At 56.2% G+C, this 111333-nt stretch carries 119 protein-coding genes, 2 tRNA genes and 1 pseudogene (1 of these 122 only partly in view); 93 read left to right on the forward strand and 29 right to left on the reverse strand.

Annotated elements, in window-relative coordinates; all coding sequences use genetic code 11:
• The 17 genes and pseudogenes from SCT_RS09745 to SCT_RS09825 form a co-directional block, all read left to right on the forward strand.
• Nucleotides 1-793, forward strand: a pseudogene (locus tag SCT_RS09745) (sulfite reductase, dissimilatory-type subunit alpha); the annotation flags it as partial.
• Nucleotides 794-844: 51 nt separating this feature from the next.
• The gene (gene dsrB, locus SCT_RS09750; protein WP_059422276.1) at nt 845-1915 is read left to right on the forward strand and encodes a dissimilatory-type sulfite reductase subunit beta; all 1071 of its coding nucleotides are present in this window, start codon (nt 845-847) and stop codon (nt 1913-1915) included.
• Nucleotides 1916-1998: 83 nt separating this feature from the next.
• Nucleotides 1999-2358: a sulfurtransferase complex subunit TusD gene (gene tusD / locus SCT_RS09755; RefSeq protein ID WP_059422278.1), complete on the forward strand. Its 360-nt coding sequence runs from the start codon at nt 1999-2001 to the stop codon at nt 2356-2358.
• Between the two features lie 12 nt (nt 2359-2370).
• Nucleotides 2371-2778 carry a sulfurtransferase complex subunit TusC gene (tusC, locus tag SCT_RS09760; protein WP_059422280.1) on the forward strand — a complete coding sequence of 136 codons (408 nt, stop codon included), beginning with the start codon at nt 2371-2373 and terminating at the stop codon, nt 2776-2778.
• Nucleotides 2779-2791: 13 nt separating this feature from the next.
• Entirely contained in the window at nt 2792-3094 is a 303-nt protein-coding gene (gene tusB, locus SCT_RS09765) for a sulfurtransferase complex subunit TusB (protein ID WP_059422282.1), read from the forward strand.
• Between the two features lie 43 nt (nt 3095-3137).
• The gene (locus tag SCT_RS09770; RefSeq protein ID WP_009207527.1) at nt 3138-3470 is read left to right on the forward strand and encodes a TusE/DsrC/DsvC family sulfur relay protein; all 333 of its coding nucleotides are present in this window, start codon (nt 3138-3140) and stop codon (nt 3468-3470) included.
• 144 nt (nt 3471-3614) lie between these two features.
• A complete protein-coding gene (locus SCT_RS09775) occupies nt 3615-4364 on the forward strand; it encodes a respiratory nitrate reductase subunit gamma (RefSeq protein ID WP_059422284.1) in 750 nt (249 codons plus the stop codon).
• Between the two features lie 64 nt (nt 4365-4428).
• Nucleotides 4429-5982 (forward strand): sulfate reduction electron transfer complex DsrMKJOP subunit DsrK, encoded by a 1554-nt coding sequence (gene dsrK, locus SCT_RS09780; protein ID WP_059422286.1) that lies wholly within the window; start codon nt 4429-4431, stop codon nt 5980-5982.
• 86 nt (nt 5983-6068) lie between these two features.
• Complete coding sequence (locus SCT_RS09785; protein WP_059422293.1) at nt 6069-8078, forward strand: NAD(P)-binding protein; 2010 nt, start codon at nt 6069-6071, stop codon at nt 8076-8078.
• Nucleotides 8079-8080: 2 nt separating this feature from the next.
• Nucleotides 8081-8611 (forward strand): hypothetical protein, encoded by a 531-nt coding sequence (locus SCT_RS09790; protein ID WP_059422296.1) that lies wholly within the window; start codon nt 8081-8083, stop codon nt 8609-8611.
• Complete coding sequence (dsrO, locus tag SCT_RS09795; RefSeq protein ID WP_059422298.1) at nt 8608-9348, forward strand: sulfate reduction electron transfer complex DsrMKJOP subunit DsrO; 741 nt, start codon at nt 8608-8610, stop codon at nt 9346-9348. Before SCT_RS09790 ends, dsrO begins: the two co-directional genes overlap by 4 nt.
• A gap of 4 nt (nt 9349-9352) precedes the next feature.
• Nucleotides 9353-10540: an NrfD/PsrC family molybdoenzyme membrane anchor subunit gene (gene nrfD / locus SCT_RS09800; RefSeq protein WP_059422301.1), complete on the forward strand. Its 1188-nt coding sequence runs from the start codon at nt 9353-9355 to the stop codon at nt 10538-10540.
• 152 nt (nt 10541-10692) lie between these two features.
• Nucleotides 10693-12135: a cobyrinate a,c-diamide synthase gene (locus SCT_RS09805; protein WP_059422303.1), complete on the forward strand. Its 1443-nt coding sequence runs from the start codon at nt 10693-10695 to the stop codon at nt 12133-12135.
• A gap of 33 nt (nt 12136-12168) precedes the next feature.
• Nucleotides 12169-12531, forward strand: coding sequence for an iron-sulfur cluster assembly accessory protein (locus SCT_RS09810; RefSeq protein ID WP_059422305.1), 363 nt, complete (start codon nt 12169-12171; stop codon nt 12529-12531).
• A gap of 32 nt (nt 12532-12563) precedes the next feature.
• Nucleotides 12564-14054 carry an NAD(P)/FAD-dependent oxidoreductase gene (locus SCT_RS09815; protein ID WP_059422307.1) on the forward strand — a complete coding sequence of 497 codons (1491 nt, stop codon included), beginning with the start codon at nt 12564-12566 and terminating at the stop codon, nt 14052-14054.
• Nucleotides 14055-14108: 54 nt separating this feature from the next.
• Nucleotides 14109-14687, forward strand: a complete 579-nt coding sequence (slmA, locus tag SCT_RS09820; protein ID WP_059422312.1) for a nucleoid occlusion factor SlmA — start codon at nt 14109-14111, stop codon at nt 14685-14687.
• A 184-nt stretch (nt 14688-14871) separates the two neighbouring features.
• Complete coding sequence (locus SCT_RS09825) at nt 14872-15807, forward strand: PDC sensor domain-containing protein (protein WP_059422317.1); 936 nt, start codon at nt 14872-14874, stop codon at nt 15805-15807.
• Between the two features lie 112 nt (nt 15808-15919).
• Here SCT_RS09825 and SCT_RS09830 read toward each other — a convergent pair whose 3' ends face one another.
• The 6 genes from SCT_RS09830 to gpmI all read right to left on the reverse strand — a co-directional run bounded on the left by SCT_RS09830 (nt 15920) and on the right by gpmI (nt 22259).
• Complete coding sequence (locus SCT_RS09830; RefSeq protein ID WP_202812141.1) at nt 15920-16882, reverse strand: M28 family peptidase; 963 nt, start codon at nt 16880-16882, stop codon at nt 15920-15922.
• A 34-nt stretch (nt 16883-16916) separates the two neighbouring features.
• The gene (locus SCT_RS09835) at nt 16917-17171 is read right to left on the reverse strand and encodes a DUF504 domain-containing protein (RefSeq protein WP_059422323.1); all 255 of its coding nucleotides are present in this window, start codon (nt 17169-17171) and stop codon (nt 16917-16919) included.
• Nucleotides 17172-17209: 38 nt separating this feature from the next.
• Entirely contained in the window at nt 17210-17965 is a 756-nt protein-coding gene (locus SCT_RS09840; RefSeq protein WP_059422327.1) for a HesA/MoeB/ThiF family protein, read from the reverse strand.
• Nucleotides 17966-18081: 116 nt separating this feature from the next.
• Nucleotides 18082-19509, reverse strand: a complete 1428-nt coding sequence (locus SCT_RS09845) for a S41 family peptidase (protein WP_059422335.1) — start codon at nt 19507-19509, stop codon at nt 18082-18084.
• Between the two features lie 33 nt (nt 19510-19542).
• Nucleotides 19543-20721, reverse strand: coding sequence for a murein hydrolase activator EnvC (locus SCT_RS09850; protein ID WP_059422340.1), 1179 nt, complete (start codon nt 20719-20721; stop codon nt 19543-19545).
• Nucleotides 20721-22259 carry a 2,3-bisphosphoglycerate-independent phosphoglycerate mutase gene (gene gpmI / locus SCT_RS09855; RefSeq protein ID WP_059422342.1) on the reverse strand — a complete coding sequence of 513 codons (1539 nt, stop codon included), beginning with the start codon at nt 22257-22259 and terminating at the stop codon, nt 20721-20723. The genes SCT_RS09850 and gpmI overlap by 1 nt, the downstream gene beginning before the upstream one ends.
• Before the next feature lie 133 nt (nt 22260-22392).
• Here gpmI and SCT_RS09860 point away from each other — a divergent pair, with 133 nt between their 5' ends.
• The 10 genes from SCT_RS09860 (at nt 22393) to SCT_RS09905 (ending at nt 30641) form a co-directional block, all read left to right on the forward strand.
• Nucleotides 22393-22710 (forward strand): helix-turn-helix transcriptional regulator, encoded by a 318-nt coding sequence (locus SCT_RS09860; RefSeq protein WP_059422344.1) that lies wholly within the window; start codon nt 22393-22395, stop codon nt 22708-22710.
• A 146-nt stretch (nt 22711-22856) separates the two neighbouring features.
• Nucleotides 22857-23882 (forward strand): efflux RND transporter periplasmic adaptor subunit, encoded by a 1026-nt coding sequence (locus tag SCT_RS09865; protein ID WP_059422759.1) that lies wholly within the window; start codon nt 22857-22859, stop codon nt 23880-23882.
• A 13-nt stretch (nt 23883-23895) separates the two neighbouring features.
• Nucleotides 23896-27156 carry an efflux RND transporter permease subunit gene (locus SCT_RS09870; protein WP_082098280.1) on the forward strand — a complete coding sequence of 1087 codons (3261 nt, stop codon included), beginning with the start codon at nt 23896-23898 and terminating at the stop codon, nt 27154-27156.
• A gap of 126 nt (nt 27157-27282) precedes the next feature.
• Nucleotides 27283-27501, forward strand: coding sequence for a DUF2892 domain-containing protein (locus tag SCT_RS09875; RefSeq protein ID WP_059422352.1), 219 nt, complete (start codon nt 27283-27285; stop codon nt 27499-27501).
• A 57-nt stretch (nt 27502-27558) separates the two neighbouring features.
• Nucleotides 27559-27972 carry a rhodanese-like domain-containing protein gene (locus SCT_RS09880; protein ID WP_059422355.1) on the forward strand — a complete coding sequence of 138 codons (414 nt, stop codon included), beginning with the start codon at nt 27559-27561 and terminating at the stop codon, nt 27970-27972.
• A gap of 2 nt (nt 27973-27974) precedes the next feature.
• The gene (gene grxC, locus SCT_RS09885) at nt 27975-28232 is read left to right on the forward strand and encodes a glutaredoxin 3 (protein WP_059422357.1); all 258 of its coding nucleotides are present in this window, start codon (nt 27975-27977) and stop codon (nt 28230-28232) included.
• A gap of 19 nt (nt 28233-28251) precedes the next feature.
• Nucleotides 28252-28671: a thioredoxin TrxC gene (gene trxC, locus SCT_RS09890; protein WP_059422362.1), complete on the forward strand. Its 420-nt coding sequence runs from the start codon at nt 28252-28254 to the stop codon at nt 28669-28671.
• 46 nt (nt 28672-28717) lie between these two features.
• The gene (gene secB, locus SCT_RS09895) at nt 28718-29179 is read left to right on the forward strand and encodes a protein-export chaperone SecB (RefSeq protein ID WP_059422366.1); all 462 of its coding nucleotides are present in this window, start codon (nt 28718-28720) and stop codon (nt 29177-29179) included.
• A 5-nt stretch (nt 29180-29184) separates the two neighbouring features.
• Entirely contained in the window at nt 29185-29658 is a 474-nt protein-coding gene (locus tag SCT_RS09900) for an SH3 domain-containing protein (protein ID WP_082098281.1), read from the forward strand.
• Complete coding sequence (locus SCT_RS09905; RefSeq protein ID WP_059422372.1) at nt 29655-30641, forward strand: NAD(P)H-dependent glycerol-3-phosphate dehydrogenase; 987 nt, start codon at nt 29655-29657, stop codon at nt 30639-30641. Before SCT_RS09900 ends, SCT_RS09905 begins: the two co-directional genes overlap by 4 nt.
• A 4-nt stretch (nt 30642-30645) precedes the next feature.
• Here SCT_RS09905 and trmL read toward each other — a convergent pair whose 3' ends face one another.
• The gene (trmL, locus tag SCT_RS09910; RefSeq protein WP_059422374.1) at nt 30646-31110 is read right to left on the reverse strand and encodes a tRNA (uridine(34)/cytosine(34)/5-carboxymethylaminomethyluridine(34)-2'-O)-methyltransferase TrmL; all 465 of its coding nucleotides are present in this window, start codon (nt 31108-31110) and stop codon (nt 30646-30648) included.
• A 23-nt stretch (nt 31111-31133) separates the two neighbouring features.
• Nucleotides 31134-31802, reverse strand: coding sequence for a ComF family protein (locus SCT_RS09915; RefSeq protein ID WP_256381547.1), 669 nt, complete (start codon nt 31800-31802; stop codon nt 31134-31136).
• Between the two features lie 107 nt (nt 31803-31909).
• On the opposite strand from SCT_RS09915, the gene SCT_RS09920 reads away from it, so the two are divergent.
• From SCT_RS09920 to SCT_RS09965, 10 genes are all read left to right on the forward strand, one after another.
• Nucleotides 31910-32311 (forward strand): hypothetical protein, encoded by a 402-nt coding sequence (locus SCT_RS09920; RefSeq protein ID WP_059422376.1) that lies wholly within the window; start codon nt 31910-31912, stop codon nt 32309-32311.
• A complete protein-coding gene (gene bioB / locus SCT_RS09925; RefSeq protein WP_059422377.1) occupies nt 32304-33296 on the forward strand; it encodes a biotin synthase BioB in 993 nt (330 codons plus the stop codon). The genes SCT_RS09920 and bioB overlap by 8 nt, the downstream gene beginning before the upstream one ends.
• A 33-nt stretch (nt 33297-33329) precedes the next feature.
• Nucleotides 33330-34490, forward strand: a complete 1161-nt coding sequence (gene bioF, locus SCT_RS09930) for an 8-amino-7-oxononanoate synthase (protein ID WP_059422380.1) — start codon at nt 33330-33332, stop codon at nt 34488-34490.
• The gene (gene bioH, locus SCT_RS09935; RefSeq protein WP_059422381.1) at nt 34487-35260 is read left to right on the forward strand and encodes a pimeloyl-ACP methyl ester esterase BioH; all 774 of its coding nucleotides are present in this window, start codon (nt 34487-34489) and stop codon (nt 35258-35260) included. The genes bioF and bioH overlap by 4 nt, the downstream gene beginning before the upstream one ends.
• Nucleotides 35253-36125 (forward strand): malonyl-ACP O-methyltransferase BioC, encoded by an 873-nt coding sequence (bioC, locus tag SCT_RS09940; RefSeq protein WP_059422382.1) that lies wholly within the window; start codon nt 35253-35255, stop codon nt 36123-36125. Before bioH ends, bioC begins: the two co-directional genes overlap by 8 nt.
• Entirely contained in the window at nt 36112-36822 is a 711-nt protein-coding gene (bioD, locus tag SCT_RS09945) for a dethiobiotin synthase (protein WP_082098283.1), read from the forward strand. The genes bioC and bioD overlap by 14 nt, the downstream gene beginning before the upstream one ends.
• 497 nt (nt 36823-37319) lie before the next feature.
• A complete protein-coding gene (coxB, locus tag SCT_RS09950; RefSeq protein WP_059422383.1) occupies nt 37320-38486 on the forward strand; it encodes a cytochrome c oxidase subunit II in 1167 nt (388 codons plus the stop codon).
• A gap of 32 nt (nt 38487-38518) precedes the next feature.
• The gene (locus SCT_RS09955) at nt 38519-40117 is read left to right on the forward strand and encodes a cytochrome c oxidase subunit 1 (RefSeq protein WP_059422385.1); all 1599 of its coding nucleotides are present in this window, start codon (nt 38519-38521) and stop codon (nt 40115-40117) included.
• A 135-nt stretch (nt 40118-40252) separates the two neighbouring features.
• On the forward strand, nt 40253-40792 hold the full coding sequence (locus SCT_RS09960; RefSeq protein ID WP_059422389.1) for a cytochrome c oxidase assembly protein: 540 nt from the start codon (nt 40253-40255) through the stop codon (nt 40790-40792).
• Between the two features lie 28 nt (nt 40793-40820).
• A complete protein-coding gene (locus SCT_RS09965; protein ID WP_059422392.1) occupies nt 40821-41666 on the forward strand; it encodes a cytochrome c oxidase subunit 3 in 846 nt (281 codons plus the stop codon).
• 31 nt (nt 41667-41697) lie between these two features.
• On the opposite strand, the gene SCT_RS09970 is transcribed toward SCT_RS09965, so the two are convergent.
• Nucleotides 41698-41901 (reverse strand): twin transmembrane helix small protein, encoded by a 204-nt coding sequence (locus tag SCT_RS09970; RefSeq protein WP_059422393.1) that lies wholly within the window; start codon nt 41899-41901, stop codon nt 41698-41700.
• A 51-nt stretch (nt 41902-41952) separates the two neighbouring features.
• Here SCT_RS09970 and SCT_RS09975 point away from each other — a divergent pair, with 51 nt between their 5' ends.
• The 15 genes from SCT_RS09975 to ccoS all read left to right on the forward strand — a co-directional run bounded on the left by SCT_RS09975 (nt 41953) and on the right by ccoS (nt 55836).
• Nucleotides 41953-42699, forward strand: a complete 747-nt coding sequence (locus tag SCT_RS09975; RefSeq protein ID WP_237759655.1) for an SURF1 family protein — start codon at nt 41953-41955, stop codon at nt 42697-42699.
• Nucleotides 42677-43312, forward strand: a complete 636-nt coding sequence (locus SCT_RS09980; protein ID WP_059422395.1) for an SCO family protein — start codon at nt 42677-42679, stop codon at nt 43310-43312. Before SCT_RS09975 ends, SCT_RS09980 begins: the two co-directional genes overlap by 23 nt.
• A gap of 51 nt (nt 43313-43363) precedes the next feature.
• Entirely contained in the window at nt 43364-44266 is a 903-nt protein-coding gene (cyoE, locus tag SCT_RS09985; protein ID WP_059422397.1) for a heme o synthase, read from the forward strand.
• Nucleotides 44267-44284: 18 nt separating this feature from the next.
• On the forward strand, nt 44285-45277 hold the full coding sequence (locus tag SCT_RS09990; protein ID WP_059422398.1) for a heme A synthase: 993 nt from the start codon (nt 44285-44287) through the stop codon (nt 45275-45277).
• 73 nt (nt 45278-45350) lie between these two features.
• The gene (locus SCT_RS09995; RefSeq protein WP_059422399.1) at nt 45351-45824 is read left to right on the forward strand and encodes an Rrf2 family transcriptional regulator; all 474 of its coding nucleotides are present in this window, start codon (nt 45351-45353) and stop codon (nt 45822-45824) included.
• The gene (locus SCT_RS10000) at nt 45825-46442 is read left to right on the forward strand and encodes an SCO family protein (protein ID WP_202812142.1); all 618 of its coding nucleotides are present in this window, start codon (nt 45825-45827) and stop codon (nt 46440-46442) included. It begins immediately after the preceding gene.
• 56 nt (nt 46443-46498) lie between these two features.
• Nucleotides 46499-47197: a fumarate/nitrate reduction transcriptional regulator Fnr gene (gene fnr, locus SCT_RS10005; protein WP_237759656.1), complete on the forward strand. Its 699-nt coding sequence runs from the start codon at nt 46499-46501 to the stop codon at nt 47195-47197.
• A gap of 233 nt (nt 47198-47430) precedes the next feature.
• The gene (gene ccoN / locus SCT_RS10010) at nt 47431-48864 is read left to right on the forward strand and encodes a cytochrome-c oxidase, cbb3-type subunit I (protein ID WP_059422401.1); all 1434 of its coding nucleotides are present in this window, start codon (nt 47431-47433) and stop codon (nt 48862-48864) included.
• A gap of 67 nt (nt 48865-48931) precedes the next feature.
• Nucleotides 48932-49684 carry a cytochrome-c oxidase, cbb3-type subunit II gene (gene ccoO / locus SCT_RS10015; RefSeq protein ID WP_059422402.1) on the forward strand — a complete coding sequence of 251 codons (753 nt, stop codon included), beginning with the start codon at nt 48932-48934 and terminating at the stop codon, nt 49682-49684.
• A gap of 13 nt (nt 49685-49697) precedes the next feature.
• Nucleotides 49698-49859: a cbb3-type cytochrome c oxidase subunit 3 gene (locus SCT_RS16790; RefSeq protein WP_082098285.1), complete on the forward strand. Its 162-nt coding sequence runs from the start codon at nt 49698-49700 to the stop codon at nt 49857-49859.
• 23 nt (nt 49860-49882) lie between these two features.
• The gene (ccoP, locus tag SCT_RS10020; protein WP_059422403.1) at nt 49883-50812 is read left to right on the forward strand and encodes a cytochrome-c oxidase, cbb3-type subunit III; all 930 of its coding nucleotides are present in this window, start codon (nt 49883-49885) and stop codon (nt 50810-50812) included.
• A gap of 167 nt (nt 50813-50979) precedes the next feature.
• Nucleotides 50980-52425 (forward strand): cytochrome c oxidase accessory protein CcoG, encoded by a 1446-nt coding sequence (ccoG, locus tag SCT_RS10025; RefSeq protein ID WP_082098286.1) that lies wholly within the window; start codon nt 50980-50982, stop codon nt 52423-52425.
• Between the two features lie 4 nt (nt 52426-52429).
• Entirely contained in the window at nt 52430-53215 is a 786-nt protein-coding gene (locus tag SCT_RS10030; protein WP_059422409.1) for a FixH family protein, read from the forward strand.
• A gap of 3 nt (nt 53216-53218) precedes the next feature.
• Nucleotides 53219-55630, forward strand: a complete 2412-nt coding sequence (locus SCT_RS10035; RefSeq protein WP_059422411.1) for a heavy metal translocating P-type ATPase — start codon at nt 53219-53221, stop codon at nt 55628-55630.
• A 17-nt stretch (nt 55631-55647) separates the two neighbouring features.
• Nucleotides 55648-55836: a cbb3-type cytochrome oxidase assembly protein CcoS gene (gene ccoS, locus SCT_RS10040; RefSeq protein WP_059422412.1), complete on the forward strand. Its 189-nt coding sequence runs from the start codon at nt 55648-55650 to the stop codon at nt 55834-55836.
• A gap of 249 nt (nt 55837-56085) precedes the next feature.
• Here the strand turns inward: ccoS and rpoH are convergent, their stop codons facing one another.
• From rpoH to ftsY, 4 genes are all read right to left on the reverse strand, one after another.
• Nucleotides 56086-56949 (reverse strand): RNA polymerase sigma factor RpoH, encoded by an 864-nt coding sequence (gene rpoH / locus SCT_RS10045; protein ID WP_059422415.1) that lies wholly within the window; start codon nt 56947-56949, stop codon nt 56086-56088.
• Between the two features lie 244 nt (nt 56950-57193).
• The gene (ftsX, locus tag SCT_RS10050; protein ID WP_059422420.1) at nt 57194-58102 is read right to left on the reverse strand and encodes a permease-like cell division protein FtsX; all 909 of its coding nucleotides are present in this window, start codon (nt 58100-58102) and stop codon (nt 57194-57196) included.
• Entirely contained in the window at nt 58099-58752 is a 654-nt protein-coding gene (gene ftsE / locus SCT_RS10055; protein WP_059422425.1) for a cell division ATP-binding protein FtsE, read from the reverse strand. The genes ftsX and ftsE overlap by 4 nt, the downstream gene beginning before the upstream one ends.
• The gene (gene ftsY / locus SCT_RS10060; protein ID WP_059422431.1) at nt 58749-59708 is read right to left on the reverse strand and encodes a signal recognition particle-docking protein FtsY; all 960 of its coding nucleotides are present in this window, start codon (nt 59706-59708) and stop codon (nt 58749-58751) included. Before ftsY ends, ftsE begins: the two co-directional genes overlap by 4 nt.
• 115 nt (nt 59709-59823) lie before the next feature.
• Here ftsY and SCT_RS10065 point away from each other — a divergent pair, with 115 nt between their 5' ends.
• Genes SCT_RS10065 through SCT_RS10085 form a run of 5 tightly spaced genes read left to right on the forward strand, consistent with a single transcriptional unit; the run spans nt 59824 to nt 63770 of the window.
• Nucleotides 59824-61152, forward strand: coding sequence for a pitrilysin family protein (locus SCT_RS10065; protein WP_237759657.1), 1329 nt, complete (start codon nt 59824-59826; stop codon nt 61150-61152).
• A complete protein-coding gene (locus tag SCT_RS10070) occupies nt 61142-62458 on the forward strand; it encodes a pitrilysin family protein (protein WP_059422437.1) in 1317 nt (438 codons plus the stop codon). Before SCT_RS10065 ends, SCT_RS10070 begins: the two co-directional genes overlap by 11 nt.
• A 3-nt stretch (nt 62459-62461) precedes the next feature.
• Nucleotides 62462-63025, forward strand: a complete 564-nt coding sequence (gene rsmD, locus SCT_RS10075; protein WP_059422439.1) for a 16S rRNA (guanine(966)-N(2))-methyltransferase RsmD — start codon at nt 62462-62464, stop codon at nt 63023-63025.
• Nucleotides 63015-63497 (forward strand): pantetheine-phosphate adenylyltransferase, encoded by a 483-nt coding sequence (gene coaD, locus SCT_RS10080; protein WP_059422441.1) that lies wholly within the window; start codon nt 63015-63017, stop codon nt 63495-63497. The genes rsmD and coaD overlap by 11 nt, the downstream gene beginning before the upstream one ends.
• A gap of 21 nt (nt 63498-63518) precedes the next feature.
• Nucleotides 63519-63770 carry a YfhL family 4Fe-4S dicluster ferredoxin gene (locus SCT_RS10085; protein ID WP_059422443.1) on the forward strand — a complete coding sequence of 84 codons (252 nt, stop codon included), beginning with the start codon at nt 63519-63521 and terminating at the stop codon, nt 63768-63770.
• A gap of 70 nt (nt 63771-63840) precedes the next feature.
• On the opposite strand, the gene SCT_RS10090 is transcribed toward SCT_RS10085, so the two are convergent.
• The 7 genes from SCT_RS10090 to SCT_RS10120 all read right to left on the reverse strand — a co-directional run bounded on the left by SCT_RS10090 (nt 63841) and on the right by SCT_RS10120 (nt 71996).
• Entirely contained in the window at nt 63841-65805 is a 1965-nt protein-coding gene (locus SCT_RS10090; RefSeq protein WP_059422445.1) for a dynamin family protein, read from the reverse strand.
• A 381-nt stretch (nt 65806-66186) separates the two neighbouring features.
• Nucleotides 66187-67101 (reverse strand): PilZ domain-containing protein, encoded by a 915-nt coding sequence (locus SCT_RS10095; RefSeq protein WP_059422447.1) that lies wholly within the window; start codon nt 67099-67101, stop codon nt 66187-66189.
• 402 nt (nt 67102-67503) lie between these two features.
• Nucleotides 67504-68319, reverse strand: coding sequence for a bifunctional DNA-formamidopyrimidine glycosylase/DNA-(apurinic or apyrimidinic site) lyase (mutM, locus tag SCT_RS10100; RefSeq protein WP_059422449.1), 816 nt, complete (start codon nt 68317-68319; stop codon nt 67504-67506).
• A gap of 7 nt (nt 68320-68326) precedes the next feature.
• Complete coding sequence (locus SCT_RS10105) at nt 68327-69163, reverse strand: DUF4340 domain-containing protein (RefSeq protein ID WP_059422452.1); 837 nt, start codon at nt 69161-69163, stop codon at nt 68327-68329.
• The gene (locus SCT_RS10110) at nt 69160-70512 is read right to left on the reverse strand and encodes a GldG family protein (protein ID WP_059422453.1); all 1353 of its coding nucleotides are present in this window, start codon (nt 70510-70512) and stop codon (nt 69160-69162) included. The genes SCT_RS10105 and SCT_RS10110 overlap by 4 nt, the downstream gene beginning before the upstream one ends.
• Nucleotides 70513-71256, reverse strand: a complete 744-nt coding sequence (locus SCT_RS10115) for an ABC transporter permease (RefSeq protein WP_059422455.1) — start codon at nt 71254-71256, stop codon at nt 70513-70515.
• Nucleotides 71253-71996, reverse strand: a complete 744-nt coding sequence (locus SCT_RS10120; RefSeq protein WP_059422459.1) for an ABC transporter ATP-binding protein — start codon at nt 71994-71996, stop codon at nt 71253-71255. The genes SCT_RS10115 and SCT_RS10120 overlap by 4 nt, the downstream gene beginning before the upstream one ends.
• Nucleotides 71997-72327: 331 nt before the next feature.
• Here SCT_RS10120 and SCT_RS10125 point away from each other — a divergent pair, with 331 nt between their 5' ends.
• The 10 genes from SCT_RS10125 to SCT_RS10170 all read left to right on the forward strand — a co-directional run bounded on the left by SCT_RS10125 (nt 72328) and on the right by SCT_RS10170 (nt 80419).
• Nucleotides 72328-74052 (forward strand): tetratricopeptide repeat protein, encoded by a 1725-nt coding sequence (locus SCT_RS10125; protein WP_059422465.1) that lies wholly within the window; start codon nt 72328-72330, stop codon nt 74050-74052.
• Between the two features lie 103 nt (nt 74053-74155).
• On the forward strand, nt 74156-74761 hold the full coding sequence (lolB, locus tag SCT_RS10130) for a lipoprotein insertase outer membrane protein LolB (RefSeq protein ID WP_082098288.1): 606 nt from the start codon (nt 74156-74158) through the stop codon (nt 74759-74761).
• Nucleotides 74758-75606, forward strand: a complete 849-nt coding sequence (ispE, locus tag SCT_RS10135) for a 4-(cytidine 5'-diphospho)-2-C-methyl-D-erythritol kinase (RefSeq protein ID WP_059422475.1) — start codon at nt 74758-74760, stop codon at nt 75604-75606. The genes lolB and ispE overlap by 4 nt, the downstream gene beginning before the upstream one ends.
• Nucleotides 75607-75681, forward strand: a tRNA-Gln gene (locus SCT_RS10140).
• Nucleotides 75682-75746: 65 nt separating this feature from the next.
• Complete coding sequence (locus tag SCT_RS10145) at nt 75747-76697, forward strand: ribose-phosphate diphosphokinase (RefSeq protein ID WP_059422477.1); 951 nt, start codon at nt 75747-75749, stop codon at nt 76695-76697.
• A gap of 104 nt (nt 76698-76801) precedes the next feature.
• Entirely contained in the window at nt 76802-77428 is a 627-nt protein-coding gene (locus SCT_RS10150) for a 50S ribosomal protein L25/general stress protein Ctc (RefSeq protein WP_059422481.1), read from the forward strand.
• A 96-nt stretch (nt 77429-77524) separates the two neighbouring features.
• Complete coding sequence (gene pth / locus SCT_RS10155) at nt 77525-78121, forward strand: aminoacyl-tRNA hydrolase (RefSeq protein WP_059422485.1); 597 nt, start codon at nt 77525-77527, stop codon at nt 78119-78121.
• A gap of 7 nt (nt 78122-78128) precedes the next feature.
• Complete coding sequence (locus SCT_RS10160; RefSeq protein ID WP_059422489.1) at nt 78129-78848, forward strand: pseudouridine synthase; 720 nt, start codon at nt 78129-78131, stop codon at nt 78846-78848.
• Between the two features lie 56 nt (nt 78849-78904).
• Nucleotides 78905-79996, forward strand: coding sequence for a redox-regulated ATPase YchF (gene ychF, locus SCT_RS10165; RefSeq protein WP_059422494.1), 1092 nt, complete (start codon nt 78905-78907; stop codon nt 79994-79996).
• Between the two features lie 231 nt (nt 79997-80227).
• Nucleotides 80228-80419 carry a hypothetical protein gene (locus tag SCT_RS10170; protein ID WP_059422500.1) on the forward strand — a complete coding sequence of 64 codons (192 nt, stop codon included), beginning with the start codon at nt 80228-80230 and terminating at the stop codon, nt 80417-80419.
• A 44-nt stretch (nt 80420-80463) separates the two neighbouring features.
• Here the strand turns inward: SCT_RS10170 and msrA are convergent, their stop codons facing one another.
• From msrA to msrB, 3 genes are all read right to left on the reverse strand, one after another.
• Nucleotides 80464-81108 (reverse strand): peptide-methionine (S)-S-oxide reductase MsrA, encoded by a 645-nt coding sequence (gene msrA / locus SCT_RS10175; RefSeq protein WP_059422504.1) that lies wholly within the window; start codon nt 81106-81108, stop codon nt 80464-80466.
• Between the two features lie 90 nt (nt 81109-81198).
• Nucleotides 81199-82848: a cytochrome c biogenesis protein DipZ gene (locus tag SCT_RS10180; protein WP_059422507.1), complete on the reverse strand. Its 1650-nt coding sequence runs from the start codon at nt 82846-82848 to the stop codon at nt 81199-81201.
• Nucleotides 82849-83020: 172 nt separating this feature from the next.
• On the reverse strand, nt 83021-83515 hold the full coding sequence (gene msrB, locus SCT_RS10185; protein ID WP_059422509.1) for a peptide-methionine (R)-S-oxide reductase MsrB: 495 nt from the start codon (nt 83513-83515) through the stop codon (nt 83021-83023).
• Between the two features lie 353 nt (nt 83516-83868).
• Between msrB and sodC the strand changes: the two genes are divergently transcribed.
• On the forward strand, nt 83869-84390 hold the full coding sequence (gene sodC / locus SCT_RS10190) for a superoxide dismutase family protein (RefSeq protein WP_059422513.1): 522 nt from the start codon (nt 83869-83871) through the stop codon (nt 84388-84390).
• Between the two features lie 195 nt (nt 84391-84585).
• Here sodC and SCT_RS10195 read toward each other — a convergent pair whose 3' ends face one another.
• Entirely contained in the window at nt 84586-84963 is a 378-nt protein-coding gene (locus SCT_RS10195) for a hypothetical protein (RefSeq protein WP_059422517.1), read from the reverse strand.
• Between the two features lie 544 nt (nt 84964-85507).
• On the opposite strand from SCT_RS10195, the gene mscL reads away from it, so the two are divergent.
• Nucleotides 85508-85906 (forward strand): large-conductance mechanosensitive channel protein MscL, encoded by a 399-nt coding sequence (gene mscL / locus SCT_RS10200; RefSeq protein ID WP_059422519.1) that lies wholly within the window; start codon nt 85508-85510, stop codon nt 85904-85906.
• A gap of 113 nt (nt 85907-86019) precedes the next feature.
• On the forward strand, nt 86020-86841 hold the full coding sequence (locus SCT_RS10205) for a DUF4197 domain-containing protein (RefSeq protein ID WP_082098289.1): 822 nt from the start codon (nt 86020-86022) through the stop codon (nt 86839-86841).
• A gap of 233 nt (nt 86842-87074) precedes the next feature.
• Here the strand turns inward: SCT_RS10205 and SCT_RS10210 are convergent, their stop codons facing one another.
• The gene (locus SCT_RS10210; RefSeq protein ID WP_059422522.1) at nt 87075-87785 is read right to left on the reverse strand and encodes a hypothetical protein; all 711 of its coding nucleotides are present in this window, start codon (nt 87783-87785) and stop codon (nt 87075-87077) included.
• 107 nt (nt 87786-87892) lie between these two features.
• On the opposite strand from SCT_RS10210, the gene SCT_RS10215 reads away from it, so the two are divergent.
• The 4 genes from SCT_RS10215 (at nt 87893) to SCT_RS10230 (ending at nt 94615) form a co-directional block, all read left to right on the forward strand.
• Complete coding sequence (locus tag SCT_RS10215) at nt 87893-89137, forward strand: dicarboxylate/amino acid:cation symporter (protein WP_237759658.1); 1245 nt, start codon at nt 87893-87895, stop codon at nt 89135-89137.
• Between the two features lies 1 nt (nt 89138).
• On the forward strand, nt 89139-89552 hold the full coding sequence (locus tag SCT_RS10220; RefSeq protein ID WP_059422525.1) for a GFA family protein: 414 nt from the start codon (nt 89139-89141) through the stop codon (nt 89550-89552).
• Between the two features lie 52 nt (nt 89553-89604).
• Nucleotides 89605-89997: a hypothetical protein gene (locus tag SCT_RS10225; RefSeq protein WP_059422527.1), complete on the forward strand. Its 393-nt coding sequence runs from the start codon at nt 89605-89607 to the stop codon at nt 89995-89997.
• Nucleotides 89998-90523: 526 nt separating this feature from the next.
• Nucleotides 90524-94615 carry a PAS domain S-box protein gene (locus SCT_RS10230; RefSeq protein ID WP_059422529.1) on the forward strand — a complete coding sequence of 1364 codons (4092 nt, stop codon included), beginning with the start codon at nt 90524-90526 and terminating at the stop codon, nt 94613-94615.
• Nucleotides 94616-94932: 317 nt separating this feature from the next.
• Here SCT_RS10230 and SCT_RS10235 read toward each other — a convergent pair whose 3' ends face one another.
• Nucleotides 94933-96468 (reverse strand): SulP family inorganic anion transporter, encoded by a 1536-nt coding sequence (locus SCT_RS10235; protein ID WP_059422533.1) that lies wholly within the window; start codon nt 96466-96468, stop codon nt 94933-94935.
• 259 nt (nt 96469-96727) lie between these two features.
• Between SCT_RS10235 and SCT_RS10240 the strand changes: the two genes are divergently transcribed.
• On the forward strand, nt 96728-96940 hold the full coding sequence (locus SCT_RS10240) for a DUF3820 family protein (RefSeq protein WP_059422780.1): 213 nt from the start codon (nt 96728-96730) through the stop codon (nt 96938-96940).
• A 35-nt stretch (nt 96941-96975) separates the two neighbouring features.
• A complete protein-coding gene (locus tag SCT_RS10245) occupies nt 96976-97296 on the forward strand; it encodes a hypothetical protein (protein WP_059422539.1) in 321 nt (106 codons plus the stop codon).
• An 89-nt stretch (nt 97297-97385) separates the two neighbouring features.
• Here SCT_RS10245 and SCT_RS10250 read toward each other — a convergent pair whose 3' ends face one another.
• Nucleotides 97386-97745 carry a hypothetical protein gene (locus SCT_RS10250; protein ID WP_059422540.1) on the reverse strand — a complete coding sequence of 120 codons (360 nt, stop codon included), beginning with the start codon at nt 97743-97745 and terminating at the stop codon, nt 97386-97388.
• A 95-nt stretch (nt 97746-97840) separates the two neighbouring features.
• On the reverse strand, nt 97841-98083 hold the full coding sequence (locus SCT_RS10255; protein ID WP_059422542.1) for a hypothetical protein: 243 nt from the start codon (nt 98081-98083) through the stop codon (nt 97841-97843).
• Between the two features lie 391 nt (nt 98084-98474).
• Between SCT_RS10255 and SCT_RS10260 the strand changes: the two genes are divergently transcribed.
• From SCT_RS10260 to pal, 17 genes are all read left to right on the forward strand, one after another.
• Nucleotides 98475-99014 (forward strand): sigma-70 family RNA polymerase sigma factor, encoded by a 540-nt coding sequence (locus SCT_RS10260; protein ID WP_059422544.1) that lies wholly within the window; start codon nt 98475-98477, stop codon nt 99012-99014.
• 7 nt (nt 99015-99021) lie between these two features.
• The gene (locus tag SCT_RS10265; protein ID WP_059422546.1) at nt 99022-99657 is read left to right on the forward strand and encodes a DUF1109 domain-containing protein; all 636 of its coding nucleotides are present in this window, start codon (nt 99022-99024) and stop codon (nt 99655-99657) included.
• A 116-nt stretch (nt 99658-99773) separates the two neighbouring features.
• Nucleotides 99774-100151, forward strand: coding sequence for a PilZ domain-containing protein (locus SCT_RS10270; RefSeq protein ID WP_059422548.1), 378 nt, complete (start codon nt 99774-99776; stop codon nt 100149-100151).
• Nucleotides 100152-100200: 49 nt separating this feature from the next.
• Complete coding sequence (locus SCT_RS10275; protein ID WP_059422552.1) at nt 100201-100572, forward strand: hypothetical protein; 372 nt, start codon at nt 100201-100203, stop codon at nt 100570-100572.
• 66 nt (nt 100573-100638) lie between these two features.
• Nucleotides 100639-100715, forward strand: a tRNA-Met gene (locus SCT_RS10280).
• A gap of 65 nt (nt 100716-100780) precedes the next feature.
• Nucleotides 100781-101083, forward strand: a complete 303-nt coding sequence (locus tag SCT_RS10285; protein ID WP_059422557.1) for a hypothetical protein — start codon at nt 100781-100783, stop codon at nt 101081-101083.
• 133 nt (nt 101084-101216) lie between these two features.
• The gene (gene miaB / locus SCT_RS10290) at nt 101217-102548 is read left to right on the forward strand and encodes a tRNA (N6-isopentenyl adenosine(37)-C2)-methylthiotransferase MiaB (RefSeq protein WP_059422559.1); all 1332 of its coding nucleotides are present in this window, start codon (nt 101217-101219) and stop codon (nt 102546-102548) included.
• Between the two features lie 10 nt (nt 102549-102558).
• Nucleotides 102559-103515 carry a PhoH family protein gene (locus SCT_RS10295; RefSeq protein ID WP_059422561.1) on the forward strand — a complete coding sequence of 319 codons (957 nt, stop codon included), beginning with the start codon at nt 102559-102561 and terminating at the stop codon, nt 103513-103515.
• A 7-nt stretch (nt 103516-103522) separates the two neighbouring features.
• Nucleotides 103523-103996 (forward strand): rRNA maturation RNase YbeY, encoded by a 474-nt coding sequence (gene ybeY, locus SCT_RS10300; protein WP_059422563.1) that lies wholly within the window; start codon nt 103523-103525, stop codon nt 103994-103996.
• A 64-nt stretch (nt 103997-104060) separates the two neighbouring features.
• Nucleotides 104061-104906 (forward strand): HlyC/CorC family transporter, encoded by an 846-nt coding sequence (locus SCT_RS10305; protein WP_059422565.1) that lies wholly within the window; start codon nt 104061-104063, stop codon nt 104904-104906.
• A 289-nt stretch (nt 104907-105195) separates the two neighbouring features.
• The gene (locus tag SCT_RS10310; protein WP_059422568.1) at nt 105196-105969 is read left to right on the forward strand and encodes a tetratricopeptide repeat protein; all 774 of its coding nucleotides are present in this window, start codon (nt 105196-105198) and stop codon (nt 105967-105969) included.
• Between the two features lie 6 nt (nt 105970-105975).
• Complete coding sequence (locus tag SCT_RS10315) at nt 105976-106485, forward strand: cytochrome b/b6 domain-containing protein (RefSeq protein ID WP_059422570.1); 510 nt, start codon at nt 105976-105978, stop codon at nt 106483-106485.
• Between the two features lie 58 nt (nt 106486-106543).
• Nucleotides 106544-107215, forward strand: a complete 672-nt coding sequence (locus tag SCT_RS10320; protein ID WP_059422573.1) for a response regulator transcription factor — start codon at nt 106544-106546, stop codon at nt 107213-107215.
• The gene (locus SCT_RS10325) at nt 107208-108482 is read left to right on the forward strand and encodes a HAMP domain-containing sensor histidine kinase (protein ID WP_082098292.1); all 1275 of its coding nucleotides are present in this window, start codon (nt 107208-107210) and stop codon (nt 108480-108482) included. The genes SCT_RS10320 and SCT_RS10325 overlap by 8 nt, the downstream gene beginning before the upstream one ends.
• 230 nt (nt 108483-108712) lie before the next feature.
• Entirely contained in the window at nt 108713-108895 is a 183-nt protein-coding gene (locus SCT_RS10330; protein ID WP_059422580.1) for a hypothetical protein, read from the forward strand.
• A complete protein-coding gene (locus SCT_RS10335; protein WP_059422582.1) occupies nt 108892-110598 on the forward strand; it encodes a SulP family inorganic anion transporter in 1707 nt (568 codons plus the stop codon). Before SCT_RS10330 ends, SCT_RS10335 begins: the two co-directional genes overlap by 4 nt.
• A 35-nt stretch (nt 110599-110633) precedes the next feature.
• Nucleotides 110634-111152, forward strand: a complete 519-nt coding sequence (pal, locus tag SCT_RS10340; protein ID WP_059422584.1) for a peptidoglycan-associated lipoprotein Pal — start codon at nt 110634-110636, stop codon at nt 111150-111152.
• A gap of 98 nt (nt 111153-111250) precedes the next feature.
• Here pal and SCT_RS10345 read toward each other — a convergent pair whose 3' ends face one another.
• Nucleotides 111251-111333, reverse strand: the end of a protein-coding gene (locus SCT_RS10345) for an ATP-binding protein (RefSeq protein WP_189799656.1). It continues 1261 nt past the right edge of the window; the window shows 83 of its 1344 coding nt (coding positions 1262-1344); its start codon lies beyond the right edge, outside the window; its stop codon occupies nt 111251-111253.

A 111333-nucleotide genomic window follows, 5' to 3' on the forward strand; every position in this document is an offset into this window, starting at 1 on the left:
CGTCGGTGCAGCCCGCTGCGAACAGTCCTGCTTCGACGAAGCCAAGGCACTGCGCACCGTGGTCAATAACTTCCTCGACGACATGCACCGCCCGGCCCTGCCATACAAGTTCAAGTTCAAGTTCTCCGGCTGCCCGAACGACTGCGTCAACTCGATTCAGCGTTCCGACATGGCCACCATCGGCACCTGGCGCGACAGCATCCAGACCGACGACGTACTGGGCAAGAAGTGGTTCGCCAAGCACGGCATGGACGAACTGGTCAACGACGTCATCAGCCGCTGCCCGACCAAGGCGCTGTCCCTGAAGAACACCAAGGACGTCTCCACGGCCGAAGGCATCTCCAGCGTCGCGATCAACGACACCCAGTCGATGCAGATCGAAAACCACAGCTGCGTACGCTGCATGCACTGCATCAACGTCATGACCGGTGCCCTGGCTCCGGGCAAGGACAAGGGCGTGACCGTCTTGATGGGCGGCAAGAGCGTGCTGAAGATCGGTACTTCCCTGGGGACCGTAATCGTGCCGTTCATGAAGCTGGAATCCGATGAGGACTTCGATGCCTTGAATCAGCTCGCTCAGGACACTATCGACTTCTTCGCCGAAAACGCCCTGGAGCACGAGCGCACCGGCGAAATGATCGACCGTATCGGCCTGGTCAACTTCCTGGAAGGCATCGGTCGCGATATTGATGCGACTATGGTGCTGCAGCCGCGCGCCAATCCTTATGTCCGTACTGACGGCTGGGATGAGGAAGTCGAGAAGGCCAACCAGCGCAAAGCGAACGCGGCTTGATGCTTGGCATTTAGCCTCAGAAACTTTAGATAAAAGTGTTTGGAGAGAATAATGACTGAAATGCGTGAACCGATTGAGAGCGGCGTACCAGATCATGTGCAGTACTTGCACCCGATGATGAAGAAAAACTATGGCAACTGGAAGTACCATGATCGTCCGCGTCCAGGCGTGCTGCACCATGTCGCCCATAACGGCGACGAAATCTGGACGGTGCGCGCTGGTACCCAGCGTCAGATGGACGTTTACACCATTCGCACCCTGTGCGACATTGCCGATAATTTTGCAGATGGTTATGTCCGTTTTACTACTCGTAGCAACATCGAGTACATGGTCACAGACGAGTCGAAAGTGGCCCCGCTGATTGCTGAACTGGGCAAGCACGGCTTCCCGATTGGCGGTACCGGTAACTCGGTCTCCATGATTTCGCACACCCAGGGATTCCTGCACTGCGATATTCCTGGCACCGACGCTTCGGGCGTGGTGAAGGCGCTGATGGATGAGTTATATGAGGAGTTCATCCACGAAGAAATGCCTAACCGTGTCAAGCTGTCCACCTCCTGCTGCGAGATTAACTGCGGCGGCCAAGCGGACATCGCGATCATTATGCAGCACACCAAACCACCAAAGATCAATCATGATCTGGTGGCCAACGCATGCGAACGTCCGACCGTGGTTGCGCGCTGCCCCGTGGCTGCAATCCGTCCCGCCCTGGTGAATGGCAAGCCCTCCTTGGAAATCGATGAATCCAAGTGCATGTGCTGCGGCGCTTGCTTCCCTCCTTGCCCACCGATGCAGATCAACGATCCCGAGTTTTCCAAGATTGCTATCTGGGTTGGCGGCAAGAACTCCAACGCCCGTCTCCGTCCGACCTTCCACAAGCTGGTTGCCTCCGGCCTGCCCAACAATGCGCCGCGCTGGCCAGAAGTGGGCGCTGTGGTGAAGAACATCCTGCGCGTGTATAAGGCGGATGCCAAACCTTGGGAGCGTATGTCCGACTGGGTGGATCGCATCGGCTGGCCGCAATTCTTCGAGAAAACCGGTTTGCCTTTCACCAAGTACCATATTGATGACTGGCGCGGTGCTCGTGCGACGCTGAACGCTTCCACGCATATTCGGTTCTAGTGCACCTGCGTGCCAATTTCCAGCCGGAAACCCCGGCAGGAAATTGGCAATCGTCTAACTTTCTATTAACAGGATATTCAGGGATGAAATTCGGAATATTGGTGAATGAAGGCCCGTACAACCACCAGGCGGCAGATACTGCGTATCAGTTCGCCAAGGCGGCGATTGACAAGGGCCACGAAATCCATCGTGTGTTTTTCTATCACGACGGTGTGAACAATGCGACCAAGCTGACTGAGCCACCTGCGGATGACCGTCATATCGTCAATCGCTGGAGCAAACTGGCGGAAGAGCACGGCGTGGATCTGGTGGTGTGTGTGGCCGCCGGCTTGCGGCGCGGTATCGTGAACGAAAATTTGGCGCCGGGGTTCAGGATTTCCGGTCTGGGTCAGCTGGTGGAAACTGGCATCCAGGCGGATCGCACGGTAACCTTTGGCGATTGATGGGAGGCAATTATGACTGAAAGCACAGGGGGTATCGATATGGACGAAGAATCCTCGGGTACCGTAAAAAAATTCGCATTTATCAACCGCAAAGCACCGTATGGCACCATCTACGCGCTGGAATCCCTTGAGGTTGTGTTGATCAGCGCCGCCTTCGATCAGGATGTCAGCCTGGTGTTCGTGGACGATGGCGTTTATCAGATCAAGAAAGGCCAGGGTACCAAGGCAGTGGGCATGAAGAATTTCTCGCCCGCCTACCGTGCGCTGGAAGGCTACGACATCGAGAAGCTCTACGTCGAGAAGGAGTCGCTGGAGTCCCGCGGTTTAACCGAGGACGACCTAGTGGTGCCGGTGGAAGTGCTGACTTCCGAAGAAATGGCGACGCTCATGGACGAGCAAGACGTCGTCATGAGTTTCTGATTAGGGGGCGAAAATGTTGCATATCGTAAATAAATCACCTTCTGAGAGAAATACGCTGGATGCTTGTCTGCGTATGGCCAAGAAGGGTTCCACAGTTCTGTTGATTGAAGATGGCGTGTATGCTGCGACCAAGGGCAACACTGCAGAGAGCAAGCTGAAGGCGGTAATGGCTAAAGACATCCATGTTTATGCCTTGTGGCCTGATCTGGAAGCGCGCGGCATGCAGGACACCGTGATCGATGGCATCAAGCAGGTCGACTACCCGGGTTTCGTGGATCTGGTAGCGGAAAACAAAAACGTCCAGTCCTGGCTTTAATTTAATAGTTTTTTAATTTAAGATTTTTTTGAGGAGATGAAACATGGGATTTGAAATCAACGGCAAGACCTACGAAACCGACGAAGAAGGTTACCTGGTTAATCTGAGCGAGTGGGATGAGGAAGCTGCCAAGTACCTGGCGGTAGAAGAGAAGGTCGACCTGACCGATTCGCACTGGGAAGTGATCAACTTTCTGCGCGAGTACTACAACGACTACCAGATCGCTCCTGCCGTCCGTGTTCTGACCAAAGCCATTGGCAAGAAGTTGGGACCTGAAAAGGGCAACAGCAAGTACCTGTATGAGTTGTTCCCATACGGCCCAGCCAAGCAGGCATGCAAGATCGCCGGTTTGCCAAAGCCGACTGGCTGTATCTAAGCTACATCAAGAAAACTGGACACAGTCGGGATTTGTGGGTCGCCCCAACGGGCGGCCTTCTCCGACTGGTTCCAGCCAGATTAAATGAAGTCGACGCCATGTGTTTAACCGTGGCGGAGGCCTAAGCGAGACCGGGGGAAGTTAATGTCGTTTCTGACCGTGCTGTATGCGTGCATTTTCTACGCGGCCACTGCCATGCTGGTAGGCGGGCTGGTGGTTAAAGTTAACCGCTACGCTCGTACGCCTGCGCCCCTCAAAATCCCGACTACGCCAGCACCAACTACGACGGGCGGGGTGGTACTTCGGATGGCGCGCGAAGTGGCGCTTTTTGAGAGCCTGTTCAAGTCAAATAAATGGATCTGGCTATTCGGCTGGCTCTTTCATGTTTCGCTGCTGCTCGTTACTTTGCGTCATTTGCGCTATTTCACCGATCCGGTCTGGTTCTGGGTAGTATGGGCTCAGCCGTTCGGAAAGTATGCCGGCTTCGCTATGGTGGCAGGCCTTGGCGGACTGTGGGCACGCCGCTTCCTGGTTGACCGTGTGCGCTACATTTCGACGCCTTCCGATCATCTGATGTTGGTGCTTTTGATCGGTATTGGCCTGACGGGCCTGGGGATGAGTTTTGTCGCACATACGGATATTGTCGCGGTGAAAGATTTCTTCCTTGGTCTGATGGTTTTCGACCTGCGGCCACTCCCGGCCGATCCAGTGCTGCTGGTGCATTTGAGCCTGGTGGCACTACTTATGGTGATTTTCCCGATCAGCAAGCTGCTGCATGCGCCAGGGATATTCTTTAGCCCAACCCGCAACCAAACTGACGATTCACGCGAACGGCGCCATATCGCTCCATGGGCAACGAAGTTTGACGTAGGTTCAGGGTCGAAGTCGGAATAGCGTAAAAATTAAAAAAACAGCAGCAAAACGCGGCAAGCACCAATTAACAGAAGCAGGAGGGACAGTGGCTGCTCCACAATTTGAGGTACCCAAGCTCACGGGCTATATTGAAGTTCCGGCGGTGAAGGAAGGTGCGTCGGCGCACGTTAAGTCGTTTCCCGCCAATGCAGCGATTCAGGAAATAATCGGGTTTCCTGCCGGGTCGGCACCAGGCGAGCTCGTAGAGGACTGGCACGATAAAGCGATCGCCAAGATGGGCGATCTGCTCGGCAAGTACCGCTCGTTGCAGGTGTTCATGGACGCCTGCGTCCACTGCGGCGCATGCACTGACAAGTGCCACTACTTCCTCGGTACCGGTGATCCGAAGAATATGCCGGTCGCTCGCCAGGATTTGATGCGCAGCGTTTACCGTCGGCATTTTACTTTTGCCGGCAAGTATTTCCCGTCCCTGGTGGGCGCCAAGGATTTGACCAAGGATGTTCTCGAAGACTGGTACACCTATTACTACCAGTGTTCAGAGTGCCGTCGTTGCTCGGTATTCTGCCCTTATGGTATCGATACTGCAGAAGTGACTATGGCCGGCCGTGAAATCCTGGATGCCGTGGGATATGGTCAGAAATACACCAACGAGATCATGGGCAAGCTGCACAAGATTGGTAATAATCTTGGGCTGCCCGGTCCGGCACTGTTAGATACTCTGGAAGGGTTGGAAGAGGACATGCTTGACGCCACCGGTGTGGCGGTCAAGCTGCCGATTGATGTCGTAGGCGCCGAGGTGCTGTTGGTGACGCCGTCAGCCGACTTCTTCGCTGAACCCCATGTGGAAAGTCTGATGGGTTACGGCAAAGTGTTCCACGCGGCAGGTACCAGCTGGACGCTGAGCTCAAAGGCCTCAGAAGCCGGCAACTTCGGTATGTTCATCGGTAGTTATGAGAATACAAGGCGCGCTGCCATGCGTATCCGCGAGGCAGCACTGGAGTTGGGAGTGAAGCGTGTTGTCGTGGGCGAGTGCGGTCACGCCTGGCGCGTAGCATATAGCTTCTGGAATACCCTTGTTGGTGTCGGTGCGGGTGGTGAAGACCCGTTCTCGATCGAACTGCAGAAGCAGCTCGATCCGCGCTACCCGGCTCCGCAGCACATCTGTGAGTTTACGTACGATCTGATCAAGCAGGGCAAGCTCAAATTCGACAAGAGCCTGAACGACCATAGGGTCGTCACTTTCCATGATTCGTGTAACGTGGCTCGTGGTTCACGCATGGGAGATATTCCGGGGGGACAATTTATTATCCCCCGTGAAGTCATCAAGGCAGTTGTCAATAATTACCACGATATGGCCGAAGAAACGATAGGCGAGAGTACCTTCTGCTGCGGTGGCGGTGGCGGCATTCTGACCGACGATCTGCTGGAGGTCCGCGTCAAGGGCGCGCTGCCGCGTATGGAAGCGTTTAACAACGTGGTTCAGGAGAGCAAGGTCAATTTCCTGGCGTTGATCTGCGCAATCTGCAAGGCGCAGTTCGTCAAGGTTATTCCTTTCTACGGATTTGATATGAGCATGGTGGGTGGCGTTCACCAACTGGTGAGTACGGCCATCCTGTTGGAAAATAAAGAAGAAGAGTAGTTTTGTAGGGTGCGTCTCGCACCAATACAGTTCGGAACGGTGCGTGCGCAGCGCACCCTACAAGTTGATTTTTAGGAGATTAAGCTATGTCAGTTTCACCTGAAGAGATGAACAAGAATCCAGCCCGCACCTTCCGCCGTTTCAAGGATGGAAAAACTGAGTGGCGCAGTTGGCAGGACAAGATTTTCGAGGCCGATGCTTCCCACAAGTGTCCGGAATACGTCCTGAGTACGCCTCCATGCCAGGGCAGCTGCCCTGCAGGCGAAGATATTCGCGGTTACCTTAATATCGTGCGCGGCGTAGAAAAGCCGGTCGGTGGTGTGTCGATGGAGGAGTACGCATGGCGTCGCCTGACCTCGGCCAATCCCTTCCCGTCAGTGATGGGCCGTGTTTGCCCGGCACCGTGCGAATCTGGCTGTAACCGTAATGAAGTAGATGATTTCGTAGGCATCAACTCGGTCGAACACTATCTCGGCGAGTACGCAATCACGAATAATCTGAAATTCGCCGTGCCTGAAGGCGTCCAGAAGACCGGAAAAAAAGTAGCGATCATAGGCGGCGGACCGGCTGGCTTGTCGGTGGCATACCAGTTGACGCTGAAAGGCCACTCCTGCACGATTTTTGATGAGCACGAGTTGCTTGGCGGGATGATGCGTTATGGCATTCCTGGCTTCCGTACGCCGCGTGCCGTGCTCGACACTGAAATTCAGCGCATCATCGACCTCGGTGTCGAAGTCAAGCTGAATGTGCACATCGGCAAGGACATCACGCTCGATCAGATCAAGAAAGACTATGACGCGATTTTCATGGGCATGGGCGCACAAGCTGGCCGCCCCTTGCCGGTTCCCGGTGCAGACGCGCCTAACGTCGTTACTGCCATGGCCTTCCTGCGCGCCTTCAATGATGGGCGCCTGCAGCACGTAGGCAAGCGGGTAGTGGTGATCGGTGGTGGTGATACTTCTATCGACGTGGCAACGGTTGCGCGTCGTCTGGGCCACATCAAGACGGCGAATCCGAGTGAGCGTGCCGAGCACATCATTGCTGGTCAGGTTGCGCACGACGTTGCGGCAGTATCTGCCAAGGATGGCGCCGAGGTCGTGTTGTGTTCTCGTTCGCCTGTTGACCAGATGAACGCCAACAAGCATGAGGTCGATGAAGCGCTGGCCGAGGGTATTGAAATCAAGGGCAGCATTACTCCGGTATCGGTAGTGGTCGGCGCGGATGGCCGCGCGACAGCCTTGCGCGTTGCAGAGCTTGAGACCGTTGGTGGCAAGCAGGTTGTCAAGGAAGGTACCGAATACGATATTCCGGCCGACCTGATTGTCTCAGCTATCGGCCAGGCGGTTGACTTCACCGGTCTGGACGGCTTCGATAACGGTAAGGGTCTGATCAGTGCCGACAAGCACTATCAGGTTCCCGGACAGAAAGGCATCTTCGTCGGCGGCGACGTGCTCCGCCCTCACCTGCTGACCACGGCCATCGGCCACGGTCGCATTGCAGCTGAGAGTATTGATCATTACCTGAGTGGTGAAGATCTGGGTAAGCGGCCCAAGGTAGATGTGGCTTACTTCGACGTGTTGCGCAAAGAAATCGAGGTTGGACTGGCTCCGGAAAAGTATCAATCACGCAGCAAGGAAGAGGTCAAGAAAGAGGAAGGTTTTGCCAAGGACATCGACTTGGGCGTGCGCGGCACCGACAAAGATAAGTTCGCGGTGCACAACTTTGAGGATCGTTCCGAAAAGTACGTGATTCCTTCCACCGAGTTGTTTCTTGGCCATTTTCCGTACACTCCGCGCAATAAGCGCAACTTCGTGACCCTGACTGCAGAGCAGGTGCTGGGTCACTTCGAGGAGCGTCTGGAAGCACTGGACAGCAAGACGGTAGTCACGGAAGCGAAACGCTGCATGAGTTGTGGCCTATGCTTCGAATGCGATAACTGCGTGATTTACTGCCCGCAAACTGCCGTGTTCAAGGTCAAGAAGGCGCAATCCACTACCGGTCGTTACGTGGATACCGACTACTCACGTTGCATCGGCTGCCATATCTGCGCAGATGTGTGCCCCACCGGCTACATCAAAATGGGGATGGGCGACTAAATATGATCAATCCGGCGAAACGGCGTAGCGTACTGGGATGGCTGGCTGCCGCCCTGTCTGCCCTGCTTCTGGCTGGGGTCATGCCCGCCACTGCAGATGACGAGCACGGTGCGCACAGCGGGCACAAGCTGATCGCAAAGGGAGACAAGTGTGTGCGTGACGAGGATTATATGCGTCGCAATCACATGAAAATCCTCATGCATCAGCGTGACGAGACCATGCGCAAGGGTATACGCGGCTCTCAGGACAGTTTGAAAAACTGCATTGAGTGTCACGTCAATCCCAAGACCAACAGCGTGGCCAGTAGTAAGGAAGACTTTTGCATGGGCTGTCACAGCTACGCCGCCGTCAAGCTGGATTGCTTCGAGTGTCATTCAAGCAAACCGAAAGCCCCCGCAGTGGGAATGAATCCGATCGTCACGCCGGAGCAAAAATCTGAAGGCAATGACAAGCAATCCAGTCTGTCCGGAAAAATGCGCTGGCAGATGCAGGCAAAACAAGCGAGCTTGAACATGGGCGAGGGCGTTAAATGAGCAATGACGTAGATAACAGCCGCAGGAAATTTATCGCAGCAGGGGTGGCAGGTACTGCTGGATTGGTGCTTGCCCCAGGAGTGACGCTGCTTGATATGGCTAATGCGCGTCCTGCTGGGGAGGCGGCTTCCAGCACCAAGCGCTGGGGCATGCTGATTGATAGTACCAAGTGTGCGACCGGATGTAATGACTGCGTGACCGCATGCGGCAAGGAAAACGGTGTGGCCTCGACGGGTCACCCGGAAACCGACCCGCAGTGGATACGCAAGATCGAGCTGAAAGAAGTCAAAAGCGGCAAGAGCCATTCGCTGCCGATGATGTGCCAGCATTGCGCCGAGCCGCCTTGCGTCGACGTGTGTCCGACCGGAGCGTCGTTCAAGCGTGCCGACGGCATCGTCCTGGTGGATCGTCATATCTGCATAGGTTGCCGTTACTGCATGATGGCCTGTCCATACAAGGCTCGTTCCTTTGTGCATGAGGAGCACGACGACCAGAATCCAGACGTACCACGCGGCAAGGGTTGCGTCGAATCCTGTACGCTATGTGTGCACCGGGTAGACAAAGACATGGAGCCCGCCTGCGTTGAAGCATGCTCGGCGGGTAATCACGGTGCGATGTTGTTCGGAGACCTGAACGATGCCAACAGCGAAATATCCAAACGCATTGCCACCTATGCCACCACCCAAGTCCGTGCGGATTTGGCGCTGAACACCGGCGTTCGTTATCAGGGGATTTAACGCTATGAGCAACGATGTTTTTCGCAAGAGCAAAGATGGCGCCTTTTACTTTGTGCTGGGGGTGATCGGCCTGGTAGTGCTGGCCGGCCTGGGGGCGGCGTTCTATATGGAACATTACGGTCACGTTGTGACCGGCATGACCAACCAGATCGTCTGGGGCTTGCCGCATGTATTTGCCATCTTCCTGATCGTGGCGGCTTCCGGCGTGCTCAACGTGGCATCCATTGGTTCGGTGTTCGGCAAGCCGGTGTATAAGGCGCGTGGCCCGCTCGCCGGCCTGCTTGCCATCGCCATGCTGGCCGGTGGCTTGATGGTGCTGATGCTTGATCTCGGTCGCTCCGACCGGCTCATCATTGCAATGACCTATTTGAACCTCAAATCCGTCTTTGCGCTCAATGTATTCCTGTACACCGTCTTTTTTACCGTTGTCGCCCTTTATCTGTGGACGATGTTAGATCGCAAAATGCATGCCTATTCCAAGTATGTCGGCTTTGCCGCCTTTATCTGGCGCCTTGCATTGACCACCGGTACCGGCGCCATCTTCGGCTTTTTAGTGGCGCGCCAGGCCTATGGCACAGCACTGCTGGCGCCCATGTTCATTATTATGTCATTTTCATTCGGGCTGGCTGTGTTCATGATCGTTCAGGCAGTGATGTACAGCTGGAATGATCGCGTACTGGATGAGGTGATTCTGCATAGATTGAAAAACCTGCTGGCGACTTTCGTTGCTGCGGTACTCTACTTCACAGTGGTGTACCATATGACGAACCTTTATTTTGCAAAACAGACGGCCTTCGAGCACTTTATCCTGATTGACGGTGGTGTTTACACTAACCTGTTCTGGTTTGGCCAGATTCTGCTGGGCACTCTCGCGCCGCTGGCGATCCTGTTCCACCCCGGCTTGAGCAAGAGGAACGGCTGGATTGTTACGGCATCGATGCTGGTTATTCTCGGCGCTTTTGCGCAGCTCTACGTGCTGCTTATCGGTGGCCAGGCATTCCCTCTGAGCATATTCCCCAGCATGGTGGAAAGCAGCAGCTTCTTCGATGGCCAGATACATACTTACAGCCCCAGCTTGCCCGAGTTTCTCCTCGGCATGGGTGGCATCGCGGCAGCCGCGCTGATTACCGCAATAGCGGCAAAGGTGTTAAATTTCATGCCGGATGACAAGCATCACACGGTCAGCCACTAGTCAAACTACGTGCCCGGAGACGTACCGCATCCGGGCTCGCAGGAAACTCATTCCGGATACCGCCGGAAGAAAAAGCTCTGGCGTGAAACTCACGGAACCCTTTTCTGTCAAAATAGCCGACAGTACCCTTACCCCTCTGCAAATTCCGACTTATGTCCCGCCTGCTAATCTCCGCCGCACATAAATCCTCCGGAAAAACCACCGTCTCCATCGGCTTGTGCGCCGCATTCAGAGCGCGCGGCACCAAGGTTCAGCCCTTCAAAAAGGGCCCCGATTACATCGACCCAATGTGGCTTTCCGTTGCCAGCGGACGTCCCTGTCGCAACCTCGATTTCTTCATGATGGGCCAAGACGAGATCGTCGCCGAATTCCAGCGGCACTCCGCCGGTGCTGACGTCAGCTTGATTGAAGGCAACAAAGGCCTGTACGACGGGCTCAACCTCGACGGCAGCAACAGCAATGCCGCGCTGGCTCGTCTGTTGCAGGCGCCGGTGGTGTTGGTTATCGATGCGCGAGGCATGACACGTGGAATCGCGCCTTTGATACTGGGCTACCAGGCATTCGACCGGAATATAAATATTGCCGGGGTAATTCTCAATAATCTCGGCGGTGCCCGTCACGAGAGCAAGCTGCGTGCCGTGATCGAGCACTATACGGACGTGCCGGTGATCGGCGCAGTGCATCACGACAAACGGCTGGAAATCGTGGAGCGACACCTTGGCTTGATGCCTAGCAACGAAACCGAGGCAGCGACGCTGCGCGTGAATGAAATTGGAGCAGTGGTCGGGGCGCAAGTAGATCTCGATAAATTACTTGAAATAGCGGCTTTAGCGCCGCGGTTGCCTGCACCCGCTCATCCAAGCGCTGAGGCGCTTACTCCTGCCTTGTTGCCGAAGGTGCGCATCGGCTGGGCCAAGGACAAGGCCTTCGGCTTCTATTATGCTGACGATATCGATGCCTTACGCGCCGCCGGAGCCGAACTGGTCCCGCTGGATACCTTGCACGATCCGCATCTCCCGGAAGTGGATGGCCTGTTTATCGGCGGCGGCTTCCCTGAGTTGTTCATGAACGAACTGGAAGCCAACACCACGTTGCGCGAAGAGATCGGCAGTGCCATCGAGAACGGCATGCCGGTATACGCGGAATGCGGCGGGCTCATGTACCTGGCGCGCTCGCTGACCTGGCATGGCGAAAAGCGCAATATGGTGGGCGTCATTCCAGGCGATGTGATGATGCACGAAAAACCTGTCGGCCGGGGTTACGTGCGTTTGAACGAAACGGGGGAGAACCCATGGGTGACGGCGGCCGGGCCATCGTCGGTGACTGAGTTGCGTGGCCACGAATTCCACTATTCCAGCCTGGACAACCTGGATACGGGTAGGCTGAAATATGCTTACGAGGTCAAGCGCGGACATGGAATAGATGGACGCCACGACGGTATCGTTTACAAAAACCTGCTGGCTTCTTATGCGCATCTGCGCAGTCTGGGAAATTATAATTGGGCAGCCCGTTTCGTTGCCTTTGTGCGCAGCAATGCGCAAGGAGCAGACAAGCCGGTTGACGGGGGTACGCTGCGCCATGATCGTGCGGCCTGATTTGAATTGTTAATATCTAAAAGGAGAAAGTCGATGATTACAGTCACAGCCAAAGCCGCCGAGCAGATTCACCAGGCTGCCACCCAAAGTGAAGCTGAAGGGATGTTTCTGCGGATTGCCGCTCGTCGCGGTATAGATGGAACTATCCAGTATGGAATGGGTTTCGATGAACAGAGTGAAGAAGACATGATGGTGAATTCCGAGGGGGTCACCGTCATCGTGTCACCAGACAATCTGAATCTGCTGAATGGGGCCGTGCTGGATTTCGTCGAGCTTGACCCCGGCGACTTCCGCTTTATCTTTATCAACCCCAACGATGACGGCGGTTCTTCCTGCGGTACTTCATCAGGTGGCGGTGGTGGTGGGTGCGGCGGTTGCGGTGGCGGTTGTCACTAACCCGCTCCGGGGTTACAAAGCTTACTCAGCGGATGGAATTCGACCTCGTAATTATCGGTAGCGGCCCGGGAGGATACAAGGCCGCGATCACCGCCGCTCACCTTGGTGCCAAGGTAGCACTGGTGGAAAAGGGCTTGCCGGGTGGTGTGTGTCTGAATCAGGGCTGCATCCCGAAAAAAACTCTGCTTCATCTCGCCTCGCTGATCGAGGATGTTAATGGCCTGCAGGGCCGTGGTCTGATCGGCCAGGTGCGTGGGGATTTCATGGCGGCCATGACGCACAAAGATCAAGTGGTCACCGGCATTCGCAATAATTTCACGGTGTGGCTCAAGCGTCTGGGCGTGCGCGTTTTTATCGGCGAGGGGAAGCTGCTGGGCGATGGCCGGATAAGCGTTAATCCGGTGCGCAGCCTGAACTCGCCGGAATGCGATGCGCCATTTACCGATAAGGGAAAGCTGACCATCACTACGCCGCTTGAACTCAGGGCCAAGCGCATCATCATTGCCACCGGTTCGACGCCACGCGAACTCGATGCATGCCCGAGAAACGCTCGGGAGATCATGCACTCGCCCGATTTCATGTACCGGCTCGACCACCTGCCGAAATCCATTTTGTGTGTCGGCGGTGGCTCGATAGGTGCGGAGCTAGGCTTTTTGCTGCATCAGTTCGGTTCCCGCGTGTGTATCGTTGAACAGGGAAACCGTTTATTGGATCGGCCTCATATCCCGGAGCGCGCCAGCGCCGTGCTGGAGCGCAAGTTCGCACGCATCGGTATAGAAGTGCGCAAGAACGCTACCGTTGCGCAAAGTCAGATCATCGACGGAAAGGTGGAGATTACGTGTACGGACGGACACCGCGACACATTTGAACATGTGCTGGTAGCCGTTGGCCGGCGGCCGATGACGGCCGGTCTTGGCTTGGAGGAAGCCGGGGTGGCGCTGAATCCGGAGGGTTTCATCGAGGTGACGGAACACCTGGAAACCAGCGTTCCCGGCATTTACGCCATCGGTGACGTCAAGCCCGGCCCGATGACTGCCAATGCCGCCCTGCATGATGCCAAGGTGGCGGCAGCCAATGCCATCAACGGCAATGTCCTGCATAACAATTATCACAAGGTGCCGACAGTCATTCATTCAGCTCTGGAAATCGCGGCGGTAGGGCTGACCGAGGATCTCGCCGAGCAGGCCGGGTTCGATGCCGATGTGGCCCGCGCCAACTTCGGCGGCTCCGGCAAGGGACGCGCGCATCACGACTATGAAGGATTCATCGAGGTGGTGCACGATGCCGAGACCGGCCAGTTGCTGGGCGGTTGCATCGTCGGGCCGGAAGCGGGCGAGCAGATACACATGATGTCGGCAGCCTGCCAGTCTGAGCGTGGATTGTGGTTTTTCACCGACATGAGCTACAGCCACCCCTCCTGGTGCGAGGAGCTGGAAACCGCAATCGACCCCTATACCTCGGCATTCTCCAAGTCCGGCAAGGAGGTGTTTCGCCCCGGCATCTTCGCCAGCCATCCAAAGTAAAACGGCCGACCATCCGGTTATAATCAACAGCGACAAAATACCCAAGGGAAAAACATGGCAGCCAAACCCGGAGAACGAAAACTCCAGATCCTGCAAAATCTGGCAGAAATGTTGCAGAAACCGCAGGGCGAGAAAATCACCACCGCTTCCCTGGCCGCCAGGATCGGCGTATCCGAGGCAGCGCTCTACCGACACTTTGCCAGCAAGGCACAGATGTTCGAGGGCTTGATCGAGTTTATCGAGCAGACCCTGTTCGGCCTGATCAACAAGATCACCAGCGAAGAAAAGAGCGGTGTGAAACAGCTGGAGGCCGTGCTGCCGATGCTGCTCGGTTTTGCCCAGAAGAATCCCGGCATGACCCGGGTGCTGATCGGCGAGGTGCTGGTCAACGAGGACAGCCGCCTCCAGATCCGCATCAACCAGCTGCACGACCGGCTGGAAGCCACGCTCAAGCAGTCATTGCGGCTTGCCACGAGCCAGCAGGAAATTTCAGCAGAGATCGATGCCGCCGCTCAAGCCAACCTGATGATTAGCTTCGTGGTTGGCCGCTGGCATCAGTTCGCCAAGAGCGGCTTCAAGCGCGAGCCTATGGAGTTCTGGATTGCGCAGGGGCGGGGGCTGATCAAGGGGTGAGTTCTGAGTGAAAAACAGTCTTGAGTGCTGAGTTGACAGTCCTGCGTAAATCTTTCGGGTATCCGTAATGCGCGGTTGATTCCATCCTGAAAAATGTCAGACTGAATCCTCTGTTCTAGTCATGCCACATTTTTATAGGTTGCCTAATAACAGCCGATTGGATGATAGTAGGAGATATAGCCCCATGAATAAATCGTGGAAAGACAGCATCTACCTCCAACGGGAGGAACTGGCGCGCATCCTGCGGGAACCCATGGCGCGTCTGGCGGAGCGTTGCACTCCGGCATGGGGAGACCGAGAACAGCTCAATGACATCCTCGACAGCGGTTTTTCCGGTATTCCCAATTGCACCTTCTTGTACTGCGTAGGTATGGACGGCATACAGATTTGCGACAATGTCAGCCAATCCGGGATTACATCTGCCCACTTTGGCCGCGACCGCTCCCAGCGTCCCTACATGAAGGAAGTCGTGCCGTCCTGGGGATTCCTGCTCTCGGACGCCTACATCAGCCTGACCGAGCGCCGGCCTTCCCTCACGGCCCTGCAGGTAGTGCGCAGGGACGACCACTGGCTGGGTTATCTCGGTGCCGATTTCGACTTGCGCAATCTGTCGGTGACATCGGAGCTCTACGATGAACCGGGCTATTGGCGGCAAGTGAAAGGCGATCCGGCGATTCGCGGGACGGTTTTTCAGCAGAGCCGTGTCGAAAGCCCGATGGACCGGAACATGGATCAGGCTCTGTCCATTTTGGAAGAACTGCTCACCCAACGTGGCGTATTCCAATGCCTTTTGCATTTTTCCAGCAGCCAGGCAACCATCTGGACCATGGATGACCCTTTTCGCTATCGTATCCTGGATCACGAGGCCTTGAACGATCCGGATATCTGTCTGGTATTCCCGTCTCGGCCTTATCCCAGCAATGCGGCAATCCCCCAAGTCGACATCAGGCGCATTCTCAATACCATGCAATCGCTGCGCGTAACCGATCCGACCTTCTATTTGCGCACAGCCTCGATTAATATTTTCAATGGTATCGTGAGCCTGACTTTTTCCTGCGACGGTTCCCACTACATGCACTATGTTGAGTTCCTGATGAAGGACACGACTTTCTGGTTCTGAGTGGGCGCCAACATACCCTCAAAGGGCGGAAAAATCGGTTTAGCCTTTGTGTGGAATGCTAAATCTCATGAACTCAGTCTGCTGAATCGACTCGGCTCGTCTCAAGAAGACGCTACGGCAATTCCAGTGCCTTCAGGGCATGGAACAATCCTTCTGTCACTCTGGCCATTGCGGAGTAGTTCAGCTTCTCCGTGGTGTCAATAGCGGTATGGTAGGCCGCATTGCGATAGAAAGCGGTGTCAGTGATCATTATTGCCGGATATTCCGCCCGCCAGAAGGAGAGATGGTCGCTCCATGCTACACCGGGGATAAATTCGAAGGCGGCAAGTGATTCCACGGGAAAATCTGAGTGGGACTTGAAGGCTGCGACCAGCTGTCGCAATTCCTTGCGGGATGCCCGATTTGAAACCAGGGCGATGAAATTTGCCTGGTTAGGGTAGAAGTGCCGGAGTAGGGGCGGATAACTTTGGCTGCCTGGCTTGTCGCTATATGAGCCCAGCATTTCCAGGGAAATCATCAGGCGAATATTCTCGCCGCGCGCCTTCGCGGCTTCTGCGTAAACGCTGCTGCCCATCTGGCTCCAGAAAAAGAAGGGCGGTTCTTCGTTGACGAATGCTACGAAGCGGAGGGTGTGCTCCGTCTCCTCGGTGGCGAACAGACGCGTAAGCTCAAGGAGCGCCGAGACACCGCTCGCGTTGTCGTCCGCGCCTGGAGAACCCCGCACCGTATCGTAATGAGCGCCCACCAGGATGATTTCTTCGGGCTTGGTCTTGCCTGTCCGACACACTTCCAGATTTTCGCTTTTGACGCCCATAGCCTGGTAATACTGCGAGTTCACCTGGTAATTCTGGGCGGCCCATTCGTGGCGAATGTAGTCGGCGGCTGCATGCAGCGCATCGGGTCGGAATACGTTGCGTTGTCCGATCTCATCGGCAAGATGGGAAACATGGCCGCGCAGGCGGTCTGCAAGGATGGGCGAGGAAGAATTCAGTGCGCGATTCATGGCGGGTGTGGTCTCCGGCAAGGACGCTCCGCTCCAGGTCAGCATGATACCGATGAGGAGGAGGCCGGGCATTTTCATCTGCAAATGATCGCTCCCATCCTTGGCACTAGTGTTCCCTGTGCCAGATCAGCTGACTGTCCTTGCGGACTTCCTTGATGCGATGAAAGGGAACGTCGTGAGCGTAGCCGTCCTGATCTGTTACCTGGCAAGAGAAATGATCGCCTGGAGTCATGTGCACCTGCTGCAACGGCACCTGAATGATTTGCCCTTCCACGCGGTCGTAATAGCCGATCACGAAATCCCCATTTGCGAATGCGCTATCCCAGCGAAGCCGGTTGAGCAGTTCCTGAATGGGGAGCATGGGATTTCACCCTTTAAGGCTTTATGAACTAAGGATAGCTAGTTTTTCAACTCACCACACACCGGACAGGCCGGGTCCTTCTTCAGCCTGATCGAGCGCCACTCCATCTGCAACCCATCGAGCAGCAGCAGCCGGCCATTCAGCGGCTGGCCTGTGCCGCTCAGGATCTTCAGCGCTTCGGCCGCCTGGGTTGAGCCGATGATTCCCACCAGCGGCGCGAACACGCCCATCACCGCGCAGCGCTCGCCTTCCTCAACCCCCGTTTCCGGAAACAGGCAGTGGTAGCAAGGGCTGGATGGGGTACGCAAATCAAAAACCGCTACCTGTCCATCGAAGCGGATCGCTGCACCGGAAACCAGCGGCTTTGCGTGGGCGACGCAGGCACGGTTGACGGCATGGCGGGTGGCGAAGTTGTCGCTGGCATCAAGCACGACATCGGACTGAGCGACGAGGTGGTTAAGTTCAGCCCCTTCGACGCGCTGCGGAATGGCCGTGATGTTGGTTTCTGGATTGATGGCGGCGAGCGTGCGCTGCGCTGATATCGCCTTGTTGGTGCCGAGGGAATGGGTGAAGTGGGCGATCTGGCGCTGCAGGTTGGTGAGGTCTACGCTGTCGCCGTCGCAGATCGTGATTCTGCCAACGCCGCTGGCAGCAAGGTAAAGCGCGGCTGGGGAGCCCAAGCCGCCGGCGCCGATGATCAGGGCATGGGCGCCAAGCAGTTTTTCCTGCCCCTCAATGCCGATCTGTGGCAGCAGGATGTGCCGGCTGTAGCGCAGGAGCTGGTTGTCGTCCATTGGTAGGGGTCAGATGTCAGCCATCAGCTTGATAGGGTGGGCACGTTTTTGTGCCCACGCGGAACAACCTCCGCTGACCGCGTGGGCACAAAAACGTGCCCACCCTACCTTAGGCCTCACTTGCGCTGCAGGATATTCAATCCCTTCAGCAGGTTGAGTGCCTGATTCAGCTGGTAGTCGTTTTTCGAGACGACCTCGCCGGGAGCCGGTTTGCCGCTGTCGGTTTTGCCTTCTTTGCCCTTGGGCTCAGCTTTGGGTGGTGTGGGCAGCTTGATCGACGGCGATTCGGGCTTCTTGTCTTCTTCGTCCTTGTTGCCGTTGGATAGATGCCGCTCCAGATCGGCTTCGCGCAGGTTGAATGCGCCCTGCTGCTCGACTCCGCTGACCGTTGCCTCTTCGACAGCGATATCCGGGCTGATGCCTTTGGCCTGGATGGAGCGTCCATTGGGCGTGAAATAGCGCGACGTGGTCAGTTTGATGGCGGTGTTGTTGCCTAATGGCAGGACGGTTTGCACCGACCCCTTGCCAAAGGTTTGCGTGCCCATGATGATGGCGCGCTTGTGATCCTGCAGGGCGCCAGCAACGATTTCTGAGGCCGAGGCCGAGCCGCCGTTGACCAGTACCACCATAGGCACGGTTTTAATGTCTGCGGGCAGGTTTTTCAGGTAATCTTCCTGCGTAGCGTTGTGCAGGTAGTTTTCCTTGTTTGCCGTCAGCTTCATCTTGGCGTCCTCGGTGCGTCCCTCGGTATACACCACCAGAGCATCTTTCGGCAGGAATGCCGATGAAACTGCGACGGCGCCGTTGAGCAGGCCGCCCGGATCGTTGCGCAAATCCAGCACCAGCCCCTTCAGAGGTGCCTTGTTCTGCTTGTAAAAGGTATCCAGTGCCTTGGCCATGTTCTCGCCAGTATGCTCTTGAAACTGGGTAATGCGGATATAGCCATAGCCCGGTTCGACCAGTTTCGATTTTACGCTCTGGATTTTGATCACGGCGCGCGAGAGGGTAATGATCAGGGGTTTGGTTTCGCCCTTGCGGATCACAGTGAGAGTGATCTTGGTTCCAGGTTTACCGCGCATGCGTTTGACTGCATCATTCAAAGTTAGTCCCTTGACCGGGGTTTCGTCCAGCTTGATGATCAGGTCTCCACTTTTTATGCCAGCCAGGAATGCCGGCGTATCCTCGATGGGCGACACCACCTTGACGAAGCCGTCCTCCATGCCCACCTCGATGCCGAGGCCGCCGAATTCGCCCTGGGTTCCGACGCGTAAATCCTTGAACGCATCGGCGTCAAGGTAAGCGGAATGGGGGTCGAGGCCTGAGAGCATGCCGTTGATTGCTTCGGTGATGAGTTTTTTGTCTTCCACCGGTTCGACATAGTCGCTCTTGATCTTGCCGAAGACCTCGGTGAAGGCACGCAGGTCATCGATAGGTAGTGGACTGACGGTTTCCTTGTTGGCCACTGCGGAGAAATTGAGGCTGATCATCACTCCGATGATGGCGCCAAAAAAGATCAAGCTGGTTTTTTGCATTTTGCCGCGCATTACATTCATCCTCGTTTCACTCAATAATCTGTGTTAGTTCAGCTTAACCCAGCCCAGCGGGTCGAATGGTCGACTTTTATACCGCATTTCAAAGTATAAACCGGTTTCTGCAATTCCGCCGCTGTTTCCTACTGCAGCGACGGCATCGCCAGCCCGAACGGGTTCGCCGGCCTGTTTGTAGAGGGTTTCATTGTTGCCGTAGAGGCTCATGTAGTCATCACCGTGGTCGACGATGACGATGTTGCCAAAGCCGCGCAGCCAGTCGGAAAATACCACCCGCCCGTTGGCGATGCATTTGACGTCCTGTCCCGCTGCCGATTTGATGAACCAGCCTTTCCAGGTTGCGCCGCTGTCTTCCCGTTGACTGCCGAAGCGGTTGACAAGTTCCCCGCGTACCGGCAAAAGAAGCTTGCCCTTGAGCTGATGGAGCGTGCCGCCGGTTGGCTCGGGAGTGGGTTGGCTGCGGTTGTACAAAGGGGCGCTCTTTTTTTTCTTGGCTTTCGCCAGCTTGCTCAGGCGTTCAATCAATTGCGTCAGGCGTTTTTCGTCACGCTGCAGGCGGCCGATTTCATGGCGCTGGCTGGTTATTTTCTGGTTGATGCGGACCAGCACTGTTTTGCGCGCTTGCTTGTCCTTTTCCAACTGAGCTTTCTGATGCGCCTGCTCCAATTTGACTTGCTCCAGTTCGGCACTTTTTTCCTGGTAAAGCTGAGCGAGCTCCCTGGAATGCGCCAGGTTGGTGCGCAAGCTTTCAATCAGGGTGGCGCGTGCGCGGGAGAGGTAAGTGTAATAGTGCAGCTGGCGTGCAAGTTGATTGGGATCTTGCTGGTTGAGCAGGATTTTCAGGGGATCGTGCTGGCCGTGCAGGTAGTAGTGAGAGAGCAACTGGCTGAGCAGAGCCTGCTGATTGCCTATTTTGCCCTGGGTGTCGCGGCCTTCACGCTGCACCTGACTCAGCGTGGCGCTGACGATTTCCTGTTGCTGCGCCAGTTCCCGCAGTCGCCGGTTGGCCGTGCTGATCGCTTGCTCAGATTGCTTCAGCGCATCGGTGGCATCGGTCTTTTTGTCTTCCGCGCTTTCGACTTCTTTTTGCAGGGACTTGATGCGTTCGCGCAGGCCGGAGAGATCGTCCTTCGGCGCGGCATGAGTGATGAATGCGCAAGCCAGCCCGACAGCAAGGAAAATTGCTCGGGCAGGCCAGGCAGATGCCATTATTCGAATTCGATCAGCGGGTGGCCGGTCATTTCCGGGGGTTGCTGCAGCCCCATGATTTTCAGCAGCGTCGGGGCCACATCCTCGAGCGCACCGGTTTCGGCCAGATGTGCTTTGCGGCCGACGTACACGAAGGGCACCCGGTTCAAGGTGTGGGCAGTATGAGCCTGATGCGAGTTTTCATCTGCCATCATTTCCGCGTTGCCGTGGTCGGCGGTAATCAGCACTTCTCCACCGTTGCGCTGCATTGCCTCGACTACCCGGCTTAAACACTGGTCCAGCGTTTCTATTGCCTTGACCGTTGCGGGCATTACGCCGGTATGACCAACCATGTCGGCGTTGGCGTAGTTGCAGATGATGGCGTCGTACTGGCGGCTCTCAATCGCCTCGACCAGCTTGTCGGTGACTTCGAAAGCGCTCATTTCCGGCTTCAGATCGTAGGTGGGAACGTCTGGAGAAGGAACCAGGATACGGTCCTCGCCCGGATAGACGCGCTCCTCTCCGCCGTCGAAGAAGAAGGTGACGTGGGCGTATTTTTCGGTCTCCGCGATCCTGAGTTGTTTCAGTCCCAGGTTCGAGATGTATTCGCCGAAGCCGTTGCGGATCTGTTCCGGCGGGTAAGCGGCCCGTACGTTGAAGTCTTTGCTGTATTCGGTGAGGGTGCAGTAAGAAGCGAGTTGCGGTACCTGTTCACGTTCGAACAAATCGAAGCCGGGTTCGATGAAGGCACGCGTGATCTCGCGCGCGCGGTCGGAACGAAAATTCATGAATACCACTACGTCGCCGTCTTCCATGCGCACCGGTTGTTCGCCGGGCGGGACGATGGCCGTGGCCTTGACGAACTCATCGTTTTCGTCGCGGGCATAGGCCGCTGCCAAAGCTGCTTCCGCGCTTTCCGCCTGATATTCCGCCTTACCCTGGGTGAGCAGATCGTAGCCGGTCTTGACACGCAACCAGCGCTTGTCGCGGTCCATGACGTAGTAGCGGCCGATGATGGAGGCGATTCGCCCTGTCTTGATCTGGTCACACTTTTCCTGGAGCCGACGCAGGTAATTCTGTGCGCTTCTTGGCGGAGTGTCTCGGCCATCGAGGAAGGCGTGCAGGTAGACTTTCTCCAGTCCGGCGCGGGCTGCCATATCGAGCATGGCGTGGATGTGTGTTTCGTGGCTATGCACTCCGCCATCGGAAACCAATCCCATAATATGCAATGCCTTGCCGCTGCTCCTGGCGATTTCCACTGCCTGGGTCAGGGCAGGATTGGCGAAGAAATTACCACTGCTGATGGCGCGATTGATGCGGGTGAATTCCTGGTAGACGACACGGCCAGCGCCGATGTTGAGGTGGCCTACCTCGGAGTTGCCCATTTGTCCGCTGGGCAATCCCACCGACGCTTCGGACGCATTGATGGTGGTATGGGGACAGGTCTGCCAGAGTTTATCCCAATTGGGTTTGTGCGCGCTGGCAATGGCGTTGTTATCCCGGCTTTCGCTGCAACCGAATCCGTCCAGGATAATGAGTAAAACGGGGGTAACCTTCATGCTGAAATTTTCTGGCTCGTTTTAAATTTTAAAGAAGTAGCATAATTTTATTATATTTTACTAATAATCGCATTATACTTAAATTCTTAATCTACCTCAGCATCCTGAAATATAGCTTAACGAAGGCGAGCAGATGGAACTTAATACGGTTGAATTGATCGACAAGGAAGAGCACATTGAGCAGGCGTCTCGCGCCATGAAAGCCATGTCGCATCCGCTGCGCCTGAAAATCCTGTGTGTGCTGGGCGACAGGGAAGTCAGTGTGCAGGATATTGTTGAAAGCGTGGGCACATCCCAAAGCAATATTTCCCAGCATCTGGCGATTTTGCGTGACAAAGGAGTGCTGCGAACGCGCAAAGATGCCAATCGAGTGTTTTACCGGGTCGGCGATCCGCGTACACTGAAATTGATCAGCCTGATGCGCGATGTTTTTTGTGGTTTCGCCAAGTAACGCCTATAACCAAATCTATTATATCGGGTTCCACGTCAACGCGGAATCCATCTGAGTGTTGCGCAGTACTCCCACCAAAGGTTCTATTTAGCGGCTTGAATAATAAAGTATATTAGCATATACTAATTCATTTTTTGGGGTCGAGCGTGCTTAAAACTGTCTGGATTCTGTTGGGGATATTCCTGGCTCCGCTGGCTCAGGCGGCGTTGCCTTTTGCTGTTGCGACGGTAGAGTTCCGTGAGGTGGATCAGACATACGCCGCCGAGGCGCTGGTCGAAGCGGTCAGGCAGTCGACTGTGGCGGCCCAGATTTCCGGCCGCATTGTCGAAGTCAATTTCGATGTCGGCGAAACCGTGAAAAAAGGCCAAGTGCTGGTTCGTATCGACGAGAGCGAAGCCCGTCAGGCGGTCGCCGGCAGCGAGGCTGTAGTGGCCCAGGCGCGTGCCAATTTGCAGAATGCACGCCAGCACTATGAGCGCACCAAGCAGCTGCTGGCGCAGAAATTCATCAGCCAGGCCGCGCTCGACAAGGCGCAGGCGGACTACAAGGCAGCTGAGGCACAGTTGGCGGCAGCCTTGGCGAGTGCGGGGCAGGCTGCCACCACCAAGGGCTTCACTGCGGTGATGGCGCCTTACAGCGGTGTGGTCGCGGTCCGTCATGTCGAGCTAGGGGAAATGGCGAGCCCCGGCAAGGCGCTGATGACCGGTTTCGATCCCAAGGATTTGCGCGTGGTGGCGAGCATTCCCCAGTACAAACTGGCGGATGTGCGCCGCTCCGCTCGCGCCCAGGTGGAATTTCCCTCCTTCAACAAGTGGGTCACGGCCACAGCGGTTACCCTCCTGCCCGCCGCTGACGCGAGAACCCATACCACCCGCGTTCGCCTGGATTTGCCCGAAGATGTCCGCGATGTCTACCCCGGCATGTTTGCACGTGCTCACTTTGTCATCGGTCGGGCGAAGAAGCTGCTGGTGCCTGCGCAGGCTATCGTCCGACGGAGCGAGGTGACCGCCGTCTACGTGGTCGACGCGAAAGGCGGCGTGGTGTTCCGCCAGATCCGTCTGGGTGAGTCGGCGGCCGATGGCATGGTCGAAGTGCTGGCCGGTTTATCTGCAGGCGAAGCAGTGGCGTTGGAGCCGGTCAAGGCGGGGATATATTTGAAGGCTAAGCAGTGATGGGGAACGGGTAATGAGTAAAGACACCCCCCCATCGCCCATCATCCATCACTCATCACCGAATATGGGTATTTCCGGTCGTATTGCCACAGCCTTCCTGCAGTCGCAGATGACGCCGCTGATCGCGCTCATCGCGTTTTTGCTCGGCTTGTTTGCTGTGATGGTGACGCCGCGTGAGGAAGAGCCACAGATCAACGTTACCATGGCGAACGTGTTTATTCCGTTCCCCGGTGCTTCCGCCAAGGATGTGGAGAGCCTGGTGGCCACGCCGGCTGAGCAAGTGCTGTCGTTGATCACTGGTATCGAGCACGTCTACTCGGTTTCGCGCCCTGGTATGGCGGTGCTTACCGTGCAGTACAAGGTGGGCGAGGATCGTACCCAAGCGCTGGTGCGCCTGTACGATACCGTCCAGTCGCACCGTGACTGGGTTTCCCCTAATCTCGGCGTAGGCGAGCCGATCATCAAGCCGGTCGGTATCGACGACGTGCCGATTGTCAGCCTCACCCTGTGGACGGAGGACGCCACCCGCGGTGCCTATGAACTGCAGCAGATCGCCCATGCCGCCGAAATAGAACTGAAACGTATCAAGGGCACGCGCGAAGTGAAAACCCTGGGCGGGTCGAGCCGCGTGGTGCGGGTGATCATGGATGCCGAGCGGATGAATGCCTACCGTATTTCCGCCCAGGATATCCGCGATGCTCTGCAGGTCAGCAACGCTTCCCAGCCTTCCGGCACGCTGGTCGAAAATAACCGTGAAGTGCTGGTGCAGACCGGCACCTTCCTGTCCAGCAGCGCGGATGTCAAGCAACTGGTGGTGGGCGTCGCCGAGGGCCGGCCGGTATTCATGACCGATGTGGCGCGGGTAGAGGACGGCCCCGACCAGCCCAGCCGCTATGTCTGGCTGGGCACCGGCCCGGCGGCAGCCGGCAAGAAAATTGTCGGCAAGGGCGAATTCCCAGCGGTGACCCTGGCGGTTTCTAAGAAGCCCGGCGAGAACGCGGTGGATGTTGCCGAGCGTGTCATCAGGCGCGTCGAGCAGCTGCACGGCACTATCATCCCCGACGGGGTCCACGCCACGGTCACGCGCAACTACGGCGAAACCGCCAACGACAAGGCGCAGAAACTGATCGGCAAGCTGATCTTCGCCACCGCCTTCGTAGTGCTGCTGGTACTGATGGCGCTGGGCAAGCGAGAAGCGCTGATCGTCGGCATGGCGGTGATGCTGACGTTGGCGGCGACATTGTTCGCTTCCTGGGCGTGGGGCTTCACACTCAACCGGGTATCGCTGTTCGCGCTGATTTTCTCCATCGGCATCCTGGTCGACGACGCCATCGTGGTGATGGAAAACATCCACCGCCGCCGCGAACTTGAACCAGGCAAGCCGCTGGCCGAGGTAATTCCCGAGGCGGTGGACGAAGTCGGTGGCCCGACCATACTCGCCACCCTGACCGTGATCGCGGCGCTGTTGCCGATGGCTTTCGTTTCCGGCCTGATGGGGCCGTACATGAGTCCGATCCCGATCAACGCCAGCATCGGCATGCTGATTTCCCTCGCCATCGCTTTCACCGTCACGCCCTGGCTGGCGCTCAAGCTCCTGGCGCACAAGCATGACGCGCCGAGCCATAGCGAACTCGGTGCGGAGAGCCGGTTGTTTGGTTTCTTCAGCACAGGTCTGACACCCTTCCTCAATCGCGAGCAAGGCAAGGGCAATCGCAACAAACTCTGGCTGGCGATCGTCGGGATGATCGTTTTTGCGCTTCTGCTGGCGGTATTCAAGATCGTGATCATGAAAATGCTGCCGTTCGACAACAAGTCCGAATTCCAGGTGGTGGTGGACATGCCGGTGGGCACGCCGCTGGAGCAGACCGCGCGGACGATGCGTGAAATAGGAGGCTATCTGTCCAGCGTGCCGGAGGTGACCGATTATGAAGCTTACGTGGGCACCGCTTCGCCGATCAACTTCAACGGCCTGGTGCGCCAATATTACCTGCGCAGCGGCAGCGAAATGGGTGATGTCCAGGTGAATCTGGTGGACAAGCACCACCGCGACCGCAAGAGCCACGAAATCGCGACCAGTGTGCGTCCCGAAATCGAGCGAATTGCTGCCCGGCATCAGGCCAAGGTCAAGGTGGTGGAAGTGCCGCCGGGCCCGCCAGTGATGTCGCCGATCGTCGCCGAAGTTTATGGGCCGGACTACGAGGGCCAGATGAAGGTGGCGAAGCAGGTGCGCGCCTACTTCGCCAAAACCGCCGATATCGTGGCGATCGACGACACCATCGAGGAGGACGCGAACAAGTTTGTCCTGCGAGTCCTGCAAGGAAAGGCGGCGCTGATGGGTGTGGCGCAGAAAGACGTAGTGGCAGTGATGCGCATGGGGCTGTCCGGCGAGGATGTGACCCCGATGCATGAAGGCGAGTCCAAGTTCGAGGTGCCAGTGCGCGTGACGCTGGCGCCGGAGCGGCAAAGCAGCCTGGACGAGTTGCTCAAGCTCACCGTGCGGGCGCAGGATGGTACGCTGGTGCCGCTGTCGGAGCTGGTCAGCGTGGCGCCGAGCGCGCGCGAGAAAACCATCTACCACAAGGATCTGCTGCCGGTGGTGTTCGTCGTCGGCGATATGGCCGGCAAGCTGGATAGCCCGCTCTATGGCATGTTCTCCATACGTTCCGCGATCAACGGCATGAAGCTGGCCGAGGGCGGGACTCTGGGCGACTATTTTATCAGACAGCCGGATGACCACTACGCCGGCTACAGCATCAAGTGGGACGGGGAATGGCAAGTCACCTACGAGACCTTCCGCGACATGGGCATTGCCTACGCGGTCGGTCTGGTATTGATCTACCTGCTGGTGGTGGCGCAGTTCAAATCGTACCTGGTGCCGCTCGTGATCATGGCGCCTATCCCTCTCACCATCATTGGAGTGATGCCCGGCCACGCTCTGCTCGGCAGCCAGTTCACCGCAACCAGCATGATCGGCATGATCGCACTGGCCGGCATCATCGTGCGCAATTCGATCCTGTTGGTGGACTTCATCAACATGCAGGTAGAGCAGGGCATGGCCTTCCAGGAAGCGGTGATCCGTTCGGCCAGTACACGCGCCAAGCCGATCGTGCTCACTGGCCTGGCTGCCATGCTCGGCGCGCTGTTCATCCTGGATGACCCGATTTTCAATGGTCTGGCGATTTCGTTGGTTTTCGGTATTTTCGTCTCCACCGTGCTGACTCTGGGGGTGATTCCGGTGCTGTATTACGCGGTCAATTATCGCAAGCATGCGTGATTTTGTTTACTGAGAAGGGCGCGAAGATGCGCGAGGTAACCCATAATTATTGGTTCTCCTTTGCGTGCCTTCGCGCTCTTTGGTGGTTAAAGCTTTTTGTTTGTAACTTGTTAGGAGAAGTGAATTATGACTATCAACCGGATCGTTCGTATCGTCGCCGGCTTTTTTGTGCTGCTGTCGCTCGGCCTGGGTGTTTCCGGCAGCCCGATTTTCGTCAACGCCAATTTCCTGTGGTTCACCGCCTTTGTCGGCGCCAATCTCTTCCAGAGTGGATTTACCAACCTTTGCCCGCTTGTCAGCATTCTTAAGAAGATCGGTGTCAAGGAAAGCTGCGAATCCTGCTGAGCCAACAGGGTTTTGCTGGTAAACTGCATTGTTTTAGATGCAAAAAACGTAAGGAGCATGTGGGTGCAATTCATACAGAATAATTTTGCGATCATCATGCTGGTTCTGGCCAGCGGTGCGATGCTGCTGTGGCCGTTGATCAGTAGCCGCATTTCCGGCATCAAGGCGGTCGGGGCGATGGAGGCGACGCAGCTGATCAACCATCAGAATGCCGTGGTGCTGGATGTGCGCGAGGACAGTGAATTTTACGCCGGGCATATCCCGCATTCGGTACATGTTCCGCTCGGCCAGCTGGCCAAGCATGCGGAACTGGGAAAGTACAAGAACCGTCCGGTGATCGCCATCTGCCGTAGCGGGATGCGCTCCGGACGGGCATGCAGCGTGCTGCGCAAGAACGGTTTTGAGCAAGTGTACAATCTGGCAGGCGGAATTTCCGCCTGGCAACGGGCAAATATGCCGATGGAGAAATAAAGATGTCGAACGTAACCATGTATTGCACCGCTGTGTGCCCTTATTGCACGATGGCGGAAAAGTTGTTGATGACAAAGGGCGTGAAGGAAATCAACAAGATTCGCGTCGATCTCGATCCTGCCCAGATGGGCGAGATGATCGCAAAAACCGGTCGTCGCACCGTGCCGCAAATTTATATCGGCAGCACCCACGTGGGTGGTTTTGACGACCTCGCCGAGCTGGATCAAGGTGGCGGTCTGGCCCCTCTTCTGGCTGAGTGATACTGGATTCCGTGCCACGATGAACATTGTCTGCCCAAAATGCCTCGCAACAAATCGGGTGCCGGATGAGCGTCTGGAGCAGAATCCGAAGTGTGGAAAATGTGGCGCAGTCCTTCTCGATGGTGCGCCGATCGAGTTGGCAGCCAATAGCTTCGGGCCGTTTATTGCCAGGAACGACTTGCCGGTTTTGGTGGATTTCTGGGCATCGTGGTGTGGGCCATGTAAAATGATGGCACCGGTATTCGCACAAGCAGCAGCCGAGATGAAAACCGGAGTGCGCTTCGCCAAGGTCAATACCGAACAGGAGCAAGCTCTGGCGCAGCAGTTCGGCATTCGTAGCATTCCAACCCTGGCACTGTTCAAGAATGGGGTTGAAGTAGACCGGGTCGCCGGGGCTCTCGATGCAGCGAATTTGAAAAGCTGGTTGAAGCGACATTGATTTGGCTGGACGGGAATTCTTTTAAATTATTTAGTTAGGGATCTGCATGAGCGACGAACAACAACCGACTTTTTCCATCGAAAAAATTTACGTCAAGGATTTGTCCCTGGAAATTCCCCATGCGCCGAAAATTTTCATGCAGCGCGAAACCCCGCAGATTGATGTGCAGCTGCACAATCAGGGTGGGATGGTGGAAGAGGGCGTCTATGAAATCGTGTTGACGGTCACTGTTACCGCCAAACTGGCCGAGGACAAAGCACTATTTCTGGTGGAAGTTGCACAAGCCGGGATTTTCCAGATCCGCAACATTCCTCAGGCCGACCTGGAGCCGATCCTCGGGATCACTTGCCCGAATATCCTGTTTCCCTACGTGCGCGAGACGATTTCGGACATGGTGTCGCGCGCCGGATTCCCGCCGGTGCTGCTGAATCCGGTCAATTTCGAGTTGATGTACCAGCAGCAGCGCACGGAGCAACCGGAAGCTGCTGCAACAGCAACGACTCACTGATTATCATGATGGGCAGGACCCAGGCGTTGAGGAGGTTTTTTCGCCTCGCCGGATTGGGCCTGCTGTTGTTTTTCTCCTCTTCGGGCGCGGTTCAGGCGCTGGATTACCGATCCATCGGCTCGGATCGCGCCATTCTGTATGACGCCCCCTCGATGCAGGCTAAGCGCCTGTTCGTGGTCGGCAAATATTATCCGGTCGAAATTATCGTCAACCTAGAACAGTGGGCCAAGGTACGAGACAGTGCCGGCGACCTGGCCTGGGTCGAGAAGAAAAACCTGAGGGATGCGCGCATGGTGGTGGTGACGGTGGCGCGTGCCGATGTCCGCCAGGCTGCGGACCGCAATGCGCCGCTGGTTTTTCAGGCAGAGCGTGATGTCGCGTTGGAACTGGTTGAGCATGGATCAACCGGTTGGCTGAAAGTGCGCCACCGCGATGGACAAATCGGCTTCGTCCTGGCCAGCCAGGTGTGGGGTATATGAAAATCGCCATACTGGGTGCAGGCGCGTGGGGAACGGCACTTGCCATCAGCCTCGCCGCACGCCATGAGGTGCACCTGTGGACACGCAATCCGGCTCAGTGTGCCGAGATGTCTGAAGAGCGTGCCAATCGGCGTTATTTGCCAGGATTTCCCTTTCCCGATGCCCAGCGGATTGAGCTGAAACTGGAGCTGGCGCTCGATCAGGCCGATCTGGCCTTGGCAGTGGTGCCCACAGCGGGCTTCAGGCAGGTGGTGAGGCAGATGGCCGAGCTGGGCGCGAAGATGCCGCTAGTCTGGGCGTGCAAGGGCTTCGAAGTGGGAACGGCCAAGCTGCCGCACCAGGTGGTGGCGGAGGAGTTGGGCGGCAAGGCGCAATGCGGTGCACTGTACGGGCCGAGCTTTGCCCAGGAGGTGGCCCAGGGATTGCCGACGGCACTTACCCTGGCATCCCGCGACGAGCCCTTTGCTCACGCCATGGCACTGGAGTTGCACAGTCCCAGACTGCGGGTTTATTCAAGCCCGGATGTGGTCGGGGTCGAGGTTGGCGGCGCAGTCAAGAACGTTATGGCGATTGCAGCCGGAATCTCCGATGGCATGGGTTACGGCTACAATGCGCGCGCCGCCCTGATTACCCGTGGGCTGGCAGAAATCGGTCGGCTCGGTGTGGCCATGGGCGGCCGACCGGAAACCTTCATGGGGCTGACCGGCGCGGGAGATTTGATCCTGACCTGCACCGGTGACCTGTCGCGCAACCGTACAGTGGGCTTGCGCCTTGCTCAGGGGCAAAAACTAGAAGCTATTCTGGCCGAATTGGGACATATCGCCGAGGGCGTGCATAGCGCGCGCGAAGTGTTGCGTCTGGCAGAAAGCATGAATGTGGAAATGCCGATCACCCACGCGGTGTGTCAGGTGCTGTTCGAGGGGATGCCTCCCGGCATGGCGGTGGAAGGGCTGCTCAGTCGCGAACCCAAATCGGAAAACTAGCCGGTTATTTTCCGCCTTCAAACCCGATCTGGCGCCAGGCTTCGAATACCACCACGGCGACCGAGTTGGACAGGTTCAGACTGCGGCTTTCCGCCCGCATCGGCAGGCGGATGCGCCGGCTTTCATCGAACTGTGCCAAGACATCTACCGGTAGTCCTCGTGTTTCCGGGCCAAATACGAATACATCATCACGCTGAAAAGCGACCTCGCTGTATCTCGCGCTCCCCTTCGTGGTAAGCGCAAACATTCGCCCCCCACGGAACTTCCCCAGACACTCTTCCCAATTTTCGTGGGTTTTTACCGTGGCGTACTCATGGTAGTCTAGCCCGGCGCGCTGTAACAGTTTGTCTTCCAGTGAGAATCCAAGCGGCTTGACCAGATGCAGCCTGCAGCCGGTGTTGGCGCTGAGGCGGATGATGTTGCCGGTGTTGGGTGGGATTTCAGGTTGGTACAGGACAATATCAAACATGGTTTCCCGTCGGTAGGAGTAAATTATTTATGCGGAGTACGCGCCACCACCCAGGCGCTGACCTCGGACGCGCCCTGGCTTTTCAATATCCGACTGATCTCGTTCAGGGTCGCTCCGGTGGTCATTACATCGTCCAGCACTGCGATCTTTTTCCCGGAGAGATCAAGATCGCAGGCAAAGGCTCCGTGCACGTTGCGGCGGCGCTCCTTCCATTTTAGTCCGGCCTGGGTCGGTGTGTCGCGCGTGCGTTGGCAGGCATCGGCAGTGAGCGGGATGTCCAGCCAGCGCGAAATCGGTTTGGCGATTTCCATGGACTGGTTGAAGCCGCGCTCCTTGAGTCGCCCCGGATGGAGCGGCATCGGCATCAGCAAGTCCGGTTTGGGATGGTCAGCGGCGAGCTGAGCCAGTGGTTTCGCCAGTATTTCGGTTAGCGCAAGATTGCCCGAATATTTAAAGGCGTGCAGCAGGCGATCAATCGGAAAGCGGTAACTGAATGCCGCCAGGGTGCGATCAAAAGCGGGTGGGGTCTGCAGGCAGGCTCCACAGACTTGACCTCCGGGAGTGGGAAGGGCGCATACCGGGCAGGCAGGTAGCCGATAGTGGGTAAGATCGGCGTCGCAACCTGTGCACAAAAGTCGATTTAAAGTGCCTGCACCGCAAAGTGCGCAATGGTGCGGTAAAATGGCGTGCACAATTTTTGTGCAACCGTTTAAAATGTGGGCTGAAAGATTTGACAACTTTTGGCTGATCCTTGATGATTGCGCCTATTTTACTGTGAAAAATCAAACAAAGACGAATCATGAAAACAGTTGAAAAATTGGTCAGCGCGGCGCAATGTCGGCGTTCGGCACAGATTTTTATCATCGGCAGCATGATTTCCGTGCTGGCGCCTCCCCTTCTCATGGTCTGGATCGCCGCCTCGATCTTTGCCTACGCTTCTGTTGCTCACCATCCCGATATGCGGGTCAGGGAATACCAGCGCTGGGCTGGATACCGTTTCTATGGGCTGGTAGGTACGCTGATAGTTGTACTTAACTTCAGTGGCGAAATGAAAGATTTGCTGGGTGGTGGAATGAATTTGCTGTTCACGGTGTGGGCAGTGAGTTTATTGGTGGTAGTGCCGTTGGGGATACGGGATTTGATCAGGATCAGCCGTGAAAATTGGCAGGATATGATGGTGGAGGTGCAGGTTCATGAATGATCTATTCAATCCCGGTCAGGGTGTGGCTGGAAAAGCTGCCGGAGAATGCCGGAAGTGGTCAGTTGTGGAGGCCGAAGCGCTGTTTGCGTTGCCCTTCAGCGACCTGATGTTTCAGGCGCAAACCGTCCATCGAATCCATTTTGATCCGAATGAAGTGCAGGTGAGCACCCTGCTTTCCATCAAGACCGGAGGGTGTTCCGAGGATTGTGGATACTGCTCTCAATCGAAGCGCCATCATACCGGTCTGGAGCAGGAAAATTTGCTGGCGTTGGAAACCGTGGTGGACAAGGCCAAGGCCGCCAAAGACAAGGGCGCCACCCGCTTTTGCATGGGTGCAGCGTGGCGGGGGCCGAAACAGAAAGACCTAGCGCCGGTCATCGAGATGATCAAGGCCGTGCGCGGTCTCGGACTTGAGACCTGCGTGACCCTGGGAATGTTGAAAGAAGGTCAGGCCGAGCAACTGCGCGAAGCTGGCCTAGATTACTACAACCACAACCTGGACACCGCGCCGGAGTATTACGGTGAGGTGGTCACCACCCACACCTATCAGGACAGGCTCGATACCCTGGAGCAGGTACGTGGCGTCGGCATCAAGGTATGCTCCGGCGGAATCGTCGGCATGGGCGAGTCGCGCACCCACCGCGCTGCGCTGCTGGTCCAGCTGGCCAATCTCAATCCGCCACCCGAATCCGTGCCGATCAACCTGCTGGTGCAGGTCAAAGGCACGCCGCTGAATGGGGCCGAGGCGCTCGATCCCATCGAGTTTGTGCGTACCGTTGCAGTGGCGCGCATCCTCATGCCACAAAGCCTGGTGCGACTCTCTGCCGGGCGAGAACAGATGGATGATCCACTGCAGGCGCTGTGCTTCATGGCCGGTGCCAACTCCATTTTCTATGGCGAGAAGCTGTTGACCACCCCCAACCCTTCCGCGGATCAGGATATGGCCCTGTTCGACAAGCTGGGTATCCGGGTGATGGGGGCTTAGCAGGAAGCGCTGTTTAACTAGATTTGGACGCGCATGCTATTTTCCTACCTAGCCGATGAACTGGAAGACCTGGAAACGGCAGGTCTGCGCCGCCATCGTCGTATGCTGGAAAGTCCTCAGGGCGCCCGGATTGTGGTGGATGGCCGGGAATATCTCTCGTTTTGCAGTAACGACTATCTCGGTCTTGCCAATCACCCAGCCCTGATAGCGGCGGCGCAGTCGGCCGCAGCGCGCTACGGCGTGGGGGCGGGGGCGTCCCATCTGGTGAGCGGGCACAGCGTCCTTCATCATGAGCTGGAGACTGCGCTTGCCGCTTTCACCGGCTTGCCTTCGGCGCTGCTTTTTTCCACCGGTTACATGGCCAATCTCGGAATCGTCACTGCGCTGGCCGGTCGCGACGACGAAATTTTCGCCGACAAGCTTAACCATGCCTCGCTCAACGATGCGGTGTTACTGTCCCGCGCCAAATTCACGCGCTATCCGCACCTCGACTTTGCTGCACTGGAGAAGCGACTCGCGGCATCCAGGGCGAAGCGCAAACTGGTGTTGACGGATGCCTTATTCAGCATGGACGGAGACATTGCCCCAGTGCCGGAATTACTGGCCCTGTGTGAGCGCCACGACGCGCTGCTGGTGCTGGATGACGCACATGGCTTTGGCGTATTGGGGGCATTCGGACGAGGGATACTCGAACATTTCGGCATCGCCTCGGAACGTATCGTCTACATGGCAACCCTGGGCAAGGCTGCCGGCGTATTCGGCGCCTTTGTCGCGGGGCCGGTGGAATTGACGGATTATCTTGTGCAGCGCGCTCGATCCTATATTTACACTACCGCCACGCCCCCCCTGCTGTCTGCGGCACTTTCCGCGAGCTTGCAGTTGATCGAAAAGGAAGCGTGGCGGCGTGATCGGTTGCGGGAGTTGATCACTGCTCTGAGGCAGGGCCTGAAGTTGCGGCGCTGGCGCCTGATGGACTCAACAACACCGATTCAGCCGGTGATCATTGGGGCCAACCAGGAAACACTGGCGGTGAGCGAGGCGCTATGCGAGCGTGGCATCTGGGTGCCGGCGATACGCCCGCCAACCGTGCCCAAGGGCGAAGCGCGCCTGCGTATTTCGTTGTCGGCGGCACATGGGATTGAGGATGTGGCGCATTTGGCGGCGGTACTGAACGAGTTGGAAAGTGCCGCATGAGCGTGCACATCGCAATTGTGGGCAAGGGTCCAGACCTCGCCCTTCTCCATGGCTGGGGAATGCACGGCGGGGTTTGGGACGGGGTGCGCGATGCCCTGGCACAACGTTTCCGGCTGCATATTGTTGATTTACCCGGCTATGGAGCAAGTCCGGCATTCGAGCCTTACACTTTGGAGCATCTTGCTCGTGCGGTATCGACCGCACTGCCGGGAAAGGTTCAGGTTTGCGGCTGGTCTCTGGGTGGACAGGTGGCGCTGGAAATGGCGCTGCTGTTTCCGGACCAGATCGAGCGCCTGATTTTGACGTCCTCCACGCCGTGCTTTGCGGCGCGGGAAGGCTGGCCATGCGCGGTGCCGCGCGAAGTGCTGCTGGAGTTCGCGGCTGCCCTGGAATTCGATTATGAAGGCACGCTGAAACGCTTTCTGGCTCTTCAGGCGCGCGGCGGTGATGAGGTGAAATCGCTGCTGAAACGCTTACGCGACATTTTGTTTACTCGCGGCCGCCCAGATGTGCAAACCTTGCGGGCAGGACTAAACGTACTGCTGGAGAGTGACTTGCGCAATCGTGTCGCGAAGATTAAAACGCCGACTTTGCTGTTGCACGGAGGACGCGACATGCTCACCCCGGTGGGGGCTGCGCACTGGCTTGCGGAACAAATGCCGGAAGCGCGCCTGGAGGTCTTGCCGGGCGCTGCACATGCGCCTTTTTTGGCGCACCCTGTGGAATTTACCGAAATTGTGACCGGATTTTTAGGGCCTGCAAATGACTGACCAATTTACGCTCGACAAGCGCCGGGTGCGCCACTCCTTTGATCGCGCCGCCGCCACCTATGACCAGGTCGCGGTGCTGCAGCGGGAGATCTGCAACCGCATGGCCGAGCGTCTGCAATACATCAAATTCGAACCGCAGGTCATCCTCGACGCGGGTTCAGGTACAGGTTACGGATCGCGCCAACTGAGGGAGCGCTATGCTAAGTCCCGCGTAATCGAGCTGGATATTGCGCCGGCCATGCTGAAGGCGTCGCGCAGCCACCAACCCGCGTGGAAGCGCTTGCTGCCCTTTGTCGCCGCCGAAGAGAGGGTGTGCGCGGACGCCGAGAGTCTGCCTTTGCGTGCCGGCAGCATAGGCATGATCTGGTCCAATCTAGCCCTGCAGTGGTGCAACAATCTTGAATCGACCTTCGCAGGCATGAATGGCGTGCTGGAAAGTGGCGGCCTGCTGATGTTCAGCACTTTTGGCCCGGATACCCTGAAGGAGCTGCGCCAGACCTTCGGCACGCTGGATGCCCATGCCCACGTTAATCGCTTCCTCGATATGCACGATATCGGCGACGCCCTGATGCGGGCCGGTTTTGCCGCGCCGGTAATGGATATGGAGACGGTGACTCTGACCTACGATGACTTGACCGGGTTGATGCGCGATCTCAAGGCGCTGGGTGCGCATAACGCTAATCAAGGGCGGGGACGCGGCTTACTGGGTAAGGGCGCATGGCAGCGATTGCAACAGAATTACGAGGCACTGCGCCGTGACGGTAAGCTGCCGGCCACTTATGAAGTGGTTTACGGTCATGCCTGGAAAGGCGAGAAGAAACAGTCGCCGGGTGAGTCGCAGGTGATTCGGTTTGCCAATAAATAATCTTCACCGCGAAAAAAAAGCTTATTTCATCACCGGCACCGATACCGGTGTAGGCAAGACGCTGGCCGCCTGTGCTTTGCTACAGGCCTTCGTCAAGCAGGGTCACAAGGTCGTCGGCATGAAGCCGGTCGCTGCAGGCTGTGTGGAAGCACCTGCAGGCTTGTGCTGCGAGGATGTGGAAAACCTGCGTGCGGCCAGTAATGTTGTTGCCCCACAGGAGTGGGTTAATCCCTATGCCCTGATTTCACCTGTTGCTCCTCATATCGCTGCGGAGCAGGCCGGTGTGGAGGTTAACCTTGAGCAGATAGACAAGTCCTTTCGGCAGTTGAGCGAAATGGCCGATGTGACGGTGGTCGAGGGTGTCGGTGGTTTTGTCGTGCCGCTCAACGACCGCCAAGACACTGCCGACATGGCGGAAATGCTCGGGTTGCCCGTAATCCTCGTGGTTGGAATGCGCCTTGGTTGCATCAATCACGCCCTGCTCACCGCCCAGGCCATCCGTCATAAAGGTCTGCGCTTGGTCGCATGGGTGGCCAACCGGATTGATCCCGACATGAGCGCGTTTGATGAAAACCTGCGTGCACTTGAAACCCGCCTTGCAGCACCACTGCTCGGTGTCATTCCCTATCAAGCTGAATTCAATCCCGCTGCTGCATCAGGATTAATGGATTTAAATATCCTTAATTCCTGTAAATAAAAATAATCCCTGTTTTTTCAAAAATATCCTTCGCAACACCATAAATATAAACACTATATTAGCGCATATCAATAATTATTTAGTACATGCTAATATAATTATGTGTTTATATATTGTCTACATAAATCAAGTGGTTATGTGGATTTCCTGCTTGTCATGCGGTTGTGACACATGTTAAATTTGACTTGAATTTACTGTACTACCTGCTGCCGGTACAAAAAATAAGAAATAGTTGCTTGGGGAGGTCTTGGTTGAGAACCAGTTATCGGTCAGATCGTCGCTCGAGAGCGGGTTGTGATATCAAAACTATCGCGTGCCACCTGATCTTGGCGGAATGAATATTACTGCCAACGGCATGCTTCTTCTCCCCAGGAGCTTGTTTTCTAATTCTTAATTGTCATTTTTTACTAGTCATAAAAGGAAGTCGCCGCAGTAATTTCCTTGGAAAAAAATGGCGCGGGTTTCAGGGTTTATATTGGGATCAACAGGGGAGAGGCATGGCATATAAAAAATTATTTGCATCATGGGCAGGGCTCGCGGCCATTTTCAGCTCAGGACTGGTCCATGCGGAATACGCCTGGAATTTCCCTGAGCCGGTGACGCCGCTGGCGCGCGATACGCTGCATGTGCACAACGAATTCATGCTGATCAGCATCGCCATCTTTCTGGTGGTGCTGGCCATCATGATTTATTCCATCTTCACACACCGCAAAAGCAAAGGCCATCAGCCGGCCAATTTCACAGGCCCCAGCACTAAGTCACAGGTAATCTGGACTTTGGTCCCGTTTGCGCTACTGCTCTTCATCGATTTTGTCGTGATGGGCATACCCGCCTTCCACAGCGTCGTCATGATGGAAGACACCAAAACCGATGCCGATATGGTGCTGAAGGTGACCGGTAGTCAATGGAAATGGCAGTACGAATATCCGGCCGAAGGCATCAAATTCGTCAGCACGATAACCACACCAGAAGGACAGATTTATAACAAGGAAGCCAAGGGCGAGCATTACTTGCTGGATGTGGACAACCACGTTGTGCTGCCCGTCAACAAGAAGGTACGGATACTGCTGACTTCGACCGACGTGATTCATACCTGGTGGATCCCGCAGTTTGGCGCGAAGCGTGATGCAATTCCGGGTTTTATGCGGGAAACCTGGGCAAGGATCGAGAAGCCGGGTATCTACCGTGGGCAATGCGCCGAATTGTGCGGCAAGGGCCACGGATTTATGCCTATCGTGGTGGAAGCAGTCTCTGAGGCTGATTACAAAGTGTGGGTGGATCAGCAAAAGGCCAAGCTGGCAAGCGCCGCCGCAAGTGCAGAAAAACAGTGGGGCAAGGATGATCTGATGAAGTTGGGCGCCGAGGTGTATGGCAAACAGTGTGTTGTTTGCCACCAGGCCAACGGCCAAGGTCTGCCGCCAACTTTCCCCGCTCTGGCTGGTAGCAAGCTAATCAACGGCCCAATGCTGGATGCAGGCGGACATTTGATTAAGGACGGGCACCTGGATCGCGTCATGAACGGCAAACTAGGCACCGCCATGCAGGTATTCAAGACGATGCTTTCAGATGCGGAAATTGCCTCGGTGGTGACATTCGAGCGCAATTCATTCGGCAACAAGATGGGCGACATGGTTCAGCCAGCGCAGGTCAAGGCGTTGCGCTAACCAATCAATCAGGGAAATGTAAGGAGCGAACTATGACGACAGCTACAGTTTCTACACACGACGATCATCACGATCATGGTCATCCGAGCGGTATCAAGCGCTGGTTGTTTACAACCAATCACAAGGATATCGGCACGATGTACATGATTTTCGCTCTGATCATGTTCCTGGTCGGAGGCATGATGATTATGGGGGTGCGGGCTGAGCTGTTTCAGCCCGGCATGCAGTTGATGAAGCCGGAGTTTTTCAACCAGCTGATCGGCGTGCATGCGCTGATCATGATTTTTGCCGCGCTGATGCCGGTTGCTACCGGGATGGCAAACTGGCTGATCCCGATGATGATAGGCGCGCCGGACATGGCATTGCCACGCCTGAATAACTGGAGTTTCTGGCTGCTGCCGCCTGCGGCAACATTGCTGGTGATGCCGTTTATTCTGGCTTTGTTCGGAGTGGGTACCGGCGCGGTAGCGACGGGGTGGACGCTGTACGCGCCGCTCTCAGTGCAAGGTGGGATGGGTGTCGATTTCGCCATTTTCTCCATCCATCTGCTGGGTATCTCTTCGATTCTGGCCTCCATCAACGTGGTCGTGACGATCCTCAATATGCGCGCTCCCGGCATGACCATGATGAAAATGCCATTGTTCGTCTGGGCCTGGCTGATTACCGCATTCCTGCTGATTGCCACGATTCCGGTTCTGGCTGGCGCGGTCACGATGTTGCTGACCGACCGTCATTTCGATACCCATTTCTTTGATGCGGCCGGCGGTGGCGACCCCATCCTGTTTCAGCATCTGTTCTGGTTCTTCGGGCATCCGGAAGTGTATATCCTGTTGCTGCCGATCTGGGGGTTTATGCCGCACATTCTTTCGGCCTTCGCCCGCAAGCCGATTTATGGCCACAAAGCGCAGGTTTACTCATTCTGGGCGATCGGGATCATGTCGGTTATCGTGTGGGCACATCACTTCTTTACTGTCGGTATGCCCATCCCGGCATTGCTCTACTTCATGTACAGCACCATGGCGATTTCGTTGCCTCTGGCGGTGCTGTTTTTCTGCTGGATCGCCACTATCTGGCGCGGTTCCATGACATTCGAAACCCCGATGCTGTTTGCTCTCGGCTTCGTTATTCTGTTCGGTATTGGCGGCTTGACCGGACTGGTGCTCGCAGACGTTGCGGCAGATGCCCAGTACCATCACTCCTACTTCGTAGTGGCACACTTCCACTACACTCTGTTTGCCGGTGGCATCATGGGTGCGATGGCGGGTGTTTACTTCTGGCTGCCCAAATTTACTGGGCACATGTACGATGAAAAATTAGGCAAGACGCATTTCTGGCTGACCGCTATTTCCTTTAATCTCACTTTCATACCTCAGTTCTTCCTGGGTCTGGCCGGTATGCCGCGCCGAATTCCGGATTACGCGTTGCAGTTCACCGAGTTCAACATGATCTCGTCGCTAGGCGCTTTCGCATTGGGGCTGTCGCAACTGTTGTTCGTGTACATCATTATCAAGTGCGCGCGCGGTGGCGAAAAAGCGAGTGACAGGGTATGGGAAGGAGCGAAGGGGCTGGAATTCACACTTCCTTCGCCCCCGCCCTACCATAGTTTCACCACTCAGCCGGTAGTGAAGTGAGGGTATTTGGATGAATAACGAAAATCAGAACGACGAGAAGCTCCGCCAGCAACAAGCTAACACGAGACTGGCCTGGGTCCTGGGCGTTGTCTCGGCCGCTGTTTTCGTTTTTATGATCTACTACCTGAGAGCCAAGTGAACGGCGAAGAGCTACGGCAAGCCAACAAGCGCTTGGCGCTGAAGCTGGGCGCTGGAGCAGTAGTCGCGCTGGCATTCGGGTTCGCCCTGGTGCCTTTGTATAACGTGCTTTGCGAGGCGACCGGCCTGAATGGCAAGACCAACGCGGAGCGCGCGAGGCCGGCAGCGGTCAAGGTGGATAAATCGCGTTGGGTGACGGTGCAGTTTACCGGCACGGTCATGCCGGGCCTGAGTTGGGCGTTTTATCCGAAGGTGGCCAGCATGCGGGTGCATCCCGGCGAGATTACCCGGGTCAGCTATTATGCAAAAAACCCGACCAACCAGACCATAGTCGGTCAGGCTGTGCCCAGCATTACCCCTGGTCAAGCGGCGCAGCACTTCGTCAAGCTGGATTGTTTCTGTTTCAAGCAGCAGGCCCTGGAACCGGGTGCTGAGAAAGAAATGGGGCTGACATTTATTATTAGTCCAGAACTTTCAAAAGAGGTCGGAACTGTCACGCTGTCCTATGCATTTTTCCCGGCAGTAAAGGGATCGTAGTTATTTGTCTGATGGAGGAGAGTAAAAAATGACCGAAACGCAGGGGCATTATTATGTACCAGAGCCGAGTCGCTATCCCATTATGGTGTCGGGAGGCATATTCCTGCTGGCTCTTGGATTTATCCTCAAGATAAATTCTATCGCAATCGGACAGTGGTCCATGCTGGCCGGATTTCTGTTGATTCTTTATGTCCTGTTCGGCTGGTTTGGGACGGTCATCGGGGAAAGCGAAGGCGGGCGCTACCATAAATGGGAAGATCACTCCTTCCGCTGGGGAATGGTCTGGTTCATTGCATCGGAAGTCATGTTCTTTGCGGCTTTTTTCGGTGCTCTTTTCTACGTGCGCGAATTTTCCGTTCCCTCGCTGCTCGATACCCAGTCTCTCTGGCCGGGGTATGCCGGGGCGTGGCCAATCAGCGGGGCCGGTCCGGGCGGTAAAGCCTTTACGCCGATGGGCGCCTGGGGTATCCCGGCGATCAATACGATGATCCTGCTGACATCTGGCGCGACGGTGACCTGGGCGCATTGGGGTTTGCTTAAAAACAACCGCACCCAACTGATTGCCGGATTATTTCTGACCGTTGCCTTAGGCATTTCTTTCCTGACCCTGCAGGCTTACGAATACCACCATGCCTATACCGAACTCGGCCTGACCATGGGCGCTGGGGTGTATGGCGCAACGTTCTTCATGCTGACGGGTTTCCACGGTTTTCACGTCACGCTGGGAACGATCATGTTGATCGTGATCCTGTTCCGCTCGATGAAGGGCCATTTCAAGCCGGATTCACACTTCGGCTTCGAAGGCGTGGCCTGGTATTGGCACTTTGTGGACGTGGTGTGGCTGTTGCTGTTCGTGCTGGTTTACTGGCTGTAAGTTGGAGAAGAGCGGGCTTGTGGCCGAAAGGCTATAAGCCCCGCTCGGGAATGACGCCGAAGTAAAACCCGAGCATTAATAAAACAAAGAGCAGGATGGAAAGCGAAACACGGATTGTGAGTGCTCTGGCGGTTCGTTCGCCTTGCCCCTTGTCCTTGTAAAGAAAAGTTAAGGCGCTGAACAGGCTGGCGACGATCAAGACGAGCAGGATGATAATTCCGATTTTGATAAACATATGAATCTTTCATAAATTGTCGTCTGAAATTATGCAACCCGGTGCCGGATTATGCAAACAAATCCCTTACGGTTTCGGCCGAAGCTGATGCCGACCCTGGCAACGTTGCTGCTGTTGCCGGCCCTGATCAGCTTGGGACAGTGGCAGGCCCGTAAGGCAGAGCTGAAGCAGGCGTTGCAGGAAACCTATGATCAGCGTGAAAAGGGTTCGTCTCTGCAAGTGGGCGCACACCCTCTGGATCCGGTGGCCGTTCGTTACAGCAGGGTGGTCGCTCGCGGTCGTTATGAAACAGCTTATCAAATCCTGCTGGATAATCAGGTTCACGATGAGATGGCGGGATACCATGTCCTTACCCCTCTGCATATCGAGGGTGGAAATATGCGTGTGCTGGTCAACCGTGGCTGGGTTCCGGTTGGCCGGGACAGAAATGTATTGCCTGAGACCGAGGTGCCGCAGGGTGTGGTGGAAGTGAGCGGTTATGCGGTCGTGCCGTCCGGTAAATTTTTCGAATTGGAAAAGCCGGAGGATTTACGGAGTGGCTGGCAGAAAGTTTGGCAAAACCTGGATTTTAAACGCTATACGGATGCGGCGCCGTTTCCGTTGCAGCCATTGGTGATCCGGCTTGATCCGGCAAGCACTGCGGGCGGCTATGTGCGTGAGTGGCCGCGGCCGGATGCGCGGATCGAGGTGCATCGCGGCTACGCTTTGCAGTGGTACGGGATGGCTGTGGTGTTGGTGGTGTTCTATCTGGTGACAAGTGTCAGGAAAGCGGCAAATGACGACCATGATCATGCATGAAAATAATCGGGTGGCGAAAGTGGCCCCTGCAAACAGTTGGGTTTTTGTCATGCTCATGCTGTTGTTCGTGTTGCCGGTGGTTGTGGCCACGTCGTTGTATCTGACTGGATGGCGACCCTCCAGCAGCGGGAATCATGGCGAATTGATACAGCCGGCGCGGCCGGTAGAAGGCCGGTCACTGCAAACCCTGGATGGCAAGCCGGCGAATTTCAGCGAGCTGCGCGGAAAATGGCTCATGGTGCACTTTGGCGCCTCATCCTGTTCGGAAGAGTGCATGAAGAATATTTACACCATGCGCCAGGTACATGCGGCCCAAGCCAAGGAGATTGGCCGGGTGCAACGGGTTTTTATTGCGACCGATATGGGCGCTACGAAAAGGTTGAAGGCAAAATTGGCCGACTATCCCGAGATGTGGGTGTGGACAGGGGAAAAGAAGGCTCTGGCGGAAGTGTTGCATAGTTTTGGAATTGATGCGGGGCAACCGGCAGAGCAGCAGGGCATTTATCTGGTTGATCCGCTCGGAAACTTGATCATGCGATACCCGCCAGGCACTGATCCCGGCGGCATGCTCAAGGACTTGACCCGGCTGTTGAAATATTCGTGGATAGGGTAGCCGCACAGCGTTGCGACGAACTGGCAAGATCAAGGATGAGAAGGGGATAGCATGAACATGAGCGCCACCATGGTTTTGCAGCAGGCTGCATGCTGTTGCCAAAGTTTTTATCTGATGTGCAAGCCAAGGGTGACTGCACTGGTTGTGTTTACGGCGGTGATCGGAATGTTCCTTGGCTCGCCAGGCATGGTTTCTCTGCCGATTTTGCTGGTGGCGACGCTGGGGATTGCAATGGTGACCGGTGCTGCGGCTGCGTTCAATTGCCTGATCGAGCAAAAAATCGATGCGCGGATGGCACGCACGCGCGGCCGTCCCCTGCCAGCTGGGCAGGTCACCTCACTGCAAACGCTGGTGTTTGCCACTCTTCTTGGCACACTGGGACTAGCCCTGCTTTACGGGTTGGTCAATCCATTGACGATGTGGCTGACACTGGGGACTTTTTTTGGCTACGCCGTTATTTACACTGTTTTCCTGAAGCCGGCTACGCCGCTGAATATCGTCATCGGAGGGGCTTCCGGCGCGATGCCACCGATACTGGGCTGGGCTGCGGTTAGCAATTCGATCCCCCCCGAAGCGCTGATCCTGTTCCTGATTATTTTCTCCTGGACCCCACCGCATTTCTGGGCGCTTGCGCTTTATCGCAGGAATGAATATGCCAAATCCGGACTGCCCATGCTGCCGATTACTCATGGGGAGGAGTTCACCCGGCTGCATATCCTGCTTTACACGATCATTCTGGTGACAGTGAGTCTTATGCCTTTCACCATAGGCATGAGCGGTTACCTCTATCTGGTGGGAGCGGCTGCACTGGATGTCGGTTTTCTCTACTATTCCGTCAAGCTGTATCGCACTTATAGCGACGCGCTGGCAAAAAAGACGTTCAGTTATTCCATTTTCTATCTGACAGCGTTGTTTGCCGTTCTGCTGGTTGATCATTTTATCAGGTTGGCATAAGACTACTCAGTATTCTCCATGTATAAAAAACTTGTCCTACTGACGACGCTTCTTGCTCTGTGCGTAGTTGTGCTGGGGGCGTACGTGAGGCTTTCCGATGCGGGTTTAGGTTGCCCGGACTGGCCCGGATGCTATGGCAGGATATCACCTCATCACGCGGCTGATGAGATTGCTCAGGCGGTAGCGATTCTCCCGTATGGGCCCGTGTCGACGCACAAGGCATGGAAGGAAATGACTCATCGCTATTTTGCCGGCACCCTGGGCTTGCTGATAGCGATCATTGCGGTATGGGCCTGGCGTAAACGCGATCTGCTTGCCCAGTCCCCGGTGCTGCCGGCCATGTTGGCAGGGCTGGTGATATTTCAGGCTTTGCTTGGCATGTGGACGGTCACGGAGCGACTTAAGCCGTTTATTGTCAGTGCGCATCTGCTGGGTGGCATGATGACGCTGGCGCTACTTGTCTGGCTGGCCATGCGCCAGTTTTCCGGCAGATACAGAATGGATCAGGGATTGGTCGGGAGCTTGCGCGGGTGGGCTGGGCTGGGGCTGCTGCTGGTCTTTTTGCAAATTGCGCTGGGGGGGTGGGTGAGTTCGAATTACGCCGCGCTGGCCTGTGCCGGGTTTCCGCAATGCAATGGCGTCTGGTGGCCGGAAATGGATTTTTCCCACGCGTTCGGGTTAGTCAGGGAACTGGGCATGACAGCCGACGGTGATTTTCTGCCCCGCGAAGGAATGACTGCAATACACTGGGTACATCGCCTTGGTGCTTACCTGATTCTCCTGTACGCAGGGGGGCTCGCTTTCCGGGTGATGCGCATCCGTAGCTTGCGGGGCGTTGCATGGATTGTTATAGCTCTGTTGCTCACGCAGATCGCGCTGGGTATTTCGAATGTCATGTTAAATTTGCCGCTGCCGGTTGCAGTTGCTCATAATGGCGTTGCGGCGCTGTTGCTGGGCGCCATGGTGATGCTGAATTTCCGGCTAAGCCTGGGCAGAGATCAAGCGGTATAATATTGAACAATATTAGGATATTCAGACCTATAAGTTATATAATTTTTTGTAACGATTATTTAGGATCAAGGCCATGATTTTATCCCGTACCAGCCAATATGCCATCCAGGCCCTTATTTATATTGCAACACGGCCCCCGGGTGAACCGATTCTGAACCGCAAGGTTTCTGAATATCTCGGCGTTCCAACGGCCTATCTGGCCAAAATCATGCAAAGTCTGTGCCGGGGGAATCTGCTTTATTCCTATCGTGGTCGCCAGGGGGGATTCTGTTTGCGCGAAGGCGGAGAGAAGACCGATCTGATGCAGATCATCACCCTGATTGAAGGGGTCGGCTTTACCGAGAATTGTGTTTTGGGGCTGAAGATTTGCAGCGACGAAACAGCCTGCCCGGTGCATGCGAAATGGAAGCCGATCAAGGAAAAAATTGTTGCGCTGCTGCATGAGCAGACACTTGATCGTTTGGCCATAGCAGTACAAAGCGGGAGGTATCGCATTTGTGATTTGCCGATGGCGATGATGGATGAAATAGGCCAGAAGGGGATATAATTGCGCCCCGTTATCGAACGATTTGGCTTGTGGGTTGCGGCAGTAGCTTGCATGCTGGCATTGTTGTCCGGTTGTGCCGACAACAGCATCCCGGTCGAGCCATTTGTTGCAACTGATATTACCGGCGCTGATTTCGCCAGGGATTTCCGCCTTGTCGACCATTATGGCAAGACGCGCACGCTGTCCGATTTCAAGGGCAAGGCGGTATTGATTTTTTTTGGCTATACTAATTGTCCTGATGTATGTCTAACCACGCTGTCAGGGTTGGCCATGGTGCAGAAACGGCTGGGCAGCGATGCGGGGCGAGTCCAGGTATTGTTTGTAACGCTGGACCCGGCGCGCGATACGCCAGAAAAATTGGCGAAATTCGTTACTTATTTTCATAAAGATTTTCTGGCCCTGTACGGCGATGAATCCGCAATCGCCGGAACCGCCAAGGAGTTCAAGGTGACTTATGCCAAACATGATTCTGGCTCCGCGGCGGGCTACCTGCTGGATCACAGTGCGGGTGTTTATGGCTTCGATACTCAAGGTCGCCTGCGCGTGCTGATCAATCACGATGCCGAACTGGTGTCTATCCTTCATGATGTGAAACTGCTTCTGGGTGAGAAACCGTGACTGCGGTTGCAGGAATGATGCCGAGACGGCCAGCGCCGCGTGTAGCGGAACCAGAAGTGTGCTCCCCGGTTACCTGCAAAGATTGCGGGATTTATGGTTTGTGCCGCGAGGTTAACGGCCCCGACGTAGATCTGCGTCTTCTGGAAACGATAGTCAGAAATCGCAAGGTTTTCAAGCGTGGCGAGCTGCTTTACCGGATCGGTGAGCCTTTGCGCGCCGTCTACGCGATCCGTTGCGGCTCAATCAAGTCATACGTGTTGACCAATGACGGACGGGTTCAGATTACCGGATTCCATATAACTGGCGAAGTTCTCGGCTTGGGTGCCATTGTCACCAATCAGTACATGAGCGAGGCGCGGGCGCTGGAAACCACCATGGTGTGTGAGGTGCCTATCGACGTGCTGGAAGCATACAGTGCGGAAGTCCCTTCCATCCGCCAGCAGATGCTCAAGATACTGAGTCAGGAAATTCTCGATAACCAGGAGTTGATGTTGCTACTGGGCAAGAAAAATGCCGATGAGCGCCTTGCCACCTTTTTATTAAGCCTTTCACGTCGCTTTCAGAAACGCAGTTATTCCCCCTCTCAATTCAATTTGAGCATGTCGCGTAGTGATATCGGTAATTACCTCGGTATGGCCGAGGAAACCGTATGCCGCGTGTTCACCCGTTTTCAGGATGACGGCCTGATAGCTACTGAGCGAAGGCGGGTTCAATTGCTCGATCAGGATCGTCTCACGTCCATCGCTCGCGGCTGAGCCGCATTCAAATTCGCGGCGTTCCGTCTGCTTAATAGGATACGCAGGTATTGATTAATTGATGTTTGGTTGACGTATGTCAGTGAAAGTCGGCGCGTTTGCGGTTATATTACGCACCATTGCGCCAAATGGCTGGAAAGCGTGTTTTTTGGCGCAGCGCATTGAATATCGCGTATCGGTCTGAATGCAATGAGGGCCGGACGTGGGCAGGTTTTGTTTACAAGGAGAGAGTTATGGCATCGGTTGCGATAGGGAGCGGCGAGCAATACAATTACGACATTGTTCGCAAATTCACCATCATGGCCCTGATCTGGGGCGCGGTGGGTATGCTGGTGGGGGTGTTTATCGCCTCGGAATTGGCGTGGCCATTTCTGAATTTTGATATTCCCTACATCACCTTTGGCCGTTTGCGCCCGGTTCATACCGGTGCCGTGATCTTCGGCTTTGGCGGCAGCGCGCTGTTCGCCACTTCTTACTACATTGTGCAGCGCACCTGCCAGGCCCGTCTGATTTCCAATGGCATGGCCAGCTTCACCTTCTGGGGCTGGCAGGCGATCATCGTGTTGGCCGCGCTGGGCGATGTGATGGGTTATAGCCAAGGCCGCGAATACGCGGAAATGGAATGGCCGGTTGACCTGCTGATCGCCGTAGTTTGGGTGACCTATGCCATTGTCTACATCGGTACCATCATGAAGCGCAAGGAGCCCCATATTTATGTGGCCAACTGGTTCTACCTATCCTTCATCCTGGCCACCGCCCTGCTGCACATCTTCAACAACCTGGCGATCCCGGTGAGTTTGACCAAGTCCTACCCGCTGTTCGCCGGCGCGCAGGATGCGATGACCCAGTGGTGGTACGGACATAACGCAGTGGGTTTCTTCCTCACTGCTGCCTTTCTCGGCATGATGTATTACTTCGTGCCCAAGCAGGCAGGGCGTCCGATCTACTCCTATCGCCTGTCCATCGTCCACTTCTGGGCGCTGATCTTCATGTACATGTGGGCCGGATCTCATCACCTGCACTGGACTGCGATTCCGGACTGGACTTCCACCCTGGCGGCGACTTTCTCCATCATGCTGCTGATGCCTTCCTGGGGTGGGATGATCAACGGCATCATGACCATGTCTGGTGCCTGGGACAAGCTGCGTACCGACCCGATCATGCGCTTCCTGATTGTGGCACTGTCGTTCTACGGTATGTCCACTTTCGAAGGTCCGATGATGTCCCTGAAAGACGTCAACGCCCTGTCTCACTATACCGACTGGACCATCGGCCATGTTCACTCCGGCGCACTGGGCTGGGTGGCGATGATTTCCTTCGGCGCCATCTATCACATGCTGCCCCGCCTGTGGGATACCAAGATGCACAGTGCCAAGCTGATCAACGTGCATTTCTGGCTGGCAACCATCGGCACCCTGTTGTACATCACCGCGATGTGGATTTCCGGCATCATGCAGGGACTGATGTGGCGTGCCTATGACGATTACGGCAACCTGCAGTATTCCTTCGCCGAGTCCGTTGCCGCCATGCATCCCTACTACGCCATGCGTGCCTTGGGCGGCGCTGTGTTCCTGACCGGCATGTTGCTGATGCTGTACAACTGCTTCATGACCATACGCCAGGCGAAGAGCATGCCTGCCGGTGGTTTGGCAGCGAGCGCAGCGTAACGGGACTCGGGTTAAGAGACGATGCTCCGCGGCGCGGGGCATCACTAATGCATAAGGAAAGATCATCATGGATCACGGAAAAATTGAAAAAAATCTTGGGCTGATGCTGGTGCTGACGATGTTCGCCATCAGTATCGGCGGTCTGGTTGAAATCGTGCCGCTATTCTTCATCAAGGGTACCGTCGAGGATGTGAGAAACGCCGATGGCATCAAGATGGTTCGTCCCTATAGCCCATTGGAGCAGCGCGGTCGTGACATCTACGTCCGCGAGGGTTGCTACCTGTGTCATTCGCAGATGATACGTCCGTTCCGCGACGAATCCATGCGCTACGGCCATTACTCTCTGGCGGCTGAATCGCAGTATGACCATCCGTTCCAGTGGGGCTCCAAGCGCACAGGCCCGGACTTGGCACGAGTTGGCAAGAAATACTCCAATGAGTGGCAGGTGCAGCACTTGATCGCACCGCGCTCGATGGTTCCCGAGTCAGTGATGCCGAATTACCCTTGGTTGCTGACTACTGCCCTGGATACATCCGACGTGGCTGACCGCATGACGGCGTTGCGAGTGACCGGAGTGCCATATTCCGTCAACAAGGCCGAGTTTGACAACAATGTCAAGGAATTCGGCGCGGATGTGGCGAAACAGTTGCACATCCCCGATGCGCAGAAAAACCTGATCGAACAGGCACAAACCGGAAAGTATGACGGCAACGCTGCTGATGTGACCGAAATGGACGCGCTGGTGGCCTACCTGCAGGTGCTGGGCACGATGGTTGACTTCAGCAAACTGGACAACGACAACTTCGTTAAATTCCGCTAAACGGGAGAGCGCTATGGAATGGCTGATGTGGTTTACCCGGTTTGAAAATACCAAACCGATATCGCTGCTGATTTTCTTCATCACTTTTTGCGCCATCCTGTTCTACGTGTTTGGCAACAAGAAGCGCGGCGAGCGCCTGGAATCTTACAAGAACATGCCGCTCCAAGACGATTAAATATTGACGCAAAGGAACTAATCATGAGTCAGGGAAACTCGCAATCGAGTAAAGTGCAAACCACCGGCCACGTCTGGGACGGCGATTTGCAGGAGCTCAACAATCCGTTGCCCGCCTGGTGGCTGTGGGCATTCTATGCCACCATCATTTTCTCGGTGGTGTACTGGGTCGCCTACCCGGCTTGGCCGCTGGGCAAGGGCTTTACCACCGGCATTGCTACCATCACCTACAAGAATGACAAGGGTGTGGAGAAAACCACGCACTGGAGTACCCGTGCCCTGCTGATGAAAGATCTGCAGGATGCCCGTGAAAAGCAGAAACCTTACTTCGACAAGGTCGCGGCCACACCCTACGAGCAGATTTCCAAGGATCCGGAGTTATCCAACTTCGTGGCATCCGCCGGCAAAGTGCTGTTCTCTGACAACTGTGCCGCTTGTCACCAGAGTGGCGGGCAGGGCAAGATGGCATTCGCCCCCAATCTGACCGATGACGACTGGATTTATGGTGGCACTCACGACAAGATCCAGGCATCCATCGCTAACGGTCGTCACGGCATCATGCCGGCCAAGGGTGGTGCTGACCTGAATGAGGGCGAAATCGAGAGTCTCGCCAACTATGTGCTGAGCCTGTCGGGCGAGCCTATGGATGCCGCCAAGGCCAAAGCCGGCGACGAATTGTTCCATGGCAAGGCGACCTGTCTCGCTTGTCACGGTGCGGACGGTAAGGGCAACAAGGACATCGGCTCGGCCAACCTGACCGACAAGATCTGGTTGTGGGCTGACGTGCCTGCCCAGGACAGTGCAGACAAGAAAGTTGCCGTGGTCAAGGCGGTGATCACCTCCGGTCTGAACAAAGGTGTGATGCCTGCCTGGAATAGCCGTCTCAGCGCTGACCAGATCAAGCTGCTGACGGTTTACGTGCACGATGTGCTCGGCGGCGGCAGCAATAAGTAAAACGCGTTCGCTGTGAACGTATGGACCCCGGCCATGTGGACGGGGTCTTTTTGTTTACGAAGCCTTACTCGCGCAAAAAACATTAGTATATAAATATATTCTACCGATCTAGGTGGAACATTTTTGAGAATTGCTGGCCGAAAGACCTGAGTGGTCAGGAGAGCATTGTGAAAGTACAAAACTTGCAAACAGGTGAAAACTCCGAAGAGTTATTTCAGAAGCGGATTCCGATATTCACCCGGTCGGTTAAAGGTTCTTTTCGTACCTTTAAGACATCCGTGCTGGTGCTGGCATATACCGTCTATTTTCTCTTGCCCTGGTTGCCTTGGGCGCGCCATGATGCGCCTGCGCAGGCCGTGTTGTTCGACATGGTGGGGCGCCGCTTCTTCATCTTCGACTTGGTGTTCTATCCGCAGGATCTGATCTCTCTCTCACTGCTAATGTTCATCGCCGCAGCTCTGTTGTTCTTCGCAACCGGACTGGTAGGGAGGGCATTCTGCGGTTATTTTTGCTTCCAGACGCTGTGGACGGATGCTTTCATGTTTATCGAACGCTGGGTTCAGGGTGAACGCCCTGCCCGCATTCGTCTTTACAAGCAGCCATGGAACATGGAGAAGGCGGCCAAGTATGGTGCCACACATGGCTTGTGGCTGCTTCTGGCCTTCCTTACCGCCTACAGCTTCATCATGTACTACGGTTATGCGCCAGAGCTGACTCGACGTTTCTTCACTGCTGACCTGCCTTTTGTTGCCTATTTCACCGTGTTGATTTTGACCGTGACCACCTACGTGGCGGCTGCACTGGCGCGCGAGCAGGTATGCATTTACATGTGCCCCTACGCGCGTTTTCAGGGCGTGATGTACGAGCCGGAAACCTTGGCGCCCTACTATGACTTCCAGCGCGGTGAGGGTACGGCAGGGCGAGCCGTACCGCGTGCAGGCACCAAGACTCGCGAGGATCGACAGGCCCAGGGAATCGGCGATTGCATCGATTGCGGTTTTTGCGTGCAGGTGTGTCCGGCGGGTATCGACATTCGCAAAGGGCTGCAATACCAGTGCATTTCCTGCGGGTTGTGTGTAGACGCCTGCAACAACATAATGGATTCGGTCGGTTACCCCCGTAATTTGATCCGATACGATTCGGAAATCAACATCGAAAGCAAGAATCCGGGCAAGCCGAATCTGGACTGGCTGCGGTTGCGCACCTTGGGCTATGGCGCGGCAATACTCGTGATGGTGGGTGTGCTGGTATACAATATCGCCTCGCGTTCCGAGATTGAGCTCTCCATCCAGCCGGTGCGTCAGCCGCTGTTTGTGGTGTTGTCGAACGGTGATATCCGCAATCGCTACCAGATACACATTACCAACAAGTCGCAGGACGTGCAGGATTACCGCATCAGTGTGCGAGGGATTCCGGAGGGTGACGTGGACTTGGGAGAGATGCGCGAGGTCAGCGTGCGCCAGGGCAAGAGTTTGATGGTGCTGGCGAACGTCAAGCTTCCCCCGGCTATGGTGAGCCAGGTGAGTGAAATCGAATTCGTCATTACTCCTCTGAAAAAACCGGAACAGGAAGTCATAAAGAAAGTCCGCTTTTACGCCAAACATGAAAGATAAATAGATGACAGTGACCTTGTTCGGGGGGGCCGCGCTAATCGCTCTGTTGTATTTTGGCCTGCGCCTGGCTGGCGTTTCCAACTACTGGCGCGGCGTGATCAGCGGTGCGTTGCCGACTCTGGCGATTATGTTCTACAGCCTGAGTCATTGGCCCGGCGGCGATGTGGTGGCATTGCATCTGGCGCTGTACGTTGCCACGGCGATCGTCCTGACTCTGACAGGAGATCGAAAGGTAGGGGCGCCGCGTCAGCGGATGCACTGGATTCCGAAGATTATTGTCGGCTTCTTTCTGACGCTGGCGCTGTTGATGGCAGCATTCGTCTCGATTTCTATAAGCGGCCTGCCGCCGTCGATTGCCAAATGGGTCATGCCTAATGCAGGAGACAAGCCAGTTTATACCGCTTTTTCCGGAGAGGTCCCGCATGATGAGGCGGCGGCCAAGGTTGTCAGTCAGTACATGAAGAAATCCTTGCGGCAACGCCAGCTTGGCTGGCAGATCGAGGTTGCCGGGCTCGACCAGATCAAGCTCGGCCAGGCCAGTGAGGTGACCGTGAGTGCCAGCGACAGTGCGCAGCAGCCGCTCGAAGGTGCAATCGTGACGCTCACCATCAAGCACCCCGCCGACGGTTCGGATATGGGGAAATCAACTAATTTGAGCTCTTTTGCGCCGGGACGCTACCATGCACTGGTCGGCATGGATCGGCCAGGCCAGTGGGTGGCGGTGCTACTGATTGAGCGTGGCCAGGACAAGTTCGAAACGGCAAAAGAGATTATCGTTCCGGCATTCTAACTAATGAGTGGCGCCGAAAAGACGTGTTACCACTGCGCCCTGCCAGTTCCGGCTAGCGCGCATTACCCCGTAATCATTGAAGGCGAATCGCACGAGATGTGTTGCCGCGGCTGCCAGGCAGTGGCGCAGACCATCGTCGACAACGGGCTGACCGATTATTACCGGCATCGCACCGCATTGCCCGGTGTTGGCCATGAAGTGGTGCCGGAGGAAGTGCAGAAGCTGGCGCTTTACGACCACCCTGGCATACAGAAAAGCTTTGTCAGGCAAGAAGGCGAGCAAGTCAAGGAAGCCTCCCTGATCCTCGAAGGCATTACCTGCGCCGCCTGCATCTGGCTCAACGAGCGTCACCTCAAGCAGTTGCCGGGCGTGCTGCAGGTTCAGGTCAACTACGCTACCCACCGAGCCCGCATCACCTGGAACGACCAGGTTATTCATCTCAGCAAGATCCTCGAAGAAATCCAGTTGCTCGGCTACAACGCTCATCCCTACAGCGCCGAGCGCCAGGAAAGCCTGCGCCGGAAGAGGCGGGCAAAAGATCTGCGCCGAATCGCCATTGCCGGCTTATCCTCTGGCCAGGTGATGATGCTGGCAGTGGCGCTGTACGCCGGCGCTGCATTCGGCATGGAGGACAGCACGGCTGCGCTGTTGCGCTATTTCAGCCTGATTTTGACGCTGCCGGTGGTGTTTTATGCCGCTTTGCCGTTTTACCAGAGCGCCTGGAATGCTGTGATCGGGAAGCGTCTGAACATGGATGTGCCGGTGACACTGGCCGTGATCGGCGCTTTTGTCGGCAGCGCCTGGTCTACGCTACAGGGCCACGGTGTGGTGTATTACGACGCCATTACAATGTTCAGCCTGTTCCTGCTTTCCAGCCGTTTTCTTGAACACGGGGCCCAGGAAAAGTCGGTCGAAGCGGCGGAAAACTTGCTCAAGCTCGCGCCTGCAATGGCTACCAAGGTATTAGATGGTGGTCAGCACCAGCCTGTGCCTGTGCTGGATCTGAACGAGGGCGACACCATACTGACCAAGCCGGGCGAGTCCATAGCCGCCGATGCCGAGGTGATCGAAGGCGAAAGTACGGTGGACGAGGCGCTGTTGACCGGCGAGAGCCGTCCGGTGCCGAAACGCGCCGGGGCGCTGGTGATCGCCGGCAGCATTAATCTGGAAGGGCCACTGCTGCTGCGCGTGACGGGGGTGGGTGAAAACACCGTGCTGGCGGGTATCGTCCGTCTGCTCGACCGGGCGGTGGCGGAGAAGCCGCGCCTGGCGCAGCTTGCCGATAGAGTGGCAGGGCATTTCACGGTTGGTCTGCTGATTCTGACGGCAATAGTCGGCGCCACTTGGTGGTGGCTAGAACCGGGGCAGGCATTCGGAATCATGTTGGCGGTGCTGGTGGTGACTTGCCCATGCGCATTGTCGCTCGCCGCGCCCACGGCTTTTGCCGCTGCCGGATCGCACTTGCTGCGGCACGGTATATTGTTGACGCGCGGGCACGCCCTGGAAACTCTGGCCAAGGTCAACCATGTGGTCTTCGACAAGACCGGTACCCTTACCTACGGCAAGCCGGTGCTGCAACGCACCGTCACATTTTCTGACGTGGGCGAAGATCGCTGCCTGTTGCTCGCGGCCAGCCTGGAACAGGCTTCGGAGCATCCGCTGGCACAAAGTTTTCTAAGCCGGGTCGCCGGCACGGATTTGATTGCAGTTCAGGAAGCGCAGAACCTGCCGGGCAATGGAGTCAGCGGCTGCATTGCCGGTGCGCGTTATACCCTGGGCAATGCCGCTTTGGCTGGGTTCGAGCCGGTCGCTCTGCCAAGTGATCTGCCGCAAGGCGCAACCCTGGTGTGGTTGTGTGACGAGCGGCGCGCCATGGCGGTTTTCGTGCTTTCAGATGGCCTCAGGCCACAGGCCCGCGAGTTGGTCGAACAGCTCCAGGCAGCAGGGGTGCAGGTCACTATCCTGAGCGGCGATGCCGCCGACGCGGTAGCCCACGTTGCCGCCGAGGCCGGCATCGAATCCTGGCAGGCCGCATTGCGGCCGGAAGACAAACTCAAGGCGCTGCGCGAACTTCAGCAGCGAGGCCATGTCGTAGCCATGGTGGGTGACGGCGTCAATGATGCGCCGGTTCTGGCCGGGGCCGACGTGTCCATCGCCATGGGCGGCGGCACCCAAGTTGCGCGGGCCAGCAGCGACATCGTATTATTGACGGAAAATCTGCTGGATATTCAGCGCGCCCTGCAGACTGGGCATGCGAGCATTGCCGTGATGCGACAGAATTTCGCTTGGGCAGTCGTTTACAATTTGCTTGCGTTGCCCTTTGCTGCTGTCGGCATGATACCGCCGTGGCTGGCCTCCATCGGCATGTCGACGAGCTCGCTGGTGGTGGTGTTGAATGCGTTGCGTCTGCGCTGATTGAGGATATTTAAAGTATGACACCGATACTGATCTATTTGCTGGGCATGACCGTGGTGATGATTATCGTCGCCGGGATCGGTATTTTCTGGGCGATCAAGAATGGCCAGTTCGAGGACATGGAAGGCCCTGCCCAGCGCATCCTGATGGATGATGATGATCCCCGTATTCCGCGCTATGCCGATTCGCGACCGAAGAAGCGATAAGTTGACGTAGCGGGTTGAATGCGAAGGGGCTTTGAACTAGAATTGCCCCATTCAAGAAATGGATTCTTATCAGATTTTTAATTAAGGAGATGACAATGGCTAAATTTGTGATGCCTATCGTGGTGACTTTGATGGTTTGGAGCTGGATCAGCTTTTTTTCCGTGATTCTGGCCTGATCAGACGCCGGAATACGAGACAAAAAAACGGGGCGCATTTCGCGCCCCGTTTTTTTATTTTACTGCGTTGAACTCAGGCGGTCTCGGCCACAATGGCCGTCTTCATTTTCTGCAAGGCTTTTTGCTCAATCTGGCGTATGCGTTCCGCGGACACGCCATACTCTGCAGCGAGCTCATGCAGCGTGGAACTCGCATTCTCGGTGAGCCAGCGCGCCTCGATGATGCGGCGGCTGCGGTCGTCGAGGCCCTGCAACGCGCTTGACAGACCGCGCTCGCGTAACTGGCTGGTTTGTTCCTGCTCCAGCAGGGCTGCGGGTTCATTGGTTGCATCGGCCGCGAGATAAGCAATCGGGCCGGTGCCTTCATCCTCGTCTCCGCCGTGGGTTTCCATGGAGATATCCTGACCGCCCATGCGGCTTTCCATTTCCACCACTTCTTCCGGCTTTACGCCCAGATCCTTGGCAATGCTGTTAACCTCATCCGGGCCGAGGTAGCCGAGGCCCTTTTTCATGCTGCGCAGATTGAAGAACAGTTTGCGCTGCGCCTTGGTGGTGGCGACCTTGACCAGGCGCCAGTTGCGCAGGATGTATTCGTGCATCTCGGCGCGGATCCAGTGGATGGCAAAGGAAACCAGACGCACGCCGCGCTCACCGTCGAAGCGGCGCACGGCCTTCATCAAGCCGATATTACCTTCCTGAATCAGGTCTGCCTGGGGCAGGCCGTAACCCATGTAGCCGCGTGCGATATTCACAACCACGCGCAGGTGCGAAACCACCAGCATCCGTGCTGCTTCCACATCGTTGTCGCGCTTCAGGCGTAACGCCAGTTCGTGTTCTTCCTCGGCGCTCAGTACCGGCATTGCCTTGACCGACTGGATATAGCTTTCCAGACTGCCAACCGCAGAAGGGATGGAAATGGCTAATAAAGCATTCGTCATATGATTATTCCTCCAAGTTTTTTAATTCTAGCACTCGGGGAATGAGAGTGCCAAATAGTCGAAAAAGTTCGTTGGAAAAGTTCAGCGCATTCCCTCGTGCGACAGAAATGTCCGAGTAATATTGTCAACTATACTAACTTACGACTATATTAGTCAATAATTATATTTCTGAAATTTATTCGAAGCTGCTGCCCTTCGCATGAGTCGTCTGAGGTTCGACTCCCGGACTTTATTGGCAAGGAACTTAAGCTCTGGGCTCGATCCGGCGCAAATGCCTGCCTACCGCCAGAAACGCGCCGAGCCAGCCGAGCAGGGAGGAGAACAGCAGCAGGCTGAGAATATCGTTGGTGCCCAGTGGAAGCAGTCGAAATTGCGCGGCGTAGAGTTTTGCCAAGTCGACTATGCCGAAGTTGAGCAGTTGCAGGCCAAGGCTGACAATGAGCCAGGCGGCGAGGCCGCCGCCCAAGCCCTGAAGTACCCCATGGTAAAGGAAGGGGCGGCGGATGAAGGCATCGGTCGCACCGATCAGCGTGCTGATCTCGATTTCTTCGCGCTGTGACAGGATTTGCAGACGGATAGTATTGCTGGTGATCACCATCAGGGCAAAACCGAGCAGGACGGCAAGAATCAGGGTTATGTCGCGGCCGAGACGCACCATGGCGTTAAGGCGCTCTGCCCAAGCGGTGTCCAGCAGTACCTTGTCCACTTTGGGCAACTTCATCAGATCTTTGCGCAGATTTTCGAGCCCACCAGGATTGATGCTTTTGGGTTCTATCACGAAGGCGTCCGGCAGCGGGTTCCGTTCCAGTCCCGCGGTGACGTCTACAAGTCCAGTGCTTTGCAGCAGCTCCTGCAACGCCTGGTCGCGCTGGATGAAGCGGAATTGTTTGATGGTATTGAACTCTTTCAGCCGTGACTCGACCTGTCTGGCGTTGTCGGCATTTGCGCCGGGGGACAGGAACACGGTGATCTGGGGTTCAAGTCTGACGTTGCCAGCAACAAGCTTGACGTTTTCGATCAGCGTATAAAGGCCCAGCGGCAGGCTGAGCGTGACGCCAAAGACGATGATGGCGAGCAGACTGGAGAAAGGCGCATGGGCGAAGCGACCGAGGATCAGCCCCAAGGCGACGCGGTGTTGGCTGAGCCAGTTCATATTAATAGCTCTCCCTGCTTCAGATGTAACACCCGGCTGCTGTAGCGTGCGATCAGCGACTCGTCATGGGTGGCGATCAAGAGAGTGACGCCGACCTGATTGAAGGATTTGAACATTTCCATGATTTCGCCGGCATAATCGGCGTCGAGATTGCCGGTAGGTTCGTCGGCCAGCACGATGGCCGGGCGGTTAACGATCGCCCGAGCCACGCACAGGCGTTGTTGCTCGCCGCCGGAAAGGGAAATCGGGTTCGCCTTTTCCAGTCCCAGCAAATTTACCTTGTCGAGTGCGGCGCGAGCCCGCTTCATGCTTTCGGCCCGCTGCAAACCGGCAATATCCAGCGGCAGGATAACGTTTTCCAGCACATTGCGGTCATAGAGCAGTTTGTGATCCTGGAAGATCAGGCCGAAGTTGCGGCGCAGGAAAGGAACGGCGCTGCGGCGCAGCTTGCCGATGTTCTGGCCGCTTACCACCACGCTGCCGGATGAGGGTTTCTCTATTGCTGCCACCAGTTTTAGCAAGGTGCTCTTGCCGGCGCCGGTTGGCCCGGTGATGAAGGCCATCTCGCCGGCTTCGATGGTGAAGCTGAGGTTTTTCAGTGCCTCATGGCCGCCTGGGTAGCGTTTGTAAACCTGGCTGAATGAGATCATTCAAACAGTGCCTCAACAAATTCCTTAGCGACAAAGGGCCGCAGATCATCGAGCTGCTCGCCGACGCCGATGAACCTCACCGGGATCGGGCGGGTCTTGGCGATAGCGGCGATGACGCCGCCCCTGGCTGTGCCATCGAGTTTGGTCAGGACCAGTCCGGTCACCTGCAAGGCATCATCAAAAGATTTGACCTGGGCGATGGCGTTCTGGCCGGTGTTGGCATCGAGCACCAGGATGGTTTCGTGGGGTGCGCCCGGTTCGGCCTTGGCGATGACGCGCTTGATCTTTCTCAGTTCTTCCATCAGGTGCAACTGGGTAGGCAGCCGTCCGGCAGTGTCGGCCAGTACGATGTCGATTCCGCGCGCTCGCGCTGCCTGGATCGCGTCGAAGATCACGGCGGCGGAGTCATGACCTTCCTGGGTGATGACCGTGACATTGTTGCGCTCTCCCCATACCTGCAATTGTTCGCGCGCTGCAGCGCGGAAGGTGTCGCCGGCGGCGAGCAACACCGATTTTCCCTGGGCCTGAAAATATTTGGCCAGCTTGCCGATAGTGGTAGTTTTGCCGGCGCCGTTGACGCCTGTCATCATGATCACATAGGGTTTGTGGCCGGACAGGGCTAGAGGTGATTCCAGCGGGGTGAGCAAGGTCTGCAGGCCATCGCGCAAAGCCTGCTTAAGCTGCGCCGCATCATCCAGCTTGTCGCGCTTGACGCGGCTTCTCAGGTCATCCAGCAGGTATTGGGTGGCGGCGACACCGACATCGGCGGAAAGCAGGACGGTTTCGAGCTCCTCGTAAAACGCCTCGTCGATCTTGCCGCCGCTGAACAGCCCGGAAACCGGCGTATTCAGGATGGCTCGGGTTTTGGCTAACCCTTGTTTCAGTCTGGCCGCCCAGCCCAGGGGTTGTTCCTGGCTTTCGTCGGCTTTCTTGTCGGATTTGAAGAAATTTAGCATGGGGGGTGGTGGTCTCAAGGTAGGCTATAATTCACAACTTCGTCATTTTAGGCGATTGGGAGGTTTTGTGCAGCGTAAAAAAACATTAATCCGGTGTATGTGGTTGCTGGCAGCGATGCTACCGTTCCAGGCCATGGCGACAGTCCATGAATACAAGCTGGCCAACGGCATGAAGGTAATCGTCAAGGAAGACCATCGCGCCCCGGTGGTGGTGTCTCAGGTATGGTATCGCGCCGGCAGCATGGATGAGTTTAACGGCACAACCGGCGTGGCTCACGTCCTGGAACACATGATGTTCAAGGGAACCAAGGCGGTCCCCGCCGGTGAATTCTCGAAGATTGTCGCTGCGGCTGGCGGACGGGAAAACGCTTTCACCAGCCGTGATCACACGGCCTATTTTGAGCAGCTACAGAAATCGAAGCTGGAGCTTTCATTGAAGCTGGAAGCCGACCGGATGCATAACCTGGTGCTTTTGCCGCAGGAGTTTGCGAAAGAGATCAAGGTGGTGATGGAGGAGCGGCGAATGCGCACAGAAGACAAACCGCAGGCGCTAGTCTATGAAACACTGATGGCGGCAGCCTACGAGGCCCATCCCTACCATCACCCGATCATCGGCTGGATGAATGATCTGGAAAACATGACAGCAGACGATGCCAGGGATTGGTATCGTCGCTGGTATGCGCCGAACAACGCCACGTTGGTGGTAGTGGGCGACGTCAAACCTCAGGAGGTGCTGAAACTGGCCAAGCGCTATTTCGGCAAAATTCGGCCGGTTGCACTGCCCCAGCGCAAACCCCAGGCCGAACCAGATCAGCGCGGCATCAAGCGTGTGGCCGTTAAAGCTCCCGCCAAGCTGCCCTATCTTGCCATGAGCTACCACACGCCCTCTCTGCGTGATCCGGGCAACGACCAGGAACCTTACGCGCTGGAGGTGCTGGCAGGCGTGCTGGACGGCCATGCCTCGGCGCGACTCAATCAGGCGCTGGTGCGGGAGCAGCAGATTGCGGTGTCGGCCGGGGCCGGGTATGACCTGATTTCGCGCGGGCCTTCGACGTTCACCCTGGACGGAGCCCCCGCCGAGGGCAAGAGTGTCGCCGAACTGGAAACGGCAATCCGCGAGCAGATTGAGAAAATCAAGCGGGATGGCGTGACCGAGGAGGAGTTGCAGCGTGTCAAGGCACAAGTGATCGCGGCTCAGGTCTATCAGCGCGATTCGATGTTCTACCAGGCGATGCTGATCGGCGAGGTGGAAACAGCCGGACTGCCTCTGAACACCCTGGAAACGCGCCTTGAGAAACTCAAGGTGGTAACTGCCAGGCAGGTGCAGGAAGTGGCGCAGAAATATCTGGTCGACGACCGCCTTACGGTGGCTGTGCTGGACCCGCAACCTATGGATGGCGTGAAGCCGGTGAAACCTGTTCCGGGAGGACGTCATGCGAATTAAATTCTTGGATTTTGTTTTTGCTGGTCTGCTGTTTGTCGCCACCGCCGCCCAGGCAGCACTGCCGATCCAGCATTGGCAGATGGACAACGGCGTGCGCGTATATTTTGTTGAGAATCACGATCTGCCGTTGCTGGATATCAGTGTCGAGTTTCCTGCTGGTGATAGCCGGGATGACAAATTCAGGCCGGGTCTGGCGAGCATGACGCATCATCTGCTTACCTTGGGTGCGGGCGGGATGACCGAGGAAGAAATTTCCCGTCGAATGGCCGATATCGGTGCCAATCTGGGTGGCAGCTTCGATCAGGACCGGGCCGGACTGCGCCTGCGCACTTTGAGCGGCGAGCGGGAGCGCGGCCAGGCTTTGGAGATTATGGCCAAGTCGCTGCAATCCCCGGATTTCCCTGAGGCGGTGCTGGCGCGGGAGAAAACCCGATCCATCGCTGAACTCAAGGAAGCCAAGACCCAACCGGACTTCATCGCTGGGCGGTTGTTCAATTCAATGATCTATGGAACCCACCCTTACGCGCTATCCTCCATGGTTGAGCCGGAATCGATCGCCGCACTGCGGCGCGAGGATCTGGTCGGCTTTTACCGCGCGCATTATCGCGCTGATGAGGCAGTTGTTGCCGTGATCGGCGATGTTACTCCGGCCCAGGCCAGAGAGATTGCCGCTCAGCTAACAGCGGCCTTGCCGCGGGCTGAAGGCGAGCCACAGCCCTTGCCAGTGGTGGCCATGTCCATGGGGGAAACACGTAAAATAGCCCATCCCGCCACGCAGAGCCACATTCTCATCGGGCAGCCGGGCATGACGCGCACTGACCCGGATTATTTCCCGCTTTATGTCGGCAACTACATCCTGGGCGGGGGCGGCTTCGCCTCGCGCTTGATCGAGGAAGTCAGGCAAAAGCGCGGACTGGTATACAGCGTCTATAGCTATTTTCTGCCGTTGCAGCAAAGCGGGCCGTTCCAGATTGGCCTGCAGACCAAGCGCGAGCAAGCCGACGAGGCGCTGGTCGTGGTGCGCAAGACCTTGCAGGATTTCGTTTCCAGGGGGCCAACCGAGGACGAGTTGAAGAAGGCCAAGCAAAATATCGTGGGGGGCTTTCCGTTGCGATTGGACAGCAATAAAAAAATCCTCGATTACCTTACCGTGATCGGGTTTTATCGGTTACCGCTTTCCTATCTGGATGATTTTTCCGGTAAGGTTGAAAAAGTGACGGTTGCCCAGATCAGGGATGCCTTTATCCGCCGCATCCACCCGGGCAAAATGGTGACCGTGGTAGTCGGTGCGGACGAGGCGAAATAGTCCTTGGCACAGCAGAGCAAGGTCAGAATCATCGCCGGCGAATGGCGTGGCCGCCTGGTCAATTTCCCGCAAGCAGAGGGTTTGCGCCCGACCCCGGACCGGGTGCGGGAAACTTTGTTCAACTGGCTGGGGCAGACACTGGATGGCAAGACCTGTCTGGATCTGTTCGCCGGTAGCGGGGCGCTAGGGTTTGAGGCGCTTTCACGCGGGGCGCGGCGTGTGGTGATGGTTGAGCAAAACCCCCAAGTGCTGAAAGCGTTGCAGGAAAATGCACGTAAACTTGGTACGGATCGACTGGATCTGGTGGCGGGGGATGGGCTAAAAACCCTCTCCCGTGAAGGGAAAGCGTTCGATGTGATTTTTCTCGACCCACCTTTCCACCAAGGAATTTTACCGTTATTATTGCCCCTTCTTCCTGACCGGCTCGCGACCGATGGTTTTGTTTACGCTGAAACCGAACAGGCGCTTGATCCGGGTGAAGGATGGGAAGTCTGGCGCAGCGGTCGGGCGGGCAATGTATTTTACTGTTTGCTGAAGCGAAAAACTGAAGGGCCCCATGGCGCTTAGAGCGGTTTACCCCGGCACATTCGACCCGATTACCCTTGGCCATGAAGACCTGGTGCGGCGCGCTATTCGACTGTTTGACGAGGTGATTGTCGCGGTGGCCGACAGCCAGAGCAAGAAGCCCTATTTTACCGTGGAAGAACGTGTGGACATGGCGAGGGAAGTGCTGGCCGATGTGCCAAAAGTAACAGTGGTGGGGTTTTCCGGGCTGTTGATGAATTTTTTGCGCGAGCAGGATGTACGCGTCGTGTTGCGGGGCTTGCGCGCGGTTTCGGATTTTGAATACGAATTTCAGCTGGCGGGAATGAACCGGAGTCTGTATCCCGAGGTCGAAACGGTATTCCTGACACCATCGGATCAATATATGTTTATTTCGGCCGGCATGGTCAGGGAGATTGCGCTGCTGGGTGGGGATGTCAGCCAGTTTGTGCAACCCTCGGTCAAGGCGAGGCTGCAACACAAGATTTTTTCTTAATATTTCGGAAGGAAACTGATTATGGCTCTGATGATTACCGACGAATGCATCAATTGCGATGTGTGCGAACCCGAATGTCCCAACGGTGCAATTACACAGGGCGATGAAATCTACGTGATCGACCCCAATCTGTGCACCGAGTGCGTGGGGCATTACGACGAGCCTCAGTGCGTCAGCGTCTGTCCGGTTGATTGCTGCATCCTCGATCCCAGCCATGTGGAAAGCAAGGAAGAACTGCAGGCCAAGTACGAGGCGCTACAAGCCCAGGGTTAAACCAACCCGGGTCTGGATAAAAAACGGCGGCATGGAACTCCATGCCGCCGTTTTTTTATGGACGGAAAGCTCAGGCGCTTGCCGCAACAGGTTGTGTTTCTTGCTCGTAGGCCAGCGAGTTGGCAATCTGCTGCTGCAACAGGGACAAATCCTGCAGTTGCTTGAGGATGCCGCCTTCCATGTGTTGCAGTTCGGTGATCCGGTCTTCCAGCGTGTCGGTTGCCTTGTGGATGCGTTTGATGCTTTCCAGGCGGCGGCGCAAATGGAGTTGATGTTCGCGTACCTGGGTTTCCATCGGTGCCATGATTGCCTTCAGCCAGTTTTCCACATCCTGGTTTGCGACCTCGTATACATGCACCACCCGGTTTGCCAGAGTTTCAAAAAATTTCGTGGTGATGGAAAATTTTTCGTGGGTCAGCATGTTGAGCACGGTGTTGAAGTGCTCGTTGTAGGCTTTTTCCAGCCGGGCGATTTCCTTGTGGTATTTCAGGGTCGAGAATTGGGCGGGAGCCGTCTGACTTAACCCGTGCTCCTCGTTGAATTTCCTGTACATCGCGCCCATCATGCCCTTGATTTCCTCGATCTGCTTGGCGGATTGGGCGATGTTCTCGTTGGCATCCCTGAAAAACTGGCTCATGGCATCGCGCATGCCCTTGGTGAATTTGGCCTCGACCATGGCGACGCGGGTGTTCTTGACCTCGGTCCTGAGCGCATCCATGCCGAGGTGGGCGAACAGGATATTGGTCTGCTGGGAGAATACGCTACGCAGTGCCTGGAAGCGTTGCAGGCCTTTTTCGAAATCTTCTTTGTCCTTCTTTACTTTGGACATCATGTGCTCGATCACGTCCTCATTCTTGCCGCGCAGTCCGAGCAGTTCATCCAGTTGCTCGCGCACGCCGGCAAGACGCGCATCCAGAATCGAGCGTATGCTTTCCTCCATGTACTCAATTTCGCCTTTGGTATTGTCCCGGACGATTTCCTGCTTGGAGGGAATGAGCTCGTCGCTGAGCGATTTTTCCAGCGCCAGCAAGCGGCTTTTTTCGAGTAGCGGTTCGTCCTGATTGATCTTGGCGAGCAGCCCCTTCTGTGCGGAAACCGGGAAGACATAGTCGGGCTTGATGCCAAGCAGACTGGCGCTGGTGGTGACTTGCTTGTCGATTTCGTTTTCGATGGCCTCGCTGCTTTTCAGCTCGTCCCACAGGCCATCGATTTTGTTCAGTACCACCAGGCGGCCCTTCTGATGCCCTTGCTGGTTGCCGATGTGATTGCGCCAGACTTCAATGTCTGACTTGGTGACGCCGGTGTCGGCGGCAAGGATGAACAGCACCGCATGAGCGTTGGGCAGCAGGTTCAGGGTCAGCTCCGGCTCGGTGCCGATGGCGTTGAGACCCGGCGTGTCGAGGATGACCAGGCCCTGCTTCAGCAGCGGATGAGGGAAGTTGATGATGGCATGGCGCCAGCAGGGGATGTCCACCGTGCCGTCTTCATGCACGGTAACGATGTTGTTTTCGTCTTTTTCGTTATACAGGCCATAGCGTGCGGCTTCATCCAGGCTGACCCGCTTGGTCTGACTCACCTGCAGGAAGGCATTGACCATGGCATCGCTCGATTCGATGTCGAGCGGCAGAATTTTCCATTCGTCGAGGTAGCGCTTGTACTCCGTGGTGGTGGTGTCGGCGCCACGGGTTTCGATGGGCAGCAACTGGATGCAGGGTTCGCGACCTTCCTCGTACATCAGTTCGGTCGGGCACATGGTGGTGCGCCCAGCGCTCGAAGGCAGCAATCGCTGGCCGTAATCGGCAAAGAAAATGGCGTTGATCAGCTCGGATTTGCCGCGCGAGAATTCGGCGACGAAGGCCACGTTGAGCTTGTCGTCATGGAGCCGGTCGAGCAAGTGCTGGATGCGCAGATCCGTTTGCGCGTCGTTCAGTTCCTGCTCGTTGAGCCAGTTGCGAAAGTCGCCGACGTTGTCAGTCAGGCGGCTGCGCCAGGCGCTGTAGGCTTCGAAATGTGCGACCAGATCATCGTGTGCCATGATTCCCCCGGGGGATGGTTTATTCAAATGGATTAAACTTTATCACAAAATACACCACATCAACGTGACTTATCAATATTTTAACGCACGTATTGAACGTCACTTCTGGCAGCCGGGGCATCCAAAAATTGAGTGGCGGGGGTGACGGGTATCCTCCCACGCTTACTTTACGTGCCTTCGGCTGACGTTTAAGCGGCGTCAAGGCGAATATTTGTGTGGGGTTGTGGGTGGTTGTTGGGGAAAGCCTTGTTGCAATGCAAGACTCCGGAGTTTTTTAAAAGCTTAATTGAAACGGACCTCTTTAGTTGCTGCTTTCCCAGTTGCGGAACGCGTTCCTGAGGGCAATCAAAGTCATCAAGCTTCTGCAAACATCTGCTCGATTCACGCGCCGTAGTTGAGCAACCCAGTCTTCAATTCCAGAAGGTCCAGCGGATCGAAGCTGCGAAGCCTTCCGTCCTTGAACAGCCCCTCCAGCTTAATAGCGCAGGTCTCCGGCGAGCTGCGGATTACCGATCCTTTGATAGTGTAGAGCCGTTTCGCTTCACCGAGATCGATGTCAAGAATCACTTCGCTACCCCGTGGCATCACAGGCATCGTTGTATCGCGGTCACGCACACGGATACGCATAGCGTCCTCGGATAAATCATAAATTGTGCAGGGCCCGGATAACTTCCCTTCCGGCAAAGACACCGCCACCGGAGCACAGATTTTCGCGCGAGCCTTCTTTCGTTGATCGGTAACAGCCAGAGTATCCAGTTCCGGCGTCAGCAAGACCATCTTCGCATGCGCGTAAGGGCCATCGGGCAGCGCGATCTGCTTCGCCACCACGGTATCTACAGTCGACACGCCCTTGGCCCCCGCATTGGAGATCAGGGAAATGGAATTGCCCTTGTTAAATTGCCGCTTTCGGCCAATAAGCGCACGCCGATGATAATCGAGCTTCATCTCAAGGTCGGACGTGTCCGGAACGAGCAGCTGAAACAGCTTGAGATCGGAAACAGGTATTCGCTCTTCGTTTTTCCCTGCACAGAACGCCGTCGGATAGCCTTGAGAGTCGCGATCGATCGCTTCCCCGGAATAGACAAATTCTCCGTTCGCGCAGTAGGCGATGACAAATGTGTCGAAAACAATTTCCTTCTGGAACTCGGGGTAATAGCGCAGTTTTTTCCCAATCGGGAAAAACTCGATTAGTTTCTTGACCTGATCGAGGTCGATCCTCGTCTGGGTGGCGTTTCCCGATGATGGCTCCTTAGCCCTCTCAGAGCCAAGGGATTTGCCAAGGAATGTTTTTATCACTTCTCTTCTCCTCGCATACTGCCACCCGCCAAAAATCATAGAGCAACGTTTTTCAGGGAGCTCCTGCACAGGCCAAGGCAGCAGATTTCAGCCCGAAAAGGCAGTTGTGCTGCCATAGGGCAACTGGCTATTTTTCTACTAAAAGCTGAATCGTCCCGACTCAACTGGACATTTCAAAACCGGTTGAAATGCGGTAATTACGAACTCTACCGGAAAAAGGGGTACTAGCCTATTCAACCTGATCCGTGCCTCTATTTTTTGCTGTGTCAGAGCGCATGTCGCATTATGCTTGGTCATCAAGGCATTCGGGTAGACTACTGGAAACCTCAAGTCTAGATTAATAGCATATTCTTGTTAAATTAATCAGCGCGATTCGCCGATATTTTATGGCGTGTCCAGGCGTCATTTCTGGCACCCGGGGCAGTAGAAGGTGGAACGTTGCCCCTGACGTAACTGGCGTACTGTCGTACCGCAACGCAGGCAGGGCTGGCCGGTGCGGCCATAGACTCCATATTGCTGCTGAAAATAGCCGGGGTTGCCGGCGCTGTTGACGAAATCGCGCAGGGTGCTGCCGCCCGCGGCAATTGCCAGATTCAGGATGTCCTTCACTAAAGCCGCCAGATTGGCGCAGCGCGCTTTGCCCAGCCTCCCGGCCGCGGTTTTCGGGCTGATGCCGGCGGAAAACAGCGCTTCGTTTGCGTAGATGTTGCCGACACCGACAATGATGTGACCGTCCATCAGGAATTGCTTGATCGGGGTCCGGCGACCGCGCGACACCCGGTAGAGGAAATCGCCGTCGAAAGCTGCTGTCAGAGGCTCGACGCCGAGGCGGGCCAGTAGCGGATGGTTTTCCGGCGGCGCCGTCGTCCACAGCACTGCCCCGAAACGGCGAGGGTCGCGCAGCCGCATGCACTGGCCGCTTTCCACTACCAGATCGAAGTGGTCATGTTTTTCAGGCGGCGTAGCGGCGGGTAGGATGCGCAGGCTGCCCGACATGCCGAGGTGCAGGATCAGCCAGCCCTCTCCGCAATCCAGCAGCAGGTATTTGCCGCGTCGTTCGATGCTGCGCAGGGTTAAGCCGGGCAGGACTTGTTTCAGCGTTTCCGGTACTGGATGGCGCAAGCCGGTGTGGCGGACGATGGCAGCCTGGATGCGCTGGCCGACCAAGTGGGGTTCCAGGCCGCGGCGTGTAGTTTCTACTTCGGGTAGTTCGGGCATGGTTTGATTATTTGCCAGGGCTGAGCAAGCGTTTCCCAATTCCCGCAGGGAAATGGTATTGCAGTTTCTCGTCTTCGCGCAGTATTACCAGCTCTGGTTCGCGCCGCAGGATTTTGCAGGGAATGAGCTTGCCATCGCCGAGGCGCAGGGTGAAGGATTCCTGCGGGGGCGTGCCGTCGTAGGGCTGGGTAACCAGGCTGGAAGCGTTGCGCCATTCGTCCACCCAGCGGTTGATGTCATCCTGGCTCAAGTCTTGGCGGGCAGGGGAGGTCGACCATTTGCCATCGCTGTCCTGGCTGAGTTTCAGATCCGCAAACTCGAAGCCGGCCAGTTTTTCTTCCTCAGCCAAAAAGGCGCGGGCGGCGAAATCGGCAGGCATTTTCATCGCATGGGCAAGATAGCTGGGCGCGACCAGATGGACGCCGCCATTCGTGGCGACGTAGACCTCGCCGGTCAGCGTGTTCTGCGTGCCGAAGCTGAATTCCTGATCGTTGAGCGTGAGGCGTAACAGGGGGTTGTCGAGCTGGAAGCGGCCAAGGTCGGTGGCGGGGAAGCGTTGCGGGCTGGTGGCGGCGAGGATTTCCAGCAGGCGTCCGACCGCCGCCCCTTCCGCCCGTGCCTGGAATGGCGCGCTCAGGCGCCAGCCCGCCGGATTTTTTTGCAGCACGATGGCCGGTTGGCCGGGCTTTTCGATGGCGATACGGTTAATGCTGGCGCTGGCGCTGGCGAGGGTGGAGAGCTTGAATTCCGCTTGGGCCATGGGCTTGGGCTTGAGCCAGACCAGCAGGATCAGGACGGCGACCAGCGCGGTCAGCACTAGGTTCAGCAGGATGCGGGATTTCATGCCTTGCGCCGTCGCCACCAGGTGCCGATGCCGACGCCGATAAATGCCAGCGGCAGTATGATGAGAAAGCCGATGGCGATTACCGCTGCGGCGCTCTTGCTCAAGTTGAGGCTGGTGTCCTGGGCGGCCTTGGTCGGGATGGTGATGAGGCTGTCGTCCCCGGCCAGCCAGTTGAACAGGTTGAGGCCGAGGTCGAGGTTGCCGCCGTTGCCGAGATAGGTGTTGGAGAGAAAACCGCCGTTGCCGACCACGATGACCCGCTGGCTCCTGTCTTCCACGCTACGTTCAAGGGCGATGGCGATGGTTGCCGGCCCCGGCGTGTCGCGGTTCTTGTCGTAGGCGATGGTCCCGTCGAGCTTGCCGGTTTCCACCCATCCCTGCGGTGCGACCTCGATCAAGGAGGTGGCCAGCCAGCCTTTGCCTTCGCTGGAGCTGATAGTGCGGGCATAGGGGAAGGCGGTGACAAGATTGAAGCCGAGTGTCGCCGGATGGCGGCCGTAAACGGCGCCCAGGGCAATGGTCGGAGCAGCGTTGAGCTGCTGGGCGGCGGGGTCCACTATCGTGCCGGGCGTCAGCACCAGCCCAAGTGTTTCAGCCAGCGGCTGCAATCCGTGCAGCGGCTCCTGGTCGATCAGCCACAGCAGGTTGCCACCCCTTTCCAGGAATTTATTCAGCTTCTCCACTTCCCCCGGCATCAGATCCACTTGCGGGCTGGCGATCATCAGCAGGCTGGCGTTGTCGGGCACGTCCTGGGCCAGTGAGAGGTTGAGGCTTGCCGTCTTGAAGCCCTTGGCTTCCAGCTTCCTGCCGAAATCGCCGAGATCGTGGTTGGCCATGCCATCGAGCTTGCGTTCGCCGTGTCCGTCCAGGTAGAACGCTATGCGCTTGCCGGCGCGGGTCAGCCGGGTAAGAAGAGAGGTCAGCATCTGCTCGTTCAGGTTGGTGAGGTGCTCGCTGCGTCCCTGGTATTCAACCACCATTTCGCCATTGGCCTGGATGCCGGCCGCCCGAGTCAACTGGGGCTGTTCCGCCGGATCGACGAACTTGAGCGTGAGATCGGGCTTGGCAAGCCTGTAGAGGCTGATGAATTCGCGAATGATTTTGCGCACATCGCCTAGCCGGGGGTCCTGCTGGGTGGCGTAGGCGGTGATAGTGACCGGGCCGGACAGACTCTTGAGCGCGTCGATGCTGGCCTGGCTCAGCGAATTGCGGCTGTTGCGGGTGATGTCCCATTGTGCCGTGTATTCGCGGGAAAGGGTGACCAGCAGGCCGATGGCGATGAGGAACAGGACGAGAAAGATGGCGCTTTGCAGGCGCAACTGGAAGCGGGATCGATTGGGGATTTTCATTTAGCCATGTGTCCTGTCATTGTCGAGCCGGCGCACCGCCAGCACCAGGAACAAAGCGATGAACAGCACGAAATAGGCAGCGTCGGCGCTGGCGATGATGCCGCGGTTGAACGATTCGAAATGCTTCATCAGCGAAAGGGTGTTCAGCCAACTGTCGGCGTCATGCGCCGACATATTGATGATCCACAGGCCAAGAAGTGCGCCAAAAGTGCCAATCGCGGCGATGATCGGGTGTGCCGTGAGGCTGGAAATGAACAGGCCGAGCGCGGCGAAGCTGGCTGCCAGCAGCACCAGTCCGACGATGTTGCCGGCCAGCAGCCCCGGGTCGAGCGTTGCGCCGGCATACAGCGACAGTGACATCAACGCAACCAGACCGATCAACAGGGAGAGGAAAGCCATCAGGCCGAGGAATTTGCCGAGGATGATCTCGCTAACCGAAACCGGCGCGCTCAGCAATAGATTAAGCGTCTGGTTGCGCCGCTCCTCGGCGATCAGGCGCATGCTCAGGAGCGGCACCGCCATCAGCAAAATGATCGCGGCGTTGCCGAACAGGGGCGTTACAATCAGCTCGGTAACACCCGGCGGGTTGGCGAGGGCGGTCAGCTGCGGCTGGATCGCCAGAAAGGCATCGACCTGGTTCAGAAAAAAATAGGCGAGGATGATCTCCAGCACGGCCAGGATAATCCACGCCATCGGCCCGCTGAACAGGATTTTCAGTTCCTTGGCGGCAATGGTGAAAATCATGCTTTTTCCTCTGCTTGTTGGGTCAGCTGGATGAAGACTTCTTCCAGGTTGGCCTGGTCCGGATAAGTCTGCTTCAGTTCGGTCATGTCGCCGCCGAATACCAGTTTGCCCTGGTTCATGATCTGGATGCGGTCGCAGACGCTTTCCACCTCTGGCAGGATGTGGGTGGAAAGGATCACGCTGTGCTCTCCGCCCAGCTCGCGGATCAGGCTGCGGATCTCGCGGATCTGGATCGGATCGAGGCCGACAGTGGGCTCATCCATGATCACCACGCGCGGATTGTGCACGATCGCCTGGGCGATGCCCACCCGCTGCTGGTAGCCTTTGGACAGATTTCCGATCAGACGTTTTCCGACTTCGATCAGGCCGCAGCGCTGCCGGGCCTTGTCAACAGCATCGGCGATTTCATGCTTGGGAATGCGGTGCAGTCGCGCGGCAAGGCGGAGATATTCATCCACGGTCAGCTCCCGGTACAGAGGCGGAGTTTCCGGCAGGTAGCCGAGCAGTGCCTTGGCTTCGCGTGGGCGCTCCAGCAGGTTGATGCCGCAGATTTCGATGGCGCCGGTGCTGGGAGCCAGACAACCGGCCAGCATTTGCAGGGTGGTGGTCTTGCCGGCGCCGTTCGGTCCGAGCAGGCCCAGTACCTCGCCCTGGCGCAGTTCGAAGCCGATGTTCCGCACGGCGGAGCGGGAGCCGTAGCTGCGGGAAAGGTCTTTGATGGAAACGGTAATCTTCGTCATGCCCTGGTTGCTTTGAAAAAGCGCAAATATGTCCTAATATGGGGAACGCGTAAAGAGCGCATTTGCCAACTGCATCATCCTAGAAACCTCAGTTGACCGCTCGGCTGAATATTTAACACCGTGATTGCAATATATTTCTTCATGATTTACTGTTCCACCCGGTTGTTGAGCTCGCTACGGGATGGATTGCACGGTTTTTGCGGCGTATGGCGGCGTTGCAACTCCTTGGAATGGAACGACCATTCCGCGTCGTTGCGCCTTGCCCTGCACCCCCAAAACCGCACACTCCACCCCGTCCAACTAAGGTTTCTAGGATTATTATATCCCTGTGATGAAATTTAAATATCTCTTGCTGGCTCCCGCCGCGCTGGTTGCTGCCGGGTGCGCCCAACTGTCGCCGAAAGAAGCCGTTCAGCCCGTCGTTGAGCCGGAGCGTGCAGAACGAAGCCCGGTGCTGCCCAATGTCAACTTGACCAACCCACTTCTGTTCCAGTACCTGGTTTCTGAGGTCGCCGGACAGCGTGGCGATATGGGGCTGGCCACCGAGGGTATGCTGGATCTGGCCAAAACCACTCGCGATCCGCGCCTGGCAAAACGGGCCACCGAGATGGCCCTGCAGTCGCGGCGCGAAGCTCCGGCACTGGAGGCGGCCACGCTGTGGCAACAGATCGACCCGGACGAAGCCCAGGCGCGGCAGGCCGTGGCGGCAATACTGCTGAACAGCGGTCGCCTGCAGGAAGCCAAGCCCCATCTGGAGAAATTGCTGGCAGGAGAAGGCGACAAAGTTGGCGGGGCGCTGCTGCATTTGAATCAGATGCTGTCGCGGCAGAAGGATAAGCCGGCTACCTTGGCTCTGGTGCAGGAATTGGCCGCGCCCTATCTGAATCGCGCCGAAGCGCATTTCACAATTGCCTATGCGGCATGGAGTGCCGGCCAGGACGAACTGGCGCTGCGTGAAATTCGTGAAGCAAGCCAGCTTCGTTCCGGTTGGGAGGCGGCGGTGCTGTTCCAGGGGCAGTTGCTGCAGCGTACCTCCATCTCCGAGACGCTGGAGTTTTACCGGAGCCTGCTGGGCGAATATCCCAAAATGCAGGATGTGCGACTGGCTTATGCCCGTTTGCTGGTGAGCGACCGCCAATACGTCGAGGCGCGTGCCCAGTTTGAAAAGCTGCTCAACGATCTGCCCGGAAATCCCGAAGTGAGCTTGTCGGTCGGCCTGCTGGCGATGCAGCTCAAGGATTACGACGCTGCAGAAAAACACCTGAAACAGGCGCTGGCCGGCCAATATCGCGATGAAGCCATGGTGCGTATGTATCTCGGCCAGTTGTTCGATGAACGTGAACGTTATGACGAAGCCGCAGACTGGTATGGTTCGGTCGGTCGGGGGGAGCAGTATGTTCCCGCGCAAATCCGTCGTGCGGCCATGCTGGCCAAACAGGGCAAGCTTTCGGAGGCACGTCAGTACCTCAGGCAGATCCCGGTGCTGAACAATCAGCAACGGGTTCAGGTTGTCGTGGCGGAGGCGCATCTGTTGCGGGATGCCAAGGCTTATGACGAGGCCTTTGAATTATTGGGCAAGGCGCTGGAGAAGCTGCCGAATTATCCTGATCTGCTCTACGACCATGCGATGGCGGCGGAAAAACTGGGCAAGATCGACGTTCTCGAGCAGGACCTGCGCAAGCTGATCCAGATCAAGCCCGATTACGCCCATGCCTACAATGCGTTGGGATACACTCTGGCGGATCGCACCGAGCGGCTGGATGAGGCGCGGCAGCTGATCGAAAAGGCGCTTGAGCTGGCGCCGGATGACTTTTTTATCATGGACAGTCTGGGCTGGGTGCATTACCGCATGGGGCAACTCGACAAGGCGGAAGACACCCTGAGGCGCGCCTACACCGGCCAGCACGATGCGGAAATCGCGGCGCACCTTGGCGAAGTCCTATGGGCCAGGGGCAAGCGTGAAGAGGCAGAAAAAATCTGGCGCGATGCCCTGAAGGAAAATCCCGGGCACGAAACGCTTTTGAATGTCATTAACAAATTTATTCCTGCAAAGTAGTGCGGTGCGGTGAGGGGTGAGGCGGAAAGCCAAACCCCCACCGCACCGTTTTTTTGACTTTTCCCCTCACGCCTTGCCCCGCATCCCTCACCGATTTTTGAGAATGACAAATCTGCGATTTACCGGTTTATTCGTTGCCAGTTGTTTTTCCATGCTGCTATGGGGTTGCGCTGAACTACCAGTGCCGCCGCCCGAGCTTGAATCCGCTGCCCGCCCACAGGCCGACATCAGTGCCGATGGCTTGTTCCGGCTGGCAGGCCGGATCGGCGTGGCGCACAACGGGGAAAGTTTTTCCGGTTCGCTGCGGTGGAGTCACGGCGCCGGGGATGACGAGATTTTCATCCTTTCCCCGTTGGGGCAGGGTGTCGCCCGGATTGTGAGCAATTCTGCCGGCGCCTCGCTGGAGACCGCAGAGGGGCAGGGTTACCGTGCCGCGGATGTGGAAAGCCTGACTGAGGAAGTGCTGGGCTGGCGTCTGCCGGCACGCGGCCTGCAATACTGGGTGATGGGCCGCACTGCACCGGACAGTGCGGCAGAAAGAGAGTTGGACGATAATATGCAGCTTCGTACCCTGCGTCAGGATGGCTGGCGCGTCGATTATCTCGGTTACCGGATGGTGCAGGGGATCTTGTTGCCAGCCAAGCTTGAGGTGACGCTGGACGAGCGCCTGCGGGTCCGGTTGGTGATCGATGACTGGGTGCTGCCGTGACCACTACCTTTCCCGCCCCGGCCAAACTGAACCTGTTTCTGCATGTGGTGGGCCGGCGGTCGGACGGCTACCATTTATTGCAAACGGTGTTTCGTTTTGTCGATTACGGCGATAGCCTTTCTTTTACTGTCCGCGATGATGGCGTGATCCGGCGGGTCAATCCGCTACCCGGCCTGGATCCGGAACAGGATCTTACCGTGCGCGCTGCGCGTCTGCTGCAGCGGGAAACCGGATGCCGTCTGGGTGCGGATATCGTCCTGGAGAAGCGTTTGCCGATGGGCGGCGGCCTGGGTGGGGGCAGTTCCGACGCTGCTACTACGCTGCTGGTTCTGAATCGCTTGTGGAACCTGAATCTCGGCCGCCAGATGTTGCAGGAACTGGGTTTGCACCTGGGTGCTGACGTGCCGGCATTCGTGTTCGGCGAGAGCGCTTTTGCCGAGGGAGTGGGAGAAAAGCTCCAGCCGGTGGCGCTTCCGTCTGCCTGGTATGTGGTGTTGGTGCCGCCGGTGGCAGTATCCACGGTAGAGATTTTTACCAGCAGGGAATTGACACGCGATACGAAACCTATCAAAATGTCGGACTTTTCAACGGGCTGCGGAAGGCTGGATCAACTAAAAAATGATCTGGAGCCTGTGGTGTGCCGGAAGTACCCGCAGGTTGCCGAGTGTCTGGATTGGCTCAAGGCCTTCGGCGATGCCAGGATGACCGGATCGGGAGCGTGTGTTTTTGCCACGTTCTCGAGCGAGGAAGAGGCGCGCAGAGTGTTTTCCACGAAGCCGGCGCAGATGGCCGGTTTTGTAGCAAAGGGCCTGGATAGGCACCCTTTGTACGATTTTATAAGTTAATGGGGAGTCGCCAAGTGGTAAGGCACTGGATTTTGATTCCAGCATTCGTAGGTTCGATCCCTACCTCCCCAGCCAGTTGTAATCCAAACCGGTAGGGACGTCGCATGCGCCGTCCCTACGTTTGTTTTTAAGGGCGCGTCATGGCATACGGCAGCATGATGGTTTTCACCGGTAACGCAAATCCCCGGCTTGCCGAGGAGGTGGTGAAACATCTCAATCTTCGCCTTGGGCGAGCGACGGTCGGTCGTTTCAGCGACGGCGAGGTGATGATCGAGATCCTCGAGAACGTGCGCGGCAAGGACGTATTCGTGCTGCAGTCGACCTGCACCCCGACCAATGACACCCTGATGGAAGTTCTGGTGATGGTGGATGCGCTCAAGCGCTCCTCGGCCGGACGCATTACCGCGGCCATTCCTTACCTGGGCTATGCGCGCCAGGATCGCAGGCCGCGCTCGGCGCGCGTTGCGATCACCGCCAAGGTGGTGGCGAACATGCTTACCAGCGCCGGCGTGGATCGTCTGCTGACCATGGACCTGCATGCTGACCAGATTCAGGGATTTTTTGATATTCCGGTGGACAATGTCTACGCCGCGCCGATTCTGCTCGGCGATGTGTGGAAGCAGCATTACGAGAACCTGATTGTGGTATCACCCGACGTCGGCGGTGTGGTGCGTGCCCGTGCACTAGCCAAACGTCTTGACGTGGATCTGGCGATCATCGACAAACGCCGTCCCAAGCCCAACGTCGCCAAGGTGATGCACATCATCGGCGACGTCCGGGGCCGCACTTGCGTGCTGATGGACGATCTGGTCGATACCGCCAACACCCTGTGCGAGGCCGCTTCGGCCTTGAAAGAGCACGGCGCGGAAAAAGTGGTGGCGTATTGTACCCACCCGGTGCTATCCGGTCCGGCGGTGGAGCGCATCATGAGTTCGCATCTGGACGAGCTGGTGGTGACTGACACCATCCCGTTGCACGATGAAGCCAAAAATTGCAGCCGCATCCGCCAGCTTTCCATTGCGGAACTGATGGCCGAAACGATGCGCCGGATCAGCAACGAGGATTCGGTCAGCTCGCTGTTCATGGAATAATTTTTTGTGGAGCCGCGAAGCCGATTTAAAACCGGCTAAACTGGCTCTGCGCAAACCGAATGCTGCCTGGTCGCGGGCGGCATTTTAACTTTAGGAGCATCAACATGAAAATCGAAATCAGCGCAACCGCGCGTACGCTACAGGGAACGGGTGCGAGCCGCCGCCTGCGTCGCACGGGTCGTATCCCGGCAGTTGTTTATGGTGGTGACAAAGTTGCTGCAGCCATCGAACTGGACCACAAAGAAGTGTTCTACAAACTGAAGAACGAGGCCTTTCACGCCACGATCCTGTCGTTGAACCTCGACGGCAAGGCCGAGCAGGTGCTGCTGCGTGACTACCAGATGCACCCATTCCGCCCGGTAGTGATGCACGTGGACTTCCAGCGCGTTAACCCGAAAGAGAAGATTCACATCAAGGTGCCGCTGCATTTCTCCAATGCCGACATCGCTCCTGGCGTGAAGCTTTCTGCCGGTATCGTCAGCCACATCATCACCGAAGTGGACGTGGCCTGCCTGCCGAAGGACCTGCCCGAGTTCATCGAAGTGGATCTGGCCAACCTGGCTGCCGGTCACTCGATACACCTGTCCGAGCTGAAACTGGCCAAGGGCATCGAACTGATCCCGCTGACCAAAGGCGAAGATCTGGCTGTGGCGACGATCACCATTCCGCGCGGTGCTGTGGAAGCGGCAGCAGCGGCAGAAGCGGCAGAAGCGACCGAAGCCAAGGCGTAAGCCACTTCGCAGCTGCTTGGCTGCTTGTAAGGAGCCCGTCGAGCATACGACCTTTATGGGGTGCGCTCGGCGGGTTTTTTCATTTGTGGATGGGAAATGACGACAGGAATCCGCCTGATTGTGGGCTTGGGAAATCCGGGACGGGAGTACGAAGCCACCCGGCACAATGCCGGTTTCTGGTGGGTGGATGCCGTTGCCGCGGGAAAATCCGCCTGCTTCAAGCCTGAAAAAAAGTTTCATGGCCTGGCCGCACGGCTCGCCGTCAACAATCGCGAGGTCTGGCTGCTGAAGCCGGAAACCTTCATGAATCTAAGCGGTCGTGCCGTCAGCGCACTGGCCGGTTTTTACAAGATCACCCCGGACGAGATCCTGGTGGTGCACGACGAGCTCGATTTGCCGCCAGGCACGGTGCGCCTGAAAAAAGGTGGCGGTCATGGCGGACATAACGGCCTCAAGGACATCATTGCCCAACTCGGCACGCCGGATTTCTGGCGCCTTCGCCTGGGTATCGGTCATCCTGGCGACCGCGACGCAGTGGTGAACTTCGTGCTCAATGCGCCGCAGCGCGCAGAGCAGGAGTTGATCGACGCCGCCGTCGATACCAGCCTCGCTGGGCTGCCGCAACTGCTGTCGGGGGACTTTCCCGCCGCGATGATCAAGCTGCATACCAAACCGAAATCGGAAGGCGCTTGAGGACTCCATGAGCAAGCTGACACTCGACCGCATCCTCCAATCCCAGGGCTTTGGCACCCGCAAGGGTTGCCAGCAGATGATCGAAGCGGGTGAGGTTTCGATTGCCGGCGCATGCATTACCAACTCTCGCGCCACATTTGAAACCGAGGCTCTTGAGTTTGTCGTTTATGGCGAACCATGGGTTTACCGCGAGCATGTCTATATCGCGCTGAACAAGCCCGCCAATTTTGAGTGTTCCAGGAAGCCCAGCCACCACCCCGGCGTGCTGACCCTTTTGCCGGAACAATTTACCTGGCGTGATGTGCAGCCGGTGGGGCGTCTCGATCACGACACCACCGGGATATTGTTGATGTCGGATGACGGCTCTTTTATTCATGCCCAGTCGTCCCCCAAGCGGCACGTCCCCAAGGTTTATGCGGCCACCACGCACGATCCGGTGACGCCCGAGCTGGTCGAGCAGCTGCTGGCCGGCGTGAAACTGCACGATGAGCCCGCACCGCTGGCAGCGTTGACCTGCCGCAAGCTGTCCGAGCACCAGCTGGAGATCGTGCTGGTGCAGGGCAAGTACCATCAGGTCAAGCGCATGCTGGCTGCCGCTGGCAACCATTGCACTGCCTTGCGTCGCTCGGCGATTGGCAATTTAACGCTGGATGCGCTGGAGCTGAAAGAGGGTGAATGGTGTTATCTGGACGAAGTGCAGCGGGCATTGCTGGTGCCTGGCGTGTGAGGGTTATAATGGCTGTTTGGTTTGCCTGGAAGTGAATTGATAATTAAAGGATTTTCATGAGTTTGAAATGCGGAATCGTCGGACTGCCCAACGTGGGCAAGTCCACCTTGTTCAACGCCATCACCAGCGCCGGAATTGCAGCGGAAAATTACCCTTTCTGCACGATCGAGCCCAACGTCGGCATCGTTGAAGTGCCAGACCCGCGCATCGATGCACTGTCGGCAATCGTCAAGCCGCAGAAGGTGCAGCATGCCGTGGTCGAATTTGTTGACATTGCCGGCCTGGTGGCGGGCGCGTCCAAGGGCGAGGGCCTGGGCAACAAGTTCCTCGCCAATATCCGCGAGACCGATGCGATTGCTCACGTGGTGCGCTGCTTCATCAACGAAAACGTGGTGCACGTGGCAGGCAAAGTGGACCCGATTTCCGACATCGAAGTGATTAACACCGAGTTGGCACTGGCCGACCTGGAAACCGTCGAGAAGGCGTTCATGCGCTATAACAAGGCGGCCAAGACCGGCGACAAGGAGGCGGTCCAGGTGCTTGCCCTGCTGGAAAGAGTGCGGGCACACCTGGATCAGGGGCAGCCGGTGCGTGCGCTGGTTCAGACAGTCGAAGAGCGGGAACTGCTCAAGCCACTGTGCCTGATGACCGCCAAGCCCACCATGTACATTGCCAACGTGGACGAGAACGGATTCGACAACAACGCTATGCTGGCCAAGGTGGAAGAATTCGCCAAGCGCGAGAATGCGCCGGTGGTCGCGATCTGCGCCGCGATGGAAGGCGAGATCGCCGACCTGGAAGATGAAGACAAAAAAGCTTTCCTGGCCGACATGGGGCTGGACGAGCCGGGCCTGAACCGCGTCATCCGTGCCACCTACAAGCTGCTGGGCCTGGAGACCTATTTTACCGCCGGGGTCAAGGAAGTGCGGGCCTGGACCATCCACGCCGGCGATACCGCGCCGCAGGCCGCGGGCGTGATTCACACCGACTTCGAGCATGGCTTCATTCGAGCCGAAGTGATCAGCTTCGACGATTTCGTTGCCTGCAAGGGCGAGCAGGGCGCGAAAGAAGCCGGAAAAATGCGCCTTGAAGGTAAGGAATACATCGTGCACGACGGCGACGTAATGCACTTCAGGTTCAACGTTTGACAGGCTCTGACCAGGGTTTTACATACTGACCGGATGCGATGCGTACATAAGGTCTTTCCCTTGTTTGCATCTGGTCCAGGATATGTGGTGGTTTGTTGCTCTACCCATAACGGAACTTCGTTGGAACATCCGGCGTAAAAAAACTATACTGAATAATTCCGCAGCATATATCTCCCGGCGTGACCACTCTGCGCAGCGCCGGGTGCGCGGATCCGGGTATGGAGTGAAACCATGAAATACTTTCGCCACGATCGCCGCGACACAAAGCTGGAGGCCGCTGTAAACAAGGGACTGGCGGCAGCGCTGCTGATCGATGTTCCCACGGGCATCAAGATCATGAACGATGAAGGCGTCCCGCCAGAGGTCAGGACGCGGGTAATCTTTAATCCGCAACAACGCCGCGCCACAGACTGGAAACACTAGCCAGCATTTCCCGCCAGCTCAGCCCCGCTGAGCTGCGTCATCCTTTATCGAACTGACCCCGTTGGCGTGTACAACGCGGGGAATCGTTTGCGCATTTGCTCCAGCTTGGGCTTGTCGTGGATGACGATATAGGGCTGGTTGGGATGCAAGGCCAGATAGTTCTGGTGATACTCCTCGGCGGGATAGAACAGCTGCAGCGGCACGACTTGCGTGACGATAGGCCTGGAAAAAGTGCGCGCGGCGGTGAGTTGCTGGATGGTGCCTTGCGCCATTTTTTGCTGCTCGGTGCTGGTGAAAAAAATCGCCGAGCGGTATTGGTTGCCGGTATCCGGGCCTTGGCGGTTTAGCTGGGTGGGGTCGTGCGCCACGCTGAAAAACACCTGCAGCAGCTGCTGATAGGAAACCTGCTCCGGATTGAACTGGACGCGCACCGCTTCGGCATGCCCGGTATCACCGCCGCTGACTTGTCCGTAGTGCGCCGTGGCCGCGCTGCCACCCGCATAGCCGGACACCACTTCAGACACCCCCTTGATGTGCTTGAACACCGCATCCACTCCCCAGAAACAGCCGCCGGCAAATACCGCCGTTTCCTCGGCAGGTGCAGCCGTGGCGTCAGATAGTGCGGTCAGGCTGAACAAGAGGCACAGGCTGCCGAGTAAATAGCGGCGGAAACGTTTTATGGTTGGCATGATGGAACTCCTTAAAATTAACGCGAAACTCGCGTAGCAAACTTCGCCCCTCTCTCCAACTCTCTCCCGGTGGGAGAGGGTTAGGCAAAATTAGCCGAAGGTAAAGGCATAAGCCTCTAGCCCTGGTGAGTCTGACTGGATTTCCAGCAGACCGTTCTTCGGTGTTTTCTGGTCAATCAGCTCGTAGAGGGTGTTGCGTTCGATGGTCAGCATACCGCCTGGGGCGTCTTTGCCGGCATTTGGGCCAACGGTCTCGCCATTCAGCCGGATAGAAACGTTGACTGGCTTGCCGGTGGACGTGCCCAGCACCAGGAACACCTTGCGCGCATTGAAGTCGAGGCGCAGCGCCACGCCTTTTGCGCCTGTAGTGATCTTCTTGGAATCCACCCGCCATTTGCCGTTCAGCGCCCATTCGTCTTCGGCAAGCTCATCCGGAAAGCGATAAACCTTTTCCGCGTTATGCGCAACCGGCTCGTCGCCCCCGAAGCTATCTGCCCGGGCATAGCCAAGATAGGTTTCAGCCGTTTGCTCTGGGTTGCCGGCGGGTGTCTCTGCCTTGACGGTTTTGCCGCCGTTTTTCAGCCCCAGCAGATAGCGGATGTTGTTTTCCGTGACATCATATTTACCCTCGCCAAAATGTGTGTAGACCACCTTGCCATTCTGGTCAATGAGGTAGTGCGCAGGCCAGTAGCGGTTGTTGAAGTTCACCCAGGTGGAGAGATTGTTGTCCAGCGCCACCGGATAGCGGATGCCGTGCTGCAGAAGTGCGGCCTTGACGTTGTCGAGCTTCTTCTCGAACTCGAATTCCGGCGCATGCACGCCGATAATCACCAGCCCCTGGTCGCGATATTTGCTGTCCCAGTCGGTGATGTAGGGCAGCGTGCGCACGCAGTTGATGCAGGAATAAGTCCAGAAATCGATCAGCACGACCTTGCCTTTCAGGCTCTGCATGGTCATCGGGTTAGCATTCAGCCAGGCCTCGATGCCGGCAAATTCCGGTGCGGCGTAGGGCGTGTCCAGGCCATCCTGCAGTACCAGCTTACCGGCAGGCTGCTCGGTTTTCGTGCTGCTGCTGGTAGTCAGCAGAGATTGCGCATCCACACCGGAAGCGATATAGGCAACTGACAGCAGGATCAACACGCCGAACCCACGGCGTACCGCTTCTGCGTGGCGGGTGAGGAAGCCGAGTTTTTTCATGACTTTTCTCCCAGTCATGGCAATGATGAACATCGGCACGCCTGCGCCGATGGCGAATGAAATGATGATCAGGTTGCCGGCGAGATCGGTCTCCTGGCGGATTACCTGCACCAGCACGGCAGCCAGGATAGGCCCCGCGCAGGGCGTCCACACCAGGCCGATCAGCGCGCCGATCAAGACACCGCTGAGCAGGCCATCGCCGCCGCGGGATGCCAGATCATTGCCGAAGTTGGCCGCGCCTTGCGTCAGCGAACTGAATTTTTCCGACAGTTTGGACGACAGCAGCACCAGGCCGAACAGTGCGAGCAGCACCAGGGAAGCGTTCTTGATGATGTCGAGATCGACGCCCAGCGCCAGGACGATCTTGCGCGAAATTAGCGCAAACACGCTGAATGCCAGCACGAAACCGATGATGATGCCGTAAGGCCTGCGCTTGCCGCCCTCGACCGAAGCCGCAAGCACCAGCGGCAAAACCGGCAAAATGCACGGCGAGGCGATCAGCGCCAAGCCTTCGAGAAATGCTAATCCTAGATCAATGATCATGTGTTTATCCTGAAAATTTTTTGAACCGCAATCAAATGTAGGGTGGGTTAGCGTTCTTTGCGTAACCCACCAAGCGTTGCAGAGCAACACAACTCATTTTCTGGAGTGCCTGACGGCACCTCTGGTGGGTTACGGCATAACAGCCTGCCTAAACCCACCCTACATTGATAAGTTAAACTTTGTCCGCAATAAATTTCAATGCCACGCCGTTGTTGCAGTACCTCAGCCCGGTGGGCGCAGGCCCGTCCTTGAATACATGGCCGTGGTGGCCGCCGCAGCGCGCGCAGTGGTATTCGGTGCGCGGCAGCACCAGCTTGTAATCGGTTGTGGTCTCGACATGGCCGGGCAGCACATCGAAAAAACTCGGCCAGCCGGTGCCACTGTCGAACTTGAATTTCGAAGGGAAGAGCGGCAGATCACAGGCCACGCAGGCATACATGCCGTTGCGCTTTTCCTTGTTCAGCGGGCTGGTAAACGGCGCCTCGGTGCCTTCCTGGCGCAGCACATCGTATTGCGCCGGCGTCAGCAGCTTTTTCCATTCCGCATCGGTCCTGCTGATTTTTGCTATGCGCTCCGCCGCCATCGCCTGTCCTGCCAAGAAGAGCTGCGGCACGGCAAGGATGCTCGCCCCGCCGGTCACTAGTTTGATAAACATCCGTCTGTCCATGATCTTCCACCTCGTCATAGTGTGTGTTGATAAAGCGATGGTATGCCATCTTTGCTGAGGTATTCGGAGCGTAGCGGGAAAAGGTTACAAATTCAACGAGGAGAAAATCGACTTATTGGAAAGTGCTCAAAGGCTGCTTCTGCCAAGAGCGGACGGTCGTCGCTCTGGTCTGCGGTACACCGTCGTCATCAGTCTGTACTATAACTCACTAATACGGACAGACTGAATGGGAGCCCTTCAATGGAACAAGTGCTTATCGCCATCGGCATGTTCTACTATTCACAATAGTACAGACCGTTTGGCCTGGTTAATAACTGTTAATGTCTTTTTAATCACCCCCGAAGGAGTCAAGTATGAGCCCTAAATTGTTTATCTACGTAGCCATAGTAAGCGCGATACCGCTGGCTGCCGCAGCAGATTTAGTTGTACCGATGAATCTGGTCGATGAGAATGGCATTGGCAATTCAGTGGGCAAAGTAACTATTTCAGAATCGAAGTATGGTCTTGTGCTTACGCCTGCCCTGAATGGGCTTTCCCCCGGACTGCACGGTTTCCATGTTCATCAGAATCCGGATTGTGGTCCTAAAGAAAAGGATGGAAAAATGGTGCCCGCGCTTGCGGCAGGGGGCCACTACGATCCGGAAAAAACCAATCGGCATGACACGCCTTGGGGTGACGGACACTTGGGCGACCTTCCTCCTCTTTTCGTGGACGCAAATGGCAATGCCACTCAACCGGTGCTTGCGTCACGTCTAAAAATATCCGATCTCAAAGGACGCTCACTGATGGTTCATGTAGGCGGAGACAACCATGCAGATCACCCTGCCCCGCTTGGCGGCGGTGGTGCACGTATGGTTTGCGGTTTGTCTCAGTAAAAATGCTAACCATTCGTTCCGGCGGATCACCAAAAGCGACACTTTTGTTTTCCGCGGAACTTAAATGTTGAGCGTCATTCGGGAAATATTTATGTCTTGAAATAACAAGGGCCTGCATAGTTGCAGGCCCTTGTTATTCCACTTTATACGTCCAAAACGTACCCGTCTTCGATACTCCTAACGCACCCGGTGTGGCTAATCGGGTAATTTATCGCGCAGCTCGTTACGGTCAAACCACCATAAGTCGCCGACGATGGCATTAACCACCTGGCTCAGCCGGGGCAGAAATACCTGTGGGTCGCGCAGGCCCGGCTTGTCCATCCACGCATCGAGAGCCTGTTGATCCTGCACGTTGCTATGGCGTGCGGCAACGCGAGCGATGAGATTATTCGCCAGCAGGCTCCAGTTCCCGTGCTTTGCATCGTCGGTGCGCAGGTCAATCACATAGCGCGTGGTGGCGGCAGCGAGCGCGGCGCCATCGGAATGGCTGGACGTTTCGGTGACCACATGGTCGAGCATGGCATAGGTGAGTTCTGGCGTAACCGGGAAAGTCACCGCCAGCCAGACACCCATGCCCAGAGCGGGAATCGAAGAGGCTTGTTATATCAGCCAAAGGTGTCAGCTTTGAATGATTTTCCAAAAAGAAGATTGTTGAATGAAATATCTCCAGAAAAACAATCTGACGCTGACACTTTTGGTGCGCTATGTTTATCTCTTCGAAGGTACTTAACACTCAAGGAGTCAGGTAATTAATTGCACTCCTTTTGCATTTTTAATGCATGGAATGAAATGCAGAGTAAGTCATGGTCTGTTTGGGATTTATTAAGGAGCTGAAAAATTTTGCTACTTGGTTAAATTAATAGCCAAGTAAAATTGTCTGGTATATAGTCATACTAATTTGCTCGGGTATTATTGATTGTGTTCCTCAGAAAAATGTGGCAAATAAATGGATCGCATCCGGCAGAGAACTTGTTTACTGGGATGCATACTTGAACCAATCATTCTAACGGTCTGCCTTTGGCAACACTGAATTCAAACGTTATCCGGAAATCGGAATCAATTTTTGAGCTACTGTTAATAACAGTGTGCTACTTTAAAAACAGAAAGGAAAAACGCTATGGGCATGATGCAAGATTTTAAGGAGTTTGCAGTTAGAGGAAATGTCGTTGACATGGCCGTTGGTGTTATTGTTGGGGCGGCGTTTGGGAAAATTGTTTCATCCTTTGTTGCCGACGTAGTCATGCCACCAATAGGAGTTCTTTTAGGCGGAGTAAATTTTTCCGATCTTGCTGTCACCATGAAAGAAGCAGCGGATAAATCACCAGCGGTTGTCATTGCCTATGGAAAATTCACCCAGACCGTTATCGACTTTACCATTATTGCTTTTGTGATTTTTATGGCAGTGCGGTTTATATCCTCACTTAAGAAAAAAGAAGAAGCCGCTCCTGCGGCACCGGCTGCCCCCTCAGCAGAACAGGTTCTGCTTACAGAAATCCGAGATTTACTTAAGAAATAATCTGTACCAACGAACGAGCCTAAGAACAATCCGTTCAATGGGCGGCGGCTTACAGTCACGCCCTTGACTGAAGTGTTGGATATTCAGGCCAATGGTCACCAAGGAGATAGACTATGTTGCTACATCACTTTGTTCGTAGAGTTCTTGTCGCATTCGCTGCACTGGCTATCACCTCGGCCAACGCTCTTGATCTGGGAGACCTGGTCAACAAAGACACGCTAAATAAATTGGGCGACGCCATCCCAAAGAACACGGCACCTGCCGCCGCACCTGCGGCACAACAACCCACTGCTGCGCCTGCGTCATCGGCCGGCTTGGCTGGTTTTAGCAACAAAGACCAAGTGGGCAGCCTGAAGCAAGCGCTCACGCAAGGTGCGGAAATGGCCGTTGCCAGCCTCGCCAAAGAAAACGGCTTTCTGGGTAACGACAAAGTACGCATCCCGTTGCCTGAAAGCCTGCAAAAAGCCGATAGCCTGCTGCGCAAATTCGGCATGGGCAGCTACGCGGACGACCTGACTACATCGATGAATCGCGCCGCCGAGGCTGCCGTGCCGGAAGCAAAGAACCTGCTGACAGGCGCCGTGAAAAAAATGACGGTAGAAGATGCCAAGGGAATTTTGACTGGTGGAAACGACTCGGCCACCCAATATTTCCGCAAAAACACCGAAGCCGCACTGACTGAAAAATTCAAGCCCATCGTGAACAAGTCGATGAAGAAAGTGAAGTTGGCAGAGAAATATGACCAATTCGCTGGCAAAGGCGCAAAGCTAGGTTTGGTAGACGAGCGTGACACCAAGCTGGATGACTACATCACCCGCAAAGCCATGGATGGCCTGTTTCTGATGATGGCCGAACAAGAAAAAGCGATACGCGAGAACCCCTTGCAAGCCACTGGTGCGCTGGCGCAGAAAGTTTTTTCGGCCATCAAGTTCTGAGGCTTTCGCGCATTGCCATTGAAGTAAAGCGCCGGAAAGCGAGCCAGATGGGTTCGCAAGGGCAAACGTCTGCTTCGGAGTGGATTTGTGGGTCGGTTTGAGGCGCAAACGGATATGTGTAGTATTTCAGAAGCTGCTGACTGCTTGAATTACCTCAACATAGTGCCCAGATTTATCTTTCGCCTTTACTCCATAGCCGTCCCCGTCTTCACCACACCCAACGCCCGGAGCGATTAATCAGGTAATTTATCGCGCAGCTCGTTACGGTCAAACCACCATGCGTCACCGACGATGGCATTCACCACCTGACTCAGCCGCGGCAGAAATACCTGCGGATCGCGTAGGCCCAGCTTGTCCATCCACGCATTCAGCGCCTGTTGATCCTGTACATTGCTGTGGCGTGCGGCAACGCGAGCGATGAGGTTATTCGCCAGCAGGCTCCAGTCTCCGTGCTCTTCATCGTTAGCGCGCAGGTCGATTACATAGCGCGTGGTGACGGCAGCGAGCGCTGCGCCATCCGAATGGCTGGGCGTTTCGGTGACGACATGGTCGAGCATGGCATAGGTGAGTTCAGGCGTAACTGGGAAAGTCACCGCCAGCCAGACGCCCATGCCCAGGGCGGGAATCGAGGCGGTCTGTTCGGTCTGGTAAAGTACGTTGCACGCTTCCACGGCATCTTGCCATGATTCATTTTTCAATGCGGTATCAAAAGCCGACCGCGCCAGATTCCAGGCTTCTTCCTTACGCTCCAGCAAAACCAGAAGTTCGGCGATATCCAGTTGCAGCCGGGCATGTTCCAGCGTGTCGGCGCCTGAACAGCGCTCCAGCTGAAGCTGCTTTTCGCGCAACTGTTGCTCGAATTCGGCTTTCTCGGCTTCGGTCAGGCCGTCTTGCAGCCCGGCCATGTAGGCATATGGGTCGGACTCTGGGTTGTTTTCGCTCATGCTGTCACTTCGTGGTCGTTATCGGAAAGGGTGATTTTAAGTCATTTTGCAGGTTAGGTTAGGATATGCTTGCATTCACCAATTTTTTTCATACAGGTGCCCCAGGGATGATGAAACTGAAACTGCACTGGCAAATCCTCATCGCGCTAGTGCTGGCCGTTATTGCCGGTTTGCTGGCGGGAACCAGTGGGGAACTGCTGGGCGTGCGCTTTTATGCCGTGTTCGACTTTATCAGCACGCTGTTCCTGAATGCCCTGACGATGCTGATCGTGCCGCTGGTGGTGTCGTCCATCATCGTCGGCATCGCGGGTATTGGCTCGGGCGGCGCATTCGGCAGACTGGGCCTGAAGACCCTGCTGTATTACCTGACGACCAGCCTGCTGGCCATTCTGGTGGGGCTTGTCATCGTCAACACGGTGGCGCCGGGCATGGTGGACGGCGAACCGGCAAAGCACCTGCTCGGGATGTCGGAGAATGTCAACGACGTGGTCGCCAAGGTAGAAGGCAAAGGCACCGGCGATCTGGTCGGGGTGTTCCTGCGCATGGTGCCCACCAACGTGATTGCGGCGGCTGCGGATGGCCAGATGCTCGGGCTGATTTTCTTCAGCCTGTTGTTCGGCTACTTCATGACCAAGATCGAGGAAGCCTACGCGGAAAGCATGTACAACTTCTGGCAAGGGTTTTTCCAGGTGGTGATGAAAATCACCGACTGGGTGATGCAGTTCGCGCCGATCGGCATTTTCGGGCTGGTCGCCAAGGTGGTGGCCAGCACCGGCTATTCCGCCTTTGTGCCGCTGGCGTGGTTCTTCATCAGCGTATTGGCGGGGCTGGCGGTGCACTTTCTGGTGGTGCTGCCCTTGCTGCTGTTCTTTGTCGGGCGGGTCAACCCGCTGCGCCACTACCGCGCCATGGCGCCAGCTCTGCTGACTGCATTTTCCACCAGTTCATCGGCTGCCACGCTACCTCTCACCATGGAATGCGTGGAAAAAGAGGCGGGGGTTTCCAATCGTACCAGCAGCTTTGTGTTGCCGCTGGGCGCGACGGTCAACATGGATGGCACGGCCTTGTATGAATGCGTGGCCGCGATGTTCATTGCCCAGGCGTATGGCATCGAACTGGGTTTCGTGCAGCAATTCACCATCGTGCTGATGGCGCTGGTCACCTCCATCGGCGTGGCTGCCATTCCCTCGGCCAGCCTGGTCGCCATCGCCATTATTCTGGCGGTGGACCGCGTGCTGGACATGTGCCGTACCTCGGGGAATGTATTCAGCGATTCCTGCGGGGCCGTGATCATCGCACGGCGGACCGGAGAGCAGGACGTTCTTGGCGAACCGGCTTTACAGAGGAGCTGATATGTATAGAGGTGGCTGTCTTTGCGGGGTTGTCCGATTCGAAATCGAGGGCCCGATACGCAACATCGTTTATTGCCATTGCTCTCAATGCCGCAAGGCCCAGGGTAGTGCCTTCGCCACAAACGGCATCGTCAGGGCCTCCGGCTTCAGGATAACCTCCGGGGAGGATGCGCTCACGGGTTATGAGTCCACGCCGGGACAGACAAAATTCTTCTGCAAGATCTGCGGCTCCCCGATCCTGAGCAAGTCGGAATCAAGGCCGGAGGATGTCCGCGTGCGGCTCGGCACTATTGATTCGGATATCGAGGAACGGTCTGTGGCTCATATATTCGCCACGTCGAAGGCCAACTGGGAAGAGATCAGCGGCGACTTGCCTCAGTATGAAGCTTACGAGCCAGGCCGAAACGAACGCTGACTGCCGCCCGGAGTCGAAGCATCAGGCAACCCCATTACAGGAGAGATGAACCATGGCAATAAGCTTGTTCGCCGCACTGAAGCTGGTCCCATGGGCTGACGTTGTGAGCAATGCCCCGCTGGTTGTTGACGGCGCCAAGAAGCTCTGGAAAGTCGTGGGCAAGAAAAAAGCGCCGTCCACTGCGGACAACGCTGAAATTGAACACGAGCTTACGCCCGATGAACGGGCCATCGCGGCCGTTAAGTTGCGGGTGTATTCACTCGAAGCCGATGTCGCGGATTTGCAGCGGGAAATGGTGTCGTCTGCCGAACTGATCAAGGCGCTGGCCGATCAGAATTCCCAGCTGATCAAGGCGGTGGGATTGCAGCGGCGATTGTTGCTGGGCGTTATCGCCACCCTTGGGGCTGTAGCCATAACCTGTTTGTATCTGTTATGGGTGCGCTGATGGCGTCCAGTTTTAATTACTTGCTGTTTATTATCGATATTATCAAGACATCACTCGCTGATACTCGTCGAATTTGTCACGTCATAAACTTCTGCTAAGTGCCAGTTTCGGACATTCATGGATCACTACCCAATGGCGGGTTAGTGCTGAAAAGCTGTCGTTTAACGTTGCGCTAACCTGCGCTTAGGAAGTGTAGCGAACGAAGATAGTGGGCAGCCTGGCAGGGCGGCGTCACTGTTGAGCGTGTGGTTAGTGATTTAACTGTGTTTTTTCGAATTTGCCAGATAACTATTCTCGCCATATTTAGAGAATATGATCCGAAAAGACTCGCCTCCTAAAAACTCAAGACATCAATATTTTGATTTTTCATGATTTTTTACTAAGCTTCGTAATAAGCTACTCTAATGCTGAGGCATGACCTTCCTAGCGGTGCAGTTTTTACTCGATGAATATCGTGGTCAAATAGCTGACCAAGAAAAACTTGTAATTTTCCTGAATCACATCTTATCGGGCATATCGCAAAGCCATGGATAGTTCAAACAAATTCAGAGCATTCCTGGAGGAAGCACCCGATGCATTCTTCGCACATGACCTGGATGGGAAATTTACCGATGTGAATAAACAGGCATGTAAAAGCCTGGGATATTCGCGTGAAGAATTATTGGGCATGACTGTCCTGGACGTAGAGCAGGATTTCGATCTGGCAGCTGTCAAAGCGGTTTGGGCGAAAGCTCAGTATGGGGAATCGATTTCAGTATTCGGCTGTCACAGGCGTAAAGATGGCACGATTTTCCCAGTAGAAGCCCGTATTTGCGTGAGCTTAATTGATGGCAAGAAGACTGTCTTCGGGCTCATACGCGATATTACTCACAGAAAACTGGCAGAAAAGCGGCATGACCGGCTGACAAAGCTCTATCGAGCGCTGAGTGAAATCAACCAGGCGATTGTGCGGATGGATGACGAGTCCACACTGTTTCCGTTGGTATGCCGCATGGCAGTCGACTTCGGTGGCCTGAAGATGGCCTGGATTGGCAAACTCAACACAGAAAACGGCATGATTGAGCCGGTAGTGAGCTATGGGACGGGGGTGGAGTATCTCGAAGGGCTTGAAATCTCCTCACAGGAAGATGTAACCGAAGGGTGCGGACCAACCGCCATCGCTTTCCGCGAATCTCGCAACGTAATCACCAACGACTTCAAATTGAGCGCAGTAACAGCGCCCTGGCATGAACACGCGGCTCAATACGGTTGGGGGGCAAGTGCCACTTTCCCCTTACCAAAGGCAGGCAGACCGTTCGCTGTATTCAGCGTTTACCATGAAAACAAGGACGCTTTTGATGATGAAATGATCAGCCTCTTTGATGCATTGTCGCAGGATATCTCGTTTGCGCTAGACAATTTCGACCGGGAAAATCAGCGCAAAGTGGCAGCAGAGGTTTTACGTATCAGTGAAGAAAAGTTTTCAAAAACATTTCACAACTCTCCCAATCCAATTTCAATCACCAAAATTTCCGATGGAAAAATCATTGAAATCAATGATGCCTTTAGTCGTATCACCGGCTATACCCGTGAAGAAGCTGTTGGACGTACAACAGTTGAATTGGGAATTTGGGAAAACCCTGTTGACCGCGCCAATTTTATCGCTGAGTTGACTGAGAAAGGGCGAGTTCTCGATTTAGAACTTCTTTTTAGGACAAAAACAAATCAAGTTACCTGCCTAGTCTCCGCCGAAATCGTTGAAATTCAGAATGAGCAATGCCTCATTGCTGTGATCCAGGACATTACCAGTCTCAAGCAAGCCCTGGAAACGATCAAAGAGCAGAACAATTTTCTCAACGCCATCTTCGAGAACGAACCCGAGTGCGTGAAAGTGGTGGCGCTAACTGGAGAAATTCTCCAAATGAACAAGGCTGGTCTTTCCATGTTGGAGGTCGACAACCTGGATGAGGCACGAAAATTTGGCTTGCAGGAATTTATTCTTCCCGGTCATCGCAGATCATTCGTCGAATTTCATAAATCCATTTTCGCTGGCAACAGCGGTGTTTTGGAGTTCCCCATCCTGGGTAGAAAGGGCTCGCAGCGCTGGCTGGAAACCCATGCTACACCACTGTGCAACGCAAACGGAAATATTATCGCGCTGCTTGGCGTGACACGTGACATCACGGAGCGCAAGCACGCCGGGGCTGCCCTCGTGCGTGCCAACGAACGGCTATCCCTTGCGCTACGCGCTGCGGGTGCCGGCACATGGGACTGGGACATGGCAACCAACAAGTTCTCCTGGTCGAATGAGCTTTTCCTGTTATTTGGCATGGATCCCGATAAAGCTGAGGCTACCTTCGACACCTGGCTAGCTGTGCTGCATCCAGGTGATTTGCAAGCAGCACAAGATCGTATTACAGACTCAATTCGTGATCACATAGCGCTCTTCAGTGAATACCGAATTGTTCTTGGAAGCGGCGAGACGCGCTGGATCCAGGCGCTTGGCAACACGACCTACGATGAGCATGGCAAAGCAGCGCGCATGACGGGCATCTGTATCGACGTCACCGTGCAAAAAGTCGCAGAAGAAAAACTCCAGCTCTCCGCTCGCGTATTCGCCGAGGCCCACGAAGGCATCGTGATCACTGATGCCAGCGCCAACATTATTGACGTCAATCCGGCCTTCTGCGGGATCACGGGCTATGGGCGTGAGGAGGCCATTGGCCTGAACCTGAGCATATTTAATTCAGGCAGGCAGCCCCCAGAATTCTACACTTTTATGATGCAATCGCTCGCCGAGGAAGGCTATTGGCAAGGAGAGTTGTGGAACCGCAAGAATGACGGCGTGGTGTATGCGGCGCACCTCACCATTTCCGCCCTGCGTGACAAACATGGCAACGCCGTAAATTATGTCGGCCTGTTCTCCGATATCACCCAGGCCAAGCAACAACAGCAGACGTTGGAGCTGATGGCGCATTATGATGCCCTCACTCAACTGCCCAATCGGGTATTGTTCGCAGATCGTTTCAAACAGGCAATTAACCACTGCAAACGTGACAAATCCCTGCTGGGGGTGTGCTATCTCGATCTGGATAATTTCAAGCAGGTCAACGATACATATGGCCATGAAGCAGGCGACCAGATGCTGATCGAATTGGCTCGGCGCATCAAGTCATCCATGCGCGAGGAGGATACGGTATCACGGCAGGGTGGGGATGAGTTTGCGTTTTTGCTGGGGGGGCTGGATACGGTCGAGCAATGCTTCAATACGCTTGAGCGAATTCACCAAGCCATCGCCCAGCCTTACGTTATTGATGGCCATATCATCACCCTTGGCGCCAGTAGCGGTGTGACCATCTACCCGCTGGACGAGTCCGAGCCGGACACGTTATTGCGCCACGCCGACCATGCCATGTACCAGGCCAAGCTAGGTGGGCGCAATCATTTCCAGTTGTTCGATCCCGAGCATGACATGCAGGTGCAAAGCTATCGCAATCAATTACACATTATCGAAGAAGCCTTTGCCCGGCGTGAATTCTGCCTGCACTATCAGCCGAAGGTGAACATGAGGACCGGGGAAGTGGTCGGTGCGGAAGCTTTGATCCGATGGAACCATTCCCAACGAGGCTTGGTGCCGCCCTTGGATTTCCTGCCGGCGATCGAAGGCACGTCTTTGGAGATCAAGGTTGGCAACTGGGTGATCGAAGAGGCGTTGCGTCAAATGGCAGCCTGGAAAGAATCAGGGCTGGAGATCAAAATAAGCGTCAATATCTCACCTCGTCACTTGCAGGGAGAAGATTTCTTGATGCATCTTGAGACATTGCTTGCCCAATACCCGGATATTTCTCCCCAGCAATTGGAACTGGAAGTGCTGGAAAGCAGCGTGATGGAAGATCTGTCTTTGGTAAGCAGGGTGATCAGTGACTGCCATCACCGGCTCGGCATAAAATTTGCGCTGGATGACTTTGGAACTGGTTATTCTTCGCTGACCCACATCCGTAACCTGGATGTCTCCATCGTCAAGGTGGACCAGAGTTTCGTGCGTGACATGATCGCAGATCCAGACGACTACGCCATCGTGGAAGCGGTGCTTGCGCTGAGCAAGGCGTTCAGGCGTGAGGTCATCGCCGAGGGCGTGGAAACCAAGGAACATGGACTCATACTTTTGAACATGGGGTGTACCTTTGCCCAGGGCTATGGTATTGCGCGCCCCATGCCACCCGGTTCCCTACTGGCCTGGCTGCAACTCTACGAAATTCCGGAGGAATGGAAAGCCACTGCCAGTGTGCCGCTCTCGCCTAGAGACGCACAGGTGCAATTACTCCGGATCGAATCCAACCATTGGCTGGAACGGGTAAAAAAATCCCTGCTTGCAAATGATGAATCAGATCTGCGCTGGCCCATCATGCTGAAGGAGAAATGCCACTGCGGCCGTTGGACAGAGCACGCCAGACAGGATAATGAGTTCGACCCGGAGTGGCTCAAGCGATTGGAGCACTCCCATGAAGAGTTGCATCGTATCGGCAATGAATTGATGCACCTGCACCAGGCTGGAGAGATTAACCAAGCCCGTAGTGGACTTGACCGGCTGAGTACCGCATATCAAGCAGTAGAGGAACTTCTAGATCAGCTTTCTTGAGTAGGTGGTGTAGTAGTTGGGCCTTCCTTGACATGCAATATGTATTTATTTCATTTGGTGTATGCCTCAGTTTTGCTAGAAAGTGCCGGATGGCTGGAGCTGTATGACCGCTTTACGATTTACAACGGAAATTCGATGAGCAGGCCATGACTGGCTGTTCAGGGTCACATGTTACCTGTCACTACCGATGGCATTGCAGTCAAATAGATCATTCGCTACGGTTTTATTGTTACGTTGACTTGACAACTAATTGAATATTAATGAAATACACCGGATTTTAGTCCGTCGTTCCGGCCTGATTTATACGCATAGCCGGATTACCCCAGCTTGTTGTCCGCAAGGTGGTAATGGGGGTCTTCTCCCATGTTGATTTCCACCATGTCCTTGGCGTTGGTCAGCACCTCCAGGCAATCCGGGCTGAGGTGGCGCAGGTGCAGGCGCTTGCCGGCCTGCTGGTAGCGGCTGGCGAGGCTGTCGATGGCCTCGATGGCGGAATGGTCGATGACGCGGGCGCGGCGGAATTCCACCACCACTTCGTCGGGATCGTCTTTCGGCGTGAACAGGGTCTGGAATTCCGCCGTCGAGGCGAAGAACAATGAACCCTCCAGCTCGTAGATTTTCCAGCCTTTGTCGTCGAGATAGGTCTGCACGTTGATGTGCTTGGCATGCTGCCAGGCGAACACTAGGGCGGCGATGATCACGCCGGTGACCACGGCGATGGCCAGATCGGTGAACACGGTGATCAGGGTGACCGCGATGACGATGAAGGTGTCGCTGCGCGGTACCTTGCGCATGGTGGTGAGGCTGCCCCATTCGAAGGTTTTTTCCGAGACCATGAACATCAGGCCGATCAGCGCGGCGAGCGGGATCATCTCGATCCACTGCGAAGCGAACAGGATGAAGGTCAGCAGGAACAGCGCGGCGGCGATGCCGGACAGGCGCTGGGTGGCGCCGTTGCTGACGTTGATCATGCTCTGGCCGATCATGGCGCAGCCGCCCATGCCGCCGAAGAAACCGGTGACGACGTTGGCGGAGCCCTGGGCCATGCATTCCCGGTTGGGCATGCCGCGGGTGTCGGTCATTTCGTCGATCAGGTTGAGCGTCAGCAGGGATTCGATCAGCCCGATGGCGGCGAGTATCAGGCTGTAGGGGAAGATGATCCTGAGTGTTTCCCAGGACAGCGGCACCTGCGGCAAGTGGAACTGCGGCAGGCCACCTTCGATGGAAGCCATGTCGCCCACGGTTTTGGTGTCGATGCCGGCGAAGATCACCAGCAGCGAAACTGCGACGATACCAGCCAGAGTGGAGGGGATGGCCTTGGTCAGGCGCGGCAGCAGGTAGATGATGGCCAGGGTCAGCGCGATGAGGCTCAGCATGGTGTAGAGCGGCATGCCTGACATCCAGACCAGGGTGCCGTCCGGCCCGGGCGTTTTGAAGTGTCCCAGCTGCGCCAGAAAGATCACGACGGCGAGGCCGTTGACGAAACCCAGCATGACCGGAAACGGCACCATGCGGATGAACTTGCCCAGCTTCAACAGGCCGAAAGCGATTTGCAGCACGCCCATCAGGACCACGGTGGCGAACAAATATTCCACGCCATGCTGAACCACCAGGGCCACCATCACTACCGCCAGCGCGCCGGTGGCGCCGGATATCATGCCGGGCCGGCCGCCGAAAGCGGCGGTGATGAGGCCCATGATGAAGGCGGCGTAGAGACCGACGAGCGGGTGGACGTGAGCCACGAAGGCGAAGGCAATGGCCTCGGGCACCAAGGCCAGGGCAACGGTCAGGCCGCTCAGGATGCAGATTTTGAGGATGGAAGGGGTGAAATTCGAGCGGCTATTCGGGTTCATAGGCGACATCTGACAGTAAAAACATTCATTCGTGGATCAGCGTCAGGCTCGCGTAGACGCGAGCCGCTGGTAAGAGGAAAACCGTCTCCGGTCTCCTGTAAGAGCATGGGGTGTTGAAGTCAGGGCCTGAATTTTACAGGCAGACCAGAATCAAAGCGAACATTTGAAGCTCATCACAGAACAAGGCACAATACGTACCTCAAGCATTTTTTACAGCGCACTTCGATTGCGCTGAAGCGCGCCGGGCCGATAGATGGCGATGAATTCCGAAAATTTGCTGCTCCTGGTGACCCGCGTCATGCCTTACGGCAAGTACAAGGGCCACCTGATTGCCGATCTGCCGGGAAGTTACCTTAACTGGTTTGCCCGCGAAGGCTTTCCCTCCGGCGAAATCGGCCGTCTGTTGGCGCTGATGCAGGAGCTGGATCACAATGGTCTATCTGCGCTGCTGGACCCTTTACGAAAGCGATAATTCACTCTGTGGGGTGATAGTGAGATAATGCCGATATGAATGAACAGGAACCGATTTCCCCGCGTCGCCGCCAGCAAGAGCTTCTGGCTATCCCGGAGCGGCTGCGAACCGACGCCCAGTGGGATGAGCTCAACGAACTGGAGATTACTCTGGCTGCCGCGAATCGAGCGGAAACTCATGAGCCAGTCGCTCGCCGGAACGCACCTGCATCCGCCGGCAAACCCAGATCAGCCGGTCCATCCAGGCCAGCCGGTCAGCCCAGATCTGGTGGACAGCCCAGGCCCGGTGCTGGCGAGCAGGGCAAACGACCGCCCAAGAAATTCCATAAACGGCCGCCCAAGGAACCCACACCCTGAAGGTCGCACAGGGTGGGCTTCACCCTGTTTCTGAAACGTGACCGGCTATTGCGCCGCGCATGCTTTCAATTAATTTTTCCTGAAACCGATCAGGCAAACACATCCAATCGACTGCCCACAGTCGCATCGGCTGACTTCGGCGCCAAAGCTGCACCGACGCCGGATTTTGCTGCCGCTTCATTTGTTTTGTTGACGTCTGTTGCAATAAGCGTGGTTGAATAGCGGCTGGGTTGGGTGTTTGCAATCTCTTCGATGCGCGTTTTGACCGTGCTGATTTTGTTCGATATGTCCGCGATCGCGGCTTTGCCTTCGGGGGTCTTGGCGGAGCTGCAGTTGACTTGCTCGGACAGTGCTTTCTGGTGGCGGGTCAGCTGGGCTTCGAGGCCTGAGGTTGAAGTGCCGCTGCATATAGCGCTGGAGAATGTGGGTGACCCGATGGCGACTGGCATTTTTATCTTCTAAATAACTTTAAAGAGTGAGCCGTTGGGGATTGTGCTCCCGCCCCTTTCCGGGACGGGAGCACGCAGAATAGAACTGCCTTGGCTTATTTCTTGGGTTCCATGGCCATGCTGCCGCCTTGCTCCATCTTGTCTTTCTGCCTTTTCATTTTTTTCGGCTCCACTTTCATCATTACGCCTTCCTTGGCCATGGGTTCCTTTTTCATGGCATCCTTGCTCATGGCGTCCTTTTCCATGGCGCCGCTCTTGTCCATCGGCTCCATGGCGAACGTGAGGCTGGCTGTGCTCAACAGGCTGAGTGCGAGTAGTGCGGAAGAAATTTTGTTCATTTGAATCTCCTATTTTAAATAAGTGGCATCATTGCAACTGGTTATGTCGAAAGCCAAACATCACGGGGAATTAATTGGCCGCAGATTTCATTGCCGCCCCGTGTACTGGCCTATTCGGACGGTCCCGGAAAAAGGTTACATTTAACCTGGAAACCTCAGTTGACCGCTTGGCTGGATATTTAAACCGTGATTCCGATAAACTTCTTTATGATTTACCGTTTTACCCGGTTGGTTAAGTCTGCTACGGTGCAGATTGCACGATTTTTGTGGCGCATGGCGGCGTTACATCTCCTTGGAATGGAACGACCATTCCGCGTCGTTGTGCCTTGCCCTACACCCCAAAAATTGCACACTCCACACCGTCCAACTGAGGTTTCTAGATTGAACTTTAATGACGGATAAAACGGAAAATTTTGAAGCGCTGATGAAGCTGTCCCTGAGCGGGGACAAGCGTGCCTATGCGGTTCTGCTGCAGGAAACCGCGCGCTTTCTGCGTCCGTTTCTGGCCAGGCGACTTAATTCCGGCAGCGAGGTGGACGACCTGTTGCAGGAAATCCTGATTTCCATCCACAAGGCGCGGCATACCTACGATGGCGAGCGGCCTTACAAGCCCTGGGTCTATGCGATCGCCACGTTTCGTTTGCAGGATTATTTGCGCGCGCATTATGCCGACCACCTGCGCCACGCCGTCGAACTGTCCGAGGTGGAAAATGATTTGCAGGAGCCTGTAACCAAATCCGACATCAGCTACGAATCTATCAGTGGGGAAATTGAAAAACTTCCGCCCAAGCAGGCTGCCATCCTGCAGATGATGCACCAGGAGGGTTATACCGCCAAAGAGGTGGCTGAAAAGATCGGCATGAAAGAGTCTGCGGTTAAAGTAGCCGCGCATCGAGCCTACAAGATATTGAGAAAGATACTGGAAAGATAAAAAGATAATGGCAAACATCGAAGAACTGGTTGACAGCCTGGCCCGGGATGCCACTCCGGTGAAGCCGGCTCCCCATCCGCTCATGCTGAGCCTGGGATGGGTGGCGGGGGCGGCAGTGTATCTCGTGGCGTCCTTGTGGATTTCCGGACTGCGCCCGGACTTGATGCAAAAGCTCCATGAGCCGTGGTTCGTTGCTGAACTGGTCTCCCTCACCCTCATCTTCATCGCCACGTCGCTGAGTGCTGCGGTGCTGGCCTTTCCCGATCTGCACCAGATGCGCAAGGCGGCTCTGGCTCCGGCTGGCCTGTTTGCCATTTTCGTGATCGTCCTGTTTTTTGCCTGGCGCGCCGACGTGCCGCCTGCGCCGCTGCCCGTGCACGATTTCGAATGCACTGCCAGCATCACCCTGTTTTCGCTCTTGCCGGCAGTCTGGACGTTCTTGGCTATGCGCCGATTCGCCAGCACCCATTATCGATGGGCGGGCAGTATCGCGCTGCTTTTCGCCTTCAGTATCGGCGCCTTGTGGCTGCGGCTGCATGAGTTGAACGATTCGATCATCCACGTCATCCAGTGGCATTACCTGCCCATGCTGGGCATTGGCCTTGCCGGCTGGTGGATGGGGAAGAGGTTGTTGAAATGGTAGTTTTCCGGATGCCAGAATCAGCTGAAAATTCCTGAAAGGCGGCCGATTGTCGACTATCATCAAGATGGCATGGCTGCCACATCATCCATCAAGTATCGTGCTACCGGAGGCTTACCATGAAGTTGGCATCTGACAGCGACCAGCGTCGCTTTTCCCGTATTTCCTTTCATGCAAACGTTCAACTCCATCTGGGACAGGAGGTGCACCCGGCGCATTTGCTGGATATCGCTCTCAAGGGCGCTCTGATGGGGTTGTTGCAGCCTGTGGCCGCCCTTCGTGGAAAGGCATGTCGGTTGAAGCTCGATCTGGGCAGAGCTGGGGAGGCCATCGTGATGGAAGGCGTGGTGGTACATCAGGAAGGCCCGCATGTCGGAATCGAATGCCGCCAAATCGACGTGGACAGCCTGACCAGCCTGCGACGTCTGGCGGAGCTTAACCTGGGTGACGCTACGCTGTTGAACAGGGAGCTGTCTCATTTGTTCGATTCCAGATAGTGTCCGGAAACTCCGGCGCTCCACTGTTTTTTTATGCGGAAGGATTTAGATGCACTCAACCGTGGAAATATTCAACAAGACCGTGCGCGTGGAATGGAGCGATGCCGCCGAGTCGGCGATGGCAAGCCGGATGGGCCCGCTGACGGTGGAGATGGAACTGTATTTCAGTTGCCTGATCCGCAAGAAAGTGCGCTTTGGCAACCAGGCCCACAGCCGTGAATTCCTTCCGGTTAACCAACATCTGGCGGTGGCATTCAGGCCGGTGATGACGAAATCCTGCAAGATCGATAGAGACAATGCGGAAGCTCCGTTGTCCGATTTTGAGATCAAGAACCCGGCGGCCTTCGTGCCGCATTGGCTGAAAATCGACTTTCGGCACGGGAAATGGGAAGGCGATTTTGGATTTTCCGGGCGTGAATGAACGATGGCGGATCAATCTTGACAAACGGACGATAAAAAGTCAGAATTCGCATCCTTCGATTTATCTGGTGATATAGCTCAGTCGGTTAGAGCACAGCACTCATAACGCTGGGGTCGGTGGTTCAAATCCACCTATCACCACCACTTTCCTCTCATGCCAACCTGGCGGCAACTATCACCACCGTTTGGTTGTGTGCTATCGTGTATTTATGCTGAAGCATTTTTTATTTCTTGTCCTCATGTTGTTCGCCCTGGCCGCTCATGCCGGCAGGTTCTTGCCGCAAAACGTGCAAGTCGGGCAGATCAACGGCCATAACTACCCGGAAGTGAAGATCGGTGGGGAAGTCTACCGGCTGGCGCCCGGCGCGCGTATTTACGATACGTTCAACCGCAGCATTGTCCCCAACCAGCTGCCGCAAAGCGCCAAGGTGTTCTATCAGCTCGATCCGGGCGGCTTTCTGATCAAGATATGGCTGCCCACTCCTGAAGAAGCAGCGGGGATGAGCCCGTAACGTGAGCATCGCGAAGCGATACTTCATCACTCTCCCCCTCTGGGGGAGAGGTAGGAGAGAGGGAACGGACACGGCGAGAAGTGATCTCATAATTCGGGGCGATACTTCTCGCCATGTCCGTTAGGTTTTCTGCGTGGCCAAAAAGCTTTTCATTAAAACCTTCGGTTGCCAGATGAACGAGTACGACTCGGCGAAGATGGCTGACGTGCTCAATGCTGCTCAAGGCATGGAAATCACGCTGCGCGTCGAGGATGCCGACGTTATCCTGCTCAACACCTGCTCGGTGCGAGCGGGAGCTCAGGAGAAGGTTTTCCACCAGCTCGGCCGGTGGCGCCCCCTGAAGCAGAACAACCCCGATTTGCTGATTGCCGTCGGCGGCTGCGTGGCGAGCCAGGAAGGCAGCGCCATCGTCGGCCGCGCCCCCTATGTGGATCTGGTGTTCGGCCCGCAGACCTTGCACCGCCTGCCGCAGATGATCGATGCCCGGCGCAAAAGCGGCCTGCCCCAGGTGGATGTGTCTTTTCCTGAAATCGAAAAATTCGACCATATGCCGGCGGCCAAGGTGGATGGCGCGACCGCGTTTGTCTCGGTGGTGGAAGGTTGCGGCAAATTCTGCACCTACTGCATCGTGCCTTATACGCGGGGAGACGAAGTGTCCCGCCCCTTCGACGATGTGATCGCCGAGGTGGCGCAACTGGCCGAGCAGGGGGTGAAGGAAGTCACCCTGCTCGGGCAGAACGTCAATGCTTACCGCGGCGCGATGCACGACGGGGAAACCGCCGACCTGGCCGATTTGCTGCATTACCTGGCCGATGTGCCCGGCATCGAGCGCCTGCGCTTTACCACCTCCCATCCGGTTGAATTTTCCCAGCGCATGATTGATGTCTACGGCGAAGTGCCCAAGCTGGCCAGCGGCCTGCATCTGCCGGTCCAGAGCGGCTCTGACCGGGTGCTGGCGGCAATGAAGCGCAGCTACACCGCGCTCGAATACAAGTCCCTGGTGCGCAAGCTGCGCGCGGTGCGGCCGGACCTTTCCCTTTCCTCGGATTTCATCGTCGGGTTTCCCGGTGAAACCGATGCCGATTTCGAGGCGACCTTGAAGCTGATTGATGATGTCGGCTTCGATATGGGCTACAGTTTTATTTTCAGTCCGCGCCCGGGCACGCCGGCGGCGGAGCTGGCCGACGACACGCCGTTCGAAGTGAAGCAGGAGCGGCTGCGGCAGCTGCAGAAAAAAATCGATGAGCAGGAACAGATCGTCAACCGGAAAATGGTTGGCACGGTGCAGCGCATCCTGGTGGAAGGAGTTTCCAGAAAAGATGCAACCGAACTGATGGGGCGCACCGACAACAACCGGGTGACCAATTTCAAGGCCAATCCGCGTCTCATCGGACAGTTCGTCAACGTCACCATTACTGCAGTTTCCCCCCATACTTTGCGCGGCGAAATCGTCGTACTCGAATAAGGCTGCTCCTGTGACTCCAATATCCCTCGATATTTCTTTTGCCCCTGCGGACAATGTCCGCCTCGCCAACCTGTGCGGCGCGCTGGATGAAAATCTGAAGCAGATTTCCACCGCTCTCGACGTGACCATTTCTCGCCGTGGCGAGCACTTTTCCGTGCATGGAGAGCAACGCCAGGCGCGTCTGGCCGTGGAGGCGCTGAAAAATTTCTACGAACGTTCCCGCACTCATCTTGCTGTCGAGGATGTCCAGCTCGGCCTGATCGAGGTGGCGAACGCGAGCCACGCCGAACAGGAAGGGGTGGCCATGCCGGTGCTGATGACGCGCAAAAGCGACCTGCACGGCCGCACCCCGCGCCAGAACGTGTATCTGTGCAAGATACAGGAGCACGACATCACCTTCGGCATCGGCCCGGCCGGCACCGGCAAGACTTATCTTGCGGTGGCTAGCGCGGTGGATGCCCTCGAGCGCGATCTGGTGAAACGCATCGTGCTGGTGCGCCCGGCTGTGGAGGCGGGCGAACGGCTCGGCTTTCTGCCCGGCGATCTGGCCCAGAAGGTGGACCCCTATCTGCGCCCCCTGTATGACGCGCTCTACGATCTGATGGGTTTCGACAAGGTGGGCAAGCTGTTCGAGCGCGGCGCGATCGAGATTGCCCCGCTGGCCTACATGCGTGGACGCACCCTGAACCATTCCTTCATCATTCTCGACGAGGCGCAGAACACCACGCCGGAACAGATGATGATGTTCCTCACCCGCATCGGCTTCGGCGCCAAGGCCGTGATTACCGGCGACGTGACCCAGGTGGACCTAGCGCGCGGCCAGAAGAGCGGCCTGGTGGATGCCCAGCAAGTGCTGGAAAAGGTCAGCGGCATCGCCTTCACCTTCTTTCTGGCCGAGGATGTGGTACGCCACCCGCTGGTGCAGAAGATCGTCAATGCCTATGAAAAGCGCGAAAAAAAGTGCTGAGCAAGCCATGACCCGAAAAACCACAACCTCAGCACTCAGCCTTTCAGTGCAATATGTGGCGAAACCGGAAAATGTGCCGACCCGCGCCCAGTTTCGTCGCTGGGTCAAGGCGGCGTTGCGGCAGGATGCCGAGATCGCGCTGCGCATCGTCGACGATGAGGAAGGCCGGGCGCTTAACCGCGATTATCGCGGCAAGGACTACGCGACCAATGTGCTAACCTTTGTATACGATGACGAATTTTCCGGCGCGGAGTCGCCGCTGGCCGGCGATATCGTGCTGTGCGCCCCGGTGGTTGCCCGCGAGGCTGTGCAGCAGGAGAAGCCCGTCGAAGCGCACTATGCGCACTTGACCGTACACGGTGTGCTGCACCTGCAGGGTTACGATCACGAAAGCGACGAAGAGGCGCGGCAGATGGAAGCCCTGGAAATCCAGATTGTCACAAAACTGGGCTATGCTGACCCTTATGGGGGCGATGAGTGATGAGCAATCGGTGATGGGTATAATGCGTACTCATCCCCCATTTCCCATTACCGTTTACTAGATTATGAATGATGAACCTGCGAAACCTACCTGGTTTGAACGATTAGGCACGCTCCTGTTGCGGGAGCCGGAAGACCGGGAACAATTGGTTGCACTGCTGTATTCCGCTTTCGAGCGCAACCTGCTGGATGCGGATGCGCTTGCCATGATCGAAGGGGTGCTCCAGGTTTCCGAGATGCAGGTGCGTGACGTCATGATCCCACGCAGCCAGATGGACGTGGTGGACATCGCCGATTCACCGGAAAAATTCATCCCTTATGTCATCGAAACCGCTCACTCGCGCTTCCCGGTGATCGACAAGGACAAGGATGATGTTATCGGCATTCTGCTGGCGAAAGACCTGCTGCGCTATTACGCCGGCCAGGAATTCAACGTCCGCGACATGCTGCGCCCGGCGGTATACATCCCCGAATCGAAGCGGCTCAACGTACTGCTCAAGGAGTTCCGCAGCAACCGCAACCATATCGCCATCGTGGTGGACGAATACGGCGGCGTGGCCGGCATGGTCACCATCGAGGACGTGCTGGAGCAGATCGTCGGCGAGATCGAAGATGAATACGACTACGACGAACAGGAAGACAACATCATCCGCGTGCCGGACGGCCGCTTCCGCGTCAAGGCGCAGGCCGAGATCGCGGATTTCAACGAGATCATGGGAACAGAATTCAGCGACGAGGACTACGATACCGTGGGCGGGCTGGTGGTCAGCAAGTTCGGCCGTATGCCCAAGCGTGGCGAACATGTTGTTTTCAGCGGCCTCAAGTTCAACGTGCTGCGAGCCGACAGCCGCCGCCTATACTCCCTGCTGGTGGAGAGGCAGGAAAATGAAGGGGACGCCACCTCGACCTAATGCGTAGTTGTTCAGACTTCATCTGACAGGCCGTTTTTGACCAGGTTGGCGATAATGCTTTCCGAGTGCCCAAACTGACCTATCGATTTTTTCCGCAAGCCCTCTCAATTCATCTCAGTCAAACAGCATAAATTATCCAGGCAAGCCGGTTGTCAGTTTGCCGTCAGCTTACGTTGTTAGTATCCCGCAACTGTTAAGGAATTCCATGATAACTAGATCATTATTATTCTCCGTTGCTGCGGCAATCATTGCGTGGATGGTATTAAGTGATGCCGCAATTGCACAGGGAATGGACTCCCATCAAGCGATGCAACTGGGGAAGAAGGCTTATGGGGGCAACCCGGCAGCATTGGCCGAGCTAAAAGCATCAGCCCATACCGGTTCGGTCGCCGCCGAGACTGTTCTGGGCGCGCTTTATCAGGCAGGGGCGTCGGTAAACAGGGATGATGCAGAAGCGCTTAAATGGTTCCTCAAGGCGGCAGAACAGGGCGACATGGAAGCGCAGTTCGGCCTTGGCGTGATGTATGCCAATGGTTATGGCACAAAACAGGACTATGCCACTGCTGCACGTTGGTTCGAAAAGGCGGCGGCGCAGGGTAATGCCGCGCCAAATTTTTACCTGGGCCTTATCAACGAGAACGGACTGGGCGTGCCAAAAAATTACGCCGAAGCGGTTAAATGGTATGTCAAGGCCGCCAGCGCGCCAAAATCCGTGGGGCTGCAATTTGAATTGGTGACGGGGGCCGGAAAGGTTTTGCATGCGCCTGAAGACAGCTCCCAGGTGATCAAGGTTTTTCCTATGGTGCTTGATCAGGCGCTGGCAAGTGCCGCCTACAATCTGGGCATGATGTGCTGGAACGGTCGAGGCGCACCGGAAAATGATGTAGAAGCCTACAAATGGTTCGCTGTCGCAGCTTCCAATAGCAACCATTTGGCTGAATACAATATGAGAATCCTGGCCCGGAAAATGTCGCAGAAACAGATTGCCGATGCCGTGGTATCGGCCTCCTCGTGGGCAAAAGCCCACCCGCCCCAGAATGCAGACAAACTTTCCTCTCGCTAAGACTGAATGAAGTACGACCGCACGACCTACTGGCTCCATGCGGGCCTTGCATTTGGCGTCAGCGCGCAACTTATGTTCAGCCTGATGATGGATGCGCCCAGGCTAGGCGTGCCAACCGGGGGAATGGGCGACGTTTTCTTTCAGATTCACCGAATGGGCGGGTTGGGTGTTCTGGCCTTACTCATCGTACACTGGCTATGGCAACTGTCCGGGCGCGCCAGCAACGGCATGAAGGTCCTTTATCCATGGCTGTTCAAGCGCAGGTTATCCCCATCTCCTACACACCGTTCTATAAGAGGCCGCCTGCAGGTGTCGGCCGGAACGCTGCAAGGGCTTGGACTGCTGATAGCGAGCCTGATGGCAATGACCGGCCTAATCCTGTATTTTGGCGTAACCGGCGATGGCGGCATGTCCACATTCGTGACAGCCATACGGGAAGTTCACAGTGCCACTGCAATTTCCCTCTGGATCTACTTGGGGTTGCACTGGGCAATTTCGCTGCTGCGGTTCATTTGACTCATGTATTGATTATTTTGCCGGGTTTGGCTGAATAGTTGCGATACTTAAATTTACGATGAATATTCTGCTGATAGAAGACAACCGCGACCTGGCGCTGAACATGTTCGATTATTTCGAAGCTAAAGGCCATGACATGGACTTGGCTGGAGATGGCATCACCGGGCTTCATCTTGCCGCATCGAATCAGTACGATGTTCTCATACTGGATCTGATGCTGCCCGGCATCGACGGGCTGACGTTATGCCGGCGACTGCGGGAAGCCGGCAAGCATACGCCGGTCTTGATGCTCACGGCGCGCGACTCGCTGGACGACAAGATTGCCGGACTGGAGGCAGGCGCCGACGATTACGTGGTGAAGCCTTTTGCTCTGCGGGAAGTCGAGGCTCGCCTGCGCGCGCTCGTCAGGCGTGCGCAAGTGCGGGAAGGCCCGTCCACGCTTCAAGTCGGAGACTTGTCTTTCGACCCCGGCACCCTCAAGGTGATGCGCGGCGGTCGAGCTGTAGAATTGCCCCCAATTCCGCTAAAAATCCTCGAGATACTGATGAGGCACTCTCCTCGGGTGTTGCCGCGGGAAGAGCTTGAGCGTGGCATCTGGGGCGACTCGCCTCCCGACAGCGACGCCTTGCGGGCGCACCTTCACATCCTGCGCAACGCCATCGACAAACAGGCGGACAAACCGCTCATCAGAACCCTGCGGGGGATCGGTTACCAGATCAGCGATGACTAGCGTCCGTCACAGCCTTCGGTTCCGGCTGGCATCAACATTTGCCGGCTTTGGCGCATTGGTCAGCCTGCTCTTGTCGCTAGGCCTTTTCTTTACCGCGCACAACCTCGGCGAACGCTTGATGGACGAAACGCTGCGGGCGGAAATCGAGGATTATATGTCCCGGCGGTCGCGCAACCCGAACTCTCTGCCACCTGCCACGATCAGCGTGCGAGGCTATGTTCATGTGCCGGGAAGGGGCGCGGAAGACATGCCGCCTGAACTGCTCAGACTCAACCCCGGCAAGCACCAGTTGACGCTAGCCGATATTCCTTACCGGGTCGCCGTCGTTGATCGGGGGGATGAGCGTTATGTCATGCTGTTCAATGAGATGCGACAGCGCCAGCGCGAGGAGCAGTTCCTGATTTACCTGGTGGCCGGCGCCCTGATCATGACGCTGGTTTCTGCCGCAATCGGATGGTGGCTGGCGGGGCGGGTTGTCGCGCCGGTCGCTACGCTTGCCCGACGGGTTGACAAAGCAAGGCCGGAGGACGAGGCGCTGGATGTCGCAAAGGGGTTTTCCAACGACGAAATCGGCAAGCTCGCCCAGGTGTTCGACGGATACCTCAGGCGGATGCGGGCGTTTATGGATCGGGAGCGTGCTTTTACTGCGGATGTCAGCCATGAGCTAAGAACTCCTTTGGCTATTATCCAGGGCGCCGTCGAGCTGATGGAGGAGGATGATAACCTCGACGAAAAACAGCAAAAACGCATTGCGCGGGTCGGTCGTGCAGCCCGGCAGATGATAGACCTGACTGCCGCCCTGCTGCTGATGGCGCGGGAAAAAACTTCGGATGAACCGGTCGAGCAGGAATGCGATGTATGCGACGTAGTCAGAGATGCCGTAGAGGCGCACCGCTACCTCGTCAGCGCCACAACAAATGTCGAAATCGATTACCAGAGTCGTCCTCGAATTTCCGCCGAGCGCACGCTCCTGAGCATCGTTATAGCCAACCTGATCCGGAACGCATTTACCTACACCGAGTCCGGCACAGTTTCCATCCAGGTGGACGACAACTGTTTGACGGTGACCGATACCGGCCGAGGAATCCATGAGGAAGAAATTGGCAAAGTATTCCAGCGGCACTTCAAGGGCTCGACCAGCACCGGTGCTGGTATCGGACTGTCTCTGGTCAAGCGCATCTGCGACCGGTACGGCTGGGAGACGGTCATCGAAAGCACTGAAGGCCGCGGCACTACCGCACAGTTGTTCTTCGCCGGATATTCTTGAAGCTTCTCCGATTGCTTGACGTTCCCTTGACGTTTCCTTGACGCAAGCTTGACGGCTGTCATTGTACGATTGCACCGTAATGTGAAGCAGGTTGAATTTTGAGTTAAATCAGCCTGCCGATGCGGGGCCGCGCACCTTTAAATCACCGCTTGTTGTGATGAGGTTCCGGCATCAGCCAACCTTAATGTGCGAGCGATCAAATGAGAATATCTTCGGCATCAACCTCTTTCATGGAATACCCTTCCGAAACTACCCATGGTTTCGATTCTCCGCTGGTTACCGTGCGACTAGCGGTGACGCATTTTTTTCGAAGGGTGGATCGATTGTTTACGGCAATTGCCTACGCCGAGGCGGGAAACCTGGATAAGGTTCAAGAGATGCTCGATCAAGACAAGGCGATGAAAAAACAATGAATGCCTGGGTTCATCGTCTCCCCATTGCAAAATGGCGGACCCTATCCCCAGACACGCTCAAGAAGGATCTGGTGGCCGGGGTCACCGTATCGCTGGTCGCCATTCCGCAATCTCTCGCCTATGCCCAGCTCGCCGGTGTTCCGGCCTACTACGGTCTTTATGCGGCCCTGATCCCCACCATCGTTGGCGCTTTGGCCGGCTCTTCCAGGCAACTCTCGACTGGCCCGGTTGCGATGACTTCTCTTTTGACTGCCGCCAGCGTGGCCCCATTGGCAGCTCACGGCAGCGAAGTGTTTTACGCCTATGTGGTCCTGCTGGCATTGCTGTCTGGCATGTTTCAAGTCATGTTTGGCGCATTGAGGATGGGCGTACTGCTCAACTTTCTGTCCAATCCGGTATTGATGGGCTTCATCAACGCCGCCGCCATCATTATTGGGCTTTCGCAACTCCCGACACTACTGGGCATTTCTGCGACTCAATCCAGCCATTTCCTTCTCGATATCTGGCAGGTGCTCATTCACATCGATACCATGCACGAGATATCAGTCGCCTTTGGGGTGTCGGCAATCCTGTTGCTGCTGGCGTTCAAGAAGCTGGCTCCCCGGCTCCCCGGTGTGTTGATCACGGTGGTTCTGCTGACCTGGATCAGCTATGAGATCGGGTACGCCAGTATGGGTGGGAAAGTCGTTGGTGTCGTTCCGCAGGGTTTGCCTACCCTGAGTATTCCTCTGCTTGACTGGAATGCAACCAAGTCGCTCATTCCTGCCGGATTCGTCATTGCACTTATCAGTTTCATGGAGGCCATGTCCAGTTCCAAGGTGATTGCGCTCAAGACCCGTCAACCCTGGGATGAGAACAAGGAACTTATCGGCCAGGGCTTGGCGAAAATTGCCTCCGCCTTCTGTCATTCCTTGCCGGTTAGCGGTTCTTTTTCCCGTTCCGCCCTGAATCTTGCCACCAATGCACAGACCGCATTATCTTCTGTTGTTTCGGCGGTCTTCGTATTGTTGACGTTGTTGTTCTTTACCTCGTTGCTTTATCACTTGCCCAAACCGGTTCTGGCGGCCGTTATCATGATGGCTGTGATCGGCCTGGTTAATTTCCAGTCGATTGCCAACGCCTGGCGCGCCAGTCGTGACGATGGTATCGCAGCCATTGTGACCTTCCTGGCCACGCTTGCCTTTGCACCGAATATTCAGAACGGCATACTTACCGGCATCATCCTTTCGCTGGCATTGCTGCTCTACCGAATGATGCAGCCTCGCGTTGCCGATCTGGGGATATTCGAAGACGGAACGTTACGCGATGCGCGCCGCCACAACTTGCCTCTTTTGCACCCCAAGCTCGGCGCGATCCGTTTCGATGGGGCGCTCCGGTTCATCAATGTTTCGTATTTCGAAGATGCGCTTCTGACGTTTGAAAGAGAAAATCCATCGGTTCGCCACATTCTGGTGAAATGCAATGGGGTTAATTCTCTGGATGCATCGGGCGTCGAGATGCTTTCTACCTTGATCAGCCGGTTAAAAAATAACGGCATTACTTTGGGTTTCAGCGGCCCCAAGAAACAGGTTAGAGAAGTCATGGATAATACTGGTTTGAGCCAAAAGATCGGTACCGATAATATATTTTCCAGCGACCAGGAAGCTTTCGACCAACTATTCTTGCGTGGAGTGATCGATACGAGAATAGGTCGGCCGATATGACAGATGTTTTTCATTAAATATTCAAGGGGTGATTCATGCAAGGTTTGTCTGTTTGTTTATTGAGTTTGTTATTTCTGGCCGGCTGCGCCGGCCAGGACGTGAAGGACCAGCCCAAGGCGGCGGTCGAGGACAGAACGGCGACTCAGGCGGGTGCGGATACCAAGCCTGCCGGTCAGCAGGCGGTGGCGGCCAATCCTCTGAAAGATCCCAACAACATCCTCTCCAAGCGCAGCGTGTATTACGATTTCGACAAGTCTGACGTGAAGGATGAATACAAGCCGATGGTCGAGGCGCATGCCAGGTATTTGACCGGCAATAAGGCCGCCAAGGTTGCAGTACAGGGCAATTGCGACGAACGCGGCAGCCGCGAGTACAACATTGCCCTGGGCAATCGTCGTGCCGACAGCGTAAGGAAAGTGATGAATGTGATGGGCGCGTCCGACAGCCAGATCGAGGTCATCAGCTTTGGCGAAGAGAAACCCCGCACTACCTGCCATGACGAATCCTGCTGGAAGGAAAACCGTCGCTCAGATATCGTTTACCAGGGCGAGTGAACAGCATCCAAAGTAAGTTGTTTTGGCCGGGTGAAGCAATTCACCCGCCATCTCAGGCCAGATTCTCCAAAGTAGCCTACTTACTGTACGATGGGCGATCAAGCGGTCGGCAATTCGAGGGTCGCCATCAGCCCGCCGTCAGGATGGTTGCGGAGATAAAGTGTTCCACCGTGCTTCTCGG

This window comes from Sulfuricella sp. T08, assembly GCF_000971475.1.
Taxonomy (GTDB): domain Bacteria; phylum Pseudomonadota; class Gammaproteobacteria; order Burkholderiales; family Sulfuricellaceae; genus Sulfuricella.

What these genes read in the sequence shown, in the direction of transcription:
- dsrB (WP_059422276.1), top strand. Translation starts at nt 845, where the DNA reads ATGACTGAAATGCGTGAACCGATTGAGAGCGGCGTACCAGATCATGTG.
- tusD (WP_059422278.1), top strand. Translation starts at nt 1,999, where the DNA reads ATGAAATTCGGAATATTGGTGAATGAAGGCCCGTACAACCACCAGGCG.
- tusC (WP_059422280.1), top strand. Translation starts at nt 2,371, where the DNA reads ATGACTGAAAGCACAGGGGGTATCGATATGGACGAAGAATCCTCGGGT.
- tusB (WP_059422282.1), top strand. Translation starts at nt 2,792, where the DNA reads ATGTTGCATATCGTAAATAAATCACCTTCTGAGAGAAATACGCTGGAT.
- SCT_RS09770 (WP_009207527.1), top strand. Translation starts at nt 3,138, where the DNA reads ATGGGATTTGAAATCAACGGCAAGACCTACGAAACCGACGAAGAAGGT.
- SCT_RS09775 (WP_059422284.1), top strand. Translation starts at nt 3,615, where the DNA reads ATGTCGTTTCTGACCGTGCTGTATGCGTGCATTTTCTACGCGGCCACT.
- SCT_RS09785 (WP_059422293.1), top strand. Translation starts at nt 6,069, where the DNA reads ATGTCAGTTTCACCTGAAGAGATGAACAAGAATCCAGCCCGCACCTTC.
- SCT_RS09790 (WP_059422296.1), top strand. Translation starts at nt 8,081, where the DNA reads ATGATCAATCCGGCGAAACGGCGTAGCGTACTGGGATGGCTGGCTGCC.
- dsrO (WP_059422298.1), top strand. Translation starts at nt 8,608, where the DNA reads ATGAGCAATGACGTAGATAACAGCCGCAGGAAATTTATCGCAGCAGGG.
- nrfD (WP_059422301.1), top strand. Translation starts at nt 9,353, where the DNA reads ATGAGCAACGATGTTTTTCGCAAGAGCAAAGATGGCGCCTTTTACTTT.
- SCT_RS09805 (WP_059422303.1), top strand. Translation starts at nt 10,693, where the DNA reads ATGTCCCGCCTGCTAATCTCCGCCGCACATAAATCCTCCGGAAAAACC.
- SCT_RS09810 (WP_059422305.1), top strand. Translation starts at nt 12,169, where the DNA reads ATGATTACAGTCACAGCCAAAGCCGCCGAGCAGATTCACCAGGCTGCC.
- SCT_RS09815 (WP_059422307.1), top strand. Translation starts at nt 12,564, where the DNA reads ATGGAATTCGACCTCGTAATTATCGGTAGCGGCCCGGGAGGATACAAG.
- slmA (WP_059422312.1), top strand. Translation starts at nt 14,109, where the DNA reads ATGGCAGCCAAACCCGGAGAACGAAAACTCCAGATCCTGCAAAATCTG.
- SCT_RS09825 (WP_059422317.1), top strand. Translation starts at nt 14,872, where the DNA reads ATGAATAAATCGTGGAAAGACAGCATCTACCTCCAACGGGAGGAACTG.
- SCT_RS09830 (WP_202812141.1), bottom strand. Translation starts at nt 16,882, where the DNA reads ATGCCCGGCCTCCTCCTCATCGGTATCATGCTGACCTGGAGCGGAGCG.
- SCT_RS09835 (WP_059422323.1), bottom strand. Translation starts at nt 17,171, where the DNA reads ATGCTCCCCATTCAGGAACTGCTCAACCGGCTTCGCTGGGATAGCGCA.
- SCT_RS09840 (WP_059422327.1), bottom strand. Translation starts at nt 17,965, where the DNA reads ATGGACGACAACCAGCTCCTGCGCTACAGCCGGCACATCCTGCTGCCA.
- SCT_RS09845 (WP_059422335.1), bottom strand. Translation starts at nt 19,509, where the DNA reads ATGCGCGGCAAAATGCAAAAAACCAGCTTGATCTTTTTTGGCGCCATC.
- SCT_RS09850 (WP_059422340.1), bottom strand. Translation starts at nt 20,721, where the DNA reads ATGGCATCTGCCTGGCCTGCCCGAGCAATTTTCCTTGCTGTCGGGCTG.
- gpmI (WP_059422342.1), bottom strand. Translation starts at nt 22,259, where the DNA reads ATGAAGGTTACCCCCGTTTTACTCATTATCCTGGACGGATTCGGTTGC.
- SCT_RS09860 (WP_059422344.1), top strand. Translation starts at nt 22,393, where the DNA reads ATGGAACTTAATACGGTTGAATTGATCGACAAGGAAGAGCACATTGAG.
- SCT_RS09870 (WP_082098280.1), top strand. Translation starts at nt 23,896, where the DNA reads ATGAGTAAAGACACCCCCCCATCGCCCATCATCCATCACTCATCACCG.
- SCT_RS09875 (WP_059422352.1), top strand. Translation starts at nt 27,283, where the DNA reads ATGACTATCAACCGGATCGTTCGTATCGTCGCCGGCTTTTTTGTGCTG.
- SCT_RS09880 (WP_059422355.1), top strand. Translation starts at nt 27,559, where the DNA reads ATGTGGGTGCAATTCATACAGAATAATTTTGCGATCATCATGCTGGTT.
- grxC (WP_059422357.1), top strand. Translation starts at nt 27,975, where the DNA reads ATGTCGAACGTAACCATGTATTGCACCGCTGTGTGCCCTTATTGCACG.
- trxC (WP_059422362.1), top strand. Translation starts at nt 28,252, where the DNA reads ATGAACATTGTCTGCCCAAAATGCCTCGCAACAAATCGGGTGCCGGAT.
- secB (WP_059422366.1), top strand. Translation starts at nt 28,718, where the DNA reads ATGAGCGACGAACAACAACCGACTTTTTCCATCGAAAAAATTTACGTC.
- SCT_RS09900 (WP_082098281.1), top strand. Translation starts at nt 29,185, where the DNA reads ATGATGGGCAGGACCCAGGCGTTGAGGAGGTTTTTTCGCCTCGCCGGA.
- SCT_RS09905 (WP_059422372.1), top strand. Translation starts at nt 29,655, where the DNA reads ATGAAAATCGCCATACTGGGTGCAGGCGCGTGGGGAACGGCACTTGCC.
- trmL (WP_059422374.1), bottom strand. Translation starts at nt 31,110, where the DNA reads ATGTTTGATATTGTCCTGTACCAACCTGAAATCCCACCCAACACCGGC.
- SCT_RS09920 (WP_059422376.1), top strand. Translation starts at nt 31,910, where the DNA reads ATGAAAACAGTTGAAAAATTGGTCAGCGCGGCGCAATGTCGGCGTTCG.
- bioB (WP_059422377.1), top strand. Translation starts at nt 32,304, where the DNA reads ATGAATGATCTATTCAATCCCGGTCAGGGTGTGGCTGGAAAAGCTGCC.
- bioF (WP_059422380.1), top strand. Translation starts at nt 33,330, where the DNA reads ATGCTATTTTCCTACCTAGCCGATGAACTGGAAGACCTGGAAACGGCA.
- bioH (WP_059422381.1), top strand. Translation starts at nt 34,487, where the DNA reads ATGAGCGTGCACATCGCAATTGTGGGCAAGGGTCCAGACCTCGCCCTT.
- bioC (WP_059422382.1), top strand. Translation starts at nt 35,253, where the DNA reads ATGACTGACCAATTTACGCTCGACAAGCGCCGGGTGCGCCACTCCTTT.
- coxB (WP_059422383.1), top strand. Translation starts at nt 37,320, where the DNA reads ATGGCATATAAAAAATTATTTGCATCATGGGCAGGGCTCGCGGCCATT.
- SCT_RS09955 (WP_059422385.1), top strand. Translation starts at nt 38,519, where the DNA reads ATGACGACAGCTACAGTTTCTACACACGACGATCATCACGATCATGGT.
- SCT_RS09965 (WP_059422392.1), top strand. Translation starts at nt 40,821, where the DNA reads ATGACCGAAACGCAGGGGCATTATTATGTACCAGAGCCGAGTCGCTAT.
- SCT_RS09970 (WP_059422393.1), bottom strand. Translation starts at nt 41,901, where the DNA reads ATGTTTATCAAAATCGGAATTATCATCCTGCTCGTCTTGATCGTCGCC.
- SCT_RS09975 (WP_237759655.1), top strand. Translation starts at nt 41,953, where the DNA reads ATGCAAACAAATCCCTTACGGTTTCGGCCGAAGCTGATGCCGACCCTG.
- SCT_RS09980 (WP_059422395.1), top strand. Translation starts at nt 42,677, where the DNA reads ATGACGACCATGATCATGCATGAAAATAATCGGGTGGCGAAAGTGGCC.
- cyoE (WP_059422397.1), top strand. Translation starts at nt 43,364, where the DNA reads ATGAACATGAGCGCCACCATGGTTTTGCAGCAGGCTGCATGCTGTTGC.
- SCT_RS09990 (WP_059422398.1), top strand. Translation starts at nt 44,285, where the DNA reads ATGTATAAAAAACTTGTCCTACTGACGACGCTTCTTGCTCTGTGCGTA.
- SCT_RS09995 (WP_059422399.1), top strand. Translation starts at nt 45,351, where the DNA reads ATGATTTTATCCCGTACCAGCCAATATGCCATCCAGGCCCTTATTTAT.
- ccoN (WP_059422401.1), top strand. Translation starts at nt 47,431, where the DNA reads ATGGCATCGGTTGCGATAGGGAGCGGCGAGCAATACAATTACGACATT.
- ccoO (WP_059422402.1), top strand. Translation starts at nt 48,932, where the DNA reads ATGGATCACGGAAAAATTGAAAAAAATCTTGGGCTGATGCTGGTGCTG.
- SCT_RS16790 (WP_082098285.1), top strand. Translation starts at nt 49,698, where the DNA reads ATGGAATGGCTGATGTGGTTTACCCGGTTTGAAAATACCAAACCGATA.
- ccoP (WP_059422403.1), top strand. Translation starts at nt 49,883, where the DNA reads ATGAGTCAGGGAAACTCGCAATCGAGTAAAGTGCAAACCACCGGCCAC.
- SCT_RS10030 (WP_059422409.1), top strand. Translation starts at nt 52,430, where the DNA reads ATGACAGTGACCTTGTTCGGGGGGGCCGCGCTAATCGCTCTGTTGTAT.
- SCT_RS10035 (WP_059422411.1), top strand. Translation starts at nt 53,219, where the DNA reads ATGAGTGGCGCCGAAAAGACGTGTTACCACTGCGCCCTGCCAGTTCCG.
- ccoS (WP_059422412.1), top strand. Translation starts at nt 55,648, where the DNA reads ATGACACCGATACTGATCTATTTGCTGGGCATGACCGTGGTGATGATT.
- rpoH (WP_059422415.1), bottom strand. Translation starts at nt 56,949, where the DNA reads ATGACGAATGCTTTATTAGCCATTTCCATCCCTTCTGCGGTTGGCAGT.
- ftsX (WP_059422420.1), bottom strand. Translation starts at nt 58,102, where the DNA reads ATGAACTGGCTCAGCCAACACCGCGTCGCCTTGGGGCTGATCCTCGGT.
- ftsE (WP_059422425.1), bottom strand. Translation starts at nt 58,752, where the DNA reads ATGATCTCATTCAGCCAGGTTTACAAACGCTACCCAGGCGGCCATGAG.
- ftsY (WP_059422431.1), bottom strand. Translation starts at nt 59,708, where the DNA reads ATGCTAAATTTCTTCAAATCCGACAAGAAAGCCGACGAAAGCCAGGAA.
- SCT_RS10065 (WP_237759657.1), top strand. Translation starts at nt 59,824, where the DNA reads ATGCTACCGTTCCAGGCCATGGCGACAGTCCATGAATACAAGCTGGCC.
- SCT_RS10070 (WP_059422437.1), top strand. Translation starts at nt 61,142, where the DNA reads ATGCGAATTAAATTCTTGGATTTTGTTTTTGCTGGTCTGCTGTTTGTC.
- coaD (WP_059422441.1), top strand. Translation starts at nt 63,015, where the DNA reads ATGGCGCTTAGAGCGGTTTACCCCGGCACATTCGACCCGATTACCCTT.
- SCT_RS10085 (WP_059422443.1), top strand. Translation starts at nt 63,519, where the DNA reads ATGGCTCTGATGATTACCGACGAATGCATCAATTGCGATGTGTGCGAA.
- SCT_RS10090 (WP_059422445.1), bottom strand. Translation starts at nt 65,805, where the DNA reads ATGGCACACGATGATCTGGTCGCACATTTCGAAGCCTACAGCGCCTGG.
- mutM (WP_059422449.1), bottom strand. Translation starts at nt 68,319, where the DNA reads ATGCCCGAACTACCCGAAGTAGAAACTACACGCCGCGGCCTGGAACCC.
- SCT_RS10105 (WP_059422452.1), bottom strand. Translation starts at nt 69,163, where the DNA reads ATGAAATCCCGCATCCTGCTGAACCTAGTGCTGACCGCGCTGGTCGCC.
- SCT_RS10110 (WP_059422453.1), bottom strand. Translation starts at nt 70,512, where the DNA reads ATGAAAATCCCCAATCGATCCCGCTTCCAGTTGCGCCTGCAAAGCGCC.
- SCT_RS10115 (WP_059422455.1), bottom strand. Translation starts at nt 71,256, where the DNA reads ATGATTTTCACCATTGCCGCCAAGGAACTGAAAATCCTGTTCAGCGGG.
- SCT_RS10120 (WP_059422459.1), bottom strand. Translation starts at nt 71,996, where the DNA reads ATGACGAAGATTACCGTTTCCATCAAAGACCTTTCCCGCAGCTACGGC.
- SCT_RS10125 (WP_059422465.1), top strand. Translation starts at nt 72,328, where the DNA reads ATGAAATTTAAATATCTCTTGCTGGCTCCCGCCGCGCTGGTTGCTGCC.
- lolB (WP_082098288.1), top strand. Translation starts at nt 74,156, where the DNA reads ATGACAAATCTGCGATTTACCGGTTTATTCGTTGCCAGTTGTTTTTCC.
- SCT_RS10145 (WP_059422477.1), top strand. Translation starts at nt 75,747, where the DNA reads ATGGCATACGGCAGCATGATGGTTTTCACCGGTAACGCAAATCCCCGG.
- SCT_RS10150 (WP_059422481.1), top strand. Translation starts at nt 76,802, where the DNA reads ATGAAAATCGAAATCAGCGCAACCGCGCGTACGCTACAGGGAACGGGT.
- pth (WP_059422485.1), top strand. Translation starts at nt 77,525, where the DNA reads ATGACGACAGGAATCCGCCTGATTGTGGGCTTGGGAAATCCGGGACGG.
- SCT_RS10160 (WP_059422489.1), top strand. Translation starts at nt 78,129, where the DNA reads ATGAGCAAGCTGACACTCGACCGCATCCTCCAATCCCAGGGCTTTGGC.
- ychF (WP_059422494.1), top strand. Translation starts at nt 78,905, where the DNA reads ATGAGTTTGAAATGCGGAATCGTCGGACTGCCCAACGTGGGCAAGTCC.
- SCT_RS10170 (WP_059422500.1), top strand. Translation starts at nt 80,228, where the DNA reads ATGAAATACTTTCGCCACGATCGCCGCGACACAAAGCTGGAGGCCGCT.
- msrA (WP_059422504.1), bottom strand. Translation starts at nt 81,108, where the DNA reads ATGCCAACCATAAAACGTTTCCGCCGCTATTTACTCGGCAGCCTGTGC.
- SCT_RS10180 (WP_059422507.1), bottom strand. Translation starts at nt 82,848, where the DNA reads ATGATCATTGATCTAGGATTAGCATTTCTCGAAGGCTTGGCGCTGATC.
- msrB (WP_059422509.1), bottom strand. Translation starts at nt 83,515, where the DNA reads ATGGACAGACGGATGTTTATCAAACTAGTGACCGGCGGGGCGAGCATC.
- sodC (WP_059422513.1), top strand. Translation starts at nt 83,869, where the DNA reads ATGAGCCCTAAATTGTTTATCTACGTAGCCATAGTAAGCGCGATACCG.
- SCT_RS10195 (WP_059422517.1), bottom strand. Translation starts at nt 84,963, where the DNA reads ATGGGTGTCTGGCTGGCGGTGACTTTCCCGGTTACGCCAGAACTCACC.
- mscL (WP_059422519.1), top strand. Translation starts at nt 85,508, where the DNA reads ATGGGCATGATGCAAGATTTTAAGGAGTTTGCAGTTAGAGGAAATGTC.
- SCT_RS10205 (WP_082098289.1), top strand. Translation starts at nt 86,020, where the DNA reads ATGTTGCTACATCACTTTGTTCGTAGAGTTCTTGTCGCATTCGCTGCA.
- SCT_RS10210 (WP_059422522.1), bottom strand. Translation starts at nt 87,785, where the DNA reads ATGAGCGAAAACAACCCAGAGTCCGACCCATATGCCTACATGGCCGGG.
- SCT_RS10215 (WP_237759658.1), top strand. Translation starts at nt 87,893, where the DNA reads ATGATGAAACTGAAACTGCACTGGCAAATCCTCATCGCGCTAGTGCTG.
- SCT_RS10220 (WP_059422525.1), top strand. Translation starts at nt 89,139, where the DNA reads ATGTATAGAGGTGGCTGTCTTTGCGGGGTTGTCCGATTCGAAATCGAG.
- SCT_RS10225 (WP_059422527.1), top strand. Translation starts at nt 89,605, where the DNA reads ATGGCAATAAGCTTGTTCGCCGCACTGAAGCTGGTCCCATGGGCTGAC.
- SCT_RS10230 (WP_059422529.1), top strand. Translation starts at nt 90,524, where the DNA reads ATGGATAGTTCAAACAAATTCAGAGCATTCCTGGAGGAAGCACCCGAT.
- SCT_RS10235 (WP_059422533.1), bottom strand. Translation starts at nt 96,468, where the DNA reads ATGAACCCGAATAGCCGCTCGAATTTCACCCCTTCCATCCTCAAAATC.
- SCT_RS10240 (WP_059422780.1), top strand. Translation starts at nt 96,728, where the DNA reads ATGAATTCCGAAAATTTGCTGCTCCTGGTGACCCGCGTCATGCCTTAC.
- SCT_RS10245 (WP_059422539.1), top strand. Translation starts at nt 96,976, where the DNA reads ATGAATGAACAGGAACCGATTTCCCCGCGTCGCCGCCAGCAAGAGCTT.
- SCT_RS10250 (WP_059422540.1), bottom strand. Translation starts at nt 97,745, where the DNA reads ATGCCAGTCGCCATCGGGTCACCCACATTCTCCAGCGCTATATGCAGC.
- SCT_RS10255 (WP_059422542.1), bottom strand. Translation starts at nt 98,083, where the DNA reads ATGAACAAAATTTCTTCCGCACTACTCGCACTCAGCCTGTTGAGCACA.
- SCT_RS10260 (WP_059422544.1), top strand. Translation starts at nt 98,475, where the DNA reads ATGACGGATAAAACGGAAAATTTTGAAGCGCTGATGAAGCTGTCCCTG.
- SCT_RS10265 (WP_059422546.1), top strand. Translation starts at nt 99,022, where the DNA reads ATGGCAAACATCGAAGAACTGGTTGACAGCCTGGCCCGGGATGCCACT.
- SCT_RS10270 (WP_059422548.1), top strand. Translation starts at nt 99,774, where the DNA reads ATGAAGTTGGCATCTGACAGCGACCAGCGTCGCTTTTCCCGTATTTCC.
- SCT_RS10275 (WP_059422552.1), top strand. Translation starts at nt 100,201, where the DNA reads ATGCACTCAACCGTGGAAATATTCAACAAGACCGTGCGCGTGGAATGG.
- SCT_RS10285 (WP_059422557.1), top strand. Translation starts at nt 100,781, where the DNA reads ATGCTGAAGCATTTTTTATTTCTTGTCCTCATGTTGTTCGCCCTGGCC.
- ybeY (WP_059422563.1), top strand. Translation starts at nt 103,523, where the DNA reads ATGACCCGAAAAACCACAACCTCAGCACTCAGCCTTTCAGTGCAATAT.
- SCT_RS10305 (WP_059422565.1), top strand. Translation starts at nt 104,061, where the DNA reads ATGAATGATGAACCTGCGAAACCTACCTGGTTTGAACGATTAGGCACG.
- SCT_RS10310 (WP_059422568.1), top strand. Translation starts at nt 105,196, where the DNA reads ATGGACTCCCATCAAGCGATGCAACTGGGGAAGAAGGCTTATGGGGGC.
- SCT_RS10315 (WP_059422570.1), top strand. Translation starts at nt 105,976, where the DNA reads ATGAAGTACGACCGCACGACCTACTGGCTCCATGCGGGCCTTGCATTT.
- SCT_RS10320 (WP_059422573.1), top strand. Translation starts at nt 106,544, where the DNA reads ATGAATATTCTGCTGATAGAAGACAACCGCGACCTGGCGCTGAACATG.
- SCT_RS10325 (WP_082098292.1), top strand. Translation starts at nt 107,208, where the DNA reads ATGACTAGCGTCCGTCACAGCCTTCGGTTCCGGCTGGCATCAACATTT.
- SCT_RS10330 (WP_059422580.1), top strand. Translation starts at nt 108,713, where the DNA reads ATGGAATACCCTTCCGAAACTACCCATGGTTTCGATTCTCCGCTGGTT.
- SCT_RS10335 (WP_059422582.1), top strand. Translation starts at nt 108,892, where the DNA reads ATGAATGCCTGGGTTCATCGTCTCCCCATTGCAAAATGGCGGACCCTA.
- pal (WP_059422584.1), top strand. Translation starts at nt 110,634, where the DNA reads ATGCAAGGTTTGTCTGTTTGTTTATTGAGTTTGTTATTTCTGGCCGGC.